This window comes from Chryseobacterium shigense (genome assembly GCF_900156575.1).
Classification (GTDB): domain Bacteria; phylum Bacteroidota; class Bacteroidia; order Flavobacteriales; family Weeksellaceae; genus Chryseobacterium; species Chryseobacterium shigense.
This window is the reverse complement of sequence record NZ_FTNY01000003.1, coordinates 57672-173014: the sequence shown is the minus strand read 5'-3', so window position 1 is coordinate 173014 and position 115343 is coordinate 57672. Positions and strand designations below refer to the sequence as shown.

Sequence of the window (115343 nt, the reverse complement as noted above, 5' to 3'; positions counted from 1 at the left end):
AAAATAATCCAGTTGCAGGGCCAAAAGATCCTTACACCGTTAGACTCAACAAGCTTTTTGGAAAGCACAAATCCCAGGATGGACTGGCTTTGAATTATAAAGTGTATAAAGTAAAAGATATCAATGCTTTTGCTTGCGCAGACGGAAGTGTTCGTGTATTTTCTTCCTTAATGGACATTATGACGGATGATGAACTGTTGGCTGTAATTGGACATGAGATCGGTCACGTGAAAAATCAGGACACTAAAGATGCTATTAAATCTGCTTATTTAAAGGCGGCTGCACTGGATGCGGCATCTTCTGCATCAGGAACCGTAGCGGCATTAAATGAAAGCCAGGTAGGGAAAATGGCCAATGAATTCCTGGATGCTTCCCATAGCAAGAAGCAGGAGTCTGAAGCAGATACATATTCTTACGACTTTATGAAAGCTAACAACTATAATGTAGTAGGAGCTTATTCAGCATTCAAAAAACTGGCTTTGCTTTCAGAAGGAAGTACGCAAACGGGTTTTGAGAAAATGTTCAACTCTCATCCTGATAGTGAAAAAAGAGCTCAGGCCATTAAGAAAAGAGCAGAAAAAGATGGTTTATGGAAAGATCCGGGAACGATTGCCATTCCAAAGACTAAGCTTACAAAATAAATTGAATCTTATTGAAAATAAAAATTCCTCAAAGACAACTTTGAGGAATTTTTTATTGTGAATTATACTGTGGTCTCAGTCAATTAAGAATACATTTTTTCTCTCAATTCTTTTACTTTTTTATCAGCAAGATATTCATCGTAAGTCATTTCTCTATCAATGATTCCTGAAGGAGTAAGCTCGATGATTCTGTTACAGACTGTCTGAAGCATTTCGTGGTCATGAGACGAAAGCAAAAGATTTCCTTTGAAGTTTGACAACGAGTTGTTCAACGTGGTGATACTTTCAAGGTCCAAGTGGTTGGTAGGTTCATCTAATAAAAGAACATTAGCTTTCTGAAGCATCATTCTGCTGAACATACATCTCATTTTTTCACCTCCTGAAAGTACTTTACAAGATTTTAAAGCTTCATCACCAGAGAACAACATTCTTCCTAAGAATCCTCTCATGAATTCTTCGTGACGCTCTTCATCATTTTTAGTGAATTGTCTCAACCAGTCTACCAGGCTGATATCTTCCTGGAAGAATTTGGTATTGTCCAAAGGCATATGAGATTGGTTGGTTGTAACTCCCCAGGCAACATTTCCTTTATCAGCTTCGTTATTTCCAGCTAAAATTTCAAAAAATTCAGTAATGGCTAAAGAGTTTTTAGAAAGAACAGCCACTTTATCTCCTTTTTTAAGGTTAAGATCAATGTTTGAGAATAATAATTCTCCGTCTTTGGTTTTTTCAAGACCTTTTACATCCAAGATCTGATCTCCAACTTCTCTTTCCATTTCGAAAATGATAGCCGGATATCTTCTGGATGAAGGTTTAATATCATCGATGTTCAACTTATCGATCATTTTCTTTCTGGCAGTAGCCTGTTTTGCTTTTGCAACGTTTGAGCTGAATCTTGCGATGAAGTCCTGAAGTTCTTTCTTCTTTTCTTCTGCTTTTTTATTAGCCTGAGCTCTCTGTCTTGTTGCCAGCTGAGAAGCCTGATACCAGAAAGTATAGTTACCCGTATAAAGGTTAAGTTTAGCATAATCTAAATCTCCGATATGCGTACAAACGGTATCCAGGAAGTGACGGTCGTGAGATACAACTATTACCGTATTTTCATAATCAGCAAGGAAGTTTTCCAACCAGGCGATCGTATCGATATCAAGGTCATTGGTAGGTTCATCCAGAATCAATACATCAGGATTTCCAAAAAGAGCCTGTGCCAAAAGAACTTTTACTTTGTCCTGATTTTCAAGCTCACTCATCATCTGCCAGTGCATACCGTCTTTGATGCCTACGTTGGAAAGCATCGTTTGTGCATCAGATTCCGAGTTCCATCCTCCCATTTCATCATAAATGACCCCCAGTTCTCCTGCTTTTATTCCATCTTCATCAGAGAAATCTTCTTTCGCATAAAGCGCATCCATTTCCTCCTTTATTTCAAATAACTTTTTATTTCCTCTCAGTACAGTTTCAAGAACAGTATATTGATCATAAGCAAAGTGATCCTGCTCTAAAACTGACATTCTTTTTCCTGGTTCCAAAGATACATGCCCTGTAGTCGGATCCTGCTTTCCTGTTAATATTTTAAGGAATGTAGATTTCCCCGCACCGTTTGCTCCGATAATCCCGTAGCAGTTTCCTTTGGTAAACATAATATTTACCTCGTCAAAAAGAATTCTTTTCCCGAATTGTAAAGATAAGTTAGATACTGTTAACATATAGTTTTGTAAATTTGGCGCAAAATTACGAAAAGAATTTGGGTATTTCGTAATAATGTAAAAGTCAAGTTTTTAAATATGAGGTATTTTTTCTATATTTCATTGATGAAAAAATAAGATGGAGTCCTGAATGGATACTTAATGAAGGATTGGGTAAGGCCAATTCAATATAATCACACGCATTTTTAACATGAAAATCGAAAAAACAGTCAGTATATTAAATAGAAAAGCCCGTTTTGAATATGAAATCCTTGAAGAATTTGAAGCTGGGATGGTTTTGACCGGTACAGAAATAAAATCTTTACGTTCATCCAAAGCATCCATCACAGAATCCTTCTGTCAGTTTATTGATGGGGAATTATACATTATTAATATGATGATTGATGAGTATAAATTGGGAACTTTTTATAATCACAAAACAAAAAGGGAACGGAAATTGCTGTTGCACAAAAAAGAATTACAGAAACTTGAAAAAAAGTTAAAGGATGCTGGTAACACAATTATACCTCTTAAATTATATATCACAGACAAGGGTAAAGCAAAAGTGCTGATATCGCTTGCCAGAGGGAAAAAACTCTTTGATAAAAGGGAAGCGATAAAAGATAGAGAAAATAAACGTAACCTGGATAGAATATTAAAGAAAAGTTAAAAATCATTCAAAAAACTTTGTTTTTAAAGAAAAATTATATTTATTTTGCATTATCAATTATTTAATCATTTAATTCTATGAAAAATCTAAAATTAGGAATTTCAGCATTGGCGCTTACGGTTGCTTCTACTGTGTTCGCTCAGACTACCAACAATCCGTGGTTAATCGGGGTTGGTGCTCATGCGGAAAACCACAAGGCACAGAGTAACAACTTTAGTAATACGTTCTCTGCTAATAATTTAACGAAGACAATGTTCAATGTGAACAACTTCTCTATTACACCTCCATTATCTAAATTAACAGTTGCTAGAAACATCGGTAAAGGTTTAGTTATCGACTGGCAGACTTCTGTAGGTAATGTTGACAACAAGAGATTTAACATGGGAAAAGAATTTTTCCTAATGACAGGTCTTGGTTTCCAAGCTAAAGCAGCTGGTCTTTTATGGAATGAAGAATCTTGGTTCGATCCATATTTAAGAGTTGGTGCTAACTACTTGAGACATGATTATACTGCACTTACTTTCCCAAGAACTGATTTCAGAGGAGATACAGTTAATAACGGAGACGGTGGTAATGAAAACGGTAAAGCGAATCACTTTGCAGTTTCTACAGGTGCTGGTGCTAACTTCTGGGTAACTAAGAACTTCGGTCTTGGTGTTCAGGGTGATTATGTATCAACTCCAGGTGATAAATCAAATGTTGCTAACTTCTGGCAAGCTTCTGCATCGATCTTATTCAGATTCGGTAACAGAGATAGAGATAAGGATGGTATCCTAGATAAAGATGATCTTTGTCCAGATACTCCAGGTCTACCAGAATTCCAGGGATGTCCTGATACTGACGGTGACGGAGTTCCAGATAAAGACGATCAATGTCCAGAAGTAGCTGGTCCAGTTGAAAACAACGGTTGTCCTTGGCCAGATACAGATGGTGATGGTGTTATCGATAAAGATGATGCTTGTCCTACAGTTGCAGGTCCTGCAGAAAACAACGGTTGTCCTTGGCCAGATACAGACGGTGACGGAATCATTGACAAAGATGATGCTTGTCCTACTGTTCCAGGTCTTCCAGAATACAACGGATGTCCTAAGCCAAAAGAAGTAACAGCTACTGATGTTGAAAAGAATCTTAAGAGTGTATACTTTGATTTCAACAAAGCTACTATCAGACCTGAATCTAAAGGTGCTTTAGATACTGCTTCTGAAATCATTAAGAAAGATGGAGGTAGATTCCTGTTAGTGGGAGAAACTGATAAAAAAGGAAGTGATGCTTACAACTTGAAATTATCTAAAGAAAGAGCTGCTTCTGTAGTTGCTGCTTTAGATGCGAGAGGTGTAGATACCAACGCTTTAAAATCAGTAGGTATCGGAGAGCAAAATGCTAAAGTTGCAGAATCTGCATCTGATGCTGAAAGACAAGCTGATAGAAAAGTAACTGTTAGATACATTGGTGAAGACAGTGAATGGAACAAATATCAGAAATCTGATGTTGTTGTTACTCCAGCAAAAAAAGCTACCAAAAAAGCTACTAAAAAAGCTCCAGCTAAGAAAAAAGCTGCTGCTAAAAAGAAAAAATAATTAATTTTTCTAAATAATAAATACCTCCAATTTTTTGGGGGTATTTTTTTTTTGTAGACTTTTAGTTAATTTTGTTGAAAATTTAAAAATTAAAATGGGAAGAGCATTTGAATATAGAAAAGCTTCGAAAATGGCCAGATGGGATAAAATGGCCAAAACTTTCTCTAAAATCGGTAAAGATATTGCGCTGGCGGTAAAAGCTGGTGGAACAGATCCGGAAGCCAATCCAGCTTTAAGAAGATGCATCCAGAATGCAAAGGGGGCGAATATGCCTAAAGATAACGTAGAAAGAGCTATCAAAAAAGCAGGTGGAGCTGATGCAGAAAACTATGAAGAAATTACCTATGAAGGATATGGCCAGGGGGGAGTAGCATTCTTCGTAGAATGTACAACCAACAACCCAACAAGAACTGTAGCCAACGTAAGAGCGATATTCAATAAGTTTGACGGTAACCTGGGTAAAAATGGAGAGCTTGCATTTATCTTCGATAGAAAAGGAATTTTTACCTTAGATTTATCTCAAATCAAAATGGATTGGGATGATTTTGAAATGGAAATGATTGACGGAGGTGCAGAAGATGTGGAAAAAGATGAAGAGGAAGTAATGATTACAACAGCTTTCGAAGACTTCGGTTCATTGTCACACAAATTAGATGAGTTGAAAATAGAAGCAAAAAGCGCAGAACTTCAGAGAATTCCAAATAATATCAAAGAAATAAATGCGGAACAGTTCAAAGCGAATATGAAAATGCTGGAGCGTTTCGAAGATGATGATGATGTACAGAACGTTTATCATAATATGGAAATCACAGAAGAGTTAATGAACTCATTGTAAAAAATAATATGGCATTCATATACAGTTAACTTTCAATTAGTTTCTTTGTATAAAACTATGAAAAGAAACGTTGAGTTAGTTGTCATATCGGATGTTCATCTGGGAACTTATGGATGTAAGGCTAAAGAGCTGTTACGGTATCTCAATTCTATCCAGCCAAAAACATTAGTTTTGAACGGTGATATTATTGATATCTGGCAGTTTAAAAAGTCTTACTTCCCTAAACCTCATTTGAAAGTGATCAAAAAGATCCTTTCATTGGCTACCAAAAATACTCAGGTTTACTATATTACAGGAAACCATGATGAAATGTTCCGTAAGTTTACAGACTTTGAATTAGGAAAACTTAAAGTTTGCAATAAAATCTGTCTTGATATCGATCAGAAGAAAACATGGATATTTCACGGAGATGTTTTCGATGCCTCTGTTCAGCATTCAAAATGGATCGCGAAGTTGGGCGGAAAAGGATATGATCTTTTGATTGTCATCAATAACGTTGTTAATTGGTTTCTGGAGAAAATGGGAAAAGAAAAATATTCATTTTCTAAAAAGATCAAAAACAATGTGAAAAAAGCGGTGAAGTACATCGGGGATTTTGAACTCACTGCTTCTGAACTGGCTATAGACAATCACTATGATTATGTAGTTTGCGGCCATATTCATCAGCCTCAGATCCGTGAGGTCATTACCAAAAAAGGCGCATGTACTTATCTGAATTCCGGAGACTGGATTGAAAACCTTTCGGCTTTGGAATATCATGATAAAGAATGGAAAATATTCTATTATGATGATCACAAGGATTTACTTAAAGACGATGAAGTAGAAGAGATCCAGGATATGGACAACTCTGAACTTCTGAAAATAGTCACTAATTTTTCTTAAATGAAAGTTTTGTACGCATTTCAAGGAACAGGAAACGGACATGTGGCCAGAGCACAGGAGATTATTCCTATTCTCAAAAAATATGCTTCAGTTGATACATTGATCAGTGGTCATCAGTCCCAATTAAAGGCCGATTTTGACATTAATTTCCAACATAGGGGGATTTCGCTTCTTTACAATAAAACGGGCGGTTTATCCTATCGCAAAACGTTTACTGAAAATAAATTTCTTGAAGCTGTAAAAACAATCCGAGAATTGGAGCTTTCACAATATGATCTGATCATTAATGATTATGAGCCTTTGACCGGATGGGCGGGTAAGTTGAAAAAGCTTCCCATGATCGAGCTGAGCCATCAGGCGTCCATGAGCTTTGCTGAAACTCCTAAGCCCGAAAACAAAGATTTTCTTGGTGAACTGATTCTTAAATATTATGTTCCAAGTGAAAGAAAGATCGGTTTTCATTTTGAAAATTATCATCCGCAGATCAAAAAACCTGTCATCAGAAAAAAAATTAGAAATCTTAATCCGGAAAAAAAAGGATATTATCTCGTTTATCTTCCCAGTTTTGCAGATGAAAATATTATCAAGATTCTGAAGCAAATACCTGTACAGTGGAAGGTATTTTCAAAACATAGCAAAGTACAGGTTAAAGTGAAAAATGTGGAAGTTTTCCCAATCGACGAGATACAGTACCTGAAGTATTTTGAAAGTTGTGATGGTATTCTTTGCAATGCCGGTTTTGAAACACCAGCAGAAGCGCTCTTCCTTGATAAAAAACTCTTTGTCATCCCAATTCACAATCAATATGAGCAGGAATGCAATGCATGTGCTTTAGATCTTATGGGAATTCCCAATTCCAAGGTCCTAAAACCTCAGGAGATTATGGAATGGGTAGCTTCGGATCATCACTTAAAAGTAGAGTATCCGAATGATATTGAAGAAATTTTGGTTAATGAAGTCTTAGTTCTTTAGAAATACATCATCTACGTCACTCATTCTGGTCATGACAGCTCTGGCATAAGAGCAGTGAGGGTATGCTTTCCACTTGTTTTCTCTGGCAAATTTTATGGCTTCCTCAACCAGATATTTTCCCATTCCCCGACCTTCAAATTCAGGATGAACCAATACGAAAGAAATAATAAATTTATCTTCTTCAGGAAAAATAGTATACGTCAATCTTCCCACTTCTTTTGTTTCATTGTTCAATGTAATGAAACCACCGTTTCCTGATTTGTTGTTTTCAAATTTCATAATTCAAATCTTTGCCATTAAACATACAAAAATTGCACCGATGAGTAATGATGGAAGAGTAAGAAGGGAATGGTGAATTTTTTAAATATTAATTAATTGCAGAATTATTATCCTGTATTGGGTAAACTGACCATGCCTTGCAAAGCAAAATTGAGCATTCACATTAATTGTCTTTCCCCGTATAATAGTTGTAGTCCTTAATCACCACATTAATGAAATGTCTCTCCGTCATTTTCTTTGGATCAATATCAAGCTTTAAAATACTTTTAATCTTATCGGAAAGTTTGCTGATGATCTGTCTGTCGTCTACTTTCAGGGCTTTGGTATAATTATCTTTGATGATCCTCATATCATTATCGCTTAAAGCAATCACTTGTGGAAAGGAGGGAATGTAGTCATCATTGATATTTTCCAGAATGGTATGAGAAATATTGATATTATTTTTTAGCGAAATTACAGCAGTACCCGATGCGATATCTCCCAAACGCTGATTGTTTTTAGACACAATCATAGAAATAATCCCGACAACGCCGGCTGCTGAAGTGTCGATCAGTCTGAACATCCATCGGATCAGATAATCACCAAAACTAGCCTGATAACCGTCAATTTTTACAACCCGGATTTTCATGAGTTTTTTTCCCGGCGTCTGTCCTTCCATGAGACTTTCCAGGACAACCGGATAAATGTAAACCGGAAATGTAAGGACAATGTAAACGGCCATAATAGACCATTGATCAAGTCCTGCCAATAAATACCCAAGATCAAAAATGTTAAAGAAAAGATAGAAGACCATGAGAACATAAGCAACCTTTATCAAAAGATCGATAATGAAGGCAAGCATTCTTTCCCCGACACTCGCAATATTAAAGTTAATATTTACATTTTGTGAGGTATTTATCGCAATTTGAGACATAATTTTTATTATTTTAGCCTTACAATTATGAGAGAAGTTTATTTCATTAAACAAAATAAAGAAAAATGGTTGGGAATTGAACAGGTTATTCAAGGGAAAATAAAAAAAAATCCTGATGACCTGTCTTCGTTGTACATCAACCTGATCAATGATCTTTCATTTGCGCAGACCTATTATCCCAAAAGCAATACTACGGTATACCTGAATCATTTGTCTTCGCAGATATTTCAGAAGATTTATAAGACCAAAAGAGTAGAGGAGAACAGACTGCTCTATTTCTTCAAAACGGAAGTTCCCCTGCTGGTTTATCAGTACAGGAGATATCTTATGTATGCCTTTCTGTTTTTCATTCTGTTTACTTCAATAGGTGTACTTTCCGCAGCTTACGATAAAGACTTTGCGAATATCATTCTGGGAGAAAATTATGTCAACGAAACCATAGAAAATATTAAAAAAGGAAATGCAGTAGGCGTTTACCAGAGTGGATCTACCTGGGGAAGTACCATCGGGATTATTTTCAATAATATCGGAGTAGGAGCCAAACTGTATATTTATGGAATTACGGCAGGGGTAGGAACCTTGTTTGCCCTTCTTTCCAACAGTGTTATGCTCGGTTCTTTCCAATATTTTTTCTATGATTACGGAGCCTTGAAAGACAGTGCAAGAGGAATCTGGCTGCATGGTGTTTTTGAGATCTTTGCGATGGTTGTGGAGGCTATGTGCGGACTTATTCTGGGAGCAAGTATCCTGTTTCCAAGAACATTGTCAAGGTTTAATTCTTTTAAAACGGGTTTTAAAGATTCTTTTAAAATCTTTCTCAGTACCATTCCTTTTACCATCTGTGCCGGAATTATTGAGGGCTATGTAACAAGACATGCTTTAAGAATGCCACTGGTCGTTAATTTAGCGATAATCATCAGTTCACTGACCATTATAGGATTTTACTATTTTATTTATCCTGCAGTGGTTCATCAAAAAACGAATAATCACAACCATGATGCAGTTTTATAAAAAAAGAGAATTTGGAGCTTTCATCAGTGATAGTTTTAATTTCCTCAAACTTTACGGAAAAAATTATTTTAAAAATTATATCCTGATCAACGGATTGTTATTAATTTTAACAATTGCTGTCATGATCTTTGGATTTAAAGAGATTTTCGGACAGCTTGCCGGTTCCAATATGAGTGGGGAAAGCTATTACTTTGAAAGATATTTTGCAGATAACTCAGGAATGCTGATTTTCGCGGGAATTTTGGTTTTTGTCCTTTTTATTCTTCTGGCAATTGTCAATTATCTGTATCCTGTTTTTTATATGAAAAGGATCGCTGAAGGTGCTCAAAAGATCAAGACAGATGAAATCTTAGGTGATTTTAAAAAAAATGCAGGAAGAATTTTTAAGATGTGTATCGGAATGCTGTTTATTGTATTTCCGGTCACCATGATCATCGTAGGATTTTCTTATGTGCTGCTGCTGATCATTATCGGGTTTTTCCTGATTCTGCTGGTTTATCCAACGGCGTTTAATGTTTCGGCATTTTTGATGTACGATTATTTTAACACCAAAAGAGGCTTTATAGAAAGCCTGAGTTATTCCATAAGATCTCAGTTTTCTTACCCGAACGGAAATGAAAAATCTCCGTACTGGAAATACTGGGGAGCCTCCATCATCATGTTTTTTATTTTGTATGTGGTGAGTCTGGTATTTACAATGGTTCCTATGGTTTTTGTGTACGGATCGGTCCTTACTTCAACACCTGACGGAAATTTTGAGGAGAATCCTTTTGCCGGAACTGCCGGAATTATTTTCTTTGTATTTTATGGAATTTCAATGCTTGCATCGTTATTCCTTTCCAATCTTATGTTTATCAATGCAGGTCTGATGTATTACGACAGCAGAACAGATCTTCATCAGAAAGTTGAACTTGAAGAAATAGAAACTATCGGTATCAATGAATAAATTACTTCTTTTTCTGTTGATCTTTTTCTCCATTGGTCCTGTTCATGCACAGGATAACGATGGAGATGATACAGTAGAAGATTATATTGTAGATTCTCTGGGAACCGGACATTACCGGAATATGCTCCGTGCAGATTCCGTACTGATTCTGAAACCTGTTTCAGAAAATACAGTCTATCCTAAAAAGTTCAAAGAAAATATCAAGTCCAGATATAAAGGAAACGAATTTGATTATTCGATATCTAGGCCGAGAGAATCCTTTTTCCAGAAATTAATGAGGAAGATCGACAAGATCCTTCAGAGTATTTTTGGGGAAACGGTCTTTACCAATTCGGCTAAAATTACAACCATCCTTATCCGCCTTTTTGCAATTATTCTGGTAGGATTTCTTCTTTATTTTATCATTAAATTCCTGATGGGCAAAGATGGAAACCTCTTTTTTGGAAAGAAAAATAAAAAAATAAATATCAATGCAGAAGAGCTTCATGAAAATATCCATGAGATTAATTTTCCTGAAAGCATTGCGAAATTTGAGCGAGAAGGAGATTACCGTTCAGCCATCCGCTACCAGTTCCTGTTTATCCTTAAAAAACTGAGTGATAAAAAACAGATCAACTGGAATCCCGAAAAAACAAATAAAGATTATGCTGCAGAACTGAAAAACTTAGGCCTTAAAGAAGAATTTGCAAGACTTTCCTATATTTTCGACTATGTTTGGTACGGCGAATTCAGCATTGGCGAACAGAGTTATCAGAAATTTAAAAATCAGTATCAGTCCTTTAAACTGTAATTAAATCATTTATCATGAAAAAAACCTTCAAAATATATGCTGTAATATTCATCGTTGTGATGGTTATTCTGGCGTTGCTTGAAGTCAATAAAAAAGAAACAACAAACTGGCGTAAGAATTTTAATATCAATGAAAAGTCTCCTTTCGGTCTGTTTGTTTTTAATAATGAAGCGAAAGATCTGTTTAAAAATAATCTGAAAAAAATAGAACAGACCCCTTACGACTATTATACTCAGCACAAAAAAGGAGTACACAATATCATCGTCATTGAAAAGGAGCTCGACAAAGAGTCCTGGAAAAAAATCCTGGATCAGGTGTCAAACGGTTCAGACGCTATGATTTTGGTAAGCCATATTTCTAAAGATATTTCAGACAGTATAGGATACCATAGCTCGGATATTTCTTTTGAAGAGGAAAATGTGCTAAAACTCACCGATAAAAAATATCAGAATGATTTTATTAAATTAGATAAATTTCCGTCAGGTAGGGGATTTTCATACATTAAGCCTAAAGTGGAAGTACTGGGAAAAACAGTAGAGAAAAATAATTCAGATCAGGCTAATTTTATCAAGGTTCAATTTGGAAAAGGGACGATCTATGCCCATAGTGAACCGCTTTTTCTTACCAACTATTATCTCCTGAAGCCTGGTAATATCAAATATGCACAGGATGTATTTTCCTATCTTCAGGACAGAGAAACGATCTGGTTTGTAGAAAACGACACCAAAGTTTCGCGCTTCTTTATGAGATTTGTCCTCTCCAATCCGGCACTGAAATATGCCTGGTGGTTATTTTTGGGAGGTCTTCTACTGTTTATTTTCTTTAATGCCAAAAGAAAGCAGCGGGTAGTCCCTGTTTTAGAGCCACTGAGAAATACTTCGGTAGATTTTGTGAAAAGCATTGGAAATCTTTATCTTCAGGAAGGCGATTTTCATGATATGATGGCCAAAAAAGCCCAATATTTCCTGAATAAAGTAAGAATGGATCTTTTGATCGATACCCAAAATCTCGATGCTGAATTTGCTAAAAAACTTCAGCTAAAGACAGGGAAAAACATTGAAATGATCAATGAAGCAATAGTCCTGATCAGAAAAGGACAGGATCCATATGCCAACGTAATGAAAGAAGACCTCACAAGATTGAATAAGCTTCTTGATGAGATTTTAAAGTAATGTAACAATGAATACTGGTAAATTACCAGACTGATACATTGGTAGATTAAAAAGAATGAGTCCCAACAGGACGATTTAACAAAACATCGGATGAAGTCCGATGATTAGACAGACAATAGACTAAAAAACCACAGATAGAAAAGTATGGAAAACCATGAAAATCAAAATGTAGAAAACGAAAGTTCTATAAATCTAAATAAAGGAGAAGATCAGTTTCAGTCGAGAATTGATATGATCGAGCTTCGTGCCAGTTTAGAAAAAGTAAAAGCTGAAATAGCCAAAGTAATTGTCGGGCAGGAAAGTATGATCGAGCATCTTATTGCTGCCCTTCTGTCAAACGGGCATGTCCTGATCGAAGGGGTTCCCGGAGTGGCAAAAACCATTACGGCTAAACTTTTGGCAAAGACCATTGATGTGGGTTTCAGCAGGATTCAGTTTACACCGGATCTTATGCCTTCGGATATTTTGGGAACCTCTGTTTTCAATGTGAAAAACTCTGAATTTGAATTTAAAAAAGGACCTATATTTTCAAGCTTTATATTAATTGATGAGATCAACAGATCTCCTGCCAAAACTCAGGCGGCTTTGTTTGAGGTAATGGAAGAAAGGCAGATCACCATGGATGGAGTCCGTTATATTATGGACGAACCTTTCCTGGTCGTAGCGACCCAAAACCCGATAGAGCATGAAGGAACTTACAGACTGCCTGAAGCACAGCTGGATCGTTTTCTATTCAAAATCAATGTAGGGTATCCGAATCTTGAACAGGAAATAGCGATCATAAGAAATCAGCACGAAAGCCGGAAAGAAGATAAGACAGAGGGCGTAAATCGTGTTATTACGGCCGGACAATTGAAAAGTTATCAGAATCTGGTAAAAGAAATTGTTGTAGAGGCTCAGCTGATGGAATATATTGCCAAAATTATAGTCAATACCAGAGAAAACCAATTCTTATATCTCGGAGCTTCTCCAAGAGCATCATTGGCACTTCTTACAGCGTCTAAAGCTTTTGCGGCGATGAGAGGAAGAGACTTTGTAACCCCCGAAGATATTAAAGAAGCAAGTTACGCTGTATTGAGACACCGAGTAATCGTCTCTCCGGAAAGAGAAATGGAAGGCTTGACTGCCGATGAAATTATACGTCAGATCTTAGAGGGAATAGAGATTCCTAGATAGGTTGCAGATATTAGATATCAGGCCGCAGTGGATAGTGGTCGTACCATATTCTTCAATGAGTTTAATTAAAGTTTATATAGGACAAATTTTAAGGAATTTCTGGTTTGACAGAAAGCAATAGGTTTTGTTACAGGAATTTATAAAAGTACAGAATCTTTTCCGGAAGATGAAAATCAGGACAATTATCAAAAATTAAATAATGCAATCATAGAAATTTCAAAAATGCTGAATGGTTTAATAAACTCCCTACAATAAGTTTAACATAGCACCTGCAAGCTGCTACCGTCAATCTATTACCTAAAAAAATGAAAAACCTATACATCAATACACGATTTTTCTTTTCGCTCATAGGAGTGGGGATGGTGTACGTCCTTGCATTTTTCTTTCCGGTTCTGATGTGGGCGGCTCACCTGCTTTTGCTGATCTGTTTTCTTGCTGCCATGGTAGATTATCTTTTATTGTTTAATCAAAAGAATGCACTACTTGCCCAAAGAATACTGCCGGAAAAACTATCCAATGGAGATGAAAATTTTGTAAAAATTGATATTAAAAACAATTATAGCTTTAAAATCAGTACCAGGATTATTGATGAAATTCCATTCCAGTTCCAGAAGAGAGATTTTTTAATTACAAAAGATATTGAATCCGGTAGAAATACCTATTTCCAGTACAGCCTTGAGCCGAAAGAAAGAGGAGAGTACAGCTTTGGAAACCTTAATGTATATGCATCTTCACCACTGGGATTTGTATCCAGACGGTTTAATTTCCAGAAAGACGCTATGTTGCCCGCGTATCCATCCTTCGTACATCTTAGAAAATATGAATTGATGGCATTGCAGAGTGAATTTATGCTCGGTGGAATCAAAAAGATCAGAAAACTGGGACATACCATGGAATTTGAACAAATCAAAGAATATGTTCCCGGAGATGATATCAGAACCATCAACTGGAAAGCTACCTCTAAGACCAACCGATTGATGGTGAATCAGTTTCAGGATGAGAAATCACAACGGATCTTTATTCTGATCGATAAAGGAAGGACCATGAAAATGCCTTTCAATGGGCTGAGCCTGCTCGATTATTCCATCAATGCCGCAATGGCCCTGTCCCATATTATCCTGAAGAAGGGGGATCGCGCAGGAATGATGACGTTTTCTAAAAAGACTGAGAATAAAATTGCTGCTGAAAATAAATCAGGACAGCTGAGAAAGATCTCGGAAGCTCTTTATAATATTAAAACCGACTTTTTTGAAAGTGATTTTAACCGCCTTTATCAGGATGTAAAATATTCTCTGAACCAAAGGAGTCTTGTCTTGCTTTTTACCAATTTTGAAACATTGGACGGATTAAACCGACAACTGAAATATCTTCGGGGGATTGCCAAAAACCATCTTTTGGTCGTTATCTTTTTCAAAAACTCAGAACTGCAGACCCTGATTCATAAAAACCCTGAAAATATGCAGGAAATTTATGATGAGATTGTTGCTGAAAAATTTGAGTTTGAAAAAAAACTTATTATCCAGGAGCTTAGAAAATATGGGATCTACACGGTGTATACTCTGCCAGAGAATTTAAATATTGACGTTATCAATAAATATCTTGAGATAAAAGCGAGAGGAATTTTATAATTTTGTATTCTAATAAATCCAATGGCTTCTGAAATTCTGAGCAGAGCCCAAAAATCTTACAATAAAATTTGAAATGAAAATAACCCTAAACAGAATCAACGACGATTTTTTATTTGAATGTACCAATTCCCAGGGAAATTCAATCCTTTTGGATAATACCTCACAGCCGGGAGCTAAAGGCGTTTCTCCAATGGAAAGTGTACTGATGGCCGTTGCAGGTTGCAGTGGAATAGATGTAGTCGCTATCCTGAAAAAACAACGTCAGGAAATTACAGGTTTTAAAGCTGAAGTAGAAGGAGAAAGAGTTCCTGTAGACGATGCAAAACCTTTTAAATCCATTAAAGTAAGATTTCTTCTTGAGGGAAATATAGATCCTAAAAAAGCACAGAAAGCAGCAGAGCTGTCTTTTGAAAAATATTGTTCCGTATCAAAAACTTTAGAGCCGAATGTAGAGATTGGATATGAAGTTCTTGTCAACGGAGAGAAAGTTTAATCTTTTGAATTGATAATAAGAGGCCGGCCCATTTGGGCCGGCCTCTGTATTTTATACCGTTAATCTGGGTTTCATAAGCTTGGCTACTGTTGCCGTCCATCCGGTCTGATGGGAAGCTCCTACACCGCGGCCATTATCCCCGTGGAAATATTCAAAAAACGTAATGTAATCCTTAAAATGTTCATCATAATTGAACTTGGCATTTCCGCCGTTGAAAGGGCGCTGTCCGTCTTCATCCTTTAAAAATAAAGAGCAGAGTCTTTTGCTGATATTCTGTGCCACTTCATCCAGATTTTTCTTTTCACCACTTCCCGTTGGGAATTCCACTTTTAAGCTGTTGCCATAGTAAAAATGAAAACGCTGTAAACTTTCCACAATCAGGAAATTGATAGGGAACCAGATCGGGCCACGCCAGTTGCTGTTGCCCCCAAACATACGGCTGTCACTTTCGGCAGGAGTGTAGTAGACCACATTTTCTGTACCGTGAACTGAAAATACAAACGGATTTTCCTCATAGACTTTTGACATCGCACGAATTCCATACGAACTTAAAAATTCATTCTCGTCCAGCATTCTCCTTAAAACCTTGGTCAGTCGGTTTTTACGCAGGATACTCATCAGGTGTTTTCTGCCTTGTCCTTCCTCATCCCAGTGCGAAACCAGTTTCGTAAGCTCAGGTTTATTTTTTAATACCCATTCCATTCTTGCCTGGAAATTAGGCATCTTGTCCAATAATTTGTGATCGATGATTTCTACAGCAAACATCGGGATCAGCCCTACAATACTTCTTAATTTTAAAGAAACACTTTCACCATTACCGAGCTGCAACACATCATAGAAAAAGCCATCTTCCTCATTCCATAAGCCTTCTTTGCCATCCCCTAAATTTTCCATCGCTTCCGCGATATACAGATAATGCTCAAAGAACTTAATGGCCATATCTTCATACACCTGATAATACTGCGCAAGTTCCATCGCTATCCGCATCATATTAAGAGCGTACATTGCCATCCAGCTCGTTCCGTCTGCCTGTTCCAGATGCTGTCCGTCCTTCAGTTCCATATTCCGGTCAAAAGCCCCGATATTATCCAATCCCAGGAAACCACCACCAAAAATATTATTTCCGCTCTGGTCCTTCCTGTTGACCCACCAGGTGAAATTCAGGAGAAGTTTCTGGAAAACTTTCTCAAGAAATAAAAGATCGGGTTTACCATTTTGTTTTTCATCAATTTTAAAAACCCTGAAGCAGGACCAGGCATGTACCGGCGGATTCACATCGCTTAGATTCCACTCATAAGCAGGAAGCTGTCCATTCGGATGCATATACCATTCCTTGGTCAAAAGAAGAAGCTGGCCTTTGGCAAATTCAGCATCGATGATAGAAAAAGGAACACAGTGAAATGCGAGATCCCAGGTGGCGTACCATGGATACTCCCATTTATCAGGCATCGAAATAATATCCTTATTGTGAAGGTGATTCCATTCCGTATTTCTTACATAGTCATTGAAATTTCTCGGAGCATTATGATTGGGATCGCCTTTCAGCCATTTTCCTACATTGTAATGATAGAACTGTTTATTCCAGAGAAGTCCTGCAAAAGCCTGTCTCTGTACATTCATTTCATCTTCATTCGTTGTTTCACTCTGAATCTCCTGATAAAACTCGTTGGTCTCAGCAATTCTTTTAGCAAAGATTTCATCAAACTGATCAAAAGGAACGTCAATTTCCTCAGGACATAACCTGAAATCAAAAGTTTTGGATTGTCCCGCTTCAATAAGATCATCAATAATAAAAGAACCCTTACTTCCTCGTTTTTCCGGATTTACGGTATTACTTCCATACACAATATGGTCATTGATTCCGTCCTTGAAGTACGTATTTCCGGTATAAGGTGCTCCATACAATTTAGGGGCATTGGTTTCGTTTTCACAAAAAGCACTCTTCGCGGCCAGATTTCTTGAATAGATTTTTTTGATCGAAATGCTGTCATGGTTAATATCAATACATCCGTCGTACGAAGCATTCATCTGTCCTTTATACGTATTGTAGCCCCATTTCCAGTTGTTTCTGAACCACGCAGTCGGTGCTATTACAATAGGAGCATCTTGTTTGCTTCTGTTATGAACCGTTACTCTTGCCAGAATATCATTGTGGTCCGCTTTACAGTATTCAATGAAAATATCAAAATATTCATCATTGTCAAAAATTCCCGTATCAAAAATCTCGTATTCAGGTTCCTTTTTGCTTCGTCTGCCATTTTCAGCCACCAGATCATCATATGGAAATGCATTGATCGGATATTTGTACACCATTTTCATATAACTATGAGTGGGCGTATTATCCAGGTAATAAAAGATCTCTTTAATATCCTCCCCGTGGTTTCCCTGAGGATTACTCAGCCCGAAGAAACGTTCCTTTACTATTTTATCTTTTTTGTTCCAGAATGAAAATGCAAAACAGAAAATCTGTTTCACATCAGAGATTCCGGCGATGCCTTCTTCTCCCCATCTGTAGGCATAGCTTTCTGCATTATTATGGTTGGCGTAATGCCATGCATTTCCGTTCGGGCTGTAGTCTTCACGTACATTTCCCCATTGCCGGTTGCTTACGTACGGACCCCAGTTTTTCCATTTGGAATCTTGTAATCTTTCTTTTTCAACAATCATATTTCATCACTTTTTTCAATACGAAGGTAGTTTTTTTGAAAAATAATTCCAATTCCTTTCATCTGAAGAATTCTTAACATAGCCTTGAAACACTTATCATTACAGGATTTTTTAATATTAAATATTTTTTTTTGAAAAATTAAAAAGAAAAGACTTACCTTTGCAGAGCGTTCATTCAAATATTGAAAATGTTATCAAGAAAGGTTGAGGGATTAGACCCTATGAAACCTTAGCAACCCTTTGTGCAAGCAAAGAAGGTGCTACGTTCTACCAATTTATTTTGGACAGATAACTTACTGAAGTTCTTTTCAGCCATTTCCTGTGGCATTTTCAATTGTATTAAAATAATAATAGAATTGAAAACAGAACTAAACTATATACATCTTTCGTATCAAACTTATTCCCAAAAGGAATACCATATCCCGTTGACCTATCAGATCTTCGGGAAAGACCTGTTTACCGCACCTCTTATATTGGTTAATCACGCCTTAACCGGAAATTCAAATGTATCCGGAGAGAAAGGATGGTGGAAACAATTGATCGGTGAAAATCAGGTGATCGATACGAACAAGTACACTGTTCTTTGTTTCAATATCCCCGGAAACGGATATGATCATTTTTTAATTGACGAATACGAAGACTTCACCCCTTCAGATATTGCTCAAATATTTTTGAAAGGGCTCGAAGCTTTACATATCAAAAACATATATGCCATTATTGGAGGCTCTCTCGGAGGAGGGATTGCCTGGGAGATGCTTTCCAGACAGCCACAGCTCGCCGAGATATTCATCCCCATTGCCTGCGATTTTAAAACACATGACTGGCTTCACGCACAGTGTCTGGTTCAGAAATTTTTGCTGAACGGAAATGACGAACCTCTGCAAAAAGCAAGGATTCATGCTATGCTGTGTTACAGAACTCCCCAGTCTTTAAATGACAGATTTCAAAACAGATTTCATCAGGAAAATCATCGGTTAGAGTCAGAAGACTGGCTTGTTTATCACGGCAATTCATTAAACGAAAGGTTTAGTTTAGAGTCTTATAAGCTGATGAATCATCTGCTGATGAATCTTAATACTCCCGAAGATCAACTGCAAAAAATCGGAGCACGAATGCACCTGATCGCTGTAGATACAGATTTATTCTTTCCCGCCTCAGAAATTCGAATGTGCTTTGAAAAGCTGAAGGAGAAAAAGAAAAATGTTTTCTATCATGAGATACAGTCTATTCATGGCCATGATGCCTTCTTAATGGAATACGAACAATTAAATAATATCATAAATAATATTTTGTAGAATGAAATGACGCGCAGGCGAAATTTTATCTGACAATGACAAACAAAAAATTAGAAACAGATGAAAAATGCGAAAGAGATTAAGTTTTTAAAAAACAGATCAATCATCAAGTTTGAAGGAGAAGATTTCTTAGGCGAAATCGGGATCGATGGAAGAATTTTTAAGGCTCTTACCTTAGCGCGTATCAGTGTAGGGGTAATTTCCCAACAGGCTATTGAAAACGGGCTTTCTATCCTGGTCAATGAGGCAGATGCCGAAAAAGCAGTTGCCTGTCTGATTGATGAATTTGAAGCAGAAAGAAAATCAGGAAAAGTTTCACAGATCTACAGCATCAATAATGTTTCCGTACTTGGATTTGTAGCGGAAGATTTCAATAAAGTTTTGGCAGAGCTGGCCAGAAATAATGTTTTCCCCCTTCTCTTAAACCAGGTTGCAGGAGAAAACAGAGTCAATATTGTAGTGACTTCCTCACAGGATGAAAAAACGAAGAATGTTATTGAATCTGAAATTTTCAATAAGCCTAAAACCGTTCATCTCGCAATTATCGGTCATGGAAACGTGGGGAAAACTTTAATAGAACAGGTATTACGATCTTCAGAAGACATCAGAAGACGAAAAAAAATAGACCTTAAGGTAGTGGCGGTAGCCAATTCAAGAAAAATTGCTTTCAATAAAAAAGGATTTACTGCAGATTGGAATGATGAGGTTTTAACCGCACAGCATCCATCCAATGTTGAAGAGCTGATCAACTTCTCAAAAGAAAATCAGTTGGAAAACCTGATTGTTGTTGATAATACGGCGAGTAAAGATTTTGTGAAAAACTATCACGCCCTTGCTGAAAACGGTTTTGATCTGGTTTCTTCCAATAAAATTTTTAATACACTTCCCATCGAGGAATATCGTAAACTAAGATATACGTTGAGTAAAAATAACAGACGATATCTGTATGAAACCAATGTAGGAGCAGGTCTTCCATTAATCGACACCATAAAACTATTGCACCTTTCAGGAGAAAATATCACCAGGATCAAAGGAGTATTTTCCGGTTCATTGAGCTATATCTTTAATAATTTTTCTGTGAGAAACGATAAGTTTTCAACCATCATCGGAGAAGCCATGGAAAAAGGATATACAGAACCTGATCCTCGTGAAGACCTGTCTGGAAATGATGTCGCCAGAAAGCTTCTGATTCTCGCTAGAGAGTTAGACCTGATCAATGAATTTCAGGATATCGATATTCAGAATTTAATACCTGAAAATCTTCTGTCTGTAGATAAAAATGAATTTATCTCAAGACTTGATGAGCTGGATGAAGAATACCAGAAAATCAAAGAAGGGCAGGAGCCCGGACATGTACTTCGCTATGTAGGAGATCTTCACGGAGACCTTCAGAAAGACAAAGGACAGCTTGATGTGAAACTGGTTTCTGTACCGGGAAGTTCTGCTTTAGGCCAGCTTAAAGGTTCAGATTCCATCTTTGAGATTTATACAGAAAGTTATGGAGAAAACCCGATTGTGATCATGGGAGCCGGTGCCGGAGCTCAGGTAACCGCAAGAGGTGTTTTCGGTGATATTTTAAGAGTAAGTGAAACTAAATAATATTAATAATGTAACAATATAGCAATGTAACAGTCTAGCAATCATTGGTACATTGTTATATTGATTCATTGGTACACTGATAATTAAACTATATGGAAAATTTTGAAACCTCCGCCATAAGAACCCAAACTGAAAGAACCCAGTTTGACGAACATTCTACACCGCTATACCTTACATCCAGTTTTGTTTTTCAGGATGCAGAAGATATGAGAGCGAGCTTTGCTGAAGAAAAGTCCAAAAACCTGTACAGCCGTTTTTCCAATCCCAATGTGACAGAATTCACAGATAAGATCGTTACAATGGAAGGGGCAGAAGCGGGATATGCATTTGCAACAGGAATGGCTGCTATTTATTCCACATTTGCCACTTTACTGGATGCGGGAGACCATATCGTAAGCTGTCAGTCAGTTTTCGGATCTACCCATACTTTATTTACGAAGTATTTCCCGAAATGGAATATTGAAACGACCTATTTCAAAGCTGAAGATGCTAACAATGTTGAGCAATACATTAAACCCAATACCAAGATCCTATATCTTGAAACCCCTACCAATCCGGCTATTGAAATTCTGGATCTTGAGTTTTTCGGTAAAATTGCAAAAAAACATAATCTTATTTTTATTGTAGATAACTGTTTTGCAACACCTTATCTTCAACAGCCTATTAAATATGGTGCAGATGTTGTTGTTCATTCTGCAACAAAACTTATTGATGGTCAGGGTAGAGTATTAGGAGGGGTAGCCGTAGGAAAAGCTGATCTGATCAGGGAGATTTATCTTTTTGCTAGAAATACCGGACCTGCCATGTCACCTTTCAACGCCTGGGTATTGTCGAAAAGTCTTGAGACGTTGGCTATTCGGGTAGAAAAACATTGTGAGAATGCTTTGAAGGTAGCTGAATTTTTAGAAAGTCACCCCAATGTAGAACTCACTAAATATCCATTCCTAAAATCCCACCCGAGTTATGAAGTCGCAAAAAAGCAGATGAAACTGGGAGGTAATATTGTTGCATTTGAAATCAAGGGAGGAATACAGGGCGGAAGAAATTTCCTTGATAAAATAAAAATGTGTTCACTTTCTGCCAACTTGGGAGATACAAGGACTATTGTTACGCATCCGGCATCCACTACCCATTCAAAGCTGACTGAAGAAGAAAGAAATGAAGTCGGGATTACGGCAGGACTGGTACGCTGCTCAGTAGGTCTGGAACACATAGGTGATATCATTGCTGATCTGAAGCAGGCTTTAGATTAATCGAACATTAATCATTGATCGTGTACAGATATGAATAAAGATTATACACAGCTGGCAGTCTGGATTGAAGGGCAAAAATTGATTGTCCTCATAGACAGCTTCACTAAAAGAAACCCTAAAAAGGAATTATGTGATTTAAGCAGCCAGATCAGAAGAGCCGTTACTTCCGTTTCCTTAAATAGGACAGAAGAGTGCGGGAGACCAGCATCGGATAATGCATTGCAATATCTGCATACTGCCGGAGGATCTTTATATAAACTTGAAAAGCAACTTGATTGGTCCTTAGGCCAGAACGATATTTCCAGGGCAGATTTTGACAAAGTGACTTCAAAAATCCTTATATGTAAAAAGCTAATCAATGGATTTATCAATTATTATAAGAAAATAGACAATGAAAAATAGTAGACAAGACGCTCAGATTTTATCTCTTAATACTCAACTGGAAAAGAGAATTCTCGTTCTGGACGGTGCTATGGGAACCATGCTTCAGCGCTATAAATTTGAGGAAGAAGATTATCGAGGAGAACGTTTCAAAGACTGGGAACATTCCGTGAAAGGAAATAATGACCTGCTTTCTCTGACCCAGCCTCAGGCTATCGAAGAAGTTCACAGAAAGTACCTCGAAGCGGGGGCAGACATTATTGAAACCAATACGTTTTCAGGAACTACCATTGCCATGGCAGATTACCACATGGAAGAGCTGGTCTATGAACTGAATTATGAATCAGCAAAAATTGCCAGAAAAGTCTGCGATGAATTTACCGCTCAAAATCCTGATAAACCAAGGTTTGTAGCAGGTTCCATTGGACCTACCAACAGAACGGCAAGCTTAAGCCCCGACGTTAATGATCCGGGGTACAGAGCCATCACCTTTGAAGAATTGAGAGTAGCCTACAAACAACAGTGCGAAGCTTTGCTGGACGGAGGTTCAGATATCCTTTTGGTAGAAACTATTTTTGACACGTTGAATGCTAAGGCAGCATTATTTGCCATTGATGAGCTTCAGGAAGAAAGAAATATAAAAATTCCGATCATGGTTTCCGGAACAATTACCGATGCTTCAGGAAGAACGCTGAGCGGACAGACTGCAGAAGCTTTCCTGATCTCAGTTTCACACCTGAACTTATTGAGTGTAGGATTTAACTGTGCATTGGGAGCAGATCAGCTTACCCCTTATCTGGAAACCCTGGCTCATAATTCCGACTTTTATGTTTCTGCTTATCCGAATGCCGGACTTCCCAATGCTTTCGGGAAGTATGATGAGACACCGGAGGATATGGCAAGACAGATCAAGGAATATGTTGAGAAAAAATTGATCAATATTATTGGCGGATGCTGTGGTACGACGCCGGATCACATAAAGGCAATTTCAGATTTGGTGGCGCAATATCCTCCAAGAAAAGCAAAAGAATTGGCGTGATCAGGCCGTTTTTAAATTAAAACTAGAATAGAAGCTGGCTTATAAAAAGTTTCCGTTGTTTATCGCTTTTAGCAGAGCTGGAGATCTGCTGAGACCGAATGCGGACAGTGCCTATTATCATGTAGCAGAATAAAAAAATTAATGAAATATTTAAGATTATCAGGCCTTGAGCCTCTTATCATAACACCGGAAAGTAATTTCATCAATGTTGGTGAAAGGACCAACGTTGCCGGTTCCAAAAAGTTTTTAAGACTGATAAAAGAGGAAAAATTCTCTGAAGCCCTTGATATTGCCAGAAATCAGGTAGAGGGAGGGGCACAGATCCTTGATGTCAATTTTGATGACGGACTGATCGACGGAAAAGCGTCGATGATCAAATTCCTGAATTTAATAGCATCAGAACCGGATATTGCAAGAATTCCGGTCATGATCGACTCTTCCAAATGGGAGATCCTGGAAGCAGGACTTCAGGTCGCACAAGGGAAATGTGTGGTGAATTCTATCAGTTTAAAAGGCGGTGAAGAAGAATTCATCAAACAGGCCAAAGCAGTCAAAAGATATGGAGCCGCAGTGATTGTGATGGCTTTTGATGAAGAAGGTCAGGCAGACAATTACGATCGAAGACTTGAAATTTCAAAACGGTCATATGATATTTTGGTTAATCAGGTTGGTTTTCCTGCGGAAGATATCATTTTTGACCTGAATATTTTTCCGGTGGCAACGGGAATGGATGAACACAGAAGAAATGCCATCGATTTCATCGAAGCAACAAGATGGGTCAGACAGAATCTTCCGTATGCTTCGGTAAGTGGTGGAGTAAGTAATGTCTCGTTCTCGTTCCGTGGAAATGATACGGTGAGAGAAGCAATGCACTCGGTATTCCTTTATCATGCCATTCAGGCAGGAATGAACATCGGAATCGTGAATCCTGCAATGCTGGAAGTTTATGACGAAATTAACAAAGAGCTATTAGAGCTTGTAGAAGATGTCATTCTCGATAAGAGAGAAGATGCTACGGAAAGACTTCTGGATTATTCTGAGAAGAATAAATCTGTAAAAAAAGAGATCGTAGAAGAACTTGAATGGCGAACAAGGCCTCTACAGGAAAGAATTACCCATTCTTTAGTAAAAGGGATCGACCGTTTTATAGAAGAAGATGTAGAAGAAGCCAGACAACAGGCCGCCAAACCACTGCATGTGATTGAAATTAACCTGATGACCGGAATGGGAGTGGTGGGAGATCTCTTCGGAAGCGGGAAAATGTTCCTTCCTCAGGTGGTGAAATCTGCGAGGGTAATGAAGAAAGCGGTGGCCTATCTTCAGCCATTCATTGAGGATGAAAAAGACGGCTCAAGACCAGCCAACGGAAAAATTCTTATGGCGACAGTAAAAGGGGATGTTCATGACATTGGTAAAAATATTGTGAGTGTTGTTTTGGGTTGTAACAATTATGAAATCGTTGACCTTGGGGTAATGGTTCCAGCTGAAAAAATTATTCAGGCTGCCATAGAACATAAGGTAGATGTGATCGGATTAAGCGGACTGATCACACCAAGTCTTGATGAAATGGTATACATCGCTTCCGAATTAGAAAGACAAAATCTCAATTTTCCTTTATTGATCGGTGGTGCTACAACTTCAAAAGCCCATACCGCTGTGAAGATTGATTTAAAATATAAAAATGCGGTTGTTCACGTGAATGATGCTTCCAGAGCAGTGAATGTAGTGAGTTCATTGCTGGGAGACCGAAACAAAGAATATGTATCAGAGCTGAAAGACGAATATTCTGATTTCCGTGAGAAGTTCCTGAACAGACAGGTAGATAAAGATTATGTCTCCATTGAAGAAGCCAGAAAAAGTCATTTCACTATCGATTGGGAAAATGAGGAGATCTTTACACCGAATAATTTAGGAGTAACCGTACTGGAAGATCAGGATTTGAATGAGTTGCTTCCTTTTATCGACTGGTCCCCATTTTTCAGAAGCTGGGATCTTCACGGAAAATATCCGGATATTCTGGAAGATGAGGTGGTGGGCGTTCAGGCTAAAGAATTGTTTAAAGATGCACAGGTGATTTTAAAGAGAATTCTTGATGAAAAATTATTGAAGGCAAAAGCCATCTTCGGGATTTTCAAAGCCAATTCAAATGAGTCCGATGATATCTTAATCTTTAACGAAAATAATGAAGAACAGGCCAGATTCCTCACCCTTAGACAACAGGCACAACGCTCTAAAGGGAAAGAATATCTGGCGCTAAGTGATTTTATAGCACCTCAGAGTTCAGGAAAAACTGATTATGTTGGGGCTTTTTGTGTCTGTACCGGATTTGGAACAGATGAACTTTCGGATGAATATGAAAAAGCCAACGACGACTATAATGCCATCATGGTAAAAGCCCTCGCCGACAGATTCGCAGAAGCCTACGCTGAATTTTTACATAAAAAAGTAAGAACAGAATATTGGGGCTACGCCAATCAGGAAAGCCTGAGCAATGAAGATTTGATCGCAGAAAAATATAAAGGAGTCCGTCCTGCACCGGGTTATCCTGCCTGTCCGGATCATTTGGAAAAGAAAACCATCTGGGATCTCTTAAAAGTAGAAGAAAATACGGGCGTTTTCCTGACCGAAAGTCTTGCCATGTTTCCTACAGCAGCTGTTTCCGGATATTATTTCGGAAGTCCGCATGCAAAATATTTTGGCCTTGGAAAAATAACCGAAGATCAGCTTCAGGATTATGCAAAAAGAAGAGGATGTTCTATAGACGAAGCAAGAAGGTGGTTATCCCCGAATCTAGCTTAAAAGTTTATGACCAGGCTGGTTCGGGTATTGACTGCCGGCAACCAGCAGCTCGTCAGCTGGCAACCATCAACAAAAAATAACTAAACTATAAAATGAAGATCACTGAACACATTAAAAACGCAAACGGGAAGACCTTGTTCTCCCTGGAAGTGGTTCCACCCCAGAAGGGAATTGGAATCGAAGATCTGTATACCAACATAGATCCGTTGATGGAGTTTAAACCTCCATTTATTGATGTCACCACTTCCAGAGAAGAGTATATTTACCTTGATAAAGGCAATGGCCTCATGGAACGCCGGATCACAAGAATGCGTCCCGGAACCTTAGGGATTTGCGCTGCAATCCAGCATAAATATAATGTAGATACCGTTCCCCATCTTCTGTGCGGAGGTTTTACCAAAGAAGAAACAGAATATCTTCTGGTAGACTGTATGTACCTTGGAATAGATAATATCATGGCCTTAAGAGGCGATGCGATGAAAGGACATCAGTACTTTGAGCCTACACCGGGAGGCCACGCCAGCGCCATGGACCTTGTCCATCAGATCAATGATTTAGGAAGAGGAAAATACCTTCACAATGATGAGAAAGCCTGTGATGAACTCAATAAATTTTGTGTAGGAGTGGCAGGCTACCCTGAAAAACATATGGAAGCCCCTTCTATGAATTACGACCTGAAATGGTTGAAGCAAAAAGTAGATGCCGGAGCAGATTATATCGTTACCCAGATGTTTTTTGACAATAAAAGATTTATTGAATTTGTGACCAAAGCCAGAGAAATGGGAATTACAGTACCGATTATCCCGGGAATTAAACCCATCGCCACAAAAAAACACTTAAAAATTCTTCCCCAGATATTCAAGATCGATCTTCCTGAAGAACTGATCAATGAAGTGGAAAAAGCCAAAAACAATGAAGCTGTAAAACAGATCGGAATAGAGTGGGCGATTACCCAATGCAGAGAACTGCTTGATTTCGGAGTTCCTGTACTGCACTTTTACTCGATGGGGAAAAGTGATAACATAAAAAAAGTAGCCGGAGAGCTATTCTAATAGAGTATCAAAATGAAAGGAGCCCTGCTGTTCAACAGCAGGGTTTTTTATTTAAAGGATAGGATGCCTTTCAAATTCTTTATTGCGGTCAAATAAATACCGGTAGGTAGCCAGTTTTCTGGTAACAGTGGTATCAAGACTCTCCGCTATTTTTATCATTTTAGGATTGAAATCTCCGATCCACTGGAGTTCCGTTGTTTTGAAGTCGGTATGTTTTCTAAGATGTTGCGTTCCTTCCCAGATCATGTAGCCATCAATCCCTTTCTTTTGCCATTCCGGAACCACCCCAAAAACCAGACCTACCATTTTTTCATTTTTGGTGAATTGTTTTATCCACAAAAATTTAAGCTTTTCTACAATTCCAAACCGGCCGTTCAGGTATTTGAACCATTGATTCACATCCGGAAGATTCATCCACATGGCAATAGGTTTTTCATTTTCATACACGAACCAGGAAATATGCTCATTGATAATAGGTTTCATCGTTTTAAACATTTTCAGAACCTTTGCTTCCTCCAGTTGCTTGCCTTCACCATGGGCAGCCCATGCCTGATTATAAATTTCGGTAAAATCTTTCGCGAATTTTGGAAGATCATTCTTTTTCATCGGTCTCGCAGAGATCGCGGGATTTCGGCTGTGCTTGGTATGCATTAACGTGAAAATCCGGGAAACATCAGCGAAAATAGGCCGTGAAAAACAAAGTTGCTCAAAATACATTCTGAAACCATAATTCTCAAAAAGCTCTTTGTAGTAGGGGAAATTATAATTCATTCCAAACAGTGGTTCCTCAAAGCCTTCCGTTAAAAGTCCCCAGAATTTATCCCGTTCCCCGAAATTGATCGGGCCGTCCATCGCCTCCATCCCTCTTTTCTGAAGCCACATTTTACAATGGTCGAAAATAAAATCAGCTGTTCTCTGATCATTGATACAGTCAAAGAATCCAATTCCCCCGGTGGGCTGTTTCTGTTCATAAAGACCGGAAATAAAAACGGCCACTTTTCCTACCGTCTCATTCTCCTTGTTTTTAAATAAAAACCGTGTACATTCTCCTTCCTGGAAAGATTTATTTTTTTCAGGATCAAAGATTTCTTCAATGTCCTGATTTCGGGGTCTGATATAGTTTTTGTCGCGCTGGTAAAGCTGGGCGGGAAATTCTAAGAATTTCTTTTTCTGGGTTTCGTTCTGTACTTCTTCGACAATAATCATAAGCTAAGTTGAGAATGGATAATGTTTTTCGTTCAAATAGAAATCGATGAACAGATTTTATCCGTATTTTTGTTGCAAATTAAATAAAAATGGTTGATTTTACCGATAACGACGATGATATTTTCACTGGAAAAGAACATACGCCTATTAGGAAAGATGCATTTGATAAATCGCCACAGGAAAAAATAGAAAAAATCACCGAACTTTTTGGTGAGATTATGGAAACACTGGGGATGGATATGACGGATGATTCTTTAAAAGATTCTCCGAAGCGTGTTGCCAAAATGTATGTGAATGAAATTTTTGGAGGACTTCTTCCTGAAAACAAACCGGGAATTTCCACATTTTCCAATAAATACAAATACCGCCAGATGTTGGTGGAAAAAGATATTACTGTATATTCATTCTGTGAACACCACTTTCTGCCGATTATCGGAAGAGCCCACGTAGCCTATATTTCAAACGGAGAAGTGATTGGCCTTTCCAAGATCAACAGGATTGTGGATTATTATGCAAAAAGACCGCAGGTTCAGGAAAGACTGACGATGCAGATCGTAGATGCTTTGAAGGAAGCATTGGGAACAAAAGATGTAGCCTGTATCATTGATGCAAAACACCTTTGCGTCAACTGCAGAGGAATAAAAGATACCGCAAGTTCCACCATCACAGCAGAATTGAGCGGTATTTTCAGAACCAATCCTATCACCAGACAGGAATTCTTACATTATGTAGGAAGCCATGCTAAACTGGATTATTAAGATCAATGATTGATCAGATCATAAAGAAAAATATCAGGTTACTTTCTGAAAGATATCATCATGACGTATTGTATTATGAAAGAGTAATTGCAATAAAAAATGAAAAGAATGTCATTGAGATTTTCTCTCAGATAAAGGATCATATTTCTATTACCTATAATTTTGAAGAGGGAATTGAAAAGGTTGAAATCCGGAATATTGAAATTTATGATTTATTAATTAAAATTTTTCTGAGAAAAAACTTAGAAAAAGTAAATTTGAGTCCGGGTTATCCATTAAATTTAAAGGATATTGAAGAAGAATTTGGAAATTTACATAGATTTGAAGAAGAATTAATGACTCTGATCAATACTGAAACTCATTATTCCCATATCGGAGGAAATCGGGTTTTGGCAGAGTTGTATAAAAATATCTTAATTTTAAGGGATGATATTGGAAGTTCAAAAGCCAATGTATTAAATATAAGTAATGATAAAATTTAAAAAAGTTTCGGATAAGATTTTTGTAATAACCATTATTTGTTGTTGCTGTCAATGCTGTTGTTAAAAGACTTCAGCTTTTAAATAAATTTGGAAATTTTAAAACTAAACTTAAAATCATTACATCAAAAAACAAAACGATGCAATTAAAAATATACAATTCGCTTACAGCAGAAAAAGAAATATTTAAACCCATTTTAGAAGGAAACATCGGAATGTATGTCTGCGGACCTACCGTGTACAGCAATGTGCATTTGGGGAATGTAAGAACCTTCCTTTCCTTTGATTTTATTTACCGTACCCTGATTCATTTGGGGTATAAAGTACGATATGTAAGAAACATTACCGATGCGGGTCACCTTACAGACGATGGAAATGTTGAAAACGACAGATTCGTTAAACAAACCCGTCTGGAGAAGCTTGAACCTATGGAAATCGTACAGAAATATACGGTGGATTTTCATAAAGTATTGGAAATGTTTAACCTCCTTCCTCCCAATATTGAGCCTACAGCGACAGGGCATATTGTAGAGCAGATCGAGTTAACCCAAAAACTTATTGAGAGAGGTTTTGCTTACGAAAGCAACGGTTCTGTGTATTTCGATGTTCTGGAATACAATAGGAGAGGCCTGAACTATGGTGAACTTTCAAAACGTAACATCGAAGAACTTTTCGCCAATACCCGTGATCTTGACGGACAGGGTGAAAAGAAAAATCCACAGGATTTTGCCTTATGGAAAAAAGCATCGCCCGCTCACATTATGAGATGGAATTCTCCTTGGGGCGAAGGTTTCCCGGGATGGCACTTGGAATGTACTGCGATGAGCACGAAATATTTAGGTGAAAAATTTGACATCCATGGTGGCGGAATGGACTTGAAGTTCCCACACCACGAATGTGAAATTGCACAGGGAAAAGCTTGCAATGATACAGCTCCGGTTAATTACTGGATGCACGCTAATATGCTGACGATGAACTCCCAGCGTATGAGTAAATCTACAGGAAACTACATTCTTCCGATGCAGTTGGTAACAGGAGAAAATGACTTCTTTGAGAAACCTTTCCATCCTACCATCGTACGTTTCTGCTTCCTGCAGGCGCACTACAGAAGTGTGCTGGATATCTCCAATGACGCGATGATTGCCAGTGAAAAAGGGTTTATCAGATTAATGGAAGCGATCAAAGTATTGAATTCTGTTACTCCTGATAACGAAAAACAGTCTGGATTTGATCTTAAAGAATGGAAAAACAAATGTTACGATGCCTTGACCGATGATTTCAACTCTCCCGTTCTGATCGCTCATTTATTTGAAGCCGTAAAATATATCTTTGCTTTAAATGACGAGAAAGAAACCATTTCTGCTGAAAATCTTGAAGATTTAAAAGCAACGTTGAATGCACTGGTATTTGATGTTTTAGGCCTTCAGAATATTGAAGAGAATAATAATGAGAAACTTGATCAGACTTTAAAAGTTTTGATTGAGCTTAGAAATCAGGCGAGAAAATCAAAAAACTTTGACCTTTCAGACCAGATCAGAGACAAACTGCTTGCTGAAGGGATTGAATTAAAAGACGGAAGAGACGGAACAAGTTACGTTCTGAATTAATCAAGAAATAAATAATACAGCTCCCGCAGCTCACCTGGATTCTGCAGATAATACCATAACAATCTGTTGTAATCCGTGTGATCTGCGGGAGTTTTTTTATGCTGATATTTTAGTAATTTCTTATTATCTCGCCGTTTCTTGCAGATGCAGCGGATATTGCAGATTTAATAAGGAAAACTTACTCACGTCGGCGGAGCCGGCAATCTTTGCTTCTCTAAATTACACTGTTCAATTAATTAACCTTTGCGTTTAAAAAAATACAAATTCCAAAAATTATTTAAAGGATAGCACCAATATTACTGCCTTAAATAGTGGTATTTGTGAAAAAATTGTGCTATTTGTGTTGTAGGAAAAGAATAAATTATCAAAATACTAACGTTTACATTAAACGAGTGTAAATATTATGTGAATGCTGCTGTTTTTTTATGATTCAATAGAGAAAATATGTAACTTAGTCATACTAAAATCATTAATAATCTAAATTCTACATAGTATGAAAAAACATCTATTCCCTCTCTTTTTGCTTGCAATAGGCGCTAATGCTCAGGCACAGCAGGATTTTTTTGCAATCGCAGGAAAAGATACTTCCAGCATTGTTTTCAGTGATTTCCGTGTGATTGATGCGGCCAAAGGTACTTCAGGAGAAAAAATATTCTCTGCTGATACTGCGGCAAAAGTGTTTTCTCAGGAAAGAAAAGGTAGCATTGTGGAAGATAAAAATTCCTACAGCCATTCTCAGGCAGTTACCATGGCAGCTCTGGCTTATGATCCATTGAACAACAATCTCGTGTATATGCCCATGTTTTCGTCTAATATTTATGTTTTAAATGCGAAGACAAAGGAAATTACATTGGTGGACAATGCCGTATCAAAAGTAACTTCCTGTGATATTAATTCGCATATCACAAGAATGACGGCAGGCTATGACGGAAATATCTATGCCCTCAACAATGCGGGGACGCAACTGTTGCAGATCAGTAAAAAAGGAAGTCAGTATGTTGTGAGCGACCTTGGAATCATTAAAGATGATGTTGCAAACGGAAAGAATTCATTTACCGCTATGGAAACCGGTTTCGGAGGTGATATGATTGGAGATGCTGATAATAATTTTTATGTCTTTTCGGCCTCAGGAAATGTTTTTAAAATCATTGCTAAAGAATTAAAGGCAAAATTTGTAGGTAAGATTTCCGGTATTCCTGAGAATTATTCAGTGAATGGTTCAGCAGTCAATGCCAAAGGAAAAGTAGTCATTGCAAGTGCTAAAGGAGACAGCCTGTATGAAGTTGATTTGGCTACACTTCAGGCAAAATCTCTTCCAGGTGATGAAAAACCTCATATCTATGACTTGGCCAGTAAGTATTTTGCCAACGAAAGAACTTCTTCAGTCAATACATCAGCTGCTAACATCGAGATTTATCCGACAAGAGTAGATCAGCATGTAATCAACATCAGTGTCAATGATAAAGCTGTAAAGGGAAATCTCAGCCTTACTGTTTTTGATATTTCCGGCAAAAATGTATTGAAACAGAGTCTGTCTGTAAAAGACGGTTCACTTAGCCAACCAATTGATCTGAAAAGTCTCGTGAGCGGAGCATATATTGTGAGCGTTACAGAGGAGTCAGGTAAGATTCTTTTAAACAAGAAAATTTTAGTTACAGAATAAAACGTTTCAATTCTGGATCTTAATTGATTTTGAATCCATGAAAATACAAAACCTTTTCAACCTATTTTGGAAAGGTTTTTTAATGATTATTTGATCTTGAATAAGTTTTATTTTTCGATATTAAAATGTATTTTTATAAAAAAATATAGATGAAGTTATACTTTAATGTAGGATATAATGCAAAGGCCGGACAAAATCTGCAGCTATTGATTGTAGATGATAAAGGTACTGCGGTCCAGACTCATACCCTATTTTATGCGGAAAACGGCATTTGGAAATGTGAGGTAGATTATTTCTCGAAATCCATTTCATACAAATATCAGCTTACGGACGAAAAAGGAAACGTTCAGAGAGAAGAGTTTGTTCTGCATCATCTTAATTTTCCTCATAACTATAAGGAGTTTATTATTTTCGATGAATGGAATAGTAAGAATTTTCCCGAGAATTATTTAAACAATAAGATCCTTTATAATAAGCTCAATCAGTTTGTTCCTGAAAAGGCGGTGGTTTTAAAAAAGCATACCCATTTGTTCAGGATCGAAGCGCCTGTTTACAATCCCAACTGGAAAATTGTATTGTTCGGGAGTACGGCCTCTTTAGGAAACTGGAATTATGAAAAAGTGATTCATCTTTCTCAAACTGATTTTGGGATTTGGGAAGCATCTGTTGAGATTCCTGAGAACGAATTTATTCAATATAAATATTGTATCTACGATAAAAAAGAAGGACGTGTTATTGATGTAGAGACTGGTGAAAACAGATTTACACTTGCTAATCAGCATACGGATGTTCTGCAAATTGTTTCCAATCATTATTTTAAATTCAGGTCCTACCAAATGTATCATGATGCCGGAGTAGCGGTTCCTGTATTTTCGTTGAGAAGTGAGAATGGTTTTGGAGTGGGAGAGTTTTCAGATCTTAAAAAGCTTGCTGACTGGACGAATGAAACCAATCTCGGAATCATTCAGATCCTGCCGATTAATGATACAACGGCTAATTATTCATGGACGGACTCCTATCCTTACGCAGCCGTTTCTGTGTATGCATTGCATCCCCAATATATTTCACTGGAAAATCTTGATTATGATTTACCGAAAGAATTAGTTTCTGAGTATCACGCTGAGAAAGAAGCATTAAATGCCCTTGATCTGATTGATTATGAAAAAGTAATTGCCGGGAAATGGAAGTTTTTAAAGGCGGTTTTTAATGCAGAAAAAGAGAGAATTTATAAAGACCGTAACTTCAAGAAGTTTATCAAAGACAATGAGTACTGGCTGGTTCCGTATGCCGCTTTTTGTGTGCTTCGGGACAAATATAAAACGCCCAACTTCAACGACTGGAAAACGCATAAAAAATATATTCCCGGAAAAATTTCACAATTTTTTACCGTAAAAAGTAAAGATTATGATGCTTCCATGCTTCATGCATGGGTACAATATCAGCTTCATCTTCAGTTAAAGGATGCGGTAGAGTATACCCACGGTTTAGGAGTTTCATTGAAGGGAGATCTTCCCATCGGTATCTACAGATATTCTGTGGAAGCTTGGACGGAACCTGAGTTGTTCGGAATGGATTTCCAGGCAGGGGCTCCACCGGATCAGTTTACAGAACTGGGGCAGAACTGGGAATTCCCTACGTATAACTGGGAAGCGATGAAGGAAGATGATTACCGATGGTGGAAAAACAGGTTTAAAGCACTGGAGCAGTATTTTGATGCAATGCGGATTGATCATATTTTGGGCTTTTTCAGAATCTGGAGAATGCCTGTATCTGCTACACAAGGAATTTTAGGGTACTTTTATCCTGCCGTTCCTGTGGTGTTGGAAGAATTCAAAGCGAGACATATTCCGTTTGATTTTAACCGCTATTGCACACCCTATATTAATGATAGGATTCTTTGGGAGTATTTTGGTGAAAACAGCAATCAGGTCCTTGAATTTATCAACCATAATAATGATGGAACGTATTCATTCAAAGAAGAATTTGATACCCAAAGAAAGCTGACTGATTTTTTCAAAAAGAATCCGAAAGGTGCTCTGGAAGAAAAACTTGTTTCTTTATGTGCGAATGTCTTGTTCCTGACCGAGGAAAGAAACGGTGAAACGGTATATCATCCAAGATTTAATGTTTACAGCACCGATTCCTATAAATATTTGCCGGAGTGGGAGCAAAAAGCAATCTATGACCTTTACCACGACTATTTCTTCAGAAGACAGGATCATTTGTGGTACGAAAAAGCGATGGAAAAACTTCCGGTTATTCTGAATGCCACAAAAATGCTGATCTGTGGTGAAGATCTGGGAATGGTTCCTGCATGTGTGCCTGTTGCGATGGATGAACTGGCTATTATTGCCCTGAAAGTGCAGCGTATGCCGTCAGATAATATTCCGTTTTATAATCCCAAAAATGCAGATTATATGAATGTGGTGACCGCTTCTTCCCATGACAGCTCTACGCTGAGACAGTGGTGGAAAGAAGATCCTGCTTTGACACAGAAATATTTCAACCAACAGCTTATTCAGTACGGAAAAGCTCCTGACGAAATGGATTGTCATCTGGCTGAAATTATTATGAAACAACATCTTTACAATGATGCGATGCTGGCTATTTTTCCAATCCAGGAGTTTATGGCTACTGATCCTGAGCTTACCAATCCGAATATGGATAATGAAAGAATTAATAATCCTGCAGTTTTCCCTCATTACTGGCGATACAGGATGCATCTGAAGCTTGAGGACCTGAAAGGAAAGGAGACTTTCAATCAAAAGATTGCCTATTGGATAAAAGATAGTGGAAGAGCATAAATTTAACAATTGATTATCAATTGGTTAACTATAATTCAAAAGAAGTTTGATCTCAGGATTTAACTTCTTTTTTTTATTTATATCCAAAAGATAGAATAGAGATATTCTACTATATACTAACCAATTAACGACTATAGAGATGAAAAAAATACTTTTGGGATTAGCTCTGGGACTGGCAGCTTTGTCTTCCGCCCAGCAGTATCCAAATAACGGATGGGGAGATGACGGATATTATCAGAATGGAGGAGGCTACACCGATGAGGACGACAGAAATTATTTCCCGGACGATTATTATTACAACTATCCTCAGGACTATTATCCTAGTGATTATTATCAGGGATATTATAATGACTACAGAAACAGTATTACCAATATCAACTGGAATGTCTTTTTCAGAGAAAACAGACTGAACCGATGGCAGATGGATCAGATCATGAGTCTGAATAATTTATATGTAAGTTTCTCTACATGGGATAATTTTTACAGATATAACCCGGACAGATGGTATTATGACCGATTCTACGCTCTGGAAAGAATTTTAGGACCAAGAGTATTTGTTGTTTTCCAAAATAATTACTACCGTGGAGCGAGCCCTGTCGCTTACTTCCAGAACTACAGAAGAACCTATTATGCCCCAAGGTATACCGTAATGCCGAGATACAGAAATATCAATATCAATGTATACCGGGTAGACAGATCAAGAGTGAGAAGAGTAGATAATCCTACTTTTAATGTGATCAGAACGAGTGATCGATCTAATAACGGATTCAGAGGGCCTGTAAGAGAGAGTGGTTCTTCAGGAGGATTTCGTAATCAAGCCGGTAACAGACGTGATGATTCAGGGGGATTCCGTAATGAAAATAATGGGGTGAGAAGTAATAATGGGGGCGGATTCAGAGGAAATTCTGAAAATAACGGAACCAGAGGTGGATCTGGAAATAATGGAGGATTCAGAGGCAGCAATGAAGTGAAAAGAGAAAATACCCCGCGAAGAGAAAATAACAGCGGAGGATTTAGAGGAAACAATGGCAGTTCCCGATCTGAAAATTCAACTTCCAGTCCGCAGAATCAGAATAGTAATGGGGGAGGTTTCAGAAACAGATTAGTCAGCAATAAATAATTTTCATATATTATATTTAAGTGGTGTGAAGGGCAGATTTTAGGATCTGTCCTTTTTTATTTTCTATTTATGATTTTAGTATTTAAATTTAACATTTTTTATGAATATTCTGATTTAACTTCTCTTTTAACTATTAATCAAAAAGGTATATAACAATTAATTAAATATTTTTTAAGATGAAAAAATTAGTTTTAGCAATAGCATTTATTGGAATAGGAGGTTTTGCAATGGCTCAACAGACCACGACAACTCCACAGGACAAACAGGCAAAAAGAGCAGAGATGCATCAAAAAATGGAGCAAAAGCATCAGGAGCATATGGATCAGATGCAGAAAGATCTTAACCTGAACCAGTCTCAGGTAGCACAGATAAAAGCGCTTCATGAAAAGAGAAAATCTGAAATGAAAGCAGACTTTGATAAGAACAAGGATGCCAGACAGGCCAAAATGGAGGATATGAAAGCTAAGAGAGCTCAGATGGATGCAGATATGAAGAAAATTCTGACTCCGGACCAGTATGATAAATGGCAGGCCGACAGAAAAGCGAAGATGGAGCAGAGAAAGACAGCGATGAAGGACAGAAAAATGATGAAGAAGCCTATGAATACTGCAGCTCCAACAGCTAATTAAGCGTTCATAATTTTGATTTTTTAATGTGGAAAGGACGGGGAAATACCCGTCCTTTTTGTATTAATTTTCATTAAAACTTTTGATTTCGGGCTTTTATTGCTTATTTTTGACTATAAATTTATACTTATGATCAGCGAAAAAATTGCAACGTTAATTAACGAACAGATAGCTCACGAACAATATGCAGCACAATATTACCTTTCCATGTCTGCCTGGTTTTCAGGAAAAGACCTTGATGGTATTGCGAATTATTTCAGAGTTCAGAGCAAAGAAGAATTGATGCATGCGGATAAAATGTTTGATTTTTTAAATGATGTAGGCGGAGAGATCATCATCGGCGAAATAGCAAAACCTCCTCACGAGTTTGAAAATGCGACTGATATTTTTGAAAAAGCATTGGAGCACGAAAAAAAGGTAACCAGAAGTATCTTCAACATTGTGAAAAATGCTAATGATGAAGGTGATTTTGCAACAACCTCTTTTATGCAATGGTTCATCAACGAACAGGTAGAAGAAGAAGCCAGCGCTTCACAGTATGTAACAAAAATCAAGATGGTATGCGATAATCCATCTGCATTATACCTTTTTGACCAGGAATTATCTCAAAGAGTATTTGTACCGGCTACAAAAGCTTAAATACATAATAAGCTAAAACCGCCCGGCCGTTCGAAGAACGGCCGGGCGGTTTTTGTTTTACTGGAATCAAGTTGTGGACAATGTTGATAAAATATAAAGTTATCCACAATGATTTTCAGGGTTTCTTGAGAGTTATGGGGAATAAGTCTCTTTTTTAATTAAAATTATTGTTTTGTTAATCAGTGTGTTATGTGGTTTTTGCGTAGTTATCAACATTAGATTGTGGAAAACTTTGTGGAAAACCTTTTCTAGAGGTAAATAAGCTGCGTCTTTAAAACCTTTCTTCCCAAACCTTCCAGGATATTTTTATATCTTTCAATCTGAAGTTCGTTTTTTTCTGTCTGTTCACCGGTTTTAAAATCAACGATAATATAACCTTCTTCTCCTTTCAGAATACGATCCGGTCTGAAGATATGGCTCTGTCCTCTCTCTGAGATCATAATATCTTTTTCATTGATCACTTCCCATTTTTCATCAAAAAATTCGGCATATTTCTGAATGATCTGAATCAGAGTTTCCTGAATTTCAGTTTTTTCCTCCCAGGTGATCTGCCCATCCAGAACATAACTTTCCAGAACCTTGGCTGTATCTTTTTCCGTATTGATTTTAGATAATAATTCATGGACAAAAAGCCCGATTCTTACCTTCTCATTCCGTACCTGATAGTTTTTGGAAGGCGTGGCAATTTTGATGGAAGACCTGTTTTCATTAATATTCTTAAGGTTTTGAATATCCTTGGTTTTAAATAATGATGTTTTATCTTTAGAATGCTTTTTCAGCATCTCAGGACGCACTTCATACAGATCAAATTCATCAGCCTCTTCCTTATTTTTTCCGTTAAAGAATTCCAGCAGTTCCAGATTATTGGAGGTTTTATTCGCTTTTTGAAGATAGAAAAATAACTGTTCCACAGGACGGGTGGTCGCTACATACTGAAGACACAATCTGTCGATCAGGTTTTTATAGGAATTCTTTTTGTTGAAAGCCTCGATTTCTTCATCATACACTTCAAGATTTTTACTGAACTGATTGATATTGACGGATTTCAAAGCATCATCATTATTAGTGTCAAACCAGTTCGTAAATTCACCGTCTCTGTTTTTATTCATCATAGGAATAAATACAATCGGAAATTCCAGCCCTTTCGATTTGTGAATTGTCATGATCTGAACAGCATCAATGTTTTCCGAGGCCTGAATGGTGTAGCCGGAAGCTTCCTCGTCCCAGTATTTCAAAAATTCCTTTGTACTTGCTCCCGCATTCTGAGTAAAGTTGAAAAGCATTTCCAGAAAATTCAGAAGAAAATCTGTTTCCTTGTTGTCTACAGCAAATTCATTGATATAATATTCCACAAAATTATAAAGGTTGAATCTCGGGAAATTTTCCTGTTTCAGTTTCAGAGAATATTTTTCTTTGACGAACTGAAGAATCTCCTCGTGCGTTTCCAGCTCCAGGATTTCTTTCATTTCCAATGTAAAATCTTCCATGTGGATTCTGCCCAGTGTATTCAGATAATACATCATCATGATCAGGTTCGGTCTGTTTTTGGGATTGATTTCCCATCGCAGAAATTCAATGACCGCTTTTAATGTATTCGAGAGTTCAAGGGTCAGACCTTTATCCGAAATCGTTTTGATATTCGTCTCTTCTCCGCGGTATTTCACCTTCAGATTTCCCAGCTTTTGAGAATAGCTGAAAATATCAAAGTTGCCACGGCATAAAATCGTAATGTCAGAAAATTTAAAACCGTTATCCAGGCTTTCCTGAATATCCTTCCGCATTTTTTCAGAAGTATCGTTATAAAAATCGTCATTGGTGAGATTTTCAATCAGACTTACTTTGACGCGTCCTTCGATTTGTGATCTTGGGCTCTGCTCAGCATCCTCGCCAAAAATATTCCGGTGTTCTTCCTCCAGATCCTGTGAATGATACCGGTACAGCTCATTATTGAACTGAACGATATTTTTCGCACTTCTCCAGTTGTCTTTCAAAACATAAAGAGTAGCTTGTTTGGGAGAAAATTCCTTTTTATTAATGATATCCAGCATCAGTTTACTTTCTCCGCCACGGAATCTGTAGATACTCTGCTTGGGATCACCTACCAGCGTAAAAGAAGTGTTCTCTGAAGAAACACTGTGATCCCGGAGCGGAACAAAATTCTGCCACTGCAGTTCCGAAGTATCCTGAAATTCATCAAAGAAATAATGCTGAAACTGTGAACCTACCTTCTCGTAAATAAAAGCCGAGGGTTCATTTTTAAGATTTTCGTTGATCAGAATATTAAACTTTGAAAGCAGAACCAAATCGTTTTCTTCCTCAATTTTTTTTAACTCATCCTGAATATCTTTATTCACCTTTAATGGAAGAAGCGCGGATAAAATCTTTTCTTTCTTCTGGGTTTCAATATATAAAAGGATCAGCTGCATCCTGTTGTCAAGAAGCTGGTCCAGGATTTCAAAGATTTCAGGCTCCTTACTTTTGGATTTTGATGAAGCGCCTTTTCGGTAATTATTCACAACAGATTCTTCCTGCGTCGTAGGAAATGGAAAACCGGGTCTCTTCTGCGCATAAAAATCCTGAACCTTGGTGAAAAAACCTCCAATTCCATTTTTACCCTGAGCAAAATCTTCAATCTCAATATTTCTGGATCTGAACAGTTCAACAGACCTCGCAGCAATATCTGCAGACTGTTTTTTATTCTGTATGATTTCTTTTCTGAGCGTGTTTTTTATGTTCTCATAATTCGTGTCGTCAAAGCTTTTATTACTTTTCAGATGTTCATAATGGATATCCTTTACAAACTCTTTTGCAGAATCATACAGGTTTTTGTTCAGATTAATTCTTTCATTATTTTCCAGACTGTAATCCACATAATCCATGAATGAATTGGAGATGCTCTCATTTTCGCCGATCTGGTCAAGCATTTTATCTACCGCTTCGATGAGAAAAGGTTCGGCATCAATTTCAAGATTGAAATTTTTAGCTAAACCCAGTTCATAGGAAAAACTTCGAACCAGCCTTGAATTAAATCGGTCAATCGTTCCGATATTCAAGGTAGAATAATTGTGCAGAACATAGTCCAGCAATTTTTTAGAACGTACGTGAAGTTCATCAATGGTGATTCTTAAACCGTCTGCTTCAAATGCTTTCTGAATATTTTTCAGATCTCCGTTGTCTGCGAAATTATCTGCGGAAAAATTTCCAAGCCACGACAAAATTCTCTCCTTCATCTCATTCGCGGCCTTATTGGTGAAAGTAAGGGCAAGGATATTCCTGATCGACTGCTGTTGATTCGGATAGCGGAGACAGATCATCAGAAGCCTCTGGACAAGGGCATATGTTTTCCCCGAGCCTGCTGAAGCATTGATTACTGTATAAGAATTTTGCATTGCTGAATTTAGAATTGAGACTGCAAGTTAGCTAATTTTTAAGTGAAATTTTAACAATTCCGGGCAGTGATTTAACAGTTTGAGAGGCAAAAATCAAAAAGAAATCCTAAAACGCGTTAACTGTGGTTAAACTTACCATTTACTTTAAAAATAATTTTAGATTTGCTTTATAAAAAACTGTCAGTGAAACTCAAACTACTCTTTTTTTTAATTCCCTTTTTTTTCATTCATATCCATGCTCAGAATTATATTTTCGGGAAAATAATTTCTGAAGACAATGCAGAAATTCCTGATGTTACGGTCATCAATATCAGAACCGATGAAAGAGCTGTTACGAACCGCGACGGACACTTCATGGTTTCCGGAAGAGCAGGAGATGAGCTTAGGTTTGTAAAGGCAGGCTACGAACGTATCGTTAGAAAGGTTTCTAAAGAAAATATAGAATCTCCCCTGAATATTACTTTGGCAAGAGCCACCATACTCATTCCCGAAGTAGAAATCAAGCAGGGACTTACCGGTGATCTGAAAATTGATACAAAAAACCTTAACCGACCTAAAAAAGTGGATAAACTGATCAAGGATATCGATAAGTATATCGATCAGAAATCAGATCCACGGATTCTTGCCGCAAGACCTGGAGAATTTGTACAACCGAAAGGGCAGGGCTTCTCTATTGGAAAAGTGAAAAATAAATGGGACGATATTGATCTCATCAGTTATCTTCATACCGCCCTAAGTGATGAATATTTCATAAATTTAAAGATTGAGAAACCTCAGATCGAGCATTTTATCGCTTATGTTTTAGCAGGAGGTTTTGAAAGACAAAAAATTCTGAAATACGGCTTTTGCAGTGACGCTGATCTGAACAGGTTTCAAAGGTTTGTACTGACGAGAATCTCTTCTTACCGCGCTCCAAAAACTCAAAGATAAACGCCAATGAAAACTTACATTAAACAAGGTCTTTACACCGTTCCGCTTTTTATATCTGCAGAATTTTTTTCCCAGCAGCAGGCTACCGGAATCGTGACAGACAATGGCAAGACCAATATCAACCCGGTTTTAGTCATTAATGTTTCCAGCCAAAAGAGTGCGTTGAGCGATGCTTCAGGAAGGTTTAGCATAGAAGCTTCAGAAAAGGACGAACTCAGATTTGTAAAAGAAGGCTATTATCGTTTCGACAAGAAAATGGGGAAGGAAGATTTCAATTCTCCTTTAATGATCACTCTTGAAAAAAGAGAAATAGAAATTCCGGAAGTAAAAATAACGTACAAGCCTACAGGAAATCTGGAGAAAGACAACAAGCATCTTAACGAATCCAGAAAAATCGTTTCTTTAAGATCAGAACTGGATGAGTATATGAAAAGCCCAATGAATGAGGCTTTACCGGATAATACAGTTTCAAAAACTTTTAAACAGGACTATGGTGCAGGTCAGGTGAACCTTTTAGGCGTTTTGGATGCTGCCGTTGGTCTGTTCAAAAAAGCCACTGAACTTAAAATTACCAAAGCTAATTATATAGAAACACAGGATTTTATAAAAAGGATTAAGCGGGAAGTAGATTTACAGTTTCTGGAAAAATACGGAATGGATGAAGAGCACATAGACCAGTTTCTTCTGTACGCTAATGATACCCGTATGATGGCAAAAAAATACAGAAAAAACTTTAAGATCGATGTGGTGGAAGATGAATTAAGAGTGGCTTTCGCCGAGTACAAGAAAACCCGTAAGTTGGATAATCTTTAATTTTGAAGAGGATAGAAATGAATTTTGGATGCGGAAATATAGATATTGCTCATGGAAATAAAATTTTATTTCTTCTTATTTTTATGTTCAATACGGTCTTGGCGCAACAAACGGTAGCGGGGCGTATCGTGGATGACAGTGGTGAAAACTTAAGTTCTGTCATTATCATCAATATGTCTACCGACCAGAAAGCATCTTCCGATTTCATGGGAATGTTTTCCATTCAAGCGGCTCCCAATGATGAGCTAAGATTTGTAAAAGCAGATTTCAGAAGAGTTTCTGTGAGGGTTCCGGCTGGTGGATTCAATGCGCAATTGCTGGTCACCTTAATTCCTGTACCCACAGATGTTGGAGAAGTAAAAATCGTGAAGAAACCCACCGGTGACCTTGAAACGGATTCAAGGCTGGCCGCAAAAGCAGATAAAGGAGAAATCGTAGAACAGGCAATTGGTTTACCGCAACCTGTTGGGAAAATGAGGGAAAAACCTGCCGAAGTGAAAAAGGTCCTTATTCCCATACTTCTGGGAAGTCTGGATGTGCAGGGTGCCTATGATCTGATCAGTGGAAAGGCGAGGCGTCAGAAACGTCAGTACAGATATGATGATCTTCAGGAACATATTCTGTGGGTTCGAAACAGAGTCGATAACGAATACTTTACGAATGCGGGAATTCCTGAAGAACGCATTTCAGAATTTATACAATATTCTTTCGAGGTCAAGCCTCAGGTCAGAACTTATGTGAAGGCTAAAAACTTGTCCGGAGTCCTTCTTAGAATGGAAGAAACGATGCCTGTCTATCTCGAAAGATTAAAGCAACATAAAAAGCAGGAATAATGTTAAAGAATTCTTAAAAATCGGAATAGAAATTGATGTACTGGTATACAAAATCAATCCAATCACATTTTTATGAATAAGAATATTATAGCAGTAGCAGTCGGAGCACTTGGATTTGTCCTGGGGCTGGGCTTTTTAGGGAATGCTATCAAAAACAGGAATAAATCCGAAAATACCATTTCCGTAACCGGATTAGGCACCAAGCAATTTACTTCCGATCTGATCACCTGGTCCGGAAGCTTTTCCAAAAATAATTCCGATTTGAAAGCCGCTTATGATGAGCTGGCCATCGATAGAAAAGTGATCAATGATTATCTTGTTTCAAAAGGAATTAAACAGACTGAGATTGTATTTTCTTCCGTAGATATTCAAAAGCAGTTCAGAAGCTATAACGACTCCAATGGAAATTATGTTCAGGGTGAATTTTCCGGGTACAATCTTACCCAAAAGGTTTCCATTGAAAGTAAGGAAGTGGTAAAGATCGAAAACCTTTCCAGAAATATTACAGAGATCATCAACCGCGGTATTGAATTCACTTCTTCAGCACCCTCTTATTTTTATACCAAATTGGCAACGGTAAAACAGGAAATGATTGCACGAGCAACAAAAGATGCTAAAGAAAGAGCAGAGAAAATTGCGGAGAATTCTGGAAGCAGCCTGGGAAGTCTTAAAAAAGCAACAATGGGAGTGATCCAGATTACAGAGCCTAATTCCAATGAAGACTATTCCTACGGCGGAACATTCAATACTTCCTCCAAAGAGAAAGAAGCAAATATCACGATAAAGCTAGAATACGAGGTCAATTAAGATGATCATCTTAGAAAAAATATCAACCACAAAAGAGAACAAAAGTTTTTGAACACTTAAGTTATTCTGAAGTTTAATACTTTGAGAATAAGATGTTCACATAAGTTTTAAAAAAAATCACAGATTTTTATACGGAGTAATATACACAATCATCTGTGAAAATTTGTAAAATCAGTCGTTCAAGAAAAAGGTAAAAGACTTTACAAGATGCTATAAAAACAAACCGCCGGAAGATCTCCGGCGGTTTTTATATTTTAATGATACACAATATCATAAATTTCCTCTTTGACACTCTTGAGATCTTCAGGAGTATAATTGGCCAGCAGCCACAGATCTAAAGATTTTTTTCCTTCACCATAACTTGGCTGGACATACATTTTGTCAATCAGCGTAAATCCGTTTTTCTGATAGAAAGAATAACGTCTTTTGGCATCATCGCCCAAATGATCAGGTTCTATTTCCAGGATAATTCTCGGATAGTTTTCAAACAGATATCCTGTAATATGAGATCCCAGTTTCTGGCTTCTGAAGGCTTCAAAAACTTCAAAATGTTCCACAAAAACATAAGAACTCAATTCCCAGATGATAAGATATCCTATGCTCTGAGACTCATGCAGCACAGATATTACTTTTACATGAGGATTGGAGAATAAAGCGGTAAATTGTTTCCAGTCCCTTTGCTCATCTGCGGGGAAAGTGCTGGAATAAGACTTATAGATTTCCTGTACTCTAAAGTCTTCGGCAGAAGTAATCGGTAAAAATTCCATAATTATAAATCAAAAACACTGGGTCTTCTGGTAATGAAAATATCTTTGATCCAAAGGGTGAAAGCCAGCCCCAGATAGATCAAAAAGAAGAACCCGGCTGTAGCAAAAGTGGAATAGATAAAGAAGATCCTTAATTTGGACACAGGGATCCCCAGTTTAGCTCCGGTTCTCGTAAGAACACCGAACCATTCTCTTTCCATCTTATGGCGGATATTATCAAACATTTGAAGATTCTTTTAAAAGTTTAAATCCAATACCGCAATTTAAGCAATTTTTTTCTTCACACGAGGTTTTATAGTGATAAATCAGGCTCTGACTTTCCATTGCATTTTTTACGTCTAAACCCATTTCTTTCCAGCCGGAAATAATAGAATTTTTTTCAGAAGCAGCATTTCTGTAAAATTCCAGAATCTCATCGGTAATTTCCTCACTTTGATATCGGTGGTAGGTGTATTTCAGAGGAAGAACGGTATTCAAAATAACCAGTTCAATAAAATCCTTAGTCAGTGTTTTAGGCTGGAATTTTGAAAGCTTTCCGAAGTTAAAATGAAAATCCCAATAGTCTGAAGCTTTTACCGGTGCAAAAACATCATACAATTCATTCATATGATCAGCCTTGATGATCTTTGAAAATAAATTCTGGTGCTTTAAGTAGAGATCAGACAACTGAGAAAGGCGAATCGTTGGAAAGTTGGGAGGGCGCAGTCTCAGAAACTTTGGATGAAATCTCAGATCCGGGATGCTGAACTTTTTTCGGAGAAAATCGAATTCTCTTTTCCACATCAGCATTTGGGTGTCTTTCGGGTTTTCCAGCCATCCTGAAATGCCAAAAAGAAGTGCCTCAAGCTGTGATTCATTCTGACGAATCTTGTTGATGATTCTGAAATCTACAGATTCTGCAATAAGCCTGAAGGTGTAAGCATTTACTTTTAATCCGAAAGAGTAGGCGAGACTGTGAAAAAGAACGGCCTCAAAATCATTCTTGTGCAGTTCTAAGCTTTTTTCAAATTCCTGAGATTTTTCATCCAGTTTCTTAATAACATTAGCTTCATGAAAATTAACGGGTATTTTATCAGGCGAAAAAATATTTTCACAGGCAATGAATTGTGTTCCGGTCATTAATGTCTCGTATTTCCCCAGAATATTATGATCAATGTACGCTCTCAATTCCAGAGTAGGAATGTTTTTACCGTTGAGGTCATCGATCTCGGCGTCATTCTGATAAACAACATGTAAAATGATGTTTTGGTAATTAGGGTCCTGAGAATGGTTGTGGAAGATCCAGTCGGAGGTGCGAACGTGCAGTTCAATATTTCCGGCGATCACAAGATCTTTGATTTTTATTTTTGCATCAAGAAAATCTGGTCCTGCATCCGTATTCCATTTTCCGAAGTTTAGAATTTCAACAGCATTGCCTTCAATATCCCTGAAGTCAAAATGTTTGAAAACTTTATAGTTCCAAAGATATTGAAGCAATTTTTCTGTCATAGGTGTGATATAAATATAGTAGAAATTCCACACTTTTATCACCTCAAAACTTAGATTTTCCACCTCTGTTCTAAACAATTTCTCATCAATAGAAATACAGTTTACACAATAGAAATTTATATGCTGTTCTTTCTCTTTTATTGTTTTTTTGCTTTAAAAAATAAAATGCCTTCCATCAAGAGGTGGGAGGCATTATAATTGATGTTTTTGCTTATTAAAGCACTTTGGTCATGGATTGGCTAAAACTATTGGTTAAGCTTTTGTCAGCTCCTTGTTGAAGTTTTCAATTGTTGTTCTGTACATTTCTTCATAGATAGGAAGAATATTTTTTAGATCAAATTTGATCGCCTGTTCTTTTGCATTCTTTTTCATTGTTGCCAAAAGCTCGTCGTTGCTTAATAATTTGATCGTATAGTTACTCATTGCTTCCACATTTCCGATTTCAGCTAAGAATCCTGTTTCTCCCTGGATATTGACCTCAGGAATCCCTCCTGCATTGGAGCTGATCACCGGGGTGTACGCTGCCATAGCCTCAAGTGCTGCCAGTCCGAAGCTTTCCTGCTCAGAAGGAAGTAAAAACACGTCGGATAACTGTAAGATTTTATACAGATCATTTACTTTTCCAAGCAGACGGATCTTTGAAATCAATTCAGGATTTTCTTCCAGAAACTGGTTCACCTTTTCCATATCCGGTCCTTCACCAATGATAATCAGCTTTGATTTTACTTTTTTCTCTACACTTTTGAAGATTTGAAGCACTTCTTCAACCCTTTTTACAGGCCGTAGGTTGGATACATGGATCAAAATTTTCTCGTCCGGATTTGCAAACTGTGTTCTCTGGCATTCTGAGCAATCGTCAAATTCGGAATTATCAATAAAATTGGTAATCACCTGAATTTCCTTTTTGATATTGAAAAACTGGAGAGTATCTTTTTTCAAACTTTCAGAAACGGAGGTGATCGCATCAGACTGATTGATTGAAAATTCTACAGCATGTTTGTAACTTGGATGCTGTCCTACAAGGGTAATATCCGTTCCGTGAAGCGTTGTTACCAGCGGAACATCATTATTGTCTTCCTTTAGCATCTGTTTGGCGGTAAATGCAGCATATGCATATGGGATGGCGTAATGAGCGTGCAGCAGATCGAGCTTATAAAGATTCACCACACGATAGATCATGGAGCTTAATGCAATATCATAAGGCTGATACTGGAAAAGCGGGTAGGTCTGTACATTGACTCTGTGAAAGAAAATATTCGGGTTGGTAATGTCTAATCTTGCGGGAAGCGCAGAACTTATGAAATGGACCTCATAGCCTTTGTTGGCCAGAGACATTCCCAATTCTGTTGCTACGATTCCGCTTCCTCCGTATGTTGGATAGCAAAGTATGCCTATTTTCATGAGATTATTGTTGTTTTGATGTTGTAAAAACTGTTGTGTTTGCCTGAGAAAAGGCAGCCGGAACTTTATCCATGCCCATTCCTGCTTTCAGTTGGTCATTGACCAGAACGGGAAGTCTGCCCCCTATTTTTGTTTTTCCGTTCAACGCATCGGCTGTGGCAGCCATTGAGTCATCGTTATTTTCATAAGATACGAGGACTGTAGATACTTTTGAAATATCCATGTCTTTTAAAGCGTAAGCACTTCCGAAAACATTTAAGATAACGTTTTGATTCCTGGTAAGATCAGCAAGGATTTTTTTAGATTCTGCTGAAATTTTATAAGGTTTATATGCTGTTGAATTATCCTTGTGAAGCCCTACAATTACTGTAGAACCTGAAGGGATGGTACTGATTTCGTTGGCTTTTCTGATCATTACATTAGATCCAAGCTGATTGGCAAAAGTCTGATACGGAGCTTCTTCCAGAGGAACATAGTAGACCTGTTTTCCAATAATAGGAAGCAGATTTTTGTCATCTTTTAATAACGTCAGAGCATTAGCATAAAGATTCTTTACCAATGTTTTGTGCGACTCATTATTAATATCATGGTTAATGTTTTCAGGATTTTTAGGGCTGTATTTGTCAAGGCCTAAGAAATATTTGGTCAATAAAATTTTCTTTACACTTTCTTCAACTCTTGCCTGAGAGATTTCTCCTTTTTCAATACTTTTCTGAATTAATTTTTTGCCTTCTGAAACCCCCTGAGAGAAAAGCATAATGTCATTTCCTGCTTTAAATGCAAGCGCGTCCAGTTCACCAGGTTTATATTTATTGGCTACAGCACCCATGTTTAATGCATCGGTGATAATTAAGCCTTTATATCCTAATTGTTCTTTTAATAATCCGGTAATGATGTTTTTAGAGACAGATGCAGGAATTCCTTTTCCTGATTCCAAACTTGGTACATAGAGATGGGCTACCATCACTCCGCCTATTCCTTTATCCATTAAAGCTTTAAAAGGAGCAAGCTCAACGGTGTTGAGTCTTTCTAAACTATGGGAAACAACTGGCAGATCCAGATGGGAGTCTGTACTTGTATCGCCGTGGCCCGGAAAATGTTTGATGGCTGCAAGAATCGTGTTGTCCTGAAGCCCGTTAGAATAAGACAAAGCAGAACTGATCACATTATCAACCTCAGATCCAAAACTTCTGTTCCCGATAATTGGATTGTTGGGGTTGGTATTGACATCAACAACCGGTGCGAAATCCCAGTTAATTCCCATTCTGTGGCAGTCTTCCGCAATTTTCGCAGACATCTGATAAATAAGATTTTTATCCTGTATGGCACCCAGCGTCATCGCCCATGGAAATTTATGTGCTGTGGCAATTCTTTGAAACAGTCCCCATTCTGCATCCATACCAATCATCATCGGGACTTTTGATTTCTGCTGGAACTCGTTCACCAGGCTGATCTCTCTGGCTGCATCGTCCTGCATTAAGATCAGTCCTCCGATTTTATCGTTTACAACAATATTTCGGATCTGATGAATATAGTCTTCCCCTTTATTGGTATAAAGTGCTACAATAAACAGCTGGCCCAGTTTTTCATCCTGAGAAAGAGACCTGTATGTTTTATCTACCCAGTGATGAGCTTTTTTAAGGTCTTCTTTGGATATATTTTTGGGCTGGTATTGAGCTTTAGCTATAAAGCTTATGAATGAAAAAATAAAGAGAGAATTATATAACAATTTCTTCATGATCTTTTGAATAAGAACAAAAATACAATTAAAAAAATGATGAAAACAAAGTTTTTGCAACTTTTGGTATATGATTTGAATACGCTTTATAAATAATAACTAAACTTTTCTAAAAATGAAAAAAATTCTTCTATTCTTATTTCTGGGCTCTGTAGGTTTTACCGCTTACAGCTGTGACAATAATGATGACGCTGTTGTTCAGAATCCAGTAGATTATGATACGTACTCAACCGCTTATGATATTATCCCGACTTTTACCAAAACAAATAATAATTTATATCATTTTGATGATGCTTTTAATAAGCCTTTGGTAGAATCAGATGTGGTACTGATCTATTTACAAACGGGTCTTACCAATAACAATTCTCCGATTTGGAGCCTGTTACCGTACTCAGTAGCTCTAAATAATGGGAACAATGACAGAGTGGATTATGTTTTTGATTTCAGCGCATATGATATCGGAATCAATGTTAAATCTACCCCTACCTTGAATCTGGATAATAATTCATCGTATTACACGAATAAAAAATTCAGAGTAGTGGTTGTTCCTGCTAAAACAGGAACCAGTAAAAGTGCAGAAGCTGCAGCTGTTAACTATGAAGATTATAACAGCGTTATTAAGTATTACAATATTGACGAGTCTAAAATCCAGACTAAAGTTAAATAAAAAAATATCTTTTCAGTTTTTTATAATTAAAAAAAAGCTTCGGGATTTCTTTCCGGAGCTTTTGATTTAAATACCTATAAATTCTCTTTTAAGGGAAATGAAAAAAAGGTAATTTTACGCCTCTGAATAAAACTAAAATCCCAGTCCATGATAAAAAACTTCTTTTTTAAAACTTTAATGGTGGCTCCGATGCTTTTTCTGGCCTCATGCAGTGAGATTGTAGACAATATCGATCGTAAAAACGAGCAGGAAAACTATGTATCTCCCTATGCAGGAAAATGGATAGGTACTTATACAGGAGAAGTGAGTGGAAATTTGATCCTGAATGTTTCTAAAAGCGGAAGTATTGAGGTGACAAGAATTGTAAATGCTAATGTAGAAGAGACTTATTATACGAGCCTTCAAAGTGCAGCAAGCGCAGCTATAAGTCCTTCCACCTCTCCAAAAGGTTTTTCCCTGATAGGGAGTTTAGAAACCAAGTCCGGGACCTGGAAACATCAATACTGGAGTGGCAGCTGGTCGGTTCAAAAGCAACCATAAAAAGAATTATAATGAAAAAGCTCCGGAAAGAAATTCCAGAGCTTTTATTTTTTGTCTACTTGTCATTATCATCTAATAAATGACCGAAGAAATCTTTCTTTGTTTTGAGATATCCTTTACTCATTTCGTTGGCAGGAATCTGGAGAGGAATTCTTGAGTTGAGGTGAATATTGCTTTCTACCACATATTTTACCTTTTCCGGATTATTCGTCAGAAGATTAATATCTTTTACATCCAGCAGATTCAGGATATCAATAGCTACTCCGAATTTTCTGTCATCAGCAGGAAGTCCCAGTTCAAGATTGGCTTGTACTGTATCAAGACCTTTTTCCTGTAACGAATAGGCTTTCAGTTTATTGATGATTCCAATATTTCGTCCTTCCTGACGAAGATATACAATAATACCTCCGTGTTCATGGGTATATTTCATTGCGGCATCCAGTTGTTGCCCGCATTCACATTTTTTTGAATGGAAAACTTCTCCGGTAATGCATTCTGAATGGAAACGTACGTTCACCGGTTTTGAAAAATCTGTATTTTCTGCTACGATGGCCATATGTGGCATCCAGTCGTTTTCGTTTTCGGAGAAAGCGATCATTCGGAAAGAGCCGTGTTCTGTAGGAACATTAGCTTCTGCCTGAATTTTAATCATTAATAGTGGTTCGTTTTTAATTTCCTTTTAAAGAATCTTCTATGACAGAAATATTGGTTTTTAGACGTACCAGATATCTGTTTAAAACTTCATCATCATCTTTGTCGAGTTGCTGTCTGAGTTTTTGAATTTTCTTATATGATTTTTCGAAGCTTTTAACTGCTCTGTTTTTTCCTGCCGAGTTGTTGGCGTCAATGGCATATAAATAATTCTGAAGGCTATATTTCAAGCTTGTTATTTCGTCATTCAAACTGTTATTCTTAAACTTTGGAAAAGTAGAAATCAGATTTGAAATTTCAGAAGCATTTACATTTTCTTTGATATTGATATCAAAACCTTTTTTTGCCCCTCTATCGGAATTAGAACCTTTAGTTTCGCTATAAAAATTATTGGACAGCGGAGAAAGATTAAGCTTTTCCGTTGCGCAGGAAGTGATAATTAGTAGTACTCCAAAAAAAAATAGTTTTCTCATTTCTGTTGCCCCTTTTGATAAAGGATCGGGTTAAGACTATCATCGTTATACATTTTCATTTGTTTGTATACTTTCATCTTAACATTACCGTATTCAATATCAGTAAGCAACTGATCTATAGAGGTGGAGAGGTCTTCTTTCTGACTCATCAGTACATCCAGTTTTGCCTGGCAGTTTGCACGATGCTCTTCAGAAGCGGATTCTCTGTGGGCCTCTAATGACATATGATAAACCTTTAATGCAAGAATTGATAATCTGTCTACTGCCCAAGCGGGTGTTTCAGTATTGATTTTTGCATCAGGTTTAGGAGTTATATTTTCAAACTTTGTAAGGAACCAGCTGTCGATAAATTCTACCAGATCTGTTCTTTTCTGGTTAGAGGCATCAATGGTTCTCTTCAATTGAAGAGCTTCAGCCGGATCAATATTTTCATCTCTAATAATATCTTCTAAATGCCATTGAACGGTATCAATCCAGTTCTTTGCATACAAAATCCGTTCCAAACTGTCTTTTTCGAACGGGTTATTAATTAGAGCGTTAACGTCATCGAACACGTGATAGTCTTCAATAGATTGATTGAAGACTTTCCATGCAGTCTCAGTGAAATTCATTAATGGTAAGGAATTTTTAGTTGCTGGTAGTATTGTTATTATCGGTAGAAGAGGCTTTCTTTTCAGAACCTGGTTTGTCTTCTTCCTTCACCGCATCTTTAAATTCTTTGATTCCTGAACCAACTCCTCTCATTAATTCCGGAATTTTCTTTCCTCCAAAAAGCAATACCAAAAGGATCGCTACGATAAGGATGTGTTGCCAAGATAAGGCTAATATTGTAAGTGTATTCATCTCTTAAGATTTTTACAAAGTTAAAGCTTTTTTTAATACGAAATCCAACCTAATGGATCAACGGGCGTATTTCCGTTCCATACTTGGAAATCAAGGGTATAAGAACCATCAAAATCCTGAGCAACCGTACCTACCGGAGTGCCGGAAGAAACCTGTTGTCCTTTGGAAACGCTTACGCTTCCTAAGTTAGAATAGATCGTAAAATAATTTCCGTGTTTTACCATAACGGTTTTGGTTCCGTCACTATTTGCCAATACAGAAGAGACTGATCCCGGATATACAGATTTGGCACGGGTACCTGAAGGGACTGCTATTTTAATTCCTGTATTATCCTCTACAATATTTTTGAAAACCGGGTGTGGCTGTCTTCCAAATCTGTGGGTCACCTGTCCTGCTCTGTCTGCCGGATAGCCAAGTTTCCCTCTGCTGTCTGCAAAACTGCTTCCTGATGATGTAGTGACTCCGTAGCTGGTCATTGCCTTGGTTTCAGCGGCCTTTTTCTCTTCTTCTTTTTTCTTGTTCAGTGCGGCTTCTGCTGCTCTGGCGGCAACGAGTTTATCGGTAGCTTCTTTTGCTTTTATATTGGCTTCGTCAGATGCCTTTTTCGCAGCCACTCTTCGGGCCTCATCTTTTGCACTGGCTTCAGCCCTTGCTGCTTCTTCATTACGTTTCCTTTCTTCTTCAGCTCTTTTGGCTGCGAAATCAGCTGCTTTTTTAGCTTCAATTTCTGCTATTTTTCTTTCTCTTTCCAGGGCTTCAGCTCTAGCTTTTGCTTCAGCTTCAATTCTTGCTTTCTCTCTTTCTGCAATCAGTTTAGCCATACGGATTTTCTCAGCTTCGGCTTTTCTTCTTGCCTCCTCTTCTGCTTTGGCTATTCTGATCTCTTCCGCAATTATCGCCCGGATTTGTCCTTCTAAAGCTTTAGACTGAACCTGTTTTTGCTTAAGCTCTACTGTAAGCTTGGATTCATTTTTTTTGAAATCTGCCAACAACTGCTCCTTCTGAGCTCTTTCCGCATTGATGGTCGCCAGATCTTTCTGCTGGTTGACCAGAAGATTGTCTTTTTCTCTTGCAGAGTTTTGTTTTTGGGCGATGGATTTTTTTATTTGGGCTGCTGCATTACTGATCTCGGCAGCTTTTTTGTCCTGATAGTCGGCATACTGCTTCAGGTACTGTACTCTTCTTATAGCTTCTCCTAAGTTTTTGGATGAAAGGATGAAGGTTACTTTGTTTTGTACCCCTTTGTTTTTATAGGCATTCACCAGAACTTCTGCATAATTCTTTCTAAGAACTGCCAGTTCTTTGTTCTGGCGGTTAATTTCCAGTTGACGCAGATAGATCTCATCCTCAATAAATCTTTTTTCTTTCTGAGTATTGGTATAAACCTTTTCTCTTAAAGAAAGTTTTTTATTGACGTTGGTAAGGTAAGCGACTGAAAGTTTGGATTCAGTTCTGGTTTTAGCCAGATCTGTATTTATCTGAACAATTTGTTTTTTAAGATCGGCATTCTGTTTTTGAAGCTGTTCCTTGTTCTGCTGTCCCTGATGCATGCCGAACAGTAGAATACCTATTAAAAAGCTAAATTTTTTAATCATTTAATCTCAATTTTCTTATAACTGGATGGTACAGAATAAGCTGTTTCCATCCTCGAAAAGTCAAATTTCGTGTTTTCCAGTAAAATCTGACTAGATTTTGAGCCTTTTATAATTATTTTAACATTTTTTGGAAGGCGGATTCCATTGTATTCATTCCAGTTGCTGTAAGAGATTTCAAGTTCGTCAGCCGATAAAGCATCCTTTAAATTTACACTTAGAAGATCATAATTGGTATCATAGTTAAGGACTATTTTATACTCTCTGGTTTTCTCCTCTGTGACAATTTTCTGGTTGGTATTGGAAACCATCTTAAAGCCCTGCGCGTTTTTGGTCAGGGTAAACTGAGAATCGCTGATCTTTACAAAAGTTCTGCCCATCAATATTTTCTCCAGCGATTTGTAATCGATAAAGTTCACATTAAGCAGCTTATTAAGGTAATCGAAATCTGAGTCGATATAGGTTTTGCTTGTCTTGTCCTGGCCTTTGATCCCCTCAGGAGTGGCGATCCCTCTGGCTACACCAATAAAGAATGCCTGAAGATTCATCCACACTTTTTTATCATTTTCAATATAGATCGTAGCATCCAGGGTTGGAATAAAGCTTCCTGTTTCTACATTGACTTTGCTGCTGATTTTAACCTGATCAAATTTTAGCGGTACCACTACATGCTCATAGAAGGTAAGTTTATCTCTTACCGGTTCATTGGCATCTTTGGGATTTCTATTGTCTTCAGCTGCAACTAAGCTGTCCTGTGTTTTGCCGGTATTTTTAGCGGCATTCCGTGTTTTACAGGATGATAAGGTAAGAAGTATGAGAAGTAGGGGAATCCAGTTTTTCATGTATTGATCTTTCAATTAAAAAAAATACGCTGCAATATTAACGCCAAACCACACAAAAAATATTGTGTGGTTCGCTTGTATCTTATTTTGTATTAAATATTTCTGTTATTATTTAGATAAAAAATCTAAAACGGAGTAGTCACCTAAAGAGATCTCTCTGGAAACCCCAAAATACTGTGCGGAATTTCCGATCATGGAATTGGAAAGGTTTCCGTGATTGATTCTTGTGTTTTCCTGAATCAATGAATGTTCAATATTGGAATTGACAATAATGGTATTATTTCCCAATGAAACGCCAGGACCTACTTTTGAATTGGAAATTTTCACGTTTTCACCAATAAAACATGGCTGTATAATTAATGAATTTTCAATAACTGCAGATGCCGGATGATTAAGCATTTCTTCTCTCTCGTATTCAAGGATTTTACTGTTGGTTTCTACGGTAGCATTTTTGTTTCCACAATCCATCCAGTCATTTACTTTGCCCAAAGTGAATTTTGCACCTTTCGCTCTGAGATTTTCGAGGGCAGTGGTTAATTGGTATTCGTTGCCATTTTTTATATTATTGTCCATAATATAATTGATCTCCTCCATCAGTTTTTCAGCACTGTTGAAATAATAGATACCAATGATGGCAAGGTCTGAAACGAAGGTTTGAGGTTTTTCAACAAAATCGGTAATAAAACCATAGTTGTCTAATTTTACCACTCCGAAAGCGGAAGGATCTTCTACACTTTTTACCCAGATAACACCGTCTGAATTTTTATCCAGTTGGAAATCTGCACGGAAAAGAGTATCGGCAAAAGCAATCACCACATCTCCCTGCATAGAATCTTCAGCACATTTAATCGCATGTGCTGTTCCAAGCGGATCAGTCTGGTAATAGATACTGCCTTTTGCTCCCAGTTTTTCGGCTATCTGAAGTAAAGATTTTTCAATCTCAGGTCCAAAATCTCCAATGATAAAAGCTACTTCTTCAATTTTTTCACCTGCTACTTTAGCAATATCTTCTACCAATCTCTGTACGATGGGTTTTCCTGCAATCGGGATAAGAGGTTTTGGAACGGTTAAGGTATGTGGACGTAATCTGGAACCGCGTCCAGCCATAGGAACAATTATTTTCATAGACTATATGACAATGTTTTTATTTGTTAGTTTTTATTTTGATTGCGCTAAAGGTAATAATTTAAATCATTGCTGATCGTAATATTTATCATCTTTATAAACCGCTGTTTAGTTTTTTTAAGAACAGAATAGTATCAAATTAAAGGCCAGAATCAGTTTTTCCTGATCCTTGACAATAGCATCTCTTTCTCAGAATAAATTAAAACTCCTGCATAAACGAGGAATAAAAGATTTCCTATCCAGAAATTATAATCGAACAATTCTACAATCACATAACTGAAGACCGCCAGTAATGCGATGAAAAACGATATTTTTTTCATTCTGTAAGGAATGGGATAATATTTCTGACCTAAAAAGTAGGATAAAACCATCATGACAAAATAAGCTACTAAAGTTACCCAGGCAGAAACCATAAAGCCATATTTTTTTAGAAATAAAAAGTTGAGAATAATCGTAATGATGGCGCCGGTCCAGGAAATATAAGTTCCCACTCTCGTTCTGTCTGTTACCTTATACCAGGTGGAAAGATTATAATAAATTCCGAAGAATAAATTGGCAATTACAATGATAGGAATGATATTTATTGCAATCCAGTAACTGCTGTTGGGTACCAGTAAAAGTTTGATCCAGGAAACATTAGCAATGATTCCCAGGGCAACAATTGAGGCGAAAAAAGAAAAATATTCCGTCACTTTTGCATACGTGAGTTTCGCATTTTTATTTTGCATTTGTTTGAAGAAGAATGGTTCAATTCCCATTCTGTAAGCGGTAACAAAAAGGGTCATAAGGACTGCCATTTTATAACAGCCTCCATACGCACCGGCTTCAGCATCATTGATAATGAATTTTTGGATGAATTTATCAAAGTTTTCATTGACCATGAAAGCTAATCCTGCGATCATTACAGGCCATGAATACTTAATCATTTGAAGGAAAAGATCTTTTGAAAACTGAAGCTTTACCTTTAAAATAATAGGGAGCACAAGGATAAACCCCAGACAGCTGGCAGCCAGATTACTGAAAAACGGATAGGCGACTTTTTCTTTTAAACCCAATTTAAATGAAAATTCCTGAGGAATATAAAGGAATAACGCAATAGCGAAAATACTCTGAAAAACAGCCTGTATTACTCTGATAGCCGTGTATTTTAAAGGTTTATTATGAAATCTGAACCACGCTAAAGGAATAACGAGAAGGTTGTCAAAGAAAGCAATCCAGGCAAACCATTTGATGAATTCAGGTGTCTTTTCATATCCAAAAACATTGGCAATGGTTTGGTTGAATAGCAGCACAAGTAGTAAAAAAACAGTTGATAAACCTGTGAGAAACCAGAAAGAGGTATTAAAAACCTTCTGCTCATTATCTTTATCGGAAGAAAATCTAAAATAAGCCGTTTCAAAACCGAAAGAAAGAACAATATTTACAAATGATATTAATGCATAAAGATTAGTAAATATGGCAAAATCACTATTGTTGATGTTTTTAATAAACAGGTAGTTAAGCAATACTACAATAATCCTTGGCATAATCGCCCCAATTCCATATATGATCGTCTCGTTGAGAAGTTTTTTCATCTGTTAATTTTTATTCTTTATCGGTCAGATGCAATCTCTGATTTCGAAATGTGAAATTTTATGCAAATGTAAATATTTAGAAATTGATTTATAATCGGCAGGTAAAAAATTCATTCATAAACCTTAATTTTGCTATTTAACAGAAGTTAGAAGCTAGATGTTAGAAATTAGGGGTTGCATTTTTTGATCACTCATGGTTTTAACCCAAAGTTTTTCTTAACTTCTAATTTCTTAAATCTAATTTCTATACAAGTAAAAATGAAGACCCTAATCAAAAATGTAAAGATTGTGAACGAAGGTAAGATCTTCGAAAGCGATATTTTAATTGAAAATGACCTTATTTCTAAAATAGATTCCAGTATTTCTGAAGAAGCGGATCAGATCATTGACGGATCAGGAAAATATCTTTTGCCGGGTGTGATAGATGACCAGGTCCATTTCAGAGATCCGGGACTGACCCATAAAGGAGATATTGAAAGTGAATCAAGAGCTGCGATTGCCGGTGGAATAACCAGTTTTATCGATCAGCCGAATACGGTTCCTAATGCAGTTACTCAGGAATTACTGGCCGATAAATATGAAATTGCGGCGCTGAAAGCCTATGCCAACTATGGTTTTATGATGGGAGGGACCAATGATAATCTTGAGGAAGTTCTAAAAACAAATCCAAGAAATGTTCCCGGAATCAAATTATTCTTAGGTTCTTCTACCGGAAATATGTTGGTAGATAATCCTGAGACACTGGAAAATATTTTTGGAAGCACAAAAATGCTGATCGCTGTTCACTGTGAAGATGAAGCTACGATCAAAGCCAATACTCAAAAATATATCGATGAATATGGGGAAGATATTCCTGTAAAATTTCATCATCTGATCAGAAGTGAGGAAGCTTGCTATAAATCCTCCTCAAAAGCTATTGAGCTAGCCAAAAAAACAGGAGCGAGACTTCACGTCTTTCATCTTTCAACAGCAAAGGAAATGGAACTTTTCAGAAATGATATTCCTTTAAAAGATAAAAAAATCACAGCAGAAGTTTGTGTTCATCATCTTACATTTACTAATGAAGACTATGACACGAAAGGTGGTTTAATCAAATGGAATCCAGCCGTAAAAACACAGGCAGATAAAGATGGACTTTGGGAAGCATTGCTGGATGACAGGATCGATGTTATTGCTACAGATCATGCCCCTCATACCTGGGAAGAAAAGCAGAACGTGTATACAAAATGTCCTTCAGGAGCACCTTTGGTACAGCATTCTTTGGTGGTCATGCTGGAAAACTATAAGACCGGAAAGATTTCTCTGGAAAAAATTGTTGAAAAAATGTCTCATAATCCTGCGATACTTTTCAGGGTTGAAAAAAGAGGTTTTGTAAGAGAAGGGTATAAGGCAGATCTTGTTTTAGTTGACTTAAATGCAGACTGGACCGTAGCTAAAGATAATCTTTTGTACAAATGTGGCTGGAGTCCTTTAGAAGGAATGAATTTACATTCTAAAGTAACGCAGACCTTTGTGAACGGCCATCTTGTGTATGATGACGGGAAGATTGCAGAAGAAAAATTCGGGGAAAGATTGCTTTTTGAAGTAGGAGAGTAATTGAGTGCTGAAAACGATAGAAAAAAAGGCAAATGTTTAACACATTTGCCTTTTTTTATTTGACGGGTAAACCACCCCGTCAAAAATTCAAAGAATTTTTGCCACCCCTCCGGAGGAGGGGAATTTCTGTCGTTTGAAGAGGGACGGTTTTTTTCTCAATCGAATTAAATTTATAAAAAGAAAAATCAAAGATTTTTCTTAGAACTTAGGTGAACTATTATGCGGAGTGTATTCAACTTAAAGTTTACTAAAGTGTTAAGAAAACTTTTGCAACTTTTGTGGTTGAAAAAAAACTATTTCTTAGGTTTAGCGCCCATATAAAACGTAAGCTTTCCGCCAGCAATGATCTCCGAATGCTTTAGGGTGAAATTTTTAATTTCTTTACCGTTGAGAAGGATCTTTTGAACATAGATATTCTCAGGACTTTGGTTGACTGCATCAATTTCGAATGTTTTTCCGTTTTCAAGATTCAGGATAGCATGGTCCACAGCCGGACTTCCGATCGCATAATCTTCAGAACCCGGTGCGACAGGATAAAATCCGAGTGAACTTAAAATATACCACGCACTCATTTGTCCTGCATCATCGTTTCCGCCAAGACCGTCTGGCGTGGCTTTATACTGCATTTCCAAAATACGGCGGATCTGTGCCTGGGTTTTCCACGGCTGTCCTGCCCAGTTATAAAAGTAGGCCACATGGTGGGCTGGCTCGTTTCCGTGAACATAGCCACCGATGATTCCTTCACGGGTAATATCTTCTGTGTCTGCAAAAAACTCATCAGGAAGATGCATGGTGAACAGTTCATCCAGTTTTGAGGCAAATTTCTTTTTACCGCCCATCAACTGAATCAGCGCATCGGGATTTTGAGGGACAAAAAAGCTGTAATTCCAGGAGTTTCCTTCGATGAAACCTTGTCCGTGCGTGCTCAGTACATCAAAATCTTTTTTGAAGCTTCCGTCTGCTAATCTGGGACGCATAAAACCTGCTTTGGGATCAAAGTTGTTTTTCCAATTTTCAGAACGTTTGATAAACTGATTATAAATTTCAGTTTCGCCTACATATTTTGCCAGTTGAGCAATCGCCCAGTCATCATAAGCATACTCCAGAGTGTTGGAAACTGATGTCCCGTTTTTTTCAGCGGGAATATAACCCATATCGATATAATATCCGATGCCTTCGTAATCCCTTTTATGGGCTGTGGCCACGCAAGCTTTCAAAACTTCTTTAGGATCGCCATTGTAATTTCCTTTAATTACGGCATCGGCTGCAACGCTTACACTGTGGTATCCACTCATACACCAGTTGTCGTTGGCATAATGTGACCAGATCGGAAGCATTTTCATGGAAAATTGATCATAATGAGCCATCATGGACTTGACCATGTCATTATTCCGTTTTGGCTGAATGATATTAAAAAAAGGGTGAAGCGCACGGTAGGTATCCCAGATAGAGAAAGTTGTATAATTGGTGAAACCTTCCGCTTTGTGGATGTTCTGATCTAAACCTTTATATTCCCCGTTGATGTCCATATAAGTGGTAGGGCTGATAAAGGTGTGGTACATCGCTGTATAAAAATTGGTCTTTTCTGTGTCGGAACCTTTGATAACAATTTTATTCAGCTCCTTATTCCAGTTTTCCTGAGCCTTTGCTTTGATCTGATCAAAAGACAGGTTTCCGGTTTCTTTTTCGAGGTTTTCCAGTGCATTGGTCTGGCTTACGGGAGAAATGGCAAGTTTTACTTCTACCGCTTCATTTTCTTCCGTATCGAAATCAAAATACATTTTCAGGTTTTTGCCTGCGATCTCCGGGAAGTTTTTATTCTGGTCAAATTTTCTCCAGAATCCTTTGTACGCTTGCGGTCCGTCAAAATTTTTCTGACCGTACGATTTAAAAGGCTTTGAAAATTTCATGGCGAAATAAACGGTTCTGGTTCTTGCCCAGCCGTTCGTTTGGCGGTAACCGGTAACTGTACCGTCATTTTCTACACGTACATAAGTCCATACATTTTTACCATCGTAATTGTAGATTCCTGCAGTAAGGTCTAAAATGATGTGTGCCTGATCAGACTTTGGAAAGGTATATCGGTGAACTCCGGCTCTTGTTGAGGCTGTAAGTTCTGCTAAAATATTATGATCATCCAGCTTAACTTTATAATATCCGGCTTCAGCTTTTTCGTTTTGGTGAGAAAATCTGCTTCTGTAGCCGCTTTCAGGATGAGTGGCTGTTCCCGGGTTAAGCTGTAGCTTTCCGACTGTCGGCATGATCAGAAAATCTCCAAGGTCAGAATGTCCTGTTCCGCTGAAATGGGTGGAACTGAAACCTACAATCGTTTGGTCTTCGTAACGGTATCCTGCGCAATATTGATACACTTCTCCATTGTATTTCCCATTGAGTTCATACGATATCGTATCCGTTTCAGGGCTTAGCTGTACCGCTCCGAATGGAACGGTAGCTCCCGGATAGGTATGTCCCATTTTTTCGGTGCCGATCAGCGGATTTACATATTGGATCAGTTTTTCAAACTGCTGAGCTTTTGAATACTGGCTGAGAAATAAAAGGAATAAAACTGCAAAAGTTGCGGTATTTTTCATGAATGAATAAATTTTCAACAGTAAAAATAATTAAAAATTGAATAATAACTGTTTATTGCTGAAATTTAACCTGGATTCTAGGTCGTTCAAAGATATTCGACATTTCTTATTTTTCAGAAAAGCGAAATCCAATACCGTGTAAATTTTCTATGATTATGTTGTGCTCATCTGCAAATACTTTTCGCAATCTGGAAATAAATACATCCAGGCTTCGTCCCATAAAATAATCATCATCTCCCCATACTGCCTTCAATATGTCCTGTCTTTTTAAGACGGTGTTCTTGTGGCGGATAAAATATAATAGCAAATCAGATTCTCTTTGGGTAAGGGTAATGGTGTTTTCTGTATCCTGCAAAATATAGTTTTTAGGATCAAAATAATATTTTCCCACCTTATATTGTAACGGTGAGGAATCTGTTTTTCTGGAGCGTTTTAAGAAGACTTCAATCTTCAGGATTAATTCTTCTATACTGAATGGTTTTACCAGATAATCATCAGCGCCTATTTTTAGCCCTTTGATCCTGTCTTCTTTCAGGGCTTTTGCGGAAATAAAAATAATAGGAATTTCGGAATTTTTATCACGAATATATTGTGCCAGCTCAAATCCGTTGAGCTCCGGCATCATGATGTCCAGGAGACAGATATCGAAACTTTGGGTATTGAAGGCAGCAAGTGCAGATTTTCCATCGGGATAATGTGCTATTTCATAATAGCTTTCAAGACTATCCTGAATCAGAAAAGCGATCGTCTTATCATCTTCTGCATATAAAATTTTAGATTTTTCCATTACTGACTTTTATTAATTTAAAACGGAAAAAACAAAGTTATGGTAATTCCTTTATCGATATTGTTTTCAACTGATATTTTCCATTGGTGTTGCTGCACGATCTTTTTTACATAAAACAATCCCAGTCCAAAACCATTGACCTCATCACTTTTTTTGGTGGTAACCCTGTAAAATTTATCAAAAATATGAGGTATATTTTTAGCAGGAATCCCCATTCCGTTATCTTTAAACTTTAAATATAAACCTTTTGAATCTTTACCAGATGAAATGGTAATCTCGGGTTTTGTTTCACAATACTTCATCGAATTATCTAAAATATTGTAAACGATGTTGGTGAAGTGAAATTCATCAGCAATAATGGAGATATGATCTTCGATGTCTATATGAAGGATCAGGTCTTCATTTTTTTGTTGCAGGTTGTCAGCTATTTCCTGAATAAAAGGAAGGAGTACTATTTTTTGAGGCTTCAGAGATAGGCCGGAAGCGTCATTCTTAGCAATGTTTAATATTTTTTCAATATGGTTATTGAGCTTGTGGCTTTGGTTGATAATGATGGAAGTATAGGTTTGCAGTTTTGAATCTTCCTGAATGATTTGGTTTTTATTGAGAGCTTCCGATGCTAAAAGTATAGAAGATAAAGGCGTTTTAAACTCGTGGGTCATATTATTGATAAAATCCCTTTGCAGTTCCGAGAATTTCTTTTGCTGAATAATGGTGTATATAGAATAAACGTAGACCAAAAGGATAATGATGAGGGCAAAGGTGAGCAAGTACCAGAACCTTAATGAACTGATCAGATAGGTCGTTTTATCTGGAAAGCGGATGGAGAAATAATAGATCAGATTTTTATGTTTTGGAAAATTTATGACCTTGTCACTTGGAGCTTCCTGGTTTTTAGACATGTATTTTCCGTAGATCATTTTGTCACTGTGGCAATTGTACAGGGCATACACATAATCTGTATTGATTTGAAAACGGGTAAATTCTGTTCTCAGATAGTATTCGAGAACTGCAGGATGAAATTCATTGTTAATATTAACCACATAATAATCGTTAGAAATATTTTGTACCGGATTTTCAGTGAAAGATGTTTTTCCTCCGGATAATTTTTCCACCACCTCTGCCAAAGCGATATTAACCTTTTGGTTAAATTTTTTATCTTCAAGATTATACGCCTGTCTGGTCCATAAAAGCTGAGCAATCATAATCCCGATGATGGCGATGAACCCGAGCGTTATAATAATATTGAGTTTTTTTACTTCCATTTCCAGAAGCAATATTATCCAAAAATATCTATTAATTTTTTATCATTAACAACTCGTTAACAAATGTTGGGTACCAGTTAACAATATATCATTATTTTCCTCTTTATATTTGACTCATCAAAAGATCACAACCCGTTTCTTTGATTTATATTAATTATTAAAATTTATACTCATGAAAAAATTAACAATCTCAGCTCTTTTAGCGGTTTTTGCATTCTCTCCTTTTTATGCCAATGTATTTCCAGGTGAAACTACTTCAATAGTAAAAATGGTGGCAGATGCTATTAAATGGAAATCAGAATCTATTGATGTAGGAAATATTCCTCAGGGAAAACCAAAGCTTATCAGATTTGAGTTTACCAATACCTCTTCAAAGCCAATCGTTATTGAAAACGTAGCTCCTTCATGTGGTTGTACAACGGCAGATTACACCAAAACGCCTATTCTTCCTGGTAAAAAAGGATTTGTAGAAGCCAGCTACAATGCAGCAGCTGCCGGAGCGTTCATGAAAACAGTCAATGTGACGACAAGTGAAAGCAAAACCCCTAAAACCCTTTCTTTCAAAGGAGTGGTTGTTTCATAATCAGTTTTTACGACCAGACGGTCTATATAAAATACAGCAACCTTGTCATTCGTTACAAGGTTGTTTTTTTATGGGTATGAATGGGTAGAGACATTATTGTTTTTCCCATAGAGAGAATAACTATTTATAACATTATTATTTATCCCATTATTTTAAAGGGCATCCATTCAATATTTAGTATTTTTAGGAAAAATAAAATCATATGAACTTATATACACAGCCGATGTTGCGCGAAGGTGCATTACAGGATAAAGTAGCGATTGTAACGGGAGGCGGAAGCGGTCTGGGAAAAGCAATGACCAAATATTTTCTGGAACTGGGAGCAAAAGTGGTCATCACGTCCCGTAATCTTGAGAAATTACAGGGAACAGCAAAAGAACTGGAAGAGGAAACAGGAGGCAAAGTTCTGTGTGTTGCGTGTGACGTAAGAAATTGGGATGAGGTGGAAGCAATGAAAGAAGCAACACTGAAAGAATTTGGAAGAATTGATATTTTATTGAACAATGCAGCCGGAAATTTCATTTCGCCAACCGAAAGACTGACGCACTCCGCTTTTGATTCTATTTTAGATATTGTTTTAAAAGGAACAAAAAACTGTACCCTTTCTATTGGTAAACATTGGATTGATTCCAAAAACCCGGGAACAGTTCTGAATATTGTGACCACCTATGCATGGACAGGATCTGCCTATGTAGTTCCTTCAGCGTGTGCAAAGGCAGGAGTTCTGGCGATGACCAGATCACTGGCCGTAGAATGGGCCAAATATGGTATCCGTTTCAACGCAATTGCACCTGGACCTTTCCCTACTAAAGGAGCATGGGACCGGTTGCTTCCCGGAGATCTTCAGGAAAAATTTGATATGAAGAAAAAAGTTCCTTTGAGAAGAGTAGGAGAACATCAGGAACTTGCCAACCTTGCTGCGTATCTTGTTTCGGATTATTCAGCTTATATGAATGGAGAAGTTGTTACCATAGATGGTGGCGAGTGGCTTCAGGGAGCTGGAGAATTCAATATGCTTGAAGATATTCCGAAAGAAATGTGGGATGCACTTGAAGCCATGATCAAGGCAAAAAAAACAAATTAAATTAAAATTTTGATAAAAAGATCCCGGGCTTGTAACGATTCCGGGATCTTTTATAACTTATCATAGAAATATTATAAATTATTTCCAATGAATTATAAAATTCCAGGCCTGGTAGCAGCGGCAGCAGTTTTCCTTTTATCAGGATCTGCTTTGGCTCAGGATACTCCAAAATACAGCTATGTAGAAGCATTTAAGCCTTTCTTTTACCCTCAGACAGGTACCGAAACACGCTCTGCGAGTGGACAACCCGGACATGCTTACTGGCAGAATTCTGCAGATTATGATCTGAACGTGAGCTTAAACGAAGCTAAAAACGAAATTACAGGAACAGCTGAAATTACTTACACCAATAACAGCCCTGATCAGATGGGCTTCTTATGGTTGCAGCTTGACCAAAACTTATTTGCAAAAGATTCCCGTGGTAATGCGGTAGTTCCGGCATCGGGCAGCAGAAACGGGGCTCATGGTGAAGAGCTGGAAGGAGGATATAAAATTAAATCGGTAAAGCTTGATGGTAAAGACGTCAAATATACAGTGACTGATACCAGAATGCAGATCGATCTTCCAAAAGAGTTAAAAGCTAAAGGAGGTATTGCCAGGATCAGGATTGAATATTCTTTTATCTCTCCGGAATACGGATCAGATAGAATGGGAATACAGAAGACAAAAAATGGAAAAATATTTACAGTAGCTCAATGGTACCCGAGAATGTGTGTCTATGATGATGTAATGGGATGGAATACGCTGCCTTATCTTGGAGCAGCTGAGTTTTACTTGGAATATGGTCATATAAATGCCAATATTACAGTGCCGGCCAATCATTACGTGGTAGCTTCAGGTGATCTTTTGAATCATAAAGAAGTATACAGCAAAGAAGAAAATAACCGATGGGAGCAGGCCAGAAACAGTGATAAAACAGTGATGATCCGTCCGGAATCTGAAATCGGAAAAAATAAGGCTTCAGGAACTAAAACATGGAAATTTAAAATTGACCACACCCGTGACTTTGCCTGGGCATCATCCCCGGCATTTATTCTGGATGCGGCAAAAATAAATCTTCCGAGCGGTAAAAAATCTTTAGCTATATCGGCATATCCCGCAGAAAGCGCTGGCGAAAAAGCCTGGGGCAGATCCACGGAGTATACAAAAGCAGCGATCGAGCATTATTCTCAAAAATGGTATGAATACACTTACCCGGCAGCAACAAACGTAGCAGGAAATGAAGGGGGAATGGAATATCCGGGAATAGTCTTCTGTCATATGAATTCTGCAGGGGAAGATCTTTGGGGAGTGACGGATCACGAATTTGGTCACAACTGGTTTCCAATGATCGTGGGTTCCAATGAGAGACTTTTTGCCTGGATGGATGAAGGGTTCAATACCTTTATCAACGAGTTATCCACAAAGGCTTTTAACAACGGAGAATATTACACCAAGAAAAATATTGCCAGAGCCGGAGGCTTTATGATGGGGGATAATCTTGAGCCCATTATGGTAGGTCCGGACAATATGAAAGAAAGAAGCATCGGCGCTTTAGCTTATTTTAAGCCCGGGATGGGACTGCAGATTTTAAGAGAATCTATTTTAGGTCCTGAAAAATTTGATAAGGCCTTCAAAACTTATGTTGACAGATGGGCATTCAAACACCCTACACCTTGGGACTTCTTTCATACCATGGAAAACGTTTCGGGAGAAGAACTGAACTGGTTCTGGAGAGGATGGTTTATCAATAAATGGAAGATTGACCAGTCTGTTAAAGACGTGAAATATGTCAATGGCGATTTTAAAAATGGCGCTCAGGTCACTGTTGAAAACCTTGGTCAGCTACCAATGCCGACTACTGTTCAGATGAAATTTAAAGACGGAACCAACCAAATCTTAAAAATTCCTGTTGAAGTCTGGAAGCGTAATACAGAATGGACGCTGAAGGTGAATTCAAATAGAGAAATTGATGAGGTCATGCTTGATCCGGATTCTATGATTCCTGATGTGAATATGAAAAACAATATCTGGCCTTCAGCACAAACAAAAACCGTTGAAAAGGTCAATACGAAAGAATTTGCAGGAACCTACGGGACTAAAAGTGATGCCATCAAATTGGTTTTTACCGATAAAAATGGACAGCTTTATGTCAAAGCAGGTAACCAGCCGGAGTTTCCCCTTGAATATGCAGGTAACAATCAGTTTACTTTTGAGGAAGCGGGAATAACGCTGACATTCAGCAAAGATAAAAAGGACCTTGTCTTTAAACAGGCAGACAGAGAATATAAATTTACCAGAGAATAAATGGTCTATTAATCTTATACAAAGCCGAAGCTTCATCCATCTGAAGTTTCGGCTTTTTTGTTTGGGAAAGAAATGGAAAGAATGACAGAAAGAGGGAAGCCGGAAGTTTTATTGAACCTTCACTCAAACAATAAGTTCATTGGTAGTGATTAAAATTTAATTATTCTTTCGGCAATTTTACCTTTTATGCTCTCTTTTTCAGTTTTCATCTGGGAATTAACCTATAATGTTTCTCCAACTTTCATTACCTCTCATCAGGATATCCTATTTTTGTTATTCTAATTAAAAAATAGACTTATGAATTTCAGATTTTCAATTGTATCCTTACTGTTTTTTGCACTTGGGTTTTCGCAGGATCTTAAAGTGATGAGCTTTAATATCAGGCTGCAGGTAACTTCAGATAAGGAAAATGCATGGACAGAAAGAAAACAGGATGCTGTAGATTTATTGAATTATTACCATCCCGATTATTTCGGAGTTCAGGAAGCACTTCCGGAGCAGATGAAAGATATCAAGGCAGGACTTAAGAATTATGACTACATCGGCGTGGGAAGAGACGATGGAAAAGAAAAAGGAGAATTTTCAGCTATTTTTTATGATACCAACAGACTTCAGGTGGTGAAATCCGGAACATTCTGGCTTTCTGAGACACCGGAAAAGCCTTCGCGAGGTTGGGATGCAGCTCTTAACAGAATCTGTACCTACGCCGTGTTTAAAGATAAAAAATCCAAAAAAGAATTTCTGGCGATGAACCTTCACTTTGACCATATCGGAAATGTAGCGAGAGTGAAATCTTCTGAACTTATTTTGAAAAAGATCAAAGAAATCAATACTAAAAATCTTCCTGTAACCTTAAGTGGCGATTTTAATTTAACAGAAGATTCTGAGCCGATCAAAATACTTTCCCAGAATTTAAAAGACAGTTTTTATCATTCCGAAACAAAACCTTACGGACCGAAAGGAACATTCACAGCTTTCAACGTTAATGAAATTCCTAAAGACAGAATCGATTATATTTTCGTCAAAGGGTTCAAAATAAAATCCCAGAGACATATCAACGACAGAAGAGAAAACCTTTTGTATCCATCAGACCACTTTCCTGTATTGGCAGAGCTTTCTTTTTAATGAGAGATCAGGTAACAGGAAAATAAACTTCAAATCCAATTCCTCGCAGGGATTGGATTTTTATTGCAGGATCATTGATGAAATATTTTCGGAGCCTGCTGATAAATACATCAAGGCTTCTTCCCGTAAAATAATCATTCGTTTCCCAGAGGGTATCCAGAATATCATCTCTTTTGATCATCGTCCCATTATGTTGCAGGAGATACATCAGGAGTTCCTGTTCACGGATCGTAAGGCGTATATTTCCTGAAGGATGAGAAAGCAACAGTTTTTCGGTATCCAATGAGTAGTCACCAATTTTTATTTGTGGAGAATAAGCAGGCCGCGTTCTTTTAATGATATTTTTAATCCTTAAAACCAGTTCTTCCGGATCACAGGGCTTTGCAATATAATCATCCGCTCCGATCTTTAAACCCATCAGGCGGTCTATTTTCTGGTTTTTGGCCGTCAGGAAAAGCAGAGGGAAATTATTTTTCTCTTTTAAAATCATTTTGGCTAAAGAAAAACCATCAATCGAAGGCATCATAATATCCAGGATACCCATGTGAAATGGAAAATCCGCAGGCAGAAGACGGACAATATCTTCCGGATTCTGAAACCAGGACACTTCAAAATCTTCCAGTTCAAGATACTGTTTCAGGATCATTCCGAAATCCGGATCATCTTCGGCCAAAAGGATCTTAGTTTTCATAAGGAATTGATATTTTAAATGTAGTTCCGGCTTTGAGGCGGCTGGAAACGTCTATTGTGCCATGATATTTCGTTACAATATTTTTCACAAAATAAAGGCCAAGTCCAAGACCTTTGGTATTGTGGATATTATTTGACTGAATCCTGTAAAATTTTTCAAAAATGTGAGTGAGTTCATTTTTCTCTATACCACGCCCGTTGTCACTTATTTCGATCCTGAGATGTTGAGACATGCTGCCCACATTCACTTTTACATGAGAAGCTCCATATTTGACACTATTTTCACACAGATTTTTGATGATGGTTTCCATTAAATTTTTGTCAAAAGGAAGTTCTTCCGAAACCTGGCTGATGAACTCAAAATCAATTTCAGGATATGTAAAGGCGATATCCTGCACAAAATAGCTCCAGTCATGAGGTTGTATGGATGAGGATTCCTCTGATGTTTCATCTTTGTGAAGCTGCAGCATCAGGTTTTCAAGGCGGCTGATCTGCCGGTCGATGAGGGGCAGGGTTTCCGGGTTCCATTCCTTTTTTAAAGTTTTCGATGCGATCTTTAAAGTAGCGATGGGGGTTTTAAATTCGTGCGCAATATTATCCACTACCGTATGCAGGATTTCTACCTGTTTCTGTTGTCTGATCAGATTGTTGATGGTCTGAATGAAAATCCATAAAACGGCGATCAGAATTAAAATACAGCAGATAATAAGAATCCAGAGATCTTTAAAAACAATGGATTTGATATTTTTTATTTCATAGTAACTGGCCACCTTGCTTCTGTAGGTATTTGCCCTTGTATTTCTGCTTTCATGATCTTCCGTAGAAGAAGTGTCCCAGGTTCCTTCCTCTATTTTTCCGGGTTTGGTTACCTTTCCGGCTGTTTCAAAAATGGTAATGGGCTTAGTCAGAAGATACTGGCCGGAGGGAAGGTATTGAGTACTGATGAGGTCATACCTGTTGGTAACTTTATAATCTTCTTTTTGGAAAATACTGTCAATAAGATGAGTATAAGATGATATGGATGCTTTGTTGAGTCTTTCAATATTATATCTGAATTCTTTCTGATTCATTTCTCCCTTTCTGAACTTGACAAAATAGCTTTGTACCGTATCTTCACGCAGACCATATTCTTTTTTGAGCTCATCCCGGTAGAGATCCAGTTTTCTGATGACGTCATCATAAACCTGGCTTTCCTTTATTTTATAAGTTTTATACAGGAAGTAGACCTGTATTCCAACCAAAATGATGAACAACAGGGCAAAAACACCAACAAGCTTTTTATGACTCTTAACCATGCAGCAAATATAAAATATTCCTTAAACCTAATCAGACGTTAACCTCTCATTAACCTTTCATTAACCGTGAATCTTGTTGCCAAAGTTCAATTTTGCAGTATTAAAATTGAAAAAAAGAAGATTATATGAAAAAAATATTTTTAGCCTTGTGTTTCCCGGCTGTTGCTTTTGCCCAGCAGCAGAAAATTGAGGGTCGGGTTACCAACGAACAGAATCAGAATATTTCACAGGCTAAAGTTGAAATTTTTGATGCCGATAATGTTTTGCTTAAAACAGTTCTTACGAATGATCAGGGTATTTTTAACTGGGAAGGACTTTCGCAAAAGAAAATAAAACTGGTCATCAATGATTGGGAATATTCAGTATTTGAAAAACAAATTGATTTGCCGGCCACTGATGAAACCTATACGATTGTTTTGAAAAAAGATAGAACTTCTGAAATCGGAGAAGTGGCTATTGTTAAGAAAAAGCCTGTTATCAAAAGAAAGATAGACCGCTTGGAATTCAATGTAGAGAACAGCAATATTTCCAGTCTGAGTGCCTGGGAAATTCTGAAAAAAACGCCGGGCGTGGTGTTTTCCAATAATGATTTTAAAATAAAAGGAAGCTCCGGAATTCTTATTACCATCAATGATAAAAAAGTAATGGTGACAGGTGATGAACTGAAAATTCTTCTGGAAAATACACAGGGAACAGACGTTAAATCTGTAGAAGTCATCACCAATCCTCCGGCAAAGTATGAAGCCTCGGGAAGTGCTGTTCTTAATATTATAATGAAGGAAAACAAGTTGGAGGGATACCGGGGTTATCTTTCCGGGAAATATATACAGTCTATCTATCCTAAAGGAATAGGGACCATTGCCCAGTATTATAAAAAAGGAAAATTTTCCGCTATGGCAAGTTATTCCCGGGGGGCCGGAGCTTACTATCGGGCAGAAGACAGCTATATTTATTACGCAGAAGATCAGACGACCTGGAAAGGCATACTTAATAGGAAAGATATTGATAATCAGCAGAATTCCCTTAACAGTTCTCTCGAATACAGGGTTAATGATAACACCTCTTTTGCATTGGATTACCGGGGTTATTTTGGTCCCAAATCCTATGGAATCTATAATATCCCGACAAAAATCTACAATGCCCAAAATATTGAGGAATCTAATTATAATACCATCAACGACCACAACAGCAGTTCTGTAAACAATAATCTGAGCTTGCAGGCAGATCATAAATTTGGTAAAAATAAACTGTCTTTCACAACCTATTATGTGGCGAATAGCAGCAGCAAATATCAGAATATCTTCACAGAACTTAATTTTGCTGAACAGGATCCTTCTTCCCAGACTTTTGTGAGTAATAATAAGCAGCGTGTGAAATTATTTTCACAACAGGCAGATTACAATTGGAAAGCTGAAAAATGGGAACTCGATGCAGGAGCCAAATACAGTGTAGTGAAAACAGAAAGCACACTTGATTTTTCTGATGAACAAAATGGAATACTCACATACAATCCGGAGAAAAGCAATATTTTCAATTATAAAGAATTTAATTTTGCAGCCTATACATCGCTGGCCCTTACTCTTGATCAATGGAGTTTTAAAGGAGGTTTGAGGGCAGAGAATACAGATCTCACAGGTATCGTGTCCGAACCCTATGCAAAAGACCATAGCCAATACTGGAAATTATTTCCCACAGCCTATATACAGTATACCACGGAAAGTAAGCATCAGTTCGGATTGTCTTATGGTAAACGGATCACAAGACCTAGTTATTCATGGCTAAATCCTGCTAAATCTTATTATAACCTGTTTTCTTATTTTCAGGGAGATCCCGGTCTGAAAGCCACCATCAGACATAGTGTAAATTTTACATATAACTTTAAAAACTGGAATTTTGAAGCCTTTTACCGGAAAAAAATCAATCCGTCTATGGAAATTAATTATCAGATCCCTGAAACTAAAATGCTGATCTATCGTTTTACAAATATCAAAAAAGCAAGTGCTTACGGACTGAGCATTTCAAGAGATTTCCAGATCAAACCCTGGTGGACTTTGAGTGCTGCGGGTGATTTATACCATGATGAAAATTTCTTTTTCGGACCTGATCAGCAATTATACAAAAACCAGATATGGCAATTCAATTCCAGTATTTCCACAAGCTTTACCCTGAACAAAGCGAGTGACTGGACGCTGGAAGTAGGGCATCAATATGGTTCACCGGGAATTCAGGGAACTTTCGAATACTCCGGTTACTGGACAGCATATCTGGTGATGAACAGAAAATTCTTTAATAAAAAACTGGAAGCAAGCCTATTTATTGACGATATTTTTAAGACTTCAAAAGAGAAAATTGCCACTAAATATGCCAACCAGGACAGCTATTTCTATGATTACCGTGATACTCAGCTGGTCTCTTTTTCCCTGAAATACAGTTTCGGAAACCAGTCTGTGAAAGCTGCGAAACCTATTAAGAAGACGGAGGAACAGGATAGGTTGTGATCGGGTTTTGAGTTATAGGTTATGAGTTATAGGTTATGAGTTATAGGTTATGAGTTATGAGTTATGAGTTATGAGATGTGTACATCTCTAAAATAAGTTATGAATATCACGATGTCTGATGTCTGAAATCTTAAAAAAAATAAAAAACCAATACCCATAAAACATTATTATAAAAGAAATAACGGTCTGATGCTACATTTTCGCTAATTTTGATACTTATTTTTAAAAATTAGAGATATGAAACGATTTCTTTATGCTTTGGTAATGGTTGTTTCTATGCAGCAAGTCGCTGCGCAGGAGCTGTATATGCCGAGAAATATTAAAAAAGCCTTTGAAAAGGGAACCCGGGATGTTTCCGGTGCACCGGGCAAAAATTATTGGCAGAACAAAGGAATTTACAATGTAGAGGTAAAAGTAGATGCTGCAACAAAAACAGTTTCAGGAAAAGAAACGATCGTATACAGCAACAACAGTCCGGACGAACTCCAAGAACTGGCGATCAGATTTGTAAATAACCTCCATAAACCGCAGTCACCAAGGTCAGGATTGGTATCTAAAGATTTTCTGTCTTCAGGACTTCATATCAAATCGTTTATCGTAAACGGTGAAAAATATGCGGTAAACAGCGACGACTGGGGAACTGTAGAAAAAGTAAAACTGAATAAAGCCTTGAAAGCCGGCGCTAAAGCTGAGGTGAAAATAGAGTGGGAATATCCGCTTTCTGTGCAGAGTGGAAGAGAAGGACAAATAGATCCTGAAACTTTTTATGTAGCCTATTCTTTCCCCAGAATTTCTGTGTATGATGACTATAATGGCTGGGATATGCTTCCTCATTCTGACAGACAGGAATTTTACAATGATTTTAATGATTATAGTTTCACCATCTCTGCTCCGAAAAATTTTGTCGTATGGGCGACCGGGGATTTTCTGAATCCTGATGCCGTACTTCAGCCGGAGTATTTGAAAAGATACAAAGCCTCTCTCAAAAGTGATAAGGTAGTACACATTGCTTCTGAGCAGGAAATGAGGTCCGGAAAAGTAACGAAACAGAACAAATGGAATGTCTGGAAATTTAAAGCCAGTCATATTACAGATTTCTGTTTTGCACTAAGCAGTCATTATGTTTGGGATGGGGCAAGTGTTCAGTTAAAAACAAAAAGAGCAAGTGTACAATCTGCATATAAAGCAGGCGCTAAAGATTTTGAACAGTATGTAGACTGGATGCGTTATAATCTGGACTGGTTCTCGAAGAAATGGCCGGGTGTGGAGTATCCTTATAATGTGATGACGGCTATCCAGGGCTATGCAGATATGGAATACCCAATGATGATCAACGATACCAGTATTCCGGATGATCTTCGGGATGCAAGGCTGACAGCAGATCATGAGATCGCGCATACCTATTTTCCTTTCTATATGGGGATCAATGAAACCCGTTATGCTTTTATGGACGAAGGCTGGGCTACTACCCTTGAATATCTGATCGGAATCGATGAAAATGGGGAAGCTGCTGCAAAGGAATTTTATAAGAATTTCCGTGTAAAAAAATGGATTAAAGATCCTTCTGCTGAACAGGATCAGCCCATTATTACGATGAGCACACAGGTAAGTGGTGCCGGATACGGAAACAACTCCTATGTAAAAGCCTCTCTGTCTTATCTTGCATTGAAAGATTATTTAGGAGATGATCTGTTCAAGAAAGCACTTCTGCACTATATGGACAACTGGAATGGAAAACATCCGGTGCCTTGGGACTATTTTAATTCTATGAATACAGGCTCAGGAAAAAATCTGAACTGGTTCTTTCAAAACTGGTTCTACACGAATAATTATATTGATTTAAAAATCACCGGTGCTTCTCAGCTTAACGATCTTCTTACCGTGAATGTAGATAATGTAGGTGGGTTCGCCATTCCGTTTGATGCTGTTTTAAAGTATGAAGACGGATCGGTTGAAAAACTTCACTTCTCACCCGGTTTATGGGAGAAAAATGAAAAGCATGCAGATCTTACCGTTCCTATTAAAAAGAAAGTGAAATCGGTTACGTTGGATGGAGATCTCTTTATGGATTATACTCCGGATAATAATACAAGAACATTATAAAGCAAAAAGCCTGAATTTTCATTCAGGCTCTTTTATGTAAAGTTAATTTGGGTATTATCTTAATCCCGCTCTTGGGCCGGAAGCAGAAACTACCGCCTGCATTCTTGTTTTTTGGTTAGCAGAGAACATAAACATAGCTTTGTCGTCTACATAATCCATATAGTTCATAAACATTTGAGAACGGCTCACTCCTCCGCAAACTCTGTTTAAAGGATAAGATGGTGTTCCGTAGTTAGGGCCAGGAGAAGTAGGAGTGTCATTAGAGTAATCCGTCTGACAACCTGCATCAGATGATCCCCAAAGGTGAGGTAGATTTAAATAATGCCCCACTTCATGAGTAACTGTTCTTCCCAGATTAAATGGCGCGGAAGCACCTGTTTTCCCGATAAATTGATATCCTATTACAAGACCGTCATACCATAATCCGGCAGATTCAGGATAATAGGCGTATCCTAATGTTCCTGACTGACCATTCTGATCAAGGATAGAGTTCACTACCCATATATTCATATTTTTAGTATTGTCAGTAGGGTTGATACCTCCTGTACTGGTTTTTTTCATTTCATTCAGGTTAGACTTCCAACCTGTTTTCGTACTTTGTTTACGGTTGGTCGCTACCAGTTTAAAACGGATTTTTACATCACCGGCAGTAGAAGACTGGAAGGCTGCAGGAGTATTGGAGACATCAGAATTTGTAGCGCCGTAATCAGCATTCAGTACTGCGATCTGCTCTGCAATTCTGGCATCAGAAATGTTTTGAGCGGCGGTATTATAGATGACATTAAAGACAACCGGAATTTCAACAGTTCCATCGGCGAGTACTTTTCCCATCCTAAGGTCTTGTGAAAATTTTTCAGACTGTAATTCATTGGCATTAAATCGGGCTCTTAATTCCGGATCATTTTTAAGAGCTTCTTCTCTCATGGCATCTGAAGGGCAGGATCTTTTTGATGTAAGCATGCCCGAAGGGATACCCGGATCCTGTGATGCCTCTTCCTGATTAGAAATACTGTCGCTGTTACAAGCGGACATGAAGCTGAGAAGAAGAGCTCCAAATAATAAGTTTTTCATAATATACTGTTAATGGTTTGGTCTCCAAATTTATATTATAAAAAATTAAAAAACAAAATATTTACGCAAATATTTGAATATTTTTCACTCAATACAGATTGTTATTGAATATTATTTATGTTTTGCCCTTTTTGGTTGAATTTTAATCATATCACTAATGTGTGTTTAATTATTTATTTTATATTCCAAATACACTGAAAATAATTAAACAAATAACATGAATTGATTTATATTTTAAAGTTTAATTCTTCTTTTTTTATTAGCCTGCAAAACCATTTTTAATCGCAAATACAGCCAATCCTACACGGGTTTTAAGGTCTAATTTATCACACAATTGGTCGCGGTAGCTTTCTACGGTTCTCGGGCTGCAGCACATCCGGTCTGCAATTTCTTTATAGCTAAGTTCAGTGACCGTATATTTCAGAAATTCTCTTTCGCGCTCCGAAATTCTTACAGCACTTTCTATTTCCTTGTCTTTGTTCAGGTTGGAGAATATGATTTTTGATGCCCATTCAGGATAGAAGAACCCATCTGAATTTAATTTTATCAATGCCGTTTCCAGATCTTTCGGATGGGTGTTTTTCAGGAGATAGCCTTTCGCTCCGTTTTTGATCATTTTGATAACACTGTTATCATCACCCTGCATACTCAGCGCCATCACCTGAATGTCCGGATGATTTTGGGTCAGCCATGCTGCTGTTTCAAAGCCATCCATGATTGGCATACTGATATCCAGTAAGATGATGTCGGGAATTTTTTCGTTATTTTCAAATTTGTCAATCAAATCTTTGCCGTTTTCGCATACATAAATCACCTCAAATTCATTAAAATTATCAATGATTCCTTCTAATGCTTTGGCGATAAGAATATGGTCGTCAACGATCACTATTGTTTTTTTCATGGCTGTTTTTTTAAAATAATGTTGAGGGTAGTTCCAATGTTTTCCCGGCTTTCAAAAGTGAAATCGGCTCCAATAATGGCTGCTCTGTTTTTCATATTGGTAAGGCCAATGCCGTTAGATTTTATTTTAGTACGGTCGAATCCTATACCGTCATCTGCCAGATTAAGTTCCCAAAGCTTATCTTCAGAAGTGCTCAGACTGATGAAAATATTTTTGCAATGAGCATGCTTAATACTGTTTTGGATAAATTCCTGCGTAATTCTAAGCAGTACATTTTTATGGACAAATCCCAGATCTAGCTGATTAAAGTTGTGCTCGAAAGTTACTTTACACCGTTTGAAAGTATTGGTATTATCTACTTCCTCCTGAATCAAAGTTACAATTTCTTTCTGGGTTATATTATCGTCTGTCAATGTTTTAGAGAGGCTTCTTAAGTCCTGCAATGACTGATTGATGATTTGGGAAACCTGATCGATTCTTTCACTTACTTCAGGGACTCTGTTTTCGTACAGAAGCTGCTGGGTGTACAGGCTTACCAACGTCAGTTTCTGGCCGATATTGTCATGGAGCTCACGCCCGATCTGCTGCATCGTGGCCTGTTGAATTTCAAGTTGAGTAGCCAGAAGTTCCCTTTTGTGGATTTCATTTTTTACTTCAATTTCATTCAGATATTCTTTTTTGCGTTGCTGGTATTTCCTTATATAAACGATTACTGCGGATACAAACAGGACAAAGAAGATATTAAATAAAATTAATACTATGATGAGCTCTGTTTTCCCCATATGAATGAAATTGAAAATAATAAATACATGATGATTCCTGACATCAGAAAATAAGAAAAGTAGATGTAATGCAGCTCACTGTATTCCTTAATAAGATTAAAGAATGTCCAGAATGGCAATGTTCCTATATAGAACAGCGTCACTCCAAGGTTGATATAAAACATCTTGTTTCTGCTAAAGTTCAGGATTTCTGAAGAATTAATCTGTTTATAATATTCCATAATCACCAGCACCATTAGAAGCAAACACCCGACTGTATAGTTGAAGGATAAAATGATCTTTTTCGTGGTGAAGAAAAATTCACTCGATACAAATGACAAAAGATACAGCAGGGACATGGTGTAGAACAGCCTTGGCCTTCCCAGGGATTTTGCAGCATAAAGCCAGTAAAAGAAAAGGAATTCAAGAGGAATCACAAAAAAATTAAAAAACTTCTGCTTATTGTATTCTATGATCAGCTCCCCCCATTTTCCAATGACTTCAGACAGGAACATAATGATAAGATAAATAGAGAAATATCTCCAGTATCCTTCCTTATTAGGACGATTATAGTAAACAACCGAGATAACGGCGGCGAGTCCTTCTGTCCAGATCATGGATTCCTGAAGTATCTTCTGAAAATCAGTCATGTGAATTGTGTGGTAAAAAATAAATTATTAATTGCATTATGGAAACATTTCAGCTTTTGGATTGTCCGGAGGCGATAATGAACCATGATTTTCGGCAATAGCGTCGGTAGGTAGTGTTGGACCTTTTTTCCCGGCCATAGCCAATGTTGATCCTGAGTGCAAAGGATGGAAATCATAGTCTAGCCTGGCTCCTGTTTCATCTTCTTTTTTCAAGGTAGGAATCATCACCAGCGTATGTCTCTCCGCATATTCTTTTTCTACAGGGTGACTTGCCATTATCGCCCAGTCTTCCGCTTTTGGATAGGCTGCATAATAGAATCTGATGCCCAAATCCTCTTCAGAAACAGTAGGATTTACTTTTGCGGCTTCATTTTCTATGCATGAAATGAATTTTTTCAGTTTCGGAAGGTCAAACCAGATTGCGTGTGCGTCAGTAATTCCCAATTCTTTATTAATGGCCTGCATCTGGTTGTCTCTGTAATTGATAATAAGTTTCTGCACAAGATCTGTGGCAATGGTATTTGTACCTGAAACGGCTTCAAGACTTCCGGCTTCTAAAGTAGGTTTTGGTTTCATAACGTTAGTTTTATAAAAGAATGTTAGTTAGTCGCGCAAATTTCGTGAAAAATTTAACTTAAACGGATGTGTTTTTTCCCGTTTATTTTCCGGGTTTTTACGGATGGTGTAAAAGTTAAAAAAAAAGTATTATTCCAGAGAACTTTGAAATAATTTATTGGCTTATAACCGTATTTTATGATAATATTAACCTGTTTCTAAGATAGTCATCGGGTGATGAAGAAGCTATTTTCTGTCATGATACAATTGAGCACCTATGATTTTAATGGTTAAACAATTCTTTAGCTTTTGTGGGAATCAGACTTCTGCCGGTACACAATAATGTTAAATAGAATATCTCTATCCGGGAAACCACCAGTAGAGTAGAGGGTAAAAAAAAACCGGAGAAAAAATCTCCGGCCCGTTATTTAAATACAAGGATATCTTCTCCAATCCCTGCAGATGTATCCTGTTGAACAGCAAAGTCCGGTAGGGCAGGACATATCAACTGAGCAGTCAATTTCCGAAAGTGGATTGATGCCGCCATTGATTTTCTTTAAATCATTTCTTTTTAACTTTTTCATACCGTGATTTTAAGGGTTAATCAATAAAGTTAGGTCTGCATTCAAGTTGTCCGCAATTGATGTTGATTTGTGAACATTGTTCTGTTGCACAAGTTCCGCTGGTAGAACCATCAGGGTAAATTAATATACTGCATCGACAGTCAATTTTTCCTCCCAAAATGGTTTTTAGTGAGCTTCTTTTTAGCTTTTTCATACTGATTTTGTTTTAGTTATTAATTTGTTTGGTTCTATAAATATACAAATATATCACCACTTTTTGATAAAATTGACAATAAAAAAATAAGTGATGCAGATTGGGCTGCACCACTTACTTACAAAAATAATATATATGAAAAAACTACTTATTGATCCGTCGGTCTGAAAACCAAACCGGTTTCTTCGAAATAATCTAACGTGATTCGGTCTCCGTCGTTCACCGTTCCTGCAAGAATCTCTCTTGATAATTTATTTAAAACTTCCTGTTGGATAACTCTTTTCAGAGGTCTTGCTCCGAAAGAAGGGTCATATCCTTTATTCATCAGATAATCTACAGCATCCTGAGTGGCAGTCATGATAATATTACGCTTGCCTAACATATCATTATATCCTCTCAGCTGGTACTGAACAATTTTTCCGATTTCTTTTTTGTTGAGAGGTTGGAACAGTACTACCTCGTCAATTCTGTTCAGGAATTCAGGACGTAAGGTCTGCTTCAGGAGATCAAAAACTTCATCCTTGGTTTTGCTGACGATTTCGCCTTGATTTTCCTCTGTAATATTTTCAAAATTCTCCTGAATCAGATGTGAACCTAAATTCGAAGTCATAATTATGATTGAATTCTTGAAATTCACCACACGCCCTTTATTATCAGTCAGACGTCCGTCATCTAAAACTTGCAATAAAGTGTTGAAAACATCCGGATGCGCTTTCTCAATTTCATCCAGAAGCACTACTGAATAAGGTCTTCTTCTTACCGCTTCCGTCAGCTGTCCGCCTTCATCATATCCCACATATCCAGGAGGAGCGCCTACCAATCTCGAAACGCTGTGCCTTTCCTGATACTCGCTCATATCGATTCTGGTCATATTATTCTCATCATCGAAAAGGTATTCTGCCAAAGCTTTAGCCAGCTCAGTTTTACCTACACCCGTTGTTCCTAAGAATAAGAAAGATCCGATCGGTTTTTTATCATCACTTAATCCGGCTCTGTTTCTTCTGATAGCATCTGCCACCGCTCCGATAGCTTCTTCCTGTCCTACCACACGATGGTGAAGTTCACCTTCAAGGTTCAGTAATTTTTCTCTTTCAGACTGAATAAGCTTGGTCACAGGAATTCCCGTCCACTTCGCAATCACTTCAGAAATATTCTCAGAAGTAACTTCCTCTTTAATCAATTCATTCTGATGGTTTTGCATCTCCAGTTCAAGTTTTTGCAAAGCATCTTCTTTCTCCTTTATTTTTCCGTATTGAATTTCTGCCACTTTCGCATAATCTCCAGCTCTTGATGCTTTTTCTGCTTCCAGTTTCAAAGATTCAATATCTTTTTTGATCTGCGTTAAATCCTCAGATTTTTGTTTTTCCTTCAGCCATTTGGCATTGATCTCATTTCTTTCCTCAGAAATTTTTGAAATATCTTCTTTCAAATGATCAATCTTTGTCTGGTTGCCTTCTCTCGAAATAGCCGCCAACTCAATTTCAAGCTGCATCAGTCTTCTGTCCAGAACATCAAGTTCTTCAGGTTTTGAGTTGATCTCCATTCTCAGCTTGGCAGAAGCTTCATCAATAAGGTCAATCGCTTTATCCGGTAAAAATCGGTCTGTAATATATCTCTGAGACATTTCCACCGCAGCAATGATCGCTTCATCTTTGATTCTTACCTTGTGGTGAGCTTCATATTTATCTTTAATACCGCGGAGAATCGAAATCGCAGATTCCGTATCCGGTTCTTCCACCATGACTTTCTGAAAACGTCTTTCCAGCGCCTTGTCTTTTTCAAAATACTTTTGGTATTCATTCAAAGTAGTAGCGCCTATTGCTCTTAATTCACCTCTTGCTAAAGCCGGTTTAAGAATATTCGCAGCATCCATCGCTCCTTCACCACCTCCGGCTCCTACCAGAGTATGGATCTCATCAATGAAAAGGATGATTTGTCCCTCTGACTTGATCACTTCGTTCACAACAGATTTCAGACGCTCCTCAAATTCACCTTTATATTTGGCTCCGGCAATTAAGGCACCCATATCCAATGAATATAAAGTTTTATCCATCAGGTTTTCCGGAATATCTCCCGAAATGATACGGTGCGCAATTCCTTCAGCAATAGCTGTTTTACCTACACCAGGTTCTCCGATAAGGATCGGATTGTTTTTAGTTCTTCTTGAAAGAATCTGAAGTACTCTTCTGATTTCCTCATCTCGTCCGATGACAGGGTCAAGTTTTCCTTCTGCTGCTAATTCGTTGAAGTTTTTAGCATATTTATTCAAGGATTGATACGTCTCTTCCGAACTGGCAGAAGTCGCTTTGCTTCCTTTTCTTAATTCTTTAATAGCCCCTTCCAAAAGACTTTTGGTAACGCCCATATCTTTAAGCATTTTAGAGACCTCAGAGCTGGTATCCAGTAATGTAAGCCATAAATGCTCAATAGTGACATATTCATCGCCCATTTTTTTGGCAATATTGGGAGCGTCCAGCAAAACTTTATTTGCCGACTGTGAAAGGTAAATATTACCTCCCTCCACTTTGGGAAGTTTCTCAATATTTTCACGGTTGCGCTCTCTTACCAAATTGGCATCTGCTTCAGATTTTTTTAATAAGAAAGGCGAAATATTTTCATCTACCTGAAAAATACCTTCAAGTATATGTTGTGGCTCGATACTCTGATTACCAAATTCCATAGCAGTCTGCTGAGCTGCCTGAATGGCTTCTTGTGATTTTACAGTATATTGGTTTAAGTTCATATTTTTTATGTTTTTTGTAATATTTTGTTTTGGGTTCAGTTTTTAAAAGACATCAAGAAACTAAATTGTAAGGCCCAGTTTCTTAATGCCATCATTATTTAATCATTTAATCGATGGTATTACCGCAAAAATTGTTCAATTATTAAATTTATAAAAAAAATGGACAAAATTTCCGAAATATCCATTTTTAACGATCAATTAACTTGACAAAATTTCCGATTCCCTGATATTTAGCTTGGAATAATGGAAAAACCGTCAGTATAAGAAAAAGTACAAGATTGAAAGACGTACTAATTTAGGTGTTTCCAGACTTCCTGATGTAAGCTTAACCAAAAATTCTCCTCGGCCGGAGGGGTGGCAAATCAAAGATTTGACGGGGTGGTCCAACAAAACTCCCGCTTCCGTGTTTAAAATCATCAGGTTAAATTGACTTATTAACCTCAGAATAATTACTTTTGCATTTTACCAGATGGAGCTTAAAGAAAAACAAAGGAAAATTTTAGACGTAGCAGTAGAGCTTTTCAAAGAGAAAGGGTATATGGGCAGCTCAGTACGAGATCTGGCTACAAAACTTAATATCAAAGCGGCGTCGCTGTATGCTCACATCCGTTCAAAGGAAGAAATCCTGGAATGGATCTGTTTTGGCATTGCTCAGGAATTTTTTGAGGAACTCCAGGAAGTGAAAAACACAGACCTGCCTCCTAAGGATAAATTGAATTTATTTCTGGATAAACACTTATCCGTAGTTCTTCAAAACAGAGATGTTACCCATATTTACTCTAACGAATGGCGGCACCTTGAAGAAAGACTTCCTGAATTCATAGAACTGCGAAAAAATTATCAGGATGAAGTAGAACAGCTCATTTCTGAAATCTACAAAGCTGAAAACTGGGAATTGCAATCACCAACATTTACGACAAGATTCATTCTTCATACCCTTAATAATTCCTATTTCTGGTTTAAAAGAAATACAGAATCTACTACCGAAATTACAGATGAAATAAGAGCAAAGCTTCTTTACGGCTTATTAGGAAATCAGAAACAATAATTTTTTTTTACCACAAAAGACACAAAAGTTTTTAAATACTTCAGTTTAATTTTAAGCTGAAAAATTTAGTGATGAAAAGCGTATTTTTTATCCTTGGCAAGGTTTTAAACCTTGCCAAGGATATTCAGGAAAGACAGGATAGTTACTTTCTCGTAAGTATGAATGACAATGGCTTTGATATTTCCTTAATTATTCTTTACTTCCAAAAAATCTTAATATTTCAATTAAAGAAGTCTCTTAAATAACCTACATATTTGGTCCTATTCACGGGCGAAATAACGGATTGATTCGTTATTCAGTTATTTAGAATCATTCAAAATATGACAAAAGTCATAAATATTTTGTCAGGATTGAAATTCTTTTTAAATTTACACCTAACAAATGTTAGTTAGTAAGGATATGGATTTTTCAGTTGAATATTTAAAACTCGACCAGTTGAGGCTGCTTCAGTCTGACCGGTTGACAGATTTGGTCGGCTATCTAGGAGAGAGATCAGAATTTTATAGAGGAAAATTTAATGAATCGGGAATATCTCCACAGGATATAAGGTCGATTGATGATATTACGAAACTTCCCATTACTTACAAACAGGATTTAAGGGACCATTATCCTTTCGGATTGTTTACTGTTCCGAAGGATGAACTTCAGAGAATTCACTGCTCAAGTGGAACTACGGGAAAACCTACAGTGGTGGGGTACACGAAAGAAGACGTGGATCTTTTCAGTGAAGTAGTCGCCAGATCATTATATGCAGCGGGAGCAAGACCGGGAATGCAGTTACACAATGCTTACGGATATGGAATTTTCACAGGCGGATTAGGACTTCATTACGGTGCAGAAAAATTGGGAATGAGCGTTCTTCCGATTTCAGGAGGGATGACCGCCAGACAGGTAGATTTGATTATTGATTTTAAACCTGAAGTGATCTGCTGTTCGCCGTCTTATGCTCTGACTATCGCTGATGAATTTGCGAAAAGAGGAGTCACTGCAGAAGAGATCAGTTTGAAATATGCTGTTTTAGGTTCTGAACCATGGACGGAAATTATCAGAAGTCATATTGAAGAAAAACTGGGACTTCATGCAACGAATATTTATGGATTAAGTGAGATCATCGGTCCCGGAGTATCCATGGAGGATTTTGAAGAAAAAGGAGGATCTTATATTTGGGAAGATCATTTTTATCCTGAAATTTTAGATCCGATCACGAAGCAGCCGGTTCCTTTAGGGGAAGAAGGGGTCTTAGTGATCACCACTTTAACAAAAAAAGCAATGCCGCTTTTAAGATATTGGACGAATGACATTACAAGTCTTTATTATGATGAGAATGCGAAGCGAAGCATGGTAAAGATGAGACCCATCAAAGGAAGAGCAGATGACATGCTGATCGTAAGAGGAGTTAATGTTTATCCAAGCCAGATTGAAGAAGCATTTTCTCATGTAAAAGGAGTCGTTCCGAACTACTATCTTACGCCCATTGAAAAAGAACAGATGTGTGTAGCCCTGGATATTGATGTAGAAATTGATGATGAATTGGTGAAAGATCAAAAAATAGAGGCAGATACCGATGATTATTTTAATTTTGTCGGCAACTTTGGAAAAAACATAGAAAACGAAATAAAAAAGCGAGTAGGAATTACGACGAAAGTGAAAATTCATACTCAGGACAGCCTGCCGAAGTGCGAAGGCGGAAAAATTAATAGAATACTTAAAAAATAATGAATTCATTTTATAAACTTAAAACGGTAAGAGTTCAGAAAGATACTCCTGAAGCGGTAAACGTAGCAGTAGAAATTCCTGAGGAACTGAAAGATAAATTCAGATTCAAGCAGGGGCAGTATCTTAATTTCCGTATGATGATCAACGGGAATGAAGAAAGACGTTCTTATTCTATCTGCAACGCTCCAAGCGAAAAGAGCAACACTCTGGAAGTTTTGGTAAAACTTCTGGAAGGCGGAAAAGTTTCAGGATATTTCAATGAGCATCTTCATATGGATGAGTTGCTGGAAGTAATGCCCCCAATGGGTGGTTTCAATACTTCTTATCACCCTACCAATGTGAAAACCTACGTAGGTTTAGCAGCGGGAAGCGGCATCAGTCCTGTTTTATCCAACATTAAGGAAAGTCTTTATCAGGAACCCAATAGCTGCGCTTATCTTTTCTATAGCAACAGAAGCATGAATCATGTGATGAAAAGAGCTGAGATTGATCAATTGGTGGAGCACTTCAACGGAAGACTGAAAGTCATTTATCTGGTAAGCCGTGAAAAGCATGAAGATCCTGTATTTGAAGGAAGAATTTCTGCTGAGAAGCTGGAGCAGTTATTTGAAAGATATACAGATATTGATGTAAAAGAATCCACTTATTTCATCTGTGGTCCTGCAGAAATGATTAAAGGAATTTCTGATTATTTAAAGAAAGATAAGAAAGTACCTGCTATTCAGGTTTTATTTGAATATTTCACCGCTCCTGATGAAGAGAATTCTGAGGAAATGAGCGATGAATTCAAGGCCATTGCCAATTTGGAAAGTATGGTAACAGTCATCATTGATGATGATGAATATTCGTTCCACCTTAATTCTAAAAAAGAGAGTATCTTAGATAAAGCATTGAAAGACAATCTTCCGGTACCTTTTGCTTGCAAGGGAGGAGTTTGTTGTACGTGTAAAGCGCAGGTTCTGGAAGGAGAAGTTTTCATGGAGAAAAATTTTGCGCTTACCGAAGACGAAGTAGCCAGAGGCTATGTTCTGACTTGTCAATGTCACCCGACAACAAATGTGGTGATGCTTAATTATGATGTGTAAAAATTAATGTAACAATCTAATAATTTACCAGTGTAACAATCATTGGTACATTGTTAAACTGATACATTGCTAAATTGAAAATTATGGATTTAGAAAAATTTGTTCAATACGTTCACGACGAAAATAAGGTAGAACCAAAAGATGTAATGCCCGATGATTACAGAAAACTATTGGTTCGCCAGATTTCACAGCACGCCCATTCTGAGATTGTTGGAATGTTGCCGGAAGCCAACTGGATTTCAAGAGCGCCTTCATTGAGAAGAAAAATGGCTCTTTTAGCTAAGGTTCAGGATGAAGCAGGTCATGGTTTATACCTTTATTCTGCAACTGAAACGTTAGGAAACGGAACCATCAGAGCAGATAGAGATGCTACCTATGAAGATATGCTGGAAGGCAAAGCAAAATACTCAAGTATTTTCAACTATCCAACGTTAAGTTGGGCTGATATCGGCGCTATCGGTTGGTTGGTTGATGGTGCAGCCATTATGAATCAGGTGATGCTGATGGGGAATTCTTACGGGCCTTATTCCAGAGCGATGGTGAAAATCTGTAAAGAAGAATCTTTCCATCAAAGACAAGGCTATGAAATTCTAATGGCACTTTGTCGTGGTACAAAACAACAGAAAGAAATGGCTCAGGCTTCGCTAAACCGTTTCTGGTGGCCGGCTTTAATGATGTTTGGCCCGAATGACGACAGTTCACCCAACTCTAAAATCTCTATGAATTACAGAGTAAAAAGAGAAAGTAATGACAGTCTTCGTCAGAGATTTATCGATGTTACCGTTTCTCAGGCTGAATTTTTAGGATTAACCATGCCGGATAAAGATCTGAAGTGGAATGAAGAAAGACAGCATTACGATTTCGGTGAACTTCCTTGGGATGAATTCATGGAAATCTTAAAAGGAAACGGACCTTGTAATAAGAAAAGATTACAGACCAAAGTAAAAGCGCAGCAGGAAAACCTTTGGGTAAAAGAAGCGGCAATTGCTTTTGCAGAGAAACAACAAAAAGAAGTAATATAATAATGTAACAATATACCAATGTAAAAATGTAACAATCAATGGGGCATTCTGAGCTAGGCAAGGAATATTTAATTGGTAAACTGTTACACTGATACATTGTTAATTTAGAATTTGACTATGGCAAATTTAGATATGTGGGAAGTGTTTATTCAGACTAAACCGGGATTATCTCACAAACACGCAGGAATAGTACAGGCACCTACAGCCGAAATGGCTTTGCAGAACGCAAGAGACGTTTACACCAGAAGAAAAGAAGGGACTTCTGTTTGGGTAGTGCCAAGTAAATATATCGTGACTTCAGAAGGAGTAGACAAGGAAGCTTTCTTTGATCCGGCAGACGACAAACTATACCGTCACCCGACATTCTATGATATTCCTAATGATGTAAAAAATATGTAATAAGAATAGACCTAGAGATAATAGACCAATAGATAACAGATAAAACATTGAAGTCTATTTTCTATCTGTCTATCATCTATTGGTCTTTAAATCTATTAAACAATGAATCCATTATATAATTATTTATTAAAGTTTGCTGATGACAGTTTCATCATGGGACAGAGACTGTCTGCATGGTGCGGTGAAGGTCCTTATTTAGAGGAAGATATTGCATTGACAAACATCGCATTGGACGAACTTGGCCAGGCTAACAACTTTTATGTGTATGCATCAAGAGTTGCGGATAACGGTAAAAGTGAAGACGATTTAGCCTTCTTAAGATACGAGCACGAATATGTCAACGCACATTGGGTCGAACTTCCGAATGAAGATTATGCACAAACAATTCTTAAAGTATATGTATTCTCCGTATATCAGAAATTGATGTACGAAGCATTGTCAAATTCTGCAGATGAAGAACTTTCTGCACTGGCTCAGAAATCTTTAAAAGAAGTAAGATACCACTATACACATGCTTCTTCATGGATGAAAATCTTTGCTCAGGGAACAGAAGAAAGCCGTGGACGTGTGGTGAAAGCCCTTGATAACATTTGGGAATATTCAAAAGGATTATTTGCAAAAGTGGAAGGAGAAGATGATCTGATTGCTTTAAACATCGCTCCTGATGGAGACGAACTGTACAAAGAATTCCTGGCCATCACACAAAAAGATTTTGCAGAGTATGGATTGGAATATCCGGCAAATCCTTTCATGCAACCAAAATCTAGAACGGGTTACCATACAGAATATTTCGGATTTATCCTTTGCGAACTTCAATATATGCAGAGAGCATATCCGGGATGTACCTGGTAAACTTTTGAATGTAACAATGTAGCAGTTTACCAATATAACAATTCAAAAGTGCAATGTTAAACTGTCATTGAGAATTTTACTCTATGTTGACTTTGCTGAGTGAAACGCCTTTGCGAGCTTAAGAGCAATTAGTAGTCAAAAAAAACTTAGCGCACTTTGCGTTAAAATTAAATTGTCAGATAGAAAAAGATTGAAAAATCCTTACTCTTTGTTGATTTTGCTGAGTGAAACGCCTTTGCGAACTTAAAAGCAGTTAATAGTCAAAAAAAACTTAGCGCACTTTGCGTTAAAAATTAAATTGTCAGATAAAAAAAGATTGAAAAATCCTTTAGAAATATTAGAATTAGTCCCCGATCCCGAAATTCCGGTAATCAATATCGTGGAATTAGGCATTGTAAGAGAAGCTAAAGTTACAAGCGAGAACTCTTGTGAAATAACTATTACGCCGACTTATTCTGCCTGTCCCGCTATGTTTACCATTGAGGAAGACATCATGAAAATCATGAAAGAGAACGGTTGGGAGGCGAAAGTAGTCACCAAAATGTTTCCCATATGGACAACAGATTGGTTAACGGATGAAGCGAGAGAGAAACTTCGGGTGTACGGAATTTCACCTCCCGAAAAAGGTGCAGACGAACATCACATCGGAAAACCGAAAAAATGTCCGCGTTGTGGCTCTATGAATTCAAAACAGATCAGCAGATTCGGATCTACCTTGTGTAAGGCTTCTTACCAATGTCTGGACTGTTTGGAACCTTTTGATTATTTTAAATGCCACTAATTAATGTACCAATAAATTAATGTATGAGTTTAACAACAGCAAAATAATTGCTACACTGTTAAACTGATACATTGTTAGATTTATTTGCAGCATTGTTAATCTGTTAGATTGTTACATTACAGAGATTGCCACATTATTTTATATTGTTAAATTAGAGCAGTGTAATTTTTTAATTTCTTAATCATTTAATTTTAAATTTAAAACCATGTATACACAACTCGATATTGAAACGCATTTTGATGGCAAATTGAAAATTGCCTACCTCAATCAACCGGAAACTATGAATGCGCTTACAAAGCCCTCTTTATCAGACTTACGAGATTTTATTAAAGAATGTAGTAACGATGAAACAGTAAGATGCGTAGCCATTTCTGGAAGAGGAAGAGCTTTCTGCTCCGGTCAGAATCTGGATGATGCTTTCGTACAGGGTAACGAACACCATGATAACGATATCATCAGAAAAATTGTAGTAGACTACTACAATCCTCTGGTTACCGAAATTACAAAATGCAGAAAACCCGTTGTGGCATTGGTTAATGGCCCGGCAGTAGGTGCTGGTGCGATGTTAGCATTGATTTGCGATTTTGTTTTGGCAGTTGATAAATCCTATTTTGCTCAGGCATTCTCCAATATCGGATTGATTCCTGATACAGGAGGAACCTATTTCCTTCCAAAATTATTAGGAAGACAACTAGCCAATTATTTAGCATTTACAGGAAAAAGATTATCCGCTGAAGAATCTAAATCTTACGGTTTGGTAGCTGAAGTGTTTACCGAGGAAGAATTTGCTCCGAAATCTATGGAGATCCTGGAGAAAATGTCAAATATGCCGACGGCTGCAATTAAATTAACCAAAAAAGCCTTCGCTCAATCTTACAACAACACATTGAAAGAACAGCTTGAATTAGAAGGAGATCTGCAACAGGAAGCAGCACAGACAGAAGATTTCATCGAAGGGGTAAACGCCTTTTTACAGAAAAGAAAACCTGAGTATAAAGGAAAATAAAAGATTTTGTACAATGTAAAAAGTACAATGTACACAGTACGTTGTCGTTGTTATACTTTTTACATTGTACTTTTTACATCATACAGAACATGAACAATATCGGAATTATTGGGGCAGGAACCATGGGCGTAGGAATTGCTCAGGTGGCTGCAACAGCGGGATGCAAAGTCGTTTTATTCGATGCAAATACTCCGCAGATTGATAAAGCATTATCGGGCTTAGAGAAAACACTTCAGAAATTAGTGGATAAAGCTAAAATTTCTCAGGAAAAAGCCACAGAAATCAGAAACAACATCGTTAAAGGTGAAGCTTTACAGGATCTTAAAGATTCCGATCTCGTGATCGAAGCCATCATTGAAAACAAAGACATTAAAACCAAAGTATTTACAGAACTTGAAACCTATGTGTCCGAAGACTGTATTATTGGTTCCAACACCTCATCCATTTCTATCACCTCTCTGGGTGCAGAACTAAAGAAACCGGAGCGTTTCATTGGAATTCACTTTTTCAATCCGGCGCCACTAATGCCTTTGGTTGAGGTGATTCCATCTTTATTAACACAAAAATCATTAGCGGAAAAAATCTACAATCTTATGAAAGATTGGAAAAAAATGCCTGTAATTGCTAAAGATATTCCAGGATTTATCGTGAACAGAATTGCCCGCCCTTACTATGGGGAAGGATTAAGGATTGTTGAAGAAAACATGGCAACACCGGAACAGGTAGACGAAGCGATGAGAGCACTGGGGAACTTTAAAATGGGGCCTTTTGAACTCATGGATCTAATCGGTGTTGACGTCAATTTTGCCGTAACTACAACCGTATATAAAGATTATTTCTATGATCCCAAGTACAAACCATCCTTGCTTCAGCAAAGAATGGCTGAGGCCAAACTTCACGGCAGAAAAACAGGAAAAGGTTTCTATGATTACAGTGAAGGGGCAGAAAAACCTGTGGCTCAGAAAGAGGATGCATTGTATCAGCAAATATTTTTTAGAATTATTTCAATGCTGATCAATGAAGCGGTGGAAGCCAAAAGATTAGGAATTGCCAATGATGAAGACATCGAGCTGGCGATGCAGAAAGGTGTCAATTATCCAAAAGGATTGCTGGCATGGGGAAAAGAAATCGGCTATTCCAAAATCTCCGAAACTCTACAAAGTCTTTACGAAGAATATCAGGAAGAAAGATACAGGCAGAGCCCTTTACTCCGTAAAATGTAACAATAAAAATGTAGGAGTGTAACAATATAAAAAAAATACCTGTTAAGAATATCTAAATAATGATTCCCAAAGGGACGATTTACCATAGAATCGGATGAAATACGATTGATATAAAAACAGGGTTACATTGATAAATTTAAAATTATGACGCCCAGACAAGTTGCAGATTATATGTTCGGTCAGGATTATTTTTCCCAATGGATGAATATCAAAATGATCGAAGTCAAAGAAAATTATTGTTTAATAGAAATGCCCATCAGGAAAGAGATGATTAATGGGCTGAAAACGGTTCACGGAGGGGTTACGTTTGCTTTTGCAGATTCTGCCCTGGCATTTTCCTCCAACAACACGGGAGATGCAGCTGTAGCCCTGAACTGTATCATCAACTTTACCAAAGCAGGAAAAGAAGGTGATGTTTTCAAAGCAGAAAGCACTCTGGTCAACGATACCAGAAAAACAGCCGTTTACGACATCAGGATTACCAATCAAAACAATGAGTTGGTCGCAAAATTTGTCGGAACCGTCTATAAAATCGGAAAAAAAGTAACAGAACTATAAACAAAATGTAGCAATTTGAAAATGTACCAATCTACCAATCCAATTGTTACATTGTTAAACTGATACATTGTTAAATTAATAAAAATGAACAACGTATACATCATAGACTACGTCAGAACACCCATTTCAAAACTGCAGGGTGGATTATCAGAAGTAAGAGCTGATGATCTGGGAGCAGTAGTGATCAAAGAAATTATGGCCAGAAATCCCGAAGTTCCTGCGGAGGAAATTGAGGACGTTATTTTCGGATGTGCCAACCAGGCGGGAGAAGATAACCGTAACGTAGCGAGAATGGCTCTTCTATTGGCAGGATTACCTTACAAAATCGGCGGAGAAACGGTCAACAGACTTTGTGCGTCAGGAATGTCTGCAGTGGCTAATGCTTTCCGTTCTATTGCTGCAGGCGAAGGTGAAATTTATATAGCAGGTGGGGTAGAGCATATGACGCGTTCGCCTTATGTAATGTCTAAGCCGGGGGCTGCTTTCGGAAGAGACAGCCAGATGTTTGATACCACTTTCGGATGGCGTTTTGTCAATCCTAAAATGAAAGAAATGTATGGCGTTGACGGAATGGGAGATACCGCCGAAAACCTGGCGGATATGCACAATATTAGTAGAGAAGATCAGGATAAATTTGCTTTATGGTCTCAGCAGAAAGCCGCCAGAGCTCAGGAAAGCGGAAGACTGGCAGAAGAAATTGTAAAAGTCGAAATTCCTCAGAAAAAAGGGGAACCTAAAATCTTTGCTCAGGATGAATTCATTAAACCGACCTCTTCTATGGAGGGTTTAGGAAAACTTCGTCCGGCTTTCAGAAAAGAAGGAACCGTAACTGCTGGAAATGCCTCAGGAATGAATGATGGAGCAGCAGCTCTGATTCTGGCCAGCGAAGAAGCTGTGAAAAAATATGGTTTAAAACCGAAAGCTAAAATCTTAGGATCTGCCGTAGCCGGTGTGGAACCAAGAATTATGGGAATCGGACCTGTAGAAGCTACCCAAAAACTATTAAAAAGATTAAACCTTTCTCTGGACGATATGGACATCATTGAACTGAACGAAGCATTTGCAGCACAGGCTTTAGCCGTGACCAGAAGCTTAGGTTTAAAAGACGATGATTCAAGAGTGAATCCAAACGGAGGAGCTATTGCCATCGGCCACCCGCTGGGAGTTTCAGGAGCAAGAATCATTGGTTCTGCCGCTATGGAACTTCAGAAGCAAGATAAAAAATATGCATTGTGTACCCTTTGTATCGGTGTCGGACAAGGCTATGCAATGGTCATTGAAAAAGTATAACTTTTTTCAATAATGTAACAATATAAAATGTATCAATGTAACAATCCCTCCTATGCTGAGTCTGTCCAAGCATTTCAATTGGTAAACTGTTAGATTGATACATTGTTAAATTAAATTTTTAACAAAAATTTTATGAACATCTACTCATACCACGGTATCCGTCCCATCATCAAGCCCTCTGCCTATATTCATCCGCAGGCAGTGATCATCGGGAATGTGGAAATCGGCGAAGAAGTATATATCGGACCCAATGCCGTGATCCGCGGCGACTGGGGAAAAATTATCATTAAGGACGGAGCCAATGTTCAGGAAAACTGTACCCTTCATGTGTTCCCGAATATTGAAACTATACTTGAAGAATCAGCCCATATCGGGCATGGAGCCATTATTCACTCCGGACATATCGGCAAAAACTGCCTGGTAGGAATGAATTCCGTAGTAATGGACAAAGCCGTTATCGGTGATGAATGCATCATTGGAGCGCTAGCCTTTGTTCCGGCTAATTTCACCTGTGGACCAAGAAAACTGATCGTAGGAAGCCCGGCGAAAATTATCCGCGATGTTTCCGATGAAATGATCCACTGGAAAACAGAAGGAACCAAGCTGTACCAACAACTGGCTAGAGAAGGAAAAGAAGCTATTCTTCCATGTGAACCATTCTCGGAATATGTAGAACAGACCGCTACCAAAACTGTGGATTACAGTATCTGGGCGGATTTAAAATAAACTTTTAAACCTTATTCAAAACGATAAGGTTTTATAATACAATGAAAATGAATATGATCAAAAAAATGCTCATTGCCTGTAGTATGCTATTTGCTTTTCAGTTCATGGTTTTAGCCCAGAATGAAAAAGTAAAACCGTTGACTATTGGAGAGGTCAGAACATTTAAATCTAAGATCTTAAATGAAGACAGAACTTTAAATATTTATCTGCCACAAGGTTTTGATAAAACAAAATCATATCCGGTGATCTATCTTCTGGATGGATCAATGAATGAAGACTTTATTCATGTTTCGGGATTAGTACAGTTCTTTAATCAAATGTATGCCATGCCGGAAACCATTATTATCGGAATAGCCAATGTTGATAGAAAAAGGGATTTTACTTATCATACCGATTTAAAAGATTTACAGCAGGATTATCCTACGACAGGTCATTCAGCCAAGTTTATCGATTTTCTGGAAAAAGAGTTACTTCCTTACATAGGAAACCAGTATAAAACAACAGAGAAATACATATTCGGACAGTCACTCGGAGGTCTTCTGGCTACAGAAATTCTTTTAAACAAACCGGAAATGTTCAACAATTATTTTATCATCAGCCCAAGTTTGTGGTGGGATGATCAAAGCTTGTTGAAACAGGCTCCCAACTTACTTTCAAAAAGTCCGGATACCAAAAAATTCGTATATGTTTCAGTAGGTAAAGACGAACATCCGGTGATGGTAAAAGATGCAGGATCTCTTTATGAAACCTTGAAAAAAGCAGGGAAAAAGAACTGGACAGTTGAATACAAAATAATGGAAACAGACAATCACGCAACGATTCTGCATAGAAGCCTTTATGAAGGATTGGTGAAGTTATTTCCTTATCAAGAACCGAAAAAATAAAAATATAACAATGTAAAAATGTATCAGTGTAACAATTATAGGTAAACTGTTAAATTGATACATTGTTAAACTAAATACTATATGGAAAAGTTAAAAAACTATATTCACGGAGAATGGGTAGAAGGTTCCGGAAACGGAATTCCTTTGTACAATGCCGTTACAGGCGAGCAAGTGGCTGTTTCAGATACAGAAGGGCTTAATTTTGAGCAGGCTCTTGACTACGGAAGAACAGTAGGCTACAAAAACCTTTTTTCCATGACGTTCTATGACAGAGGAGAGATGCTGAAAAAAGTCGCTCTTTATCTATTGGAAAGAAAGAAAAAATATTACGAATTATCATATAAAACCGGAGCAACGCATGCAGATTCATGGGTTGACATCGAAGGAGGTTTCGGTACTTTCTTCACCTATTCAGGATTAGCTAAAAGAATGCTTCCCAACACTCCATTTTGGGTGGATGGCGAAACTCAGAAAATCTCTGCTAACGGAACTTTTCTGGGAACCCATATTCTGACCCCAAGTGAGGGAGTTTCTATACAAATCAATGCCTATAACTTCCCGGTTTGGGGGATGCTGGAAAAATTGTCAACTTCGCTGTTAGCAGGTGTTCCTTCTATTGTGAAGCCATCTCCTTACGGTTCTTATCTGACGAACGCTGTTTTTCAGGATATGATCGAAAGTGGTGTTCTTCCTGAAGGAGCCCTTCAGTTGGTTTGTGGTGAGCCAGGAAACATTCTGGATTATGTTCAGGATGGAGATTCTGTACTGTTCACAGGTTCTGCCAATACAGGAAGAAAACTGAAATCAATGCCTTCTATCGCTGGAAATGCAGTACGTTTCAATATGGAAGCAGATTCACTGAACTGTTCAATTTTGGGTCTTGATGCAAAACCCGGAACCCCGGAATTTGACCTGTTCATCAAAGAAGTACGTACGGAAATGACCACTAAAGCAGGTCAGAAATGTACGGCGATCAGAAGAATCATTGTTCCTGAACACCTCATCGGAGAGGTTCAGAATGCCTTATCTAAAGCTTTAGATCAAACCAAAATCGGAAACCCGCTAAGCAGAGAAACCAGAATGGGATCACTGGTAGGAAAGCAGCAGTACGATGAGGTCGTAAGAAAAGTAAATATTTTAAAATCAGAAACAGAATTAGTTTATGACGGGAAACATGAACTTATAGATGCAGACTACGATAACGGAGCATTTATGAGCCCCAAACTATTCTTAAACGATAAGCCGTTCGAGAAAAATATCTCTCATGATGTAGAAGCGTTCGGACCGGTCTCCACTTTGATGCCTTACAAAGATGCAGAAGAAGCGGCAGCTTTGGCAAAAAGAGGAAAAGGAAGTTTGGTAGGATCTATTATTTCCCATGACGAAAAATTTATTGCAGAAACTTCATGGAAAATGGCTTCTCAGCACGGTAGAATTTTTGTACTGAACAGAGATAATGCCAAAGAAAGTACAGGTCATGGTTCGCCGTTACCTACATTGATGCACGGAGGTCCTGGTAGAGCTGGTGGAGGTGAAGAAATGGGGGGATTGAACGGTCTACATTTTTTCCTTCAGAAAACAGCGATTCAAGGTTCCCCGGATGTTTTGACAGCCATTACAAAAGTTTATCAGCAGGGTGCAGAGAAGAAATTCTCGGATAAGCATCCGTTCCAGAAATATTTTGAAGATGTTGAAGTAGGAGATTCATTGGAAACCGCAGGAAGAACAGTTACTGATGCAGATATCGTTAACTTCTCCAATGTATCATGGGATCATTTCTATGCTCATACCGATGCTACAAGCTTAACAGGAACTATTTTCGATAAAACAGTAGCTCACGGATATTTCATTCTTTCTGCAGCAGCAGGATTGTTCGTTTCAGGGAAAAAAGGACCGGTTATCGCCAATTACGGATTGGAAAACTGCTCATTCTTTAAACCTGTCTATGCAGGCGATACCATCACCGTTTATTTAACGGCAAAAGAAAAAATAAACAGAGGCGTAAAAGGAAGAAATATTCCTTCAGGCGTTGTAAAATGGTTGGTGGAAGTCGTGAATCAAAGAGAAGAAGTAGTCTGCGTAGCAACGATATTAACATTGGTGGCCAAACATTCTCCTTTCATTGATCTGAATGTGAAAAATGTTCAGAAAATATTAGGCGGTTTAACAGAAACGACATCATTAAACTGGGGTAAAATGTCTCCTCAACAAATGATCGAACACCTGGAACACGGAGTTTTGGTAAGTTTAGGCGAACCTGAAGCGGATAAATGTTTTACACCGGAAGAGCAATTGGAAAAATGGCAGGACTCCCTTTACAATCACAGAAAAATGCCAAAAGATTTCCCTGCACCTTTCCTTGCGGAAGATGAAACTTTGCTGGAATTAAAGCATAAAAATCTTGAAGCTGCAAAACAATCTTTTCTGGATAATTTAAAAAGATTTTCAGTGTATTACAAAGAAAATCCACAGGCAGAACATATGAACTATGTCTTTGGAAAGCTGAATAAAGAAATGTGGGAGCTGATGCACAAAAAGCATTTTACCCACCACTTTGAACAGTTTGGATTGATTTAATGCAAAATAAAATATAAATTGATAATCCCTTTTGGTTTTTACCGAAAGGGATTTTTTAAATTATCCTTGTCTTGGTTTTAAACCTTGACTAAGGATTAGGAAATCAACCAATTAAAAGAATATTTTTGATCTTTATAAGGTTAAACAAAAAACACAAAAAACACAAAATACAATGACCGATATTAGAACTACTCCCATCGAAGCAGATCGTTTTTACCATATTTATAATCGTGGAATTAACGGAGAAAATATTTTTAAATCAGATCGAAATTATTTGTTCTTTCTCAATAAAATTTCTGAATTTCTGATTCCTGTTTGTGATATATACGCTTATTGTCTTATGCCTAATCATTTTCACATTTTAGTTAAAGTAAAATCTGATTCTGAATTAAGTAGCCTTGTCAAGGTTTTAAACCTTGACAAGGCTAAAAGTGTAGATAATCATTCTAACCAAAAAGGTCTTCATGACCCTCAAAATATTTTCTCAAAACAATTTGCCCGAATTTTTAATTCGTATTCCCAAGCTTTTAATAAAGAAAATAAAAGACATGGTGCTCTTATTGAATCTCCGTTTAAAAGAAAATTAATTACTTCAGATGAGTATTTAATTAATGTAATCATTTATATTCATCAAAATCCACAAAATCATTTTTTGATGAGTGAGTTTTCAAAATACAATTTTTCCTCTTATCCATCTATTTTGAGCGATTCGAAAACTTTATTGAAAAGGGACGAGGTTATTGAATTATTTGATAACAGAGAAAATTTTGTATTGTCACATAGAAAGGTCGTTGATTTTGATTATGAGTTTTAGCTCCTTGGGATCCTTGTCAAGGTTTTAAACCTTGACAAGGATTTGCCGCATGAAAAATCTTGGTTTAGTAAGGTTTTTTATTAAAAATGATAATTACTTTTACAGTACAATCAAAATCTCATTTATTTAAAACAAAACATGGAACTACAATTTTTCAAAGACTTTGACTTTACGGATTTCTGGAATGAAAGCACTTATTCCGTAAGAGATTATATAGAGCCTTTTCCGGAGGATGACCTTATTGCTTCCATAGAAGAAGAGCTGGGATACAAGCTTCCAGCATCTTATATCGAACTGATGAGGTTGCAAAATGGCGGACTGGTTGACAAATCCTGCTTTCCTACTTCAGAAGAGACTTCATGGGCAGATGATCACATGGCCATTACGGGGATTATGGGAATCGGAAGAGAGAAAACCTATTCCATTGGTGGAGAACTGGGAAGTCAGTTTATGATTGAGGAATGGGGATATCCGGCAATTGGTATTTATATCTGCGATTGTCCTTCAGCAGGTCACGATATGGTTTTGCTGGATTATTCCAACTGTGGTAAAGATGGAGAACCCGAGGTAGTGCATATCGATCAGGAAGATGATTATAAGAAAACATTTCTTGCCAAAGACTTTGAAACGTTCATCAAAGGATTGAAAGAGGAAGATGAATTTGACAATGAATAAATAAACAGGTATTTTTAAACTTTAAAACCCATAATAAAAATAAAATAATGAACGAAAGCTGGATGCAAAAATGGGAAGAGGTAAAAGACATTCTTACCTGTCCCGTAGATTTGGAAACCTATTTTACTTCAGATGAAATTCTGGACCATAAAATGGAGGTAATGGAGATTGGAAATGTATCACTGCCTTCCGGAAAACTCATCGTAAGAGATCCCCTGGTGTTTTTGAACGCCGGAGAAAAACCGTATTTTGTACAGGCTCCGAAAGGGAATTTTCCTGTAAAAATTGCAGTGGTGAAATCTGAAGAATGGGGTAATCGTTATGCCGCAGTAAAAGTAGAATTTACTAAAGAAAAGCCGGTTCTGTACAGAGAAGCACTGATCGGAATAGAAAATCTTGAAGACTTAAATGAAGGGGACTATTTCGGATTCATGGTAGATGCCGGATTAGGTTCTATTACCGATGCAGAAGTGCTTCCTTATTTTGATACATTCCGTACCAGTCTGAAGGTAGATAATATGTATGATGATTATTTTGCAGAGCATTTTGCAAAAAGTTATCAGGAACATCCGCAAAACCAAAGAGAACTGGGAGATTGGATCAACTGGAAAATACCAGATACAGACTATCACATTCCAATGTTTGCGAGTGGTTTCGGAGATGGGGGCTATCCTGTCTATTTCGCCTATGACGGGAAAGGTGAAATCTGTGGATTGTATATCCAGTTTATTGATATTGAACTGGCATTATCAGATGAGGAGGAAGATGGGGAAGATGAATAAAACATTTGCCGACAAAGTCATAGCCTTCAATAAAAATCTGCAGTTTTCAGGAGATCTTCCTGACGGCTTTCAAGCCTTGAATCCATATCTTGACAATCCGGAAACCATGACGGTCATGCAGGAATTTTATCACAAATACTATAATGATCTGAACCGGAGAAAGTTTATCATCGGAATCAATCCCAGCCGGCATGGAGCAGGAGTGACAGGCGTTCCCTTTACCGATACCAAAAGGCTTGAAGCAGTTTGTGGCATTACAATGCAGTCGGCGCGAACCCATGAAGTTTCCTCAGTTTTCATGTATGATATGATGGCTGAATATGGAGGAGCAGAAGAATTTTATCACGATGTTTATATCAATTCGCCCTTTCCCCTGGCTATCGTAAGAAAAACAAAAACAGGCTGGCTCAATGCAAATTATTATGATGATAAAAAACTCTTTGAAGCCGTAAAAGACTTTATGATCGAGTCGCTGAAGAAGCATATCAGTCTGGGGGTGGATACTTCCGAAGTCTTTGTTCTGGGAAAAAAGAATTCAGAATTTATTTCAGCGCTTAACAAAGAAGCTCAGCTATTTGAAAAGATGACCGTTTTTGAACATCCAAGATACATCCAACAGTATAAAACAAAAGAAAAACAGCTCTACATCGACAAATATATTTTAGCATTAAAAAAATAGATGTTAATTGCATGATGTTGAACTGAACGATTAACCATGACTATTTTTCCTAACCATACAAAATTTAAATACAGCTGGCGTGCCTATCAGAAGAGATTTCTGGATCATCTGGGTGAGTATCTTACCAACAACCATCTGCACGTCACCGCACCTCCCGGATCCGGGAAAACAGTACTGGGACTGGAAGTGATGGTCAGGCTGAATAAACCGACACTTATCGTTGCTCCTACTTTAGCCGTGAAAAATCAGTGGGTTCAAAGATTTTGTGAACTTTTTCTTGATACAGAAACGGTTCCCGAATGGATTTCTACTGATATCAAAAATCCCGGACTCATTACCGTAACGACCTATCAGGGAATTCACGCAGCTTCCGGCTATCCGGAAGATGAAGAAACAGAAGCTGATAAAAAATCGACTAAGGTTTCCTTATCTGAAATAATAAAGAAACTGCAGAAGCAGAAAGTGAAAACCTTTATTTTTGATGAAGCCCATCACCTGAAAAATGCATGGTGGAGAAGTTTGATGGAGTTAAAAACCGCCATTGAACCCACCATTGTTTCCCTTACCGCCACACCGCCTTTCGATGTTTCCGGTTATGAATGGCAAAAATATCTTCAGCTTAACGGTCCTATAGACGCAGAAATTTCCGTTCCCGAATTAATGATTGAAGGGGATCTCTGTCCACATCAGGATTTGGTGTATTTTACATTGCCTTCCTATGAAGAACAGCAAAAAATAGAACATTATCATACCCAGGCAGAAGCCTTTTTTAAAGAAATTGAAAATGATGATGTTCTTCTCAATGCTTTGGAACAGCATCCTGTTTATCAGCATCCAATGGAAAATTTGGAATGGATCTATGAAAACATATCCTCCTATACTTCCGGGCTTATCTACCTTCATTTCAGGAAAAAAGAAATTTCGAAGATTCACTTTGAGATCATTGGTGATCAGCATCAGTATATTCCGGAATTTGATTTTTTCTGGCTTGAAGAACTTCTTGATTTTTATCTGGTCGTTGATGAAGTGAATTTTAAAAATGAAGAAGAGCATCGCACAGCCCTCAGCAACAGATTAAAAAGACAAGGTTTTCTTGAAAAAAAGACCATCAGCTTTTTCAACAATAAAAATGTAAGCCAGCTCCTCAATTCCAGTATCGGAAAACTTCAGGGCATCAAAGATATCGTTGAATTTGAATTTTCCGTTCTTAAACAAGATCTGAAAATGGTTGTTCTTACCGATTTTATCAAAAAAGAATATCTATCCGCCAACGAGAAAAATGATCTTCCCCTTGATAAAATTGGAGCCATCCCTATTTTTGAAAAATTGAGAAGGGAAAATCTTCAGAATAAAAAAATAGGTGTTTTAACAGGAAGCATTGTGATTATTCCCGCGTCTGCAAAGGAGATACTCAATGAGCTGTGTGGTAGAAAAGGGATATGCGGAATATCATTGTCTGTTATTTCCTACGATATCAATTATATCCAGATTAATCTTACAGAGCAAATAAAACATGATATTGTCCATATCATTACTGAAATCTTCCAGCAGGGCTATATTCAGGTTCTGATCGGAACGAAATCTTTACTCGGAGAAGGCTGGGATGCACCCAAAATGAATACCTTGATCCTTGCCAGCTTTGTAAGTTCCTTTGTTCTTTCCAACCAGATGAGAGGAAGAGTGATAAGAACAGACAAAGAAACGCCTCAAAAAACCGGAAATATATGGCATCTCGTCTGTTTCGATCCACAAAGTGAGAATGGTGGTCAGGATATGGATATTGTCAGAAAAAGATTCAAAACCTTTGTTGGGATTTCAACCCAACAGGAAACGACCATCGAAAATAATTTTGAAAGACTCCATATAAAAACCATCGAAAAAGAAGATGAGCTCCCATCTGTCAATCAGGAAAGTTTTTCTTTGGCTGAAAACAGAGGGGCTTTATCGCAGCGCTGGAAATCAGCGTTGGATCAAGGTAATATTCTCGTGGAAGAAATTAAAGTTCCTTCCGAAGATATGCGGACAGTCAAGGATATGAAGATGACCTATCTGGGAAAAATGACAGCAGATCTTTCCAAAGTGATGATGTCATCTGTTTTACTCTTTTGGCAGGATCTTCTTTTTGGGCTACTGAAGAATATTGAGGGAATAGATTCTGTGAAAAACCTTTCCTGGGCTGTATTTCTATTGGGAGGATTGGGATTGGTGATCTACGGAGGGAAATTTTACCGGGCATTAAGACAATATCTTAAATATAAAAATATTGCCGGTCATATGGGGCTTATAGGTGAAACTGTTCTGAAATGTCTTATCTATGAGAGGATGATTACTACCGCTCCTGAAAAAATGAAGGTAGTAAGTTCGGCCGACAAAAGTAATATGTTTTGCTATCTGGATGGTGGCAGTCATTACGAAAAATCACAATTTATCCAGGTTTTACAGGAAGTAATTTCTAAGATTGACAATCCCAGATACCTGCTGAAGCAGCAGACTCAACTTTTCTACAGGAAGAAATACATCTATTTTCCCGTGCCCGATGTTTTCGCCAGAAATAAAAAAAGTGCCGATCTGTTTGCTAAAACATGGAGTGAAAAAATTGAGAAATCTGAACTCATCTTCACCAGAACCATTGAAGGACGACGCACATTATTACAGTTGAGATTTCAATCCCTGTTAAAAACAAATGCAAGGATTGAACATCTTCATAAATGGACCCGATAAAACAAATTCCCTGAATAGTCAGGGAATTTTCTCATTTATGCATTAGAATCTTTTCGGGGCACAAATTACTTATGAAAAATTTTTATTTTTTGATGATCTTGGAAGATCCGGAGGGAGTTTTAAGGATGTAAACCCCGTTTGGAAGTTCCGAGATGTCTGCCTGATTGGTTCCTTTCTTCATATCAAGGGTTTTCAGCAGCTTACCATCCTGGCTGTATACTTCAGCTGGTGCATTCTCTTCCGTTGTAATGGAAAGGGAACCGCTTGTAGGATTAGGATAAATGCTTAGTCCTTTTTTTGAAGAAGTTGTCTCATTGGTTGCCAATACCACGATACCGGAGTCCTTTACCCAAGTGAAGGCGTCAAGTCCTGCGTATCTGTAACCTCCTCCCATTGTAAGTCTGAGTTCGTCTATAATGATATTTGAGTAATTCTGACCGTTTAAATTGGTAAGATCAATCAAGGTGTATCCGTTTGCAGTAGCCATTGACGTGTTAAAGCCCGTAGATTTGGTCTGTGTAAATTTAGTAATGCCGTTTAGCCTTCCTGTAACCGTTAATGTCCCTGCTACCGTCAGATCTAAATTAAGAGCAGACAGGTACATCCAGAAACGGTTTACTTTAAACAGGTTCGATGTCGTTTTAATACTAAAAGACGGTGGTGAAGCGGTATCATTTGAATTATCAATATATCTGTTGTCATTAGCGGTTCCATTCCAGCCCGTGTTGGGGAAATTAGCTTGAATGTCAAAAAGTCCTACATGTGAAATGATCTTGAAGATCACTCCGTTGTCGATAAAGTTTGCGCTCCCGTTCGATTCGGTTTCAAAGACTTCTGTACTTGTTTGTCCAAAAGAAAATAAAGATATGAACAGACTACAGATGGTTAAAAAAATAGTTCTTTTCATGATTTAGGTTTTAAATAGGTTGTTGTTGTTTAGCTTCGTGGAGGATAGATTCCCTCTACACAAATGATATAGTTTAGCCCTAAATAAGGCGGCATATTATTCATCGGAAGATTTTGCCCGATGTAGGATATAGATCTTGCATTAAGAGTCGTATCAGGATCAACGGCTGCAAAACTTGGGACAGCATTGAAATCTCTTCCTACCTGCGTTCCTGTTTTTGCTATAGAGGTGGCAGTTGTAGGAGTAGAAACGGTGGCATTGGTATTCGCCACTTTCATTTGAAACCCTGAACCTATGCTTGGAAGGTTCTGTGTCATAATGGTATTTTGTGTAGTTCCTGCAACCACTCCCAGAGGATAATATTCGTTAGCGGTTACATTTCCGGCTCCAATAGCCATACGTCCTTTCAGATTAGGCAATGCAAAAGTATCGATACCGTTTCCTCCGTAGGTTGTTCCTAAGATGGAAAATAAAGCAGAATTATTTGAAATCCTCAGTAAGCTTCCGTCACAAAACATCCAGCCTCTAGGTGCAAAATTTCCAGCAAATAGTTTTACAATTCCAATGTACTCGTCCATGATAATAGTTTTTTCAGTTGTTAAGTTTTCCTACTCTCTTCTGGGCTTTTCGGATTCCGCCGGGGTTATTAGTTTTTTGATAAGCCAAAGGAACAACATATAAAAAAGCAGTGCTAGAGTAGAAAATACCAAATTGGAGAGTCCGTATTTATACGTAATAGGTTTTTTTTTATAAAGGTTTTATGCTGCAAAAACCAGCTTGTTTTATGGGAACTGTTTACTCTATAATTTGTTCCGTATTATTTTCTCCGGAAGAACGGTATTTAGTATTTTTGTAAGAATCCAATTAAAATAAAAAATGAGCGAATTTGTAGCATCAGAAATTAAAAATAATATTGCCGAAATTACTTTCGGAACACCGAAAAGCAACTCGCTTCCCGGTGCCATTTTAGAAAAACTGGCTCAAACCCTACTGGATGAAGGAGCTAAAGAGGAAGTAAAAGCGATCCTGGTAAAAAGCGAAGGCGAAAAAGCATTTTGTGCCGGAGCAAGTTTTGACGAACTATTGGCTATTGAAGAATTAGAAGCTTCCACCAAATTTTTCGGAGGATTTGCAAAAGTTCTGAATGCCATGAGAAACTGCGGGAAAATAGTGGTAGTGAGGGTTCAGGGAAAAACAACCGGAGGAGGTGTGGGGATCGCATGTGGAGCAGACTACTGTTTTGCAACTAAAGATTCAGCTTTGGCACTTACAGAAATCAATTTAGGAATCGGCCCCTTTGTGATCGGGCCTTATGTAGAAAGAAAGATCGGGAAGTCCCAATTCTCTGCGATGGCAATTGATGCAGATTTCAGATCGGCAGAATGGGCAGAGCAGCATAATGTTTATCATTCTGTATCAGAAAACATTGAAGAAATGGATTCCAAATTAGCTAAATTTATGCAGACTCTCGCTTCAAGAAGCAGTGATGCATTATCTTTAATTAAAAAGGTATCCTGGGAAGGCACAGATCATTTTAATGAACTGATGCCAGCCAGAATTCATATGAGTGCCAGTTTAATTCTAGAAGATTCCGCTAAGAAAAATATCGAATCAATTAAAGAAAGACTGAGAGCAAAATAATGCTTCATTTAAGATTATTATACAGCCGCTGATCATTTTCAGTGGTTTTTTTATTGTGGTGTGGCGTAAAATTCAATACCAGTCATTGTAAGTGCTTTAAATGTTTATAGATTCTTTAAATTTATAAGGCGAAAAAATAAACGTAAAATTTTAAAAAATAAATTGGCAGATTCAAAATAAATTATAGCTTTGTAATTCAAAGTTCTTTTTATGGATTCGAAAAACTATCACGAAGACTTATCCCATATCCGTTCCATGATGGAGCGGTCTTCCAGATTTATTTCATTGAGCGGATTGTCTGGAGTTGTAGCCGGACTTGCCGCATTAATCGGGGCAGGATATGTATATTTTGTTTTTAAAAGGGAAGGAATTGATTACTTTGACGGTGACAGGAATATTTTTCACCCGGCATTGGTAAAAGAATTGGTCCTTATTGGAACTGCTATTTTATTCACGGCCCTACTCAGTGGCTATGTTTTCACAGCCAACAAAAGCAAAAAGAAAGGGCAGAAGATCTGGGATGCCACAACGAAGCGTCTGCTGCTAACTTTTGCTGTTCCTTTGGTAACAGGCGGAATATTTTGCCTGGCCCTTCTTTTTCATCACCTTTTTGTATGGGTGGCTCCTGCTACGCTTATTTTTTACGGAATTGCGTTAGTGAGTGCCGAAAGATATACGCTGACGGACATCAGATATCTGGGATACTGCCAGATCGTACTGGGACTGATTTCTCTGTTCTTTTTAGGCTGGGGACTTCTTTTCTGGACCATTGGTTTTGGGATTTTACATATCGTGTATGGATTGATCATGCATAAAAAATATAAATAAAAATGGTCCTTGCCGAAAATGAAAAAGATAATCATCTTGTTAATCCTTATTTTTGCAGGAATTTTCGGACGAAACTTTTTGTTCAATAGCTTTTTCAGGTATGAAATTATAAAGGAGCGGGAAATGTACAGTCTTAAAAATAAGCATGATGTACAGTATAGGAATAATGGAGATGTAGAGGATATAATCAATGAAAACCTGAAGGAAACAGCATCTGCATTGAGTTTTAGCTTTGATCCATGTGCCAGTGATCCCAATATCCTTATGGAAACGAAAAAAGCCAATTGTATCGGATATTCTGCATTTTTTGCAGCATCTCTTCACAACAGATTGGAAGAACAAGGACTGGATGACGATTGGAGCGTGAGTCATGAAGTAGGAGAAATTTATTTTTTAAATGAAAATATCAATGCCTATTTTAAGTCAAAATTTTTTAAAGACCATGACTTTGTGGTCGTTAAAAATAGGAAAACAAAAGAAACAATAGCCGTTGATCCGGCGCTGTACGATTATTTTCGTATAGATAAGATAATAGTAAAATGATTAAGATAAGTCAACTCAATAAAGAATTCGAAAGCCGTGTAAGATTGGGTATCATGTCCGTTCTAATGGTCAACGACTGGGTTGATTTTTCTGAAATGAAAGCACTTCTTGAAATTACAGATGGTAATCTTGCCAGCCACAGCAATGCATTGGAAAAAGCGGCATACATTGAGGTGAAAAAAGAATTTGTAGGCAAAAAACCGAAGACTTCATATCGGGTAACACAGAGTGGGAGACAGGCTTTTAATGACCATTTGGATGCTCTCGAAAAATTATTGGGAAGATAAACCCTATATTTTTTTGAAAATTAACTTTGAAATACAAAGTACTTTATAACTTAAAATTAAATAAAATGATGACACAAAAACAAAAAACACTCGCAAGTTATGCGCTTCCATTGGTTGCACTTGGTATTCCATTGTTGGGAAATATATTTTCTAAGGAGATCAATTGGTCAGTTTCAGATTTTCTGATAGCAGGCGTTTTACTCTTTAGTACTTCATTTCTGATCAATGTCGTAAGACGTAAAATTAAAAAAAGAACTCACAGAATTCTTATCTGCATTTTCATTTTGATGGCTTTTGCCCTGATCTGGATCGAATTGGCGGTAGGGATTTTAGGAAGTCCGTGGGCAGGAAATTAGATTCTGACGACCATTTCAAATACTATACATTTCAATGATGACGAGAAAAATGTTCATTAAAAAATTGGCGCAATTTTCAGTGATGGGAATATTCCCTGCATTGTATTCCTGGCAAATAGAGCCTTTCTGGGTAGAATTTGTCCAAAGAAAACTTCCGGTTAAAAACCTCCCGCAAACATTAGAAGGTAAAATACTCATGCAGATATCAGACCTGCATGTCGGAAACCGCTTCGACTGGAATTTCCTGATCGACTCTTTCCAAAAAGCCCGGCAGTTCAATCCTGATTTTGTAATCTATACCGGCGATTTTGTGAATCATGGAACTATGGATGAACAGGATGATTTGAAGAAAGTAATGAAGCATTCAGTCCACGGAAAGCTGGCGACTTTCGGAATCCTTGGAAATCACGACTACGGAAAGGACTGGAAGGATACAGAATGCTCAGAAAACATCTGCCATATTCTTCAGAATTTTGGAATCAGTATGCTCAAAAACAACAGTGAAGAAAGTCATGGACTGAATTTTATAGGATTTGAAGATCTGTGGTCTCCAAATTTCTATCCAAACGAAGTAATGAAAAGCTATGACTCTTCAAAAGCCAATCTGGTACTCTGCCATAACCCGGATGCCTGCGACAGAAATATATGGAACGGATATCAAGGATGGATTTTAAGCGGTCATACCCATGGGGGACAATGTCGGATTCCGGGGATTATCACACCGGTCCTTCCTGTCCAAAATAAAAAATATATATCTGGTGAAATAGATCTTCAAGATGGAAGAATGCTTTATATCAACAGGGCTATTGGCCATTCTTTCCAGATAAGGTTCATGGTTCGTCCGGAAATTACCGTCTTTACTTTAACTCAAGCTTAAAATAATATCTATGAAAGATCATGAAATTATAAATATTGGAAAATACATTTTCGGATTATGCTTTGCTCTCGGAAATATCTGTCTTTTCGGTTATCTGATAACAAGCAATGATGGTTTCGCGATTACAGGTTATCTGCTTTTAATTTTTGGAACCATTATCAATCTGCTAATTGTCATAGGATTGCTAACCTATTCACTTGTTCATCCATCAAAGTTTAAAATCTGCCTCAAAGCGATCGGTATACTGATGATCAATATTCCGGTAGCGATTCTTTACGCTGTAATAGGACTTAATCTAAACTAAATACTACATTATGAAAAAAGTACGTGTTCAATTTCTTCTTTTTGTCTACGATAAAACCCAGAAACTCTACAGAAAATATTTTAAAAAGAAAAAAAGACAGTGGCAATTCAATGAAACGCAGCTGCTGCAATTCCAGGAGGATTCCTTAGGGAGAAAACTGGGTGAGTTTTATAAAAAGCATGGATTCTCCATGATTCCCAAAATGGAAGATCATGATGTACACCATCTGATCACCGGATGCGGAACTCAATTCGAAGACGAAATTGCCATGCAGTATCTCCTCCTCGGAAACGGTAAACTCAATGCCCATCTTCTGGCAGCAGTCGTATTGGGTACATTGATTCTTCCCGAATATTCAAAGCTCTATATAAAGGCATACAGAAAAGGACAAAGCATGAGACCTTTTTATCACTGGGATTTTGAAAGCTTACTGTGGCAAAATTTTGATCATCTGAAAGATTATATACAGCAGAAGGAAACATCAGCTTTATACTAAAGATCCATCATGAAGAAAGTACAATACAGTACGATTGGCAGAAACACTTTTCTTGCTTCATTTTTATCAGGGACTTTATTATTCTTATCCTATATGATAACAAAAGCAGATTTTCTGCTGATATTGGGATTTTATTTTGTGGTTATTGCAGCCGTAGCGAACCTCCTTGTCCTGCTATATGAGCTTTTAGAATTCCTGACAGATGTACCGGATAAGAAATCATCAGGAAACTCAGTACTGCTGTTACTTCTTAATATTCCAATTATGATCCTTTATCTATTCATCCTCTTTACTTACCATATGTAAATTTTTCATTTTCAGAATTTTAAATCAAAAAAACACATGATAATAGCGCATTTAGAATCTTTAAATCTTTAAAGGCTTCAATTTTTAAATTTCAATCTTAAACCCTTCCATCATGAAAACACATCACTATATATTCCTTACAGCCGCTTTGTTTGTTCTGGTATTCTATGATCAGGACCTGGGAATGAATCTCGGTATTTTAAGTATCATTTACGCACTGCTCACCTTTTTCAAAACTCCGGAAAGAAACAGAAATAAACCTTTTCTGATACTTTTTGTTACAAGTATTTTATCAGGTTTTGCTTTCATTTGGTACGGAGATTTCCCTTCCCTGATTGCGGTTGTAAGTTCCATTCTTTTATTAGGTTACTGTTCAAGAAATAAAAAACTGAAAATACTGTTCCTGATTCCGGTTTTTATCATCAACAGTTTTACCTCGCTTTTCCGGTTCTTTAGCTTTGACGAATGGCTTCCGAAGAAAAATGTCTCCGGGGTATGGCAGAAAACATTGGCGTTTATCATTATTCCACTTCTATTGATCTCTATATTTTTCGGAATCTATTCTGCAGGGAGTGATCACTTTGCGGCTGTCTTTAGAGATTATGAACTGGATATTAACGTCTGGCAGGTCTTATGTCTTTCGTTGTTGGGATTTTTCATTGCGTTCAATTACTGGAACTACGCAGTAGAAAGATTTATTTACAAGAAGAATCATTTGCTGGATGATGATTTTAAGGATGAAGCTAAAATCCAAAAGTCAACCTATTCTTTCCTTGATCTCGATTCAGAAAGGACAAGTGGTATTATCTCTTTCTTCTGCCTGAATATTTTATTGATATTTTTCATTATCACCTATAATTACGAACAGTTCTATGAAGTATTAAAAACGCCGGTTCAGCTTTCCGAAGAAACCCATGAAAGAGTGAATGCCGTGATCATATCTATCATTATGGCAGTGCTGGTCATTATGTTTTATTTTAAATCGGGGTTCAATTTTGATCCTAAAGCAAAGCTGATGAAAATTCTGGCCAGAATCTGGATCATTCTGAATGCTATCCTGGTCTTGTCTGCAGCCGTAAAAAACTACGAATATATTATCAGCTACGGATTGACGTACAAAAGGCTGGGGGTGTTTGCCTTTCTGCTGTTAGCACTGATCGGGCTGGCTCTTACTTTCATTAAAATTCAAAGAAAAAAAAGAAATGCATTTCTGTTCAATGGCATGATCTGGTATATTTATGGAACAATTTTGGCTTGCAGTTATGTCAACTGGGGCGGAATCATTACTTCCCAGAATATGAAACGTAAAGATTTTGTGGTGAATTATCACCTTGAACAGATCAATTTTAGTGAAAGGGGGTTGCTGAAGTATGCGGATGAAAAAAACAGCCCACAGCTTAAAAAGAAAGTACTTGAAAAAGTTAAAGAACAAAAATCCAGACCTTTCCTTTCCAAAATCATTTACTATGAAACATTAAAAGATTAATTATTATGAAAAAATCCTTATTGTTAATTCCATTGATTATTATTTCGTGTAAAAAAGAAGCGAACATATCAGAAACTCCGAACAGAGACTCTGCTGTGGTCACAGAAATGCCTGATGCTGCCAGAGCAGATTCCGCTGAACTTAGAAAGAAAGATTCAATCGTTAACAATGCTCCCGTTACCAAAGAAGTATTGCGCAAAGGGGTAATGAGAAACGAGAAGGAAGGGCAGATCGTAAGGACGGCAGATGCGTCTCAGCTTCCTTTCACACTGGGAGAAGAATTTACAAAAGAGGGGCAGGAGTTGGTTTTGAAACTGACCCATTACGACAAACCGAATATTAAAGCTAAAATTTCAACAAACGAAAAAGATTTTAATATCAGGTTCAACCAGATCAAACTTCCCAACGGAGAGTACGATGGGCCTTTCAGCAGAGAAATTACTTATGAGATCAAAGGTAAAGGAGAAGTGTGGCTGATCATTGGGAAAAGTAACATGGCTTCAGGCAATACCATAGGAAGTTTTAATGTAAGTGTAGAATAAGTTTTATTCATTTGGTATAATTTGTGCAAACTCATTACTAAAGTTTAAAATTATGAAAAATATATGGTTAATGACGGCAGCAGTTTCAGCGGTAGTAGTAAGCTGTGGAACTGTACAGTCGTTGGTTCAGAATACATTCCCTTATACAGCCAATGTTCTGGTCTCTACAGGAGTGCCTGCTGATAAAGAAGTTTCTTCTACATCTACGGCTACGAATGTCCAAACATGGTTTGGAGGAAACAATAATGCAAAGATCAAGGATGTTAGAATTTCAGATGCCAAAATCTCTGTAGTTTCTCCGTCAGGCGGAAATTTAAGTGCCGTAAAATCTGTGAAAGTCTATGTTTCATCAAGTGGAACACAAGAGAAATTGGTAGCATCACGTTCCAATATTACTACAGATTCCTCCAGTTTAAATCTGGATCTTAATGATACCGGTTATTTAGATGAGGTGGTAAAGAGTTCAGGACTTACCGTAAGAACAGTTTACGAATTGAAAAATCAGACCACGTCTGATATGAATCTTAAAATAGCACTTAATTTCAACAGTGTTCCAGCGAAATAATTTTTGTACCGTTTACAATAGAATAGGCTGTCCTGAAAAGGCAGCCTATTTTTTTTGTAAGTTTTTATTCAGATAATTTAGTCAGGACTTCAAGTGCCTTTTCAAGATCTTTTGCATTCACGAAAATATGGTCATGGTAATAGGCTGCTACAACATTACAGCTTATGCCGTTTTCAGAAAGTGCTTTTGAAAAAGCAGCAGTTAATCCTACTGCTTCCAGAGAAGAATGTACAGTCAGTGTTATCCAGGACATGACGACAGAATAGTCCAGCTGTAACTTGTCTGCAATTTCCTTTTGTACAATAATGGTAAACCCTTCCTCTTCTCTGAAGGACATTTCAATTTCATTCAAATTAAAGCGATCTGTATTTTTCGTCGTACAAAAAACATAGTTCCCCGGATTATGTTTGGGCTTCATACTTTTTAAAAGCTTTTCTAAATCTTTTTCTCCGCTCATTCTTTATTTAGATTAAAAAGAAAACAAGATACATCTATTTTTGCAGTTTTTAAATGGAAAATGAGATGATCTAAAATCAGATCACCTCATTGTTTCATTACATATATCCGAATGTACCTATATTATAGTTTAGTGAATTTTTCAACCACTCTTCTTTGCCCTTCGGTGATATTGATGATATACTGACCGGCTGGAAGATTGGAAGTATTGATCTTTTCATCAGGAGAAACAGAACCTTTTGTGACAGTTCGTCCATGCATATTGATGATCTCGAAATCAAGTTTGTTCGCTTCATTGCTGTGAATCGCAATAGCGCTGGTAGAAGGATTTGGATAAATCTTAATTTCTAAAGGAGACTGAACTTTGATGCTGGCTTTAAAACTTCCTTCCAGTTGTAATAGGGCATTTTTTACATTGGG

At 37.5% G+C, this 115343-nt stretch carries 109 protein-coding genes and 1 riboswitch (2 of these 110 cut by a window edge); of the genes, 73 read left to right on the top strand and 36 right to left on the bottom strand.

Annotated elements, in window-relative coordinates; genetic code table 11:
• Positions 1-641, top strand: partial view of a M48 family metallopeptidase gene (locus tag BW964_RS10275; RefSeq protein ID WP_076507883.1) — the 3' portion only. 172 nt of this gene lie to the left of the window's left edge; the window shows 641 of its 813 coding nt (coding positions 173-813); the start codon falls outside the window, past its left edge; its stop codon occupies positions 639-641.
• Between the two features lie 83 nt (positions 642-724).
• On the opposite strand, the gene BW964_RS10270 is transcribed toward BW964_RS10275, so the two are convergent.
• On the bottom strand, positions 725-2347 hold the full coding sequence (locus tag BW964_RS10270) for an ABC-F family ATP-binding cassette domain-containing protein (RefSeq protein WP_076506994.1): 1623 nt from the start codon (positions 2345-2347) through the stop codon (positions 725-727).
• 190 nt (positions 2348-2537) lie between these two features.
• Here BW964_RS10270 and smpB point away from each other — a divergent pair, with 190 nt between their 5' ends.
• The 5 genes from smpB (at position 2538) to BW964_RS10245 (ending at position 7262) form a co-directional block, all read left to right on the top strand.
• Positions 2538-2996 carry an SsrA-binding protein SmpB gene (gene smpB, locus BW964_RS10265; RefSeq protein ID WP_076506993.1) on the top strand — a complete coding sequence of 153 codons (459 nt, stop codon included), beginning with the start codon at positions 2538-2540 and terminating at the stop codon, positions 2994-2996.
• A gap of 77 nt (positions 2997-3073) precedes the next feature.
• Complete coding sequence (locus tag BW964_RS10260; RefSeq protein ID WP_076506991.1) at positions 3074-4573, top strand: OmpA family protein; 1500 nt, start codon at positions 3074-3076, stop codon at positions 4571-4573.
• A gap of 94 nt (positions 4574-4667) precedes the next feature.
• Positions 4668-5408: a YebC/PmpR family DNA-binding transcriptional regulator gene (locus BW964_RS10255; protein ID WP_076506989.1), complete on the top strand. Its 741-nt coding sequence runs from the start codon at positions 4668-4670 to the stop codon at positions 5406-5408.
• Positions 5409-5465: 57 nt separating this feature from the next.
• Positions 5466-6290, top strand: a complete 825-nt coding sequence (locus BW964_RS10250; RefSeq protein ID WP_076506988.1) for a UDP-2,3-diacylglucosamine diphosphatase — start codon at positions 5466-5468, stop codon at positions 6288-6290.
• Positions 6291-7262, top strand: a complete 972-nt coding sequence (locus tag BW964_RS10245; RefSeq protein ID WP_076506986.1) for a glycosyltransferase family protein — start codon at positions 6291-6293, stop codon at positions 7260-7262.
• Here BW964_RS10245 and BW964_RS10240 read toward each other — a convergent pair.
• On the bottom strand, positions 7251-7541 hold the full coding sequence (locus tag BW964_RS10240; RefSeq protein WP_076506985.1) for a GNAT family N-acetyltransferase: 291 nt from the start codon (positions 7539-7541) through the stop codon (positions 7251-7253). The genes BW964_RS10245 and BW964_RS10240 overlap by 12 nt on opposite strands.
• Positions 7542-7704: 163 nt before the next feature.
• Complete coding sequence (locus BW964_RS10235; protein WP_076506983.1) at positions 7705-8454, bottom strand: RDD family protein; 750 nt, start codon at positions 8452-8454, stop codon at positions 7705-7707.
• A 27-nt stretch (positions 8455-8481) separates the two neighbouring features.
• Between BW964_RS10235 and BW964_RS10230 the strand changes: the two genes are divergently transcribed.
• The 7 genes from BW964_RS10230 to BW964_RS10200 all read left to right on the top strand — a co-directional run bounded on the left by BW964_RS10230 (position 8482) and on the right by BW964_RS10200 (position 15670).
• Positions 8482-9465: a stage II sporulation protein M gene (locus BW964_RS10230; RefSeq protein WP_076506981.1), complete on the top strand. Its 984-nt coding sequence runs from the start codon at positions 8482-8484 to the stop codon at positions 9463-9465.
• On the top strand, positions 9449-10411 hold the full coding sequence (locus BW964_RS10225) for a DUF4013 domain-containing protein (protein WP_076506980.1): 963 nt from the start codon (positions 9449-9451) through the stop codon (positions 10409-10411). The genes BW964_RS10230 and BW964_RS10225 overlap by 17 nt, the downstream gene beginning before the upstream one ends.
• On the top strand, positions 10404-11201 hold the full coding sequence (locus BW964_RS10220) for a DUF4129 domain-containing protein (protein WP_076506978.1): 798 nt from the start codon (positions 10404-10406) through the stop codon (positions 11199-11201). The genes BW964_RS10225 and BW964_RS10220 overlap by 8 nt, the downstream gene beginning before the upstream one ends.
• A 14-nt stretch (positions 11202-11215) precedes the next feature.
• A complete protein-coding gene (locus BW964_RS10215) occupies positions 11216-12373 on the top strand; it encodes a DUF4350 domain-containing protein (protein WP_076506977.1) in 1158 nt (385 codons plus the stop codon).
• A 144-nt stretch (positions 12374-12517) separates the two neighbouring features.
• Positions 12518-13549, top strand: a complete 1032-nt coding sequence (locus tag BW964_RS10210) for an AAA family ATPase (protein ID WP_076506975.1) — start codon at positions 12518-12520, stop codon at positions 13547-13549.
• A 305-nt stretch (positions 13550-13854) separates the two neighbouring features.
• Positions 13855-15177 (top strand): DUF58 domain-containing protein, encoded by a 1323-nt coding sequence (locus BW964_RS10205; protein ID WP_076506973.1) that lies wholly within the window; start codon positions 13855-13857, stop codon positions 15175-15177.
• Between the two features lie 73 nt (positions 15178-15250).
• Positions 15251-15670 (top strand): OsmC family protein, encoded by a 420-nt coding sequence (locus tag BW964_RS10200; RefSeq protein ID WP_076506972.1) that lies wholly within the window; start codon positions 15251-15253, stop codon positions 15668-15670.
• Between the two features lie 51 nt (positions 15671-15721).
• Here BW964_RS10200 and BW964_RS10195 read toward each other — a convergent pair whose 3' ends face one another.
• Positions 15722-18337 carry an MGH1-like glycoside hydrolase domain-containing protein gene (locus BW964_RS10195; RefSeq protein ID WP_076506970.1) on the bottom strand — a complete coding sequence of 872 codons (2616 nt, stop codon included), beginning with the start codon at positions 18335-18337 and terminating at the stop codon, positions 15722-15724.
• A gap of 188 nt (positions 18338-18525) precedes the next feature.
• A riboswitch (SAM riboswitch) is annotated at positions 18526-18632 on the top strand.
• Between the two features lie 61 nt (positions 18633-18693).
• On the opposite strand from BW964_RS10195, the gene BW964_RS22725 reads away from it, so the two are divergent.
• The 7 genes from BW964_RS22725 to metF all read left to right on the top strand — a co-directional run bounded on the left by BW964_RS22725 (position 18694) and on the right by metF (position 27755).
• Positions 18694-19632 (top strand): alpha/beta fold hydrolase, encoded by a 939-nt coding sequence (locus BW964_RS22725; protein ID WP_104669470.1) that lies wholly within the window; start codon positions 18694-18696, stop codon positions 19630-19632.
• Between the two features lie 60 nt (positions 19633-19692).
• Positions 19693-21231 (top strand): ACT domain-containing protein, encoded by a 1539-nt coding sequence (locus BW964_RS22720; RefSeq protein WP_104669471.1) that lies wholly within the window; start codon positions 19693-19695, stop codon positions 21229-21231.
• 92 nt (positions 21232-21323) lie between these two features.
• Complete coding sequence (locus tag BW964_RS10180; protein WP_076506967.1) at positions 21324-22484, top strand: O-succinylhomoserine sulfhydrylase; 1161 nt, start codon at positions 21324-21326, stop codon at positions 22482-22484.
• Positions 22485-22514: 30 nt separating this feature from the next.
• The gene (locus BW964_RS10175) at positions 22515-22886 is read left to right on the top strand and encodes a four helix bundle protein (protein ID WP_076506965.1); all 372 of its coding nucleotides are present in this window, start codon (positions 22515-22517) and stop codon (positions 22884-22886) included.
• On the top strand, positions 22876-23904 hold the full coding sequence (locus BW964_RS10170) for a homocysteine S-methyltransferase family protein (protein WP_076506964.1): 1029 nt from the start codon (positions 22876-22878) through the stop codon (positions 23902-23904). The genes BW964_RS10175 and BW964_RS10170 overlap by 11 nt, the downstream gene beginning before the upstream one ends.
• A gap of 141 nt (positions 23905-24045) precedes the next feature.
• Positions 24046-26703 (top strand): methionine synthase, encoded by a 2658-nt coding sequence (gene metH / locus BW964_RS10165; RefSeq protein WP_076506962.1) that lies wholly within the window; start codon positions 24046-24048, stop codon positions 26701-26703.
• Positions 26704-26795: 92 nt separating this feature from the next.
• Positions 26796-27755, top strand: a complete 960-nt coding sequence (metF, locus tag BW964_RS10160) for a methylenetetrahydrofolate reductase [NAD(P)H] (protein WP_073336405.1) — start codon at positions 26796-26798, stop codon at positions 27753-27755.
• Between the two features lie 51 nt (positions 27756-27806).
• Here metF and BW964_RS10155 read toward each other — a convergent pair whose 3' ends face one another.
• The gene (locus BW964_RS10155; protein ID WP_076506961.1) at positions 27807-28961 is read right to left on the bottom strand and encodes a hypothetical protein; all 1155 of its coding nucleotides are present in this window, start codon (positions 28959-28961) and stop codon (positions 27807-27809) included.
• A gap of 89 nt (positions 28962-29050) precedes the next feature.
• Here BW964_RS10155 and folE point away from each other — a divergent pair, with 89 nt between their 5' ends.
• The 8 genes from folE to BW964_RS10115 all read left to right on the top strand — a co-directional run bounded on the left by folE (position 29051) and on the right by BW964_RS10115 (position 38657).
• On the top strand, positions 29051-29719 hold the full coding sequence (folE, locus tag BW964_RS10150; protein ID WP_034725871.1) for a GTP cyclohydrolase I FolE: 669 nt from the start codon (positions 29051-29053) through the stop codon (positions 29717-29719).
• Between the two features lie 5 nt (positions 29720-29724).
• Positions 29725-30201, top strand: coding sequence for a hypothetical protein (locus tag BW964_RS10145; RefSeq protein WP_076506959.1), 477 nt, complete (start codon positions 29725-29727; stop codon positions 30199-30201).
• Positions 30202-30338: 137 nt separating this feature from the next.
• On the top strand, positions 30339-31805 hold the full coding sequence (gene cysS, locus BW964_RS10140) for a cysteine--tRNA ligase (RefSeq protein WP_076506957.1): 1467 nt from the start codon (positions 30339-30341) through the stop codon (positions 31803-31805).
• Between the two features lie 493 nt (positions 31806-32298).
• Positions 32299-33468 carry a T9SS type A sorting domain-containing protein gene (locus BW964_RS10135; RefSeq protein ID WP_076506955.1) on the top strand — a complete coding sequence of 390 codons (1170 nt, stop codon included), beginning with the start codon at positions 32299-32301 and terminating at the stop codon, positions 33466-33468.
• Positions 33469-33617: 149 nt separating this feature from the next.
• Positions 33618-36272: a 4-alpha-glucanotransferase gene (locus BW964_RS10130; protein ID WP_076506953.1), complete on the top strand. Its 2655-nt coding sequence runs from the start codon at positions 33618-33620 to the stop codon at positions 36270-36272.
• 139 nt (positions 36273-36411) lie between these two features.
• Positions 36412-37392 (top strand): hypothetical protein, encoded by a 981-nt coding sequence (locus tag BW964_RS10125; RefSeq protein WP_076506951.1) that lies wholly within the window; start codon positions 36412-36414, stop codon positions 37390-37392.
• 176 nt (positions 37393-37568) lie between these two features.
• Positions 37569-38021 (top strand): hypothetical protein, encoded by a 453-nt coding sequence (locus BW964_RS10120; RefSeq protein ID WP_076506950.1) that lies wholly within the window; start codon positions 37569-37571, stop codon positions 38019-38021.
• Positions 38022-38147: 126 nt separating this feature from the next.
• The gene (locus BW964_RS10115) at positions 38148-38657 is read left to right on the top strand and encodes a ferritin (RefSeq protein WP_073336421.1); all 510 of its coding nucleotides are present in this window, start codon (positions 38148-38150) and stop codon (positions 38655-38657) included.
• 248 nt (positions 38658-38905) lie between these two features.
• On the opposite strand, the gene BW964_RS10110 is transcribed toward BW964_RS10115, so the two are convergent.
• A complete protein-coding gene (locus tag BW964_RS10110) occupies positions 38906-42061 on the bottom strand; it encodes a UvrD-helicase domain-containing protein (protein WP_394333902.1) in 3156 nt (1051 codons plus the stop codon).
• Positions 42062-42229: 168 nt separating this feature from the next.
• Between BW964_RS10110 and BW964_RS10105 the strand changes: the two genes are divergently transcribed.
• The 4 genes from BW964_RS10105 (at position 42230) to BW964_RS10090 (ending at position 45429) form a co-directional block, all read left to right on the top strand.
• Positions 42230-42976: a carboxypeptidase-like regulatory domain-containing protein gene (locus tag BW964_RS10105; RefSeq protein WP_076507882.1), complete on the top strand. Its 747-nt coding sequence runs from the start codon at positions 42230-42232 to the stop codon at positions 42974-42976.
• A gap of 6 nt (positions 42977-42982) precedes the next feature.
• Entirely contained in the window at positions 42983-43789 is an 807-nt protein-coding gene (locus BW964_RS10100; RefSeq protein ID WP_076506947.1) for a hypothetical protein, read from the top strand.
• Between the two features lie 2 nt (positions 43790-43791).
• The gene (locus BW964_RS10095) at positions 43792-44622 is read left to right on the top strand and encodes a carboxypeptidase regulatory-like domain-containing protein (protein ID WP_228432107.1); all 831 of its coding nucleotides are present in this window, start codon (positions 43792-43794) and stop codon (positions 44620-44622) included.
• A 72-nt stretch (positions 44623-44694) separates the two neighbouring features.
• Entirely contained in the window at positions 44695-45429 is a 735-nt protein-coding gene (locus tag BW964_RS10090; protein WP_076506944.1) for an SIMPL domain-containing protein, read from the top strand.
• Between the two features lie 254 nt (positions 45430-45683).
• On the opposite strand, the gene BW964_RS10085 is transcribed toward BW964_RS10090, so the two are convergent.
• The 5 genes from BW964_RS10085 to BW964_RS10065 form a co-directional block, all read right to left on the bottom strand.
• Complete coding sequence (locus BW964_RS10085) at positions 45684-46196, bottom strand: GNAT family protein (RefSeq protein ID WP_076506943.1); 513 nt, start codon at positions 46194-46196, stop codon at positions 45684-45686.
• A gap of 2 nt (positions 46197-46198) precedes the next feature.
• Positions 46199-46420, bottom strand: a complete 222-nt coding sequence (locus BW964_RS10080; RefSeq protein ID WP_034725857.1) for a PspC family transcriptional regulator — start codon at positions 46418-46420, stop codon at positions 46199-46201.
• The gene (locus BW964_RS10075; protein ID WP_076506941.1) at positions 46413-47684 is read right to left on the bottom strand and encodes a DUF2851 family protein; all 1272 of its coding nucleotides are present in this window, start codon (positions 47682-47684) and stop codon (positions 46413-46415) included. Before BW964_RS10075 ends, BW964_RS10080 begins: the two co-directional genes overlap by 8 nt.
• 252 nt (positions 47685-47936) lie before the next feature.
• Positions 47937-49085 (bottom strand): N-acetyl-alpha-D-glucosaminyl L-malate synthase BshA, encoded by a 1149-nt coding sequence (gene bshA, locus BW964_RS10070; protein ID WP_076506939.1) that lies wholly within the window; start codon positions 49083-49085, stop codon positions 47937-47939.
• Positions 49086-49089: 4 nt separating this feature from the next.
• A complete protein-coding gene (locus BW964_RS10065) occupies positions 49090-50823 on the bottom strand; it encodes a glycoside hydrolase family 3 protein (protein ID WP_076506937.1) in 1734 nt (577 codons plus the stop codon).
• A 115-nt stretch (positions 50824-50938) separates the two neighbouring features.
• On the opposite strand from BW964_RS10065, the gene BW964_RS10060 reads away from it, so the two are divergent.
• On the top strand, positions 50939-51490 hold the full coding sequence (locus BW964_RS10060; RefSeq protein ID WP_076506935.1) for a hypothetical protein: 552 nt from the start codon (positions 50939-50941) through the stop codon (positions 51488-51490).
• A gap of 147 nt (positions 51491-51637) precedes the next feature.
• On the top strand, positions 51638-52030 hold the full coding sequence (locus BW964_RS10055; protein ID WP_076506933.1) for a hypothetical protein: 393 nt from the start codon (positions 51638-51640) through the stop codon (positions 52028-52030).
• Between the two features lie 55 nt (positions 52031-52085).
• Here BW964_RS10055 and ribA read toward each other — a convergent pair whose 3' ends face one another.
• The 8 genes from ribA to BW964_RS10015 all read right to left on the bottom strand — a co-directional run bounded on the left by ribA (position 52086) and on the right by BW964_RS10015 (position 59130).
• Positions 52086-52682 (bottom strand): GTP cyclohydrolase II, encoded by a 597-nt coding sequence (gene ribA / locus BW964_RS10050; protein ID WP_076506931.1) that lies wholly within the window; start codon positions 52680-52682, stop codon positions 52086-52088.
• Positions 52683-52698: 16 nt separating this feature from the next.
• Entirely contained in the window at positions 52699-53154 is a 456-nt protein-coding gene (locus BW964_RS10045; protein ID WP_076506930.1) for a hypothetical protein, read from the bottom strand.
• Positions 53151-53765 (bottom strand): DUF4254 domain-containing protein, encoded by a 615-nt coding sequence (locus tag BW964_RS10040; RefSeq protein WP_076506928.1) that lies wholly within the window; start codon positions 53763-53765, stop codon positions 53151-53153. Before BW964_RS10040 ends, BW964_RS10045 begins: the two co-directional genes overlap by 4 nt.
• Before the next feature lie 16 nt (positions 53766-53781).
• The gene (locus tag BW964_RS10035) at positions 53782-53997 is read right to left on the bottom strand and encodes a twin-arginine translocase TatA/TatE family subunit (protein ID WP_076506926.1); all 216 of its coding nucleotides are present in this window, start codon (positions 53995-53997) and stop codon (positions 53782-53784) included.
• Between the two features lie 32 nt (positions 53998-54029).
• Positions 54030-55592 (bottom strand): murein hydrolase activator EnvC family protein, encoded by a 1563-nt coding sequence (locus BW964_RS10030; RefSeq protein ID WP_076506924.1) that lies wholly within the window; start codon positions 55590-55592, stop codon positions 54030-54032.
• Positions 55589-56431: a lipoprotein insertase outer membrane protein LolB1 gene (locus tag BW964_RS10025; protein ID WP_076506923.1), complete on the bottom strand. Its 843-nt coding sequence runs from the start codon at positions 56429-56431 to the stop codon at positions 55589-55591. The genes BW964_RS10030 and BW964_RS10025 overlap by 4 nt, the downstream gene beginning before the upstream one ends.
• Positions 56432-56539: 108 nt before the next feature.
• A complete protein-coding gene (locus BW964_RS10020; protein WP_076506921.1) occupies positions 56540-57556 on the bottom strand; it encodes a sugar phosphate nucleotidyltransferase in 1017 nt (338 codons plus the stop codon).
• 152 nt (positions 57557-57708) lie between these two features.
• A complete protein-coding gene (locus BW964_RS10015) occupies positions 57709-59130 on the bottom strand; it encodes a lipopolysaccharide biosynthesis protein (protein ID WP_076506919.1) in 1422 nt (473 codons plus the stop codon).
• A gap of 258 nt (positions 59131-59388) precedes the next feature.
• Here BW964_RS10015 and BW964_RS10010 point away from each other — a divergent pair, with 258 nt between their 5' ends.
• Positions 59389-60726, top strand: a complete 1338-nt coding sequence (locus BW964_RS10010) for a dihydroorotase (protein ID WP_076506918.1) — start codon at positions 59389-59391, stop codon at positions 60724-60726.
• 293 nt (positions 60727-61019) lie between these two features.
• Here BW964_RS10010 and BW964_RS10005 read toward each other — a convergent pair whose 3' ends face one another.
• From BW964_RS10005 to BW964_RS09995, 3 genes are all read right to left on the bottom strand, one after another.
• Complete coding sequence (locus BW964_RS10005; protein WP_076506916.1) at positions 61020-63317, bottom strand: GH92 family glycosyl hydrolase; 2298 nt, start codon at positions 63315-63317, stop codon at positions 61020-61022.
• 106 nt (positions 63318-63423) lie between these two features.
• Positions 63424-64104 (bottom strand): response regulator transcription factor, encoded by a 681-nt coding sequence (locus BW964_RS10000; RefSeq protein ID WP_076506914.1) that lies wholly within the window; start codon positions 64102-64104, stop codon positions 63424-63426.
• 17 nt (positions 64105-64121) lie between these two features.
• Positions 64122-65369, bottom strand: coding sequence for a sensor histidine kinase (locus BW964_RS09995; protein WP_076506913.1), 1248 nt, complete (start codon positions 65367-65369; stop codon positions 64122-64124).
• 172 nt (positions 65370-65541) lie between these two features.
• Between BW964_RS09995 and BW964_RS09990 the strand changes: the two genes are divergently transcribed.
• The 4 genes from BW964_RS09990 (at position 65542) to BW964_RS09975 (ending at position 70447) form a co-directional block, all read left to right on the top strand.
• Complete coding sequence (locus BW964_RS09990; RefSeq protein WP_076506911.1) at positions 65542-65952, top strand: DUF1573 domain-containing protein; 411 nt, start codon at positions 65542-65544, stop codon at positions 65950-65952.
• A 202-nt stretch (positions 65953-66154) separates the two neighbouring features.
• A complete protein-coding gene (locus tag BW964_RS09985) occupies positions 66155-67036 on the top strand; it encodes an SDR family oxidoreductase (RefSeq protein ID WP_076506910.1) in 882 nt (293 codons plus the stop codon).
• A gap of 87 nt (positions 67037-67123) precedes the next feature.
• On the top strand, positions 67124-69322 hold the full coding sequence (locus tag BW964_RS09980) for a M1 family metallopeptidase (protein WP_076506908.1): 2199 nt from the start codon (positions 67124-67126) through the stop codon (positions 69320-69322).
• Between the two features lie 297 nt (positions 69323-69619).
• Entirely contained in the window at positions 69620-70447 is an 828-nt protein-coding gene (locus tag BW964_RS09975; protein ID WP_076506906.1) for an endonuclease/exonuclease/phosphatase family protein, read from the top strand.
• Positions 70448-70454: 7 nt separating this feature from the next.
• Here BW964_RS09975 and BW964_RS09970 read toward each other — a convergent pair whose 3' ends face one another.
• Both BW964_RS09970 and BW964_RS09965 read right to left on the bottom strand, forming a co-directional pair.
• On the bottom strand, positions 70455-71138 hold the full coding sequence (locus BW964_RS09970) for a response regulator transcription factor (RefSeq protein WP_076506905.1): 684 nt from the start codon (positions 71136-71138) through the stop codon (positions 70455-70457).
• Positions 71128-72432 (bottom strand): sensor histidine kinase, encoded by a 1305-nt coding sequence (locus tag BW964_RS09965; RefSeq protein WP_076506903.1) that lies wholly within the window; start codon positions 72430-72432, stop codon positions 71128-71130. Before BW964_RS09965 ends, BW964_RS09970 begins: the two co-directional genes overlap by 11 nt.
• 125 nt (positions 72433-72557) lie before the next feature.
• Between BW964_RS09965 and BW964_RS09960 the strand changes: the two genes are divergently transcribed.
• Positions 72558-74930 (top strand): outer membrane beta-barrel family protein, encoded by a 2373-nt coding sequence (locus BW964_RS09960; RefSeq protein ID WP_076506902.1) that lies wholly within the window; start codon positions 72558-72560, stop codon positions 74928-74930.
• A 237-nt stretch (positions 74931-75167) separates the two neighbouring features.
• Positions 75168-77033: a M1 family metallopeptidase gene (locus tag BW964_RS09955; RefSeq protein ID WP_076506900.1), complete on the top strand. Its 1866-nt coding sequence runs from the start codon at positions 75168-75170 to the stop codon at positions 77031-77033.
• A gap of 54 nt (positions 77034-77087) precedes the next feature.
• Here BW964_RS09955 and BW964_RS09950 read toward each other — a convergent pair whose 3' ends face one another.
• The 8 genes from BW964_RS09950 to clpB all read right to left on the bottom strand — a co-directional run bounded on the left by BW964_RS09950 (position 77088) and on the right by clpB (position 84491).
• The gene (locus tag BW964_RS09950; RefSeq protein WP_076506899.1) at positions 77088-78104 is read right to left on the bottom strand and encodes a zinc metalloprotease; all 1017 of its coding nucleotides are present in this window, start codon (positions 78102-78104) and stop codon (positions 77088-77090) included.
• 259 nt (positions 78105-78363) lie between these two features.
• Positions 78364-79005 carry a response regulator transcription factor gene (locus BW964_RS09945; RefSeq protein WP_076506897.1) on the bottom strand — a complete coding sequence of 214 codons (642 nt, stop codon included), beginning with the start codon at positions 79003-79005 and terminating at the stop codon, positions 78364-78366.
• Positions 79002-79787, bottom strand: coding sequence for a sensor histidine kinase (locus tag BW964_RS09940; RefSeq protein ID WP_076506896.1), 786 nt, complete (start codon positions 79785-79787; stop codon positions 79002-79004). The genes BW964_RS09945 and BW964_RS09940 overlap by 4 nt, the downstream gene beginning before the upstream one ends.
• Positions 79763-80416: a hypothetical protein gene (locus tag BW964_RS09935; protein ID WP_076506894.1), complete on the bottom strand. Its 654-nt coding sequence runs from the start codon at positions 80414-80416 to the stop codon at positions 79763-79765. The genes BW964_RS09940 and BW964_RS09935 overlap by 25 nt, the downstream gene beginning before the upstream one ends.
• Before the next feature lie 36 nt (positions 80417-80452).
• On the bottom strand, positions 80453-80992 hold the full coding sequence (locus BW964_RS09930; protein ID WP_076506893.1) for a hypothetical protein: 540 nt from the start codon (positions 80990-80992) through the stop codon (positions 80453-80455).
• A gap of 407 nt (positions 80993-81399) precedes the next feature.
• Complete coding sequence (locus BW964_RS22535) at positions 81400-81555, bottom strand: hypothetical protein (RefSeq protein WP_165789202.1); 156 nt, start codon at positions 81553-81555, stop codon at positions 81400-81402.
• Positions 81556-81571: 16 nt separating this feature from the next.
• On the bottom strand, positions 81572-81748 hold the full coding sequence (locus BW964_RS22530) for a hypothetical protein (RefSeq protein ID WP_165789203.1): 177 nt from the start codon (positions 81746-81748) through the stop codon (positions 81572-81574).
• A gap of 148 nt (positions 81749-81896) precedes the next feature.
• The gene (gene clpB / locus BW964_RS09925) at positions 81897-84491 is read right to left on the bottom strand and encodes an ATP-dependent chaperone ClpB (RefSeq protein WP_076506891.1); all 2595 of its coding nucleotides are present in this window, start codon (positions 84489-84491) and stop codon (positions 81897-81899) included.
• A 469-nt stretch (positions 84492-84960) separates the two neighbouring features.
• Between clpB and BW964_RS09920 the strand changes: the two genes are divergently transcribed.
• From BW964_RS09920 to BW964_RS09830, 20 genes are all read left to right on the top strand, one after another.
• Positions 84961-85539 (top strand): TetR/AcrR family transcriptional regulator, encoded by a 579-nt coding sequence (locus BW964_RS09920; RefSeq protein ID WP_076506890.1) that lies wholly within the window; start codon positions 84961-84963, stop codon positions 85537-85539.
• Between the two features lie 71 nt (positions 85540-85610).
• Positions 85611-85784: a hypothetical protein gene (locus tag BW964_RS22525; RefSeq protein WP_165789204.1), complete on the top strand. Its 174-nt coding sequence runs from the start codon at positions 85611-85613 to the stop codon at positions 85782-85784.
• A gap of 154 nt (positions 85785-85938) precedes the next feature.
• Complete coding sequence (locus BW964_RS09915; protein WP_076506888.1) at positions 85939-87255, top strand: phenylacetate--CoA ligase family protein; 1317 nt, start codon at positions 85939-85941, stop codon at positions 87253-87255.
• The gene (locus tag BW964_RS09910; protein WP_076506887.1) at positions 87255-88340 is read left to right on the top strand and encodes a 2Fe-2S iron-sulfur cluster-binding protein; all 1086 of its coding nucleotides are present in this window, start codon (positions 87255-87257) and stop codon (positions 88338-88340) included. Before BW964_RS09915 ends, BW964_RS09910 begins: the two co-directional genes overlap by 1 nt.
• A gap of 83 nt (positions 88341-88423) precedes the next feature.
• The gene (gene paaA / locus BW964_RS09905; protein ID WP_047454460.1) at positions 88424-89362 is read left to right on the top strand and encodes a 1,2-phenylacetyl-CoA epoxidase subunit PaaA; all 939 of its coding nucleotides are present in this window, start codon (positions 88424-88426) and stop codon (positions 89360-89362) included.
• A 117-nt stretch (positions 89363-89479) separates the two neighbouring features.
• On the top strand, positions 89480-89761 hold the full coding sequence (gene paaB / locus BW964_RS09900; RefSeq protein WP_034725794.1) for a 1,2-phenylacetyl-CoA epoxidase subunit PaaB: 282 nt from the start codon (positions 89480-89482) through the stop codon (positions 89759-89761).
• Positions 89762-89863: 102 nt separating this feature from the next.
• Entirely contained in the window at positions 89864-90613 is a 750-nt protein-coding gene (gene paaC, locus BW964_RS09895; RefSeq protein WP_076506885.1) for a 1,2-phenylacetyl-CoA epoxidase subunit PaaC, read from the top strand.
• 316 nt (positions 90614-90929) lie between these two features.
• Entirely contained in the window at positions 90930-91394 is a 465-nt protein-coding gene (paaD, locus tag BW964_RS09890) for a 1,2-phenylacetyl-CoA epoxidase subunit PaaD (RefSeq protein ID WP_076507879.1), read from the top strand.
• Positions 91395-91599: 205 nt separating this feature from the next.
• Entirely contained in the window at positions 91600-92400 is an 801-nt protein-coding gene (locus tag BW964_RS09885) for an enoyl-CoA hydratase/isomerase family protein (RefSeq protein WP_076506884.1), read from the top strand.
• Between the two features lie 89 nt (positions 92401-92489).
• Complete coding sequence (locus tag BW964_RS09880) at positions 92490-93623, top strand: 3-hydroxyacyl-CoA dehydrogenase NAD-binding domain-containing protein (RefSeq protein WP_076506882.1); 1134 nt, start codon at positions 92490-92492, stop codon at positions 93621-93623.
• Between the two features lie 144 nt (positions 93624-93767).
• Positions 93768-94181: a PaaI family thioesterase gene (locus BW964_RS09875; RefSeq protein ID WP_076506881.1), complete on the top strand. Its 414-nt coding sequence runs from the start codon at positions 93768-93770 to the stop codon at positions 94179-94181.
• 84 nt (positions 94182-94265) lie between these two features.
• On the top strand, positions 94266-95471 hold the full coding sequence (pcaF, locus tag BW964_RS09870; protein WP_076506879.1) for a 3-oxoadipyl-CoA thiolase: 1206 nt from the start codon (positions 94266-94268) through the stop codon (positions 95469-95471).
• Positions 95472-95603: 132 nt separating this feature from the next.
• Entirely contained in the window at positions 95604-96197 is a 594-nt protein-coding gene (locus BW964_RS09865) for an acyltransferase (RefSeq protein ID WP_034725774.1), read from the top strand.
• A 47-nt stretch (positions 96198-96244) separates the two neighbouring features.
• Complete coding sequence (locus tag BW964_RS09860; RefSeq protein ID WP_228432110.1) at positions 96245-97081, top strand: alpha/beta hydrolase; 837 nt, start codon at positions 96245-96247, stop codon at positions 97079-97081.
• An 81-nt stretch (positions 97082-97162) separates the two neighbouring features.
• Positions 97163-99658: a phenylacetic acid degradation bifunctional protein PaaZ gene (paaZ, locus tag BW964_RS09855; protein ID WP_076506878.1), complete on the top strand. Its 2496-nt coding sequence runs from the start codon at positions 97163-97165 to the stop codon at positions 99656-99658.
• A gap of 172 nt (positions 99659-99830) precedes the next feature.
• Positions 99831-100472, top strand: a complete 642-nt coding sequence (locus tag BW964_RS09850) for a transposase (protein ID WP_076506876.1) — start codon at positions 99831-99833, stop codon at positions 100470-100472.
• Positions 100473-100610: 138 nt separating this feature from the next.
• Complete coding sequence (locus BW964_RS09845) at positions 100611-101147, top strand: SMI1/KNR4 family protein (protein ID WP_076506874.1); 537 nt, start codon at positions 100611-100613, stop codon at positions 101145-101147.
• 47 nt (positions 101148-101194) lie between these two features.
• Entirely contained in the window at positions 101195-101929 is a 735-nt protein-coding gene (locus BW964_RS09840; protein ID WP_076506873.1) for a DUF4241 domain-containing protein, read from the top strand.
• Positions 101922-102608, top strand: a complete 687-nt coding sequence (locus tag BW964_RS09835) for an SMUG2 DNA glycosylase family protein (protein WP_076507875.1) — start codon at positions 101922-101924, stop codon at positions 102606-102608. The genes BW964_RS09840 and BW964_RS09835 overlap by 8 nt, the downstream gene beginning before the upstream one ends.
• Positions 102609-102644: 36 nt before the next feature.
• Positions 102645-105329 carry a DEAD/DEAH box helicase family protein gene (locus BW964_RS09830; RefSeq protein WP_076506871.1) on the top strand — a complete coding sequence of 895 codons (2685 nt, stop codon included), beginning with the start codon at positions 102645-102647 and terminating at the stop codon, positions 105327-105329.
• Positions 105330-105411: 82 nt separating this feature from the next.
• On the opposite strand, the gene BW964_RS09825 is transcribed toward BW964_RS09830, so the two are convergent.
• Positions 105412-106236, bottom strand: a complete 825-nt coding sequence (locus BW964_RS09825) for a T9SS type A sorting domain-containing protein (RefSeq protein ID WP_076506870.1) — start codon at positions 106234-106236, stop codon at positions 105412-105414.
• Between the two features lie 29 nt (positions 106237-106265).
• Complete coding sequence (locus tag BW964_RS09820) at positions 106266-106814, bottom strand: phage tail protein (protein ID WP_076506868.1); 549 nt, start codon at positions 106812-106814, stop codon at positions 106266-106268.
• A gap of 298 nt (positions 106815-107112) precedes the next feature.
• Between BW964_RS09820 and BW964_RS09815 the strand changes: the two genes are divergently transcribed.
• The 12 genes from BW964_RS09815 to BW964_RS09760 all read left to right on the top strand — a co-directional run bounded on the left by BW964_RS09815 (position 107113) and on the right by BW964_RS09760 (position 114467).
• Positions 107113-107877: an enoyl-CoA hydratase/isomerase family protein gene (locus tag BW964_RS09815; protein ID WP_076506867.1), complete on the top strand. Its 765-nt coding sequence runs from the start codon at positions 107113-107115 to the stop codon at positions 107875-107877.
• Between the two features lie 210 nt (positions 107878-108087).
• Positions 108088-108705, top strand: a complete 618-nt coding sequence (locus tag BW964_RS09810; protein ID WP_076506865.1) for a hypothetical protein — start codon at positions 108088-108090, stop codon at positions 108703-108705.
• An 18-nt stretch (positions 108706-108723) separates the two neighbouring features.
• A complete protein-coding gene (locus BW964_RS09805; RefSeq protein WP_104669473.1) occupies positions 108724-109248 on the top strand; it encodes a hypothetical protein in 525 nt (174 codons plus the stop codon).
• A complete protein-coding gene (locus tag BW964_RS09800) occupies positions 109245-109535 on the top strand; it encodes a winged helix-turn-helix domain-containing protein (RefSeq protein ID WP_076506862.1) in 291 nt (96 codons plus the stop codon). The genes BW964_RS09805 and BW964_RS09800 overlap by 4 nt, the downstream gene beginning before the upstream one ends.
• A 65-nt stretch (positions 109536-109600) precedes the next feature.
• Complete coding sequence (locus tag BW964_RS09795) at positions 109601-109891, top strand: hypothetical protein (protein WP_084175779.1); 291 nt, start codon at positions 109601-109603, stop codon at positions 109889-109891.
• Between the two features lie 37 nt (positions 109892-109928).
• A complete protein-coding gene (locus BW964_RS09790) occupies positions 109929-110768 on the top strand; it encodes a metallophosphoesterase (RefSeq protein WP_076506860.1) in 840 nt (279 codons plus the stop codon).
• Positions 110769-110778: 10 nt separating this feature from the next.
• The gene (locus BW964_RS09785; protein WP_076506858.1) at positions 110779-111072 is read left to right on the top strand and encodes a hypothetical protein; all 294 of its coding nucleotides are present in this window, start codon (positions 110779-110781) and stop codon (positions 111070-111072) included.
• Positions 111073-111082: 10 nt separating this feature from the next.
• Positions 111083-111568 carry a Coq4 family protein gene (locus BW964_RS09780; protein WP_076506856.1) on the top strand — a complete coding sequence of 162 codons (486 nt, stop codon included), beginning with the start codon at positions 111083-111085 and terminating at the stop codon, positions 111566-111568.
• Positions 111569-111577: 9 nt separating this feature from the next.
• On the top strand, positions 111578-111874 hold the full coding sequence (locus BW964_RS09775) for a hypothetical protein (RefSeq protein ID WP_076506854.1): 297 nt from the start codon (positions 111578-111580) through the stop codon (positions 111872-111874).
• 112 nt (positions 111875-111986) lie between these two features.
• Complete coding sequence (locus BW964_RS09770; protein ID WP_076506853.1) at positions 111987-113360, top strand: DUF4153 domain-containing protein; 1374 nt, start codon at positions 111987-111989, stop codon at positions 113358-113360.
• A 5-nt stretch (positions 113361-113365) separates the two neighbouring features.
• Positions 113366-113902, top strand: coding sequence for a hypothetical protein (locus BW964_RS09765; protein WP_076506851.1), 537 nt, complete (start codon positions 113366-113368; stop codon positions 113900-113902).
• A 52-nt stretch (positions 113903-113954) separates the two neighbouring features.
• A complete protein-coding gene (locus tag BW964_RS09760; protein ID WP_076506850.1) occupies positions 113955-114467 on the top strand; it encodes a hypothetical protein in 513 nt (170 codons plus the stop codon).
• Positions 114468-114531: 64 nt separating this feature from the next.
• On the opposite strand, the gene BW964_RS09755 is transcribed toward BW964_RS09760, so the two are convergent.
• Both BW964_RS09755 and BW964_RS22825 read right to left on the bottom strand, forming a co-directional pair.
• Positions 114532-114924 carry an ACT domain-containing protein gene (locus tag BW964_RS09755; RefSeq protein WP_076506848.1) on the bottom strand — a complete coding sequence of 131 codons (393 nt, stop codon included), beginning with the start codon at positions 114922-114924 and terminating at the stop codon, positions 114532-114534.
• Between the two features lie 122 nt (positions 114925-115046).
• Positions 115047-115343, bottom strand: the 3' portion of a protein-coding gene (locus BW964_RS22825) for a T9SS type A sorting domain-containing protein (RefSeq protein WP_262484542.1). 72 nt of this gene lie beyond the right edge of the window; 297 of the gene's 369 nt are visible here — the last part of the coding sequence; the start codon falls outside the window, past its right edge; it ends in the stop codon at positions 115047-115049.

Bases quoted from the DNA above. Each gene is read 5' to 3' on its own strand.
- BW964_RS10135 (WP_076506955.1), top strand. From the start codon at position 32,299: ATGAAAAAACATCTATTCCCTCTCTTTTTGCTTGCAATAGGCGCTAAT.
- BW964_RS09980 (WP_076506908.1), top strand. From the start codon at position 67,124: ATGAATTATAAAATTCCAGGCCTGGTAGCAGCGGCAGCAGTTTTCCTT.
- BW964_RS10220 (WP_076506978.1), top strand. From the start codon at position 10,404: ATGAATAAATTACTTCTTTTTCTGTTGATCTTTTTCTCCATTGGTCCT.
- ribA (WP_076506931.1), bottom strand. From the start codon at position 52,682: ATGATTAAAATTCAGGCAGAAGCTAATGTTCCTACAGAACACGGCTCT.
- cysS (WP_076506957.1), top strand. From the start codon at position 30,339: ATGCAATTAAAAATATACAATTCGCTTACAGCAGAAAAAGAAATATTT.
- BW964_RS10270 (WP_076506994.1), bottom strand. From the start codon at position 2,347: ATGTTAACAGTATCTAACTTATCTTTACAATTCGGGAAAAGAATTCTT.
- BW964_RS10100 (WP_076506947.1), top strand. From the start codon at position 42,983: ATGAAAACTTACATTAAACAAGGTCTTTACACCGTTCCGCTTTTTATA.
- BW964_RS10225 (WP_076506980.1), top strand. From the start codon at position 9,449: ATGATGCAGTTTTATAAAAAAAGAGAATTTGGAGCTTTCATCAGTGAT.
- BW964_RS09995 (WP_076506913.1), bottom strand. From the start codon at position 65,369: ATGGAAGTAAAAAAACTCAATATTATTATAACGCTCGGGTTCATCGCC.
- paaC (WP_076506885.1), top strand. From the start codon at position 89,864: ATGAATCCATTATATAATTATTTATTAAAGTTTGCTGATGACAGTTTC.
- BW964_RS10245 (WP_076506986.1), top strand. From the start codon at position 6,291: ATGAAAGTTTTGTACGCATTTCAAGGAACAGGAAACGGACATGTGGCC.
- BW964_RS09755 (WP_076506848.1), bottom strand. From the start codon at position 114,924: ATGAGCGGAGAAAAAGATTTAGAAAAGCTTTTAAAAAGTATGAAGCCC.
- BW964_RS09950 (WP_076506899.1), bottom strand. From the start codon at position 78,104: ATGAAAAACTTATTATTTGGAGCTCTTCTTCTCAGCTTCATGTCCGCT.
- BW964_RS09885 (WP_076506884.1), top strand. From the start codon at position 91,600: ATGTATACACAACTCGATATTGAAACGCATTTTGATGGCAAATTGAAA.
- metF (WP_073336405.1), top strand. From the start codon at position 26,796: ATGAAGATCACTGAACACATTAAAAACGCAAACGGGAAGACCTTGTTC.
- BW964_RS10005 (WP_076506916.1), bottom strand. From the start codon at position 63,317: ATGAAAAATACCGCAACTTTTGCAGTTTTATTCCTTTTATTTCTCAGC.
- BW964_RS10065 (WP_076506937.1), bottom strand. From the start codon at position 50,823: ATGAAGAAATTGTTATATAATTCTCTCTTTATTTTTTCATTCATAAGC.
- BW964_RS10130 (WP_076506953.1), top strand. From the start codon at position 33,618: ATGAAGTTATACTTTAATGTAGGATATAATGCAAAGGCCGGACAAAAT.
- metH (WP_076506962.1), top strand. From the start codon at position 24,046: ATGAAATATTTAAGATTATCAGGCCTTGAGCCTCTTATCATAACACCG.
- BW964_RS10240 (WP_076506985.1), bottom strand. From the start codon at position 7,541: ATGAAATTTGAAAACAACAAATCAGGAAACGGTGGTTTCATTACATTG.
- BW964_RS09785 (WP_076506858.1), top strand. From the start codon at position 110,779: ATGAAAGATCATGAAATTATAAATATTGGAAAATACATTTTCGGATTA.
- BW964_RS09965 (WP_076506903.1), bottom strand. From the start codon at position 72,432: ATGGTTAAGAGTCATAAAAAGCTTGTTGGTGTTTTTGCCCTGTTGTTC.
- BW964_RS10115 (WP_073336421.1), top strand. From the start codon at position 38,148: ATGATCAGCGAAAAAATTGCAACGTTAATTAACGAACAGATAGCTCAC.
- BW964_RS09760 (WP_076506850.1), top strand. From the start codon at position 113,955: ATGAAAAATATATGGTTAATGACGGCAGCAGTTTCAGCGGTAGTAGTA.
- BW964_RS09960 (WP_076506902.1), top strand. From the start codon at position 72,558: ATGAAAAAAATATTTTTAGCCTTGTGTTTCCCGGCTGTTGCTTTTGCC.
- BW964_RS10045 (WP_076506930.1), bottom strand. From the start codon at position 53,154: ATGAGAAAACTATTTTTTTTTGGAGTACTACTAATTATCACTTCCTGC.
- folE (WP_034725871.1), top strand. From the start codon at position 29,051: ATGGTTGATTTTACCGATAACGACGATGATATTTTCACTGGAAAAGAA.
- BW964_RS22720 (WP_104669471.1), top strand. From the start codon at position 19,693: ATGAAAAATGCGAAAGAGATTAAGTTTTTAAAAAACAGATCAATCATC.
- BW964_RS09945 (WP_076506897.1), bottom strand. From the start codon at position 79,005: ATGAAAAAAACAATAGTGATCGTTGACGACCATATTCTTATCGCCAAA.
- paaZ (WP_076506878.1), top strand. From the start codon at position 97,163: ATGGAAAAGTTAAAAAACTATATTCACGGAGAATGGGTAGAAGGTTCC.
- BW964_RS09765 (WP_076506851.1), top strand. From the start codon at position 113,366: ATGAAAAAATCCTTATTGTTAATTCCATTGATTATTATTTCGTGTAAA.
- BW964_RS10010 (WP_076506918.1), top strand. From the start codon at position 59,389: ATGAAGACCCTAATCAAAAATGTAAAGATTGTGAACGAAGGTAAGATC.
- pcaF (WP_076506879.1), top strand. From the start codon at position 94,266: ATGAACAACGTATACATCATAGACTACGTCAGAACACCCATTTCAAAA.
- BW964_RS09880 (WP_076506882.1), top strand. From the start codon at position 92,490: ATGAACAATATCGGAATTATTGGGGCAGGAACCATGGGCGTAGGAATT.
- BW964_RS09970 (WP_076506905.1), bottom strand. From the start codon at position 71,138: ATGAAAACTAAGATCCTTTTGGCCGAAGATGATCCGGATTTCGGAATG.
- BW964_RS09850 (WP_076506876.1), top strand. From the start codon at position 99,831: ATGACCGATATTAGAACTACTCCCATCGAAGCAGATCGTTTTTACCAT.
- BW964_RS09825 (WP_076506870.1), bottom strand. From the start codon at position 106,236: ATGAAAAGAACTATTTTTTTAACCATCTGTAGTCTGTTCATATCTTTA.
- smpB (WP_076506993.1), top strand. From the start codon at position 2,538: ATGAAAATCGAAAAAACAGTCAGTATATTAAATAGAAAAGCCCGTTTT.
- BW964_RS09790 (WP_076506860.1), top strand. From the start codon at position 109,929: ATGACGAGAAAAATGTTCATTAAAAAATTGGCGCAATTTTCAGTGATG.
- BW964_RS10000 (WP_076506914.1), bottom strand. From the start codon at position 64,104: ATGGAAAAATCTAAAATTTTATATGCAGAAGATGATAAGACGATCGCT.
- BW964_RS09940 (WP_076506896.1), bottom strand. From the start codon at position 79,787: ATGGGGAAAACAGAGCTCATCATAGTATTAATTTTATTTAATATCTTC.
- BW964_RS10235 (WP_076506983.1), bottom strand. From the start codon at position 8,454: ATGTCTCAAATTGCGATAAATACCTCACAAAATGTAAATATTAACTTT.
- BW964_RS10210 (WP_076506975.1), top strand. From the start codon at position 12,518: ATGGAAAACCATGAAAATCAAAATGTAGAAAACGAAAGTTCTATAAAT.
- bshA (WP_076506939.1), bottom strand. From the start codon at position 49,085: ATGAAAATAGGCATACTTTGCTATCCAACATACGGAGGAAGCGGAATC.
- BW964_RS10075 (WP_076506941.1), bottom strand. From the start codon at position 47,684: ATGACAGAAAAATTGCTTCAATATCTTTGGAACTATAAAGTTTTCAAA.
- BW964_RS09910 (WP_076506887.1), top strand. From the start codon at position 87,255: ATGAATTCATTTTATAAACTTAAAACGGTAAGAGTTCAGAAAGATACT.
- BW964_RS10195 (WP_076506970.1), bottom strand. From the start codon at position 18,337: ATGATTGTTGAAAAAGAAAGATTACAAGATTCCAAATGGAAAAACTGG.
- BW964_RS09860 (WP_228432110.1), top strand. From the start codon at position 96,245: ATGAATATGATCAAAAAAATGCTCATTGCCTGTAGTATGCTATTTGCT.
- BW964_RS09955 (WP_076506900.1), top strand. From the start codon at position 75,168: ATGAAACGATTTCTTTATGCTTTGGTAATGGTTGTTTCTATGCAGCAA.
- BW964_RS09915 (WP_076506888.1), top strand. From the start codon at position 85,939: ATGGATTTTTCAGTTGAATATTTAAAACTCGACCAGTTGAGGCTGCTT.
- BW964_RS10030 (WP_076506924.1), bottom strand. From the start codon at position 55,592: ATGATTAAAAAATTTAGCTTTTTAATAGGTATTCTACTGTTCGGCATG.
- BW964_RS10180 (WP_076506967.1), top strand. From the start codon at position 21,324: ATGGAAAATTTTGAAACCTCCGCCATAAGAACCCAAACTGAAAGAACC.
- BW964_RS10055 (WP_076506933.1), top strand. From the start codon at position 51,638: ATGATAAAAAACTTCTTTTTTAAAACTTTAATGGTGGCTCCGATGCTT.
- BW964_RS10250 (WP_076506988.1), top strand. From the start codon at position 5,466: ATGAAAAGAAACGTTGAGTTAGTTGTCATATCGGATGTTCATCTGGGA.
- BW964_RS09985 (WP_076506910.1), top strand. From the start codon at position 66,155: ATGAACTTATATACACAGCCGATGTTGCGCGAAGGTGCATTACAGGAT.
- BW964_RS10175 (WP_076506965.1), top strand. From the start codon at position 22,515: ATGAATAAAGATTATACACAGCTGGCAGTCTGGATTGAAGGGCAAAAA.
- BW964_RS10060 (WP_076506935.1), top strand. From the start codon at position 50,939: ATGAAAAAAATTCTTCTATTCTTATTTCTGGGCTCTGTAGGTTTTACC.
- BW964_RS10040 (WP_076506928.1), bottom strand. From the start codon at position 53,765: ATGAATTTCACTGAGACTGCATGGAAAGTCTTCAATCAATCTATTGAA.
- paaA (WP_047454460.1), top strand. From the start codon at position 88,424: ATGGATTTAGAAAAATTTGTTCAATACGTTCACGACGAAAATAAGGTA.
- BW964_RS10200 (WP_076506972.1), top strand. From the start codon at position 15,251: ATGAAAATAACCCTAAACAGAATCAACGACGATTTTTTATTTGAATGT.
- BW964_RS09815 (WP_076506867.1), top strand. From the start codon at position 107,113: ATGAGCGAATTTGTAGCATCAGAAATTAAAAATAATATTGCCGAAATT.
- BW964_RS09795 (WP_084175779.1), top strand. From the start codon at position 109,601: ATGATGACACAAAAACAAAAAACACTCGCAAGTTATGCGCTTCCATTG.
- BW964_RS09840 (WP_076506873.1), top strand. From the start codon at position 101,195: ATGAACGAAAGCTGGATGCAAAAATGGGAAGAGGTAAAAGACATTCTT.
- BW964_RS09930 (WP_076506893.1), bottom strand. From the start codon at position 80,992: ATGAAACCAAAACCTACTTTAGAAGCCGGAAGTCTTGAAGCCGTTTCA.
- BW964_RS10145 (WP_076506959.1), top strand. From the start codon at position 29,725: ATGATTGATCAGATCATAAAGAAAAATATCAGGTTACTTTCTGAAAGA.
- BW964_RS10025 (WP_076506923.1), bottom strand. From the start codon at position 56,431: ATGAAAAACTGGATTCCCCTACTTCTCATACTTCTTACCTTATCATCC.
- BW964_RS09775 (WP_076506854.1), top strand. From the start codon at position 111,578: ATGAAGAAAGTACAATACAGTACGATTGGCAGAAACACTTTTCTTGCT.
- BW964_RS09920 (WP_076506890.1), top strand. From the start codon at position 84,961: ATGGAGCTTAAAGAAAAACAAAGGAAAATTTTAGACGTAGCAGTAGAG.
- BW964_RS10215 (WP_076506977.1), top strand. From the start codon at position 11,216: ATGAAAAAAACCTTCAAAATATATGCTGTAATATTCATCGTTGTGATG.
- BW964_RS10090 (WP_076506944.1), top strand. From the start codon at position 44,695: ATGAATAAGAATATTATAGCAGTAGCAGTCGGAGCACTTGGATTTGTC.
- BW964_RS10170 (WP_076506964.1), top strand. From the start codon at position 22,876: ATGAAAAATAGTAGACAAGACGCTCAGATTTTATCTCTTAATACTCAA.
- BW964_RS09820 (WP_076506868.1), bottom strand. From the start codon at position 106,814: ATGGACGAGTACATTGGAATTGTAAAACTATTTGCTGGAAATTTTGCA.
- clpB (WP_076506891.1), bottom strand. From the start codon at position 84,491: ATGAACTTAAACCAATATACTGTAAAATCACAAGAAGCCATTCAGGCA.
- BW964_RS10155 (WP_076506961.1), bottom strand. From the start codon at position 28,961: ATGATTATTGTCGAAGAAGTACAGAACGAAACCCAGAAAAAGAAATTC.
- BW964_RS10020 (WP_076506921.1), bottom strand. From the start codon at position 57,556: ATGAAAATAATTGTTCCTATGGCTGGACGCGGTTCCAGATTACGTCCA.
- BW964_RS10120 (WP_076506950.1), top strand. From the start codon at position 37,569: ATGAAAAAATTAGTTTTAGCAATAGCATTTATTGGAATAGGAGGTTTT.
- BW964_RS09935 (WP_076506894.1), bottom strand. From the start codon at position 80,416: ATGACTGATTTTCAGAAGATACTTCAGGAATCCATGATCTGGACAGAA.
- BW964_RS22525 (WP_165789204.1), top strand. From the start codon at position 85,611: ATGAAAAGCGTATTTTTTATCCTTGGCAAGGTTTTAAACCTTGCCAAG.
- BW964_RS10085 (WP_076506943.1), bottom strand. From the start codon at position 46,196: ATGGAATTTTTACCGATTACTTCTGCCGAAGACTTTAGAGTACAGGAA.
- BW964_RS09800 (WP_076506862.1), top strand. From the start codon at position 109,245: ATGATTAAGATAAGTCAACTCAATAAAGAATTCGAAAGCCGTGTAAGA.
- BW964_RS09990 (WP_076506911.1), top strand. From the start codon at position 65,542: ATGAAAAAATTAACAATCTCAGCTCTTTTAGCGGTTTTTGCATTCTCT.
- paaB (WP_034725794.1), top strand. From the start codon at position 89,480: ATGGCAAATTTAGATATGTGGGAAGTGTTTATTCAGACTAAACCGGGA.
- BW964_RS10255 (WP_076506989.1), top strand. From the start codon at position 4,668: ATGGGAAGAGCATTTGAATATAGAAAAGCTTCGAAAATGGCCAGATGG.
- BW964_RS09845 (WP_076506874.1), top strand. From the start codon at position 100,611: ATGGAACTACAATTTTTCAAAGACTTTGACTTTACGGATTTCTGGAAT.
- BW964_RS10230 (WP_076506981.1), top strand. From the start codon at position 8,482: ATGAGAGAAGTTTATTTCATTAAACAAAATAAAGAAAAATGGTTGGGA.
- BW964_RS10015 (WP_076506919.1), bottom strand. From the start codon at position 59,130: ATGAAAAAACTTCTCAACGAGACGATCATATATGGAATTGGGGCGATT.
- BW964_RS09975 (WP_076506906.1), top strand. From the start codon at position 69,620: ATGAATTTCAGATTTTCAATTGTATCCTTACTGTTTTTTGCACTTGGG.
- BW964_RS22535 (WP_165789202.1), bottom strand. From the start codon at position 81,555: ATGAAAAAGTTAAAAAGAAATGATTTAAAGAAAATCAATGGCGGCATC.
- BW964_RS09805 (WP_104669473.1), top strand. From the start codon at position 108,724: ATGAAAAAGATAATCATCTTGTTAATCCTTATTTTTGCAGGAATTTTC.
- BW964_RS09875 (WP_076506881.1), top strand. From the start codon at position 93,768: ATGACGCCCAGACAAGTTGCAGATTATATGTTCGGTCAGGATTATTTT.
- BW964_RS09835 (WP_076507875.1), top strand. From the start codon at position 101,922: ATGAATAAAACATTTGCCGACAAAGTCATAGCCTTCAATAAAAATCTG.
- BW964_RS09830 (WP_076506871.1), top strand. From the start codon at position 102,645: ATGACTATTTTTCCTAACCATACAAAATTTAAATACAGCTGGCGTGCC.
- BW964_RS22530 (WP_165789203.1), bottom strand. From the start codon at position 81,748: ATGAAAAAGCTAAAAAGAAGCTCACTAAAAACCATTTTGGGAGGAAAA.
- BW964_RS10125 (WP_076506951.1), top strand. From the start codon at position 36,412: ATGAAAAAAATACTTTTGGGATTAGCTCTGGGACTGGCAGCTTTGTCT.
- BW964_RS10260 (WP_076506991.1), top strand. From the start codon at position 3,074: ATGAAAAATCTAAAATTAGGAATTTCAGCATTGGCGCTTACGGTTGCT.
- BW964_RS09780 (WP_076506856.1), top strand. From the start codon at position 111,083: ATGAAAAAAGTACGTGTTCAATTTCTTCTTTTTGTCTACGATAAAACC.
- BW964_RS10080 (WP_034725857.1), bottom strand. From the start codon at position 46,420: ATGTTTGATAATATCCGCCATAAGATGGAAAGAGAATGGTTCGGTGTT.
- BW964_RS10035 (WP_076506926.1), bottom strand. From the start codon at position 53,997: ATGAATACACTTACAATATTAGCCTTATCTTGGCAACACATCCTTATC.
- BW964_RS09770 (WP_076506853.1), top strand. From the start codon at position 111,987: ATGAAAACACATCACTATATATTCCTTACAGCCGCTTTGTTTGTTCTG.
- BW964_RS09810 (WP_076506865.1), top strand. From the start codon at position 108,088: ATGGATTCGAAAAACTATCACGAAGACTTATCCCATATCCGTTCCATG.
- BW964_RS09865 (WP_034725774.1), top strand. From the start codon at position 95,604: ATGAACATCTACTCATACCACGGTATCCGTCCCATCATCAAGCCCTCT.
- BW964_RS10205 (WP_076506973.1), top strand. From the start codon at position 13,855: ATGAAAAACCTATACATCAATACACGATTTTTCTTTTCGCTCATAGGA.